The sequence below is a fragment of the Vibrio sp. ED002 genome, from assembly GCF_023277445.1.
Taxonomy (GTDB): Bacteria; Pseudomonadota; Gammaproteobacteria; order Enterobacterales; family Vibrionaceae; genus Vibrio; species Vibrio jasicida.
Window position 1 is genome coordinate 1,384,116 of the sequence record NZ_CP080238.1, and the last position, 115,343, is coordinate 1,499,458.

Here is a 115,343-nt window from a genome sequence, read left to right on the forward strand (position 1 = left end):
CGAATCACTTCCATACGGTCTAACAAAGGACCAGGAATATCCATCGAGTTCGACGTTGCAACGAACATCACGTCTGATAAGTCGTAATCGACTTCTAGGTAGTGATCGTTAAACGCGTTATTTTGCTCTGGGTCTAGTACTTCAAGCAGTGCTGAAGACGGATCGCCACGCATGTCTGAAGACATTTTGTCGATCTCATCCAGAAGGAATAGTGGGTTTTTCACCCCAACTTTCGACATTTTCTGAATGAGCTTACCCGGTAATGAACCAATGTACGTACGACGGTGACCGCGAATTTCCGCTTCATCACGTACACCACCTAGAGCCATACGCGTGTATTTACGGCCCGTTGCAGCAGCGATAGAGCGACCTAGGGATGTTTTACCAACACCAGGAGGACCAACAAGACAAAGGATAGGGCCTTTCAGTTTGTTGATACGGTTTTGTACCGCCAAGTATTCAAGAATACGCTCTTTAACACGCTCTAGACCGTAATGGTCTTCGTTTAGAATCTCCTCTGCTTTCGCAAGGTTCTTCTTAACTTTTGAACGCTTCGCCCATGGCACACTCACCATCCAATCGATGTAGCTACGCACCACTGTCGCTTCTGCTGACATTGGAGACATCATCTTAAGCTTTTGTAGCTCTTGTTCTGTCTTTTCACGCGCTTCCTGAGGCATTTTCGATTCATCGATCTTTTGCTTCAGGGTCTCGAACTCGTCAGGAGCATCTTCCATCTCGCCAAGTTCTTTCTGAATCGCTTTCATTTGCTCATTCAGGTAGTACTCACGCTGAGATTTTTCCATCTGCTTTTTAACGCGACCACGGATGCGTTTTTCGACTTGAAGAAGATCAATTTCTGATTCCATCTGACCCATAAGGAATTCAAGACGCTCAGTCACATCAACGATTTCAAGTACTTGCTGTTTGTCCACCAGCTTTAGAGGCATGTGCGCAGCAATGGTGTCTGCAAGACGAGCTGCTTCATCAATACCATTTAGTGAGGTAAGCACCTCTGGTGGGATCTTTTTGTTTAGCTTAATAAAGCCTTCGAATTGGTTGATCGCACTGCGAACAATCACTTCTTGCTCACGCTCTTCAAGCTCAGGCGTAACCACAAACTCTGCCTCTGCTAGGAAGAATTCGCTTTCTTTAAAGTGGTTGATTTTCGCGCGCTGTTGACCTTCAACCAACACTTTAACTGTGCCGTCAGGTAGCTTAAGAAGCTGGAGAATGGTTGCAACCGTACCTACTTCAAATAGGTCATCAACCGTCGGCTCGTCAGTATCAGCTTGCTTTTGTGCCACAAGCAGAACTTGTTTGTTTGTTTCCATTGCCGTTTCTAGACAACTAATCGATTTCTCACGACCAACAAACAATGGAATAACCATGTGTGGGTAGACCACTACGTCACGTAGAGGTAATACCGGGATCTCGATACGCTCGGAACGTTCCAAGTTCATATAATTCTCTCTTCCGCTTTCACGTTTAACGTATTACTTAACGAAGTATATGGGGTCTAATTATTTGGATTCAATAAGAGAAATAAAAAAAGGAGGTAATTACTTACCTCCTTTTTATTCATGGCTGAATTTATTCTGCTCCAGCTGCCTGGCTGTCGGCGTTGCTGTAAATAAGCAGTGGTTCTGATTCACCATTAATGACTGATTCATCAATCACGACTTTACTTACGTCCGTCGCTGATGGCAGTTCATACATGGTTTCCAGCAGAACGCTTTCTAGAATTGAACGTAGACCACGAGCACCTGTCTTACGCTCCATTGCTTTCTTAGCGATAGCACGTAGTGCGTCTTCACGGAACTCAAGCTCAGCGTCTTCTAGCTCGAACAATGCTGCGTATTGCTTGGTTAGTGCGTTCTTCGGCTCACATAGGATCTGAATTAACGCTTCTTCATCTAACTCAGTTAACGTTGTCGTTACTGGTAGACGACCAATAAACTCAGGAATCAAACCGTATTTCACTAGATCTTCAGGCTCTACCTGAGTAAATAGTTCACCGACGGTTTTAGTTTCGTTCTTAGAGCGCACTTCTGCGCCAAAGCCGATACCAGTACCTGTTGCTACACGTTGCTCAATCACTTTATCTAGGCCAGCAAATGCACCGCCACAGATGAACAGGATCTTAGACGTGTCCACTTGTAGGAATTCTTGCTGTGGATGCTTACGACCACCTTGTGGTGGAACCGATGCAACCGTACCTTCAATAAGTTTTAGTAGCGCCTGCTGAACACCTTCACCAGATACGTCACGCGTAATTGATGGGTTTTCAGCTTTACGAGAAATCTTGTCAATTTCGTCAATGTATACAATGCCGCGTTCAGCCTTAGCTACATCGTAATCACATTTTTGCAGAAGCTTCTGAATGATGTTTTCAACGTCTTCACCTACGTAACCAGCTTCGGTTAGTGTGGTAGCGTCAGCCATTGTAAATGGCACATCCAAGAATCGAGCCAGCGTCTCAGCAAGCAGTGTCTTACCACTACCCGTTGGACCAATTAGAAGGATGTTACTCTTACCAAGCTCCACACCTTCGCTCGTTGTATCACCATTGCGTAAACGCTTGTAGTGGTTATATACCGCAACTGCGAGCACTTTTTTCGCGTAATCTTGTCCGATCACATAGTCATCAAGGTGTTCACGGATCTGTTTTGGCGTTGGTAACGCCTCAGATTCTTTCTTAGGGAGAACATCCTTGATTTCTTCGCGAATGATATCGTTACATAAGTCGACACACTCGTCGCAAATGTAAACTGACGGACCTGCGATTAGCTTGCGAACTTCGTGCTGACTTTTGCCACAGAAAGAGCAGTACAGCAATTTGCCGCTGCCACTTTCTTTGCTTTTATCTGTCATTCGCTAACCTCTTAGCCTTTACTCTTTATGAATTGAGTGTATATCAAATTTAGCCAAAATGCGCTGGCTAAATTACTCGCCGCGATGGCTCAACACTGCATCCACAATACCGTATTCTACTGCCTGATCTGCCGACATGAAGTTATCACGATCAGTATCACGTTCAATCACTTCAAGAGGCTGACCAGTATGCTCTGCCAATAGGTTATTTAGCTTCTGCTTGATAGTCAGGATTTCCTGAGCATGGATTTGGATATCAGAAGCTTGACCTTGGAAACCACCAAGTGGTTGGTGGATCATCACACGTGAATTAGGCAGAACGTAACGCTTACCTGGCGCACCACCTGCAAGCAGGAACGCACCCATTGAGCAAGCTTGACCCATACATACTGTACTCACATTTGGCTTGATGAACTGCATAGTGTCGTAAATAGACATACCCGCAGTCACGCTGCCGCCTGGAGAGTTGATGTATAGGAAAATATCTTTATCTGGATTTTCAGATTCTAGGAAAAGTAGCTGAGCCACGACAAGGTTTGCCATGTGGTCTTCCACTTGACCGGTTAAAAAGATCACGCGCTCTTTAAGCAAACGTGAGTAAATGTCGTAAGAGCGTTCGCCGCGGGAAGTTTGTTCAACCACCATTGGCACTAGCGCGTCAATAATTGGCGACATTGCATTTTTTTCTTGGTAGCTCATATTCTTATGTCCCTAAAATAAATGGCCCGGATGATGACTATCATACGGACCATTGTTAGCAGAATAGTCGACGTTAAGTCAACCTTCTACGCAAGATATTGCTTATTAAGCAGCAGGTTGTTGTTGGTTAAGTAGCTCGTTGAAGCTTACTTCTTTCTCAGTAACCTGTGCTTTAGCGATGATCGCGTCGATTGCTTGCTCTTCTAGAGCAACGTTACGCATGTTGTTCATCATTTGCTCGTTTTGCTCGTAGTAAGCAATAACTTCTGTTGGATCTTCGTAAGCTGTTGCCATCTCTTCGATAAGAGACTTCACTTTCTCGTCGTCAGCTTTTAGCTCTTCAGACTTGATTACTTCACCTAGTAGAAGACCAACAACTACGCGACGCTTAGCTTGCTCTTCGAACAGTTCACGTGGAAGCTGTGCAGCTGCTTCTGGGTTACCACCGAAGCGTTGTGCAGCTTGTTGACGTAGAACTTGGATTTCTTGGTCGATAAGTGCAGCTGGTACGTCGATTTCGTTTTGCTCAACTAGGCCGTCGATAGCTTGCTCTTTGATGCGGTTCTTAATAGCTTGCTTAAGTTCGCGCTCCATGTTCTTACGAACTTCAGCTTTAAGTGCGTCAACGCCACCTTCAGCAACACCGAACTTAGAAACGAATTCGTCGTTTAGTTCTGGTAGTTCGCGAGCTTCAACTTTGTTCACTTTGATTGCGAACTTAGCAGCTTTACCTTTTAGGTTTTCAGCGTGGTAATCTTCTGGGAAGTTTACGTCGATCTCGAATTCCATACCTTTAGTTTTACCTTCGATACCGTCTTCGAAACCTGGGATCATGCGACCTGCGCCCATCTCTAGTGGGAAGTTCTCAGCTTTACCGCCTTCGAACTCTTCACCATCGATAGAACCAACGAAGTCGATGCTTACACGCTTACCAGCTTCAGCAGCTTCTTCTACTTCAGCCCAAGTAGCTTGTTGCTTACGTAGAGTTTCGATCATCTCTTCTACGTCTGCATCGTTAACTTCAGTTGTTGGTTTTTCAACTGTGATGCTGTCTAGGCCTTTTAGCTCAACTTCTGGGTAAACTTCGAAAGTTGCAGCGAAAACTAGGTCAGCGCCTTCGTTGTTTTCAACTGGTGCGAAAGTTGGAGCGCCTGCTGGGTTGATTTTCTCTTTTACGATCGCTTCGATGAAGTGGCGTTGCATAACTTCACCAAGAACGTCTTGACGTACTGCTTTGCCGTACATCTTAGCAACCATTTTTAGAGGCACTTTACCTTTACGGAAACCATCGAAACGACGGTTTTTAGCGATGTTGCGTAGTTCAGCTGTTACAGCGTCTTCGATGTTTGCAGCTGGAACAGTAATGTTTAGACGGCGCTCTAGGCCCTCTAGCGTTTCAACAGTAACTTGCATTATATATAAACCTCTAAAGTGGCTCGGTCTTCCCGAGCTTATGAGCGAGACTCTGTGAGTTCACGCTTCATCCTTGTGTAGTGTTCTGTCCGAACACCTAAGTTAAAACCGAGTATCGATGCTGGAAACCAACACCAGACTAATCAGTGATATCCTCCGCAAACGCAAAAGGTATCTCCTATTAGCCTCAGGACAGAATTTTTAGACGCGACATTCTAGCGATCTGTCGCAATCCTGTCGAGCCAATAGCCACTATGTGGACATTGTCTGCGCTAAATTCTCGAATACGGGCTCAATTTTTGCGAAAAATGCCCTTTTAGCATCGCTTCGCCTTAGCCAGCATATCTAGAATGGGGACAATAGCGACTTTTTCAAGAGAATCGACTGCTTTTTTTATTGAAAAGCCTAAAAAGAGATCTTGCTCTTGTTTTACTCCACAGAGTTGAAAACTAAATCCCTATTCATCACTACAAACTATTAACATTTTCTTACGTCACCAAAGGAAGGGGCAAGGAGCGTAATGATGTCGCAGAAAAACCGTATTCTACTGATTTTTTTTGCCTTCTATTTACTTTGCGCTTTCATCGGTGGGCATTGGGTTTGGAGTCACAGCTACCAATCTTTGCTCGAAAAACACCAGTCTCAGCTGGAACGTTTTTCCAGTCATATCCAAAACAAATTAGACAAATACGCGCACATTCCCCATTTACTATCCAAAGATGAACCTTTGGTACAAGCACTACTAACCCCGAATAACAGTGCGCAGCTCGAAATCACCAATCGCTATCTAGAATCGGTGAATCACGTGATTGAAGCGGCAGACACCTATTTGATCGACAAATGGGGGACGACGATCGCCGCCAGTAATTGGCGCAAAGAGCGTTCATTTGTGGGGCGCAACTTCGCTTTTCGCCCTTATTTCAAGCAAGCCATTGTCGGTGAGAAAAGTGAATATTACGCCCTCGGCTCCACTTCGGGTAAACGCGGCTATTACTATTCCTACCCTATCGTCTATGCCGGTGGCGTAATTGGTGTCGTGGTGGTCAAAATGGATTTGAACAAGATAGAAGACAATTGGCAGCAGCCTAAAAGTGTTTTCGTCGCCAGTGACCCAAATGGCATAGTGTTTATGAGCAGCCGTAACGACTGGTTGTTCAAAAGCCTACAATCACTTGATGAAATAAAAGAAGCCGAAGTTCGGGCAAGCCGACAGTATTTAGACACTCAAATTGAGTCACTTGGTTTTGTCGGTGACATGTTGCCGAAACATTCTGAGGTAAAGCAGGGCTACCCTTACAATAAAGGAACCTTGGTGATCTCTTCCCTCCCCCTTGACGAACTCAAACTGACGATCCGGGTACTCTCGCCTAAGCAAACGGTGGTTTGGTTCACCATGGGCTATTTGCTCGTTTTGACTCTAGCTTTTACCGTTTTATTCCTTCTAGGCCAACTGGTTTATCACCGCCAGCAGCGTCATCGTCAACTTGACCGAATTCAGCAAGAAGCCAATCAGAAACTTGAATATCAAGTCATGGCGCGTACCGCTGAGCTGCAAGCCGAAGTTGCCCAGCGTACCGAAACCGAGCAGACCTTACGCTTGACGCAAGATGAGTTGATACAAGCCGCAAAACTGGCGGTACTTGGGCAAATGTCAGCAAGCATCAGTCATGAGCTTAATAACCCGCTCGCCGCCATTCGCAGTTTTGCTGAGAACGGGAAGCTATTTCTTCAAAAAGAAAAATGGGAACGAGTTGAAGATAACCTCACCCGCATTTCCGCACTCACCGATCGAATGGCAAACATCAGCCAACAATTGCGTTCTTTTGCCAAGAAAACCAGTGGGAGTGAACTACTTCAAACCCGCCTATTACCCGTCGTTGCGTCGGCACAAGAGTTGATGAAGCCCGCGTTCAAATCGGCGCGAGTGACATTAGAAACGAATGTTCCAGAGCATGATATCGATGTGTACATCAATACTATCCAGCTTGAGCAAGTATTAGTAAATCTGCTAACCAACGCGATTGAAGCAATGAAAGTCCAAGAACAGAAACGAGTGGCGTTGTCTGTGGAACGTGATGAGACAACGAAAACTGTCTGGATTCATGTCGATGACAACGGCTCAGGTTTGGGTGCATTCACACTTTCAGAATTGTGCGAACCGTTTTTGACCACCAAACAAAACGGTTTGGGGTTAGGGCTTTCAATCTCCCAACAAATCTTAGCCGGGATGAACGGTAAATTGAGTGCTCAGAATAGAGAACAAGGTGGGGCTCGATTCTCACTCTGTTTACCTATTGTTTCACCACACGCCAAACCATAGAAGGATGAGACCATGTGTCAGGTATTTTTTATTGATGACGAAGCCGATCTCAGACTGGCGATAGAACAAACCTTCGAACTTGCCGATATTGACGCAAAGTTTTTCTCCGATGCAGAATCGGCTTTAATTGCGATGCAGCAAGGCGAAGAAGCTGACGTCGTTGTCACTGATATCTGTTTGCCGGGCATTTCCGGAATGGATTTGCTGACCACTCTCACTCAGCGCGATGCAAACCTCCCCGTCATCATGATCACCGGACATGGCGATATATCCATGGCAGTACAAGCTCTCCATCAGGGCGCTTACGATTTTATCGAGAAACCTTTTGCGCCAGAACATCTAGTAGAAACCGTTAAGCGGGCTATTGAGAAGCGAAAGCTCACCAACGAAAATGAAAAACTGCGACAGTCACTCAAAGCCAGCAAAACCCTTGGGCCAAGAATTATCGGCGAAACTCCTAGCATCCAGATGCTGCGCGAAACCATCAGTCACATCGCGGATACGAACGCCGATATTTTACTATTTGGCGAAACAGGAACAGGCAAAGAACTGATTGCTCGTTCGCTGCATGAGCAAAGTGCTCGCCGCAATCAAAACTTTGTCGCAGTAAATTGCGGCGCAGTACCGGAAAACCTAATTGAGAGCGAGTTGTACGGTCACGAAAAAGGCGCGTTTACCGGCGCAGAAACCCGTCGTATCGGCAAATTTGAATTCGCTCAGGGCGGCACTCTGTTTTTAGATGAAATCGAATCCATGCCAATTCAGGCTCAAATTCGATTACTACGTGTTCTTCAAGAAAGAGTGATTGAACGAGTAGGATCAAATGAATTACTGCCATTGGACATCAGAGTCATTGCCGCAACCAAAGTCGACTTAAAGCAAGCCGCTGAAGAAGGCTACTTTAGACAAGATCTGTATTATCGTCTCAATGTAGTCACGCTCGACTTACCACCCATGCGCGAACGAAAAGAGGACATTCCTGCGCTGTTCCACCACTTTCTGTTAGTCGCTGCATCACGTTATGGTAAAACCTCACCTAGCCTTTCGTCGCAAGATCTCGCTCAATTAATGGCCCATGATTGGCCCGGTAATGTTCGTGAACTGCGCAACGCAGCCGAACGCTTTGTCTTACTGGGTAAGCTGATACAACTCGGAGAGACACCCTCTCACCCAACAACGGCATCAAGCCTTGCAGAACAAGTGGCAGAATTTGAGAAAGCGGCAATAGAGAGTGTTTTACTAGAAAGCCGCGGCAGTATTAAGCAAACCATGGAACAATTGAATGTGCCTCGAAAAACCCTGTATGACAAAATGCAACGCTATCAGATAGATAAAGATCTATATAAATAAAACGCAGTTTGCGGTTTGTTGTTATATCCAACTTGAATCATACTTTTTATAACAACGAAAAGATGGCTCATACGGATATGACAGAAAAAATTAAAATACCGGTGATCACTGATACAGTAATGGTCGACGGGCATTATCAAGAAGAAAGGCGTTCTGGCGAAGATAGGCGCAAAAACAAAAAGAAGTGGCTTGGCTACGAGCGGAGGATCAAACCCGATCCGAGAAGGCCAACCTATAAATCCATAAACGAAGAGGTGTGAACAGTCACACCTCTTTTGCTTTTGTGGCTAAAAACCATTACTTAGTGATGATTTCTGGTCCCATCAGCGTGGTTGGTAGCCAAGTCGAAACCCAAGGTACATACGTTACGATAATGAGGAATAAGAACATCACCGCCACCCAAGGCAAAGCCGCTTTCACCACGTTCATCATCGACATTTTCGCCACCCCGGCGGTTACAAACAAATTAAGCCCCACAGGTGGCGTTATCATGCCTATCTCCATATTCACCACCATCATAATACCAAGGTGAATAGGGTCGATACCTAGTGCGATTGCAATTGGAAAAACCAAAGGTGCGACGATAATCAACAACCCTGAAGGCTCCATAAACTGACCGCCAATCAGCAGCAACACGTTGACCACAATTAAGAAGGTGATCGGGCCGAGCCCCGCAGACAGCATAGATTCAGTGATCATTTGCGGGATGCGTTCTTCTGTCAGTACATGTTTAAGAATCAAAGCATTGGCAATGATGAACAACAGCATGATGGTCAGTTTGCCGGCTTCATAGAGCGTGTGCTTGGTGTCTTTATGGACAAACGTTTGGAAGATCTTTACCAACGCTGGTTTGGTATTATGTTTATCCGCAAATGGTCCCATGTCTTTATAGATAAAGTTGGCAATCAAAAACGAATAAACTGCTGCCACCGCCGCAGCTTCTGTTGGTGTGAAGATACCACCGTAAATACCACCAAGAATGATCACCACCAACAACAATCCCCAACTGGCGTCTTTGGCGGCAGCGAAAGTTTCCTTCCAACCAACAAAAGGTTGTTTGGGTAAGTTCTTAATCCTCGCGGCGATGTAGATAGCAATCATCAACATCACACCCGCAAGCAAGCCCGGTATCACACCGCCAAGAAACATACGCCCCACCGATACATCCGTCGCAGCGGCATACACAACCATCACAATTGAAGGTGGAATCAAAATGCCCAATGTCCCCGCATTACAGATAACACCCGCCGCAAACTCCTTCGAGTAGCCGTTTTTGATCATACCGGCGATAACGATGCTACCAATCGCGACTACCGTTGCTGGAGATGACCCCGAAAGCGCGGCAAACATCATACACGCCACAACCGACGCCATCGCTAAGCCACCACGGAACCAGCCGACAATGGCGATCGCGAAGCGGATAATACGTTTGGCTACACCACCGGTAGACATAAAGCTTGAGGCTAAAATAAAGAAGGGAATCGCTAAAAGGGTGTAGTGACCAGCAAACGCATTAAACAGAGTTTGAGCAACAGAGGCCAAAGACGCATCCGAGTGCATCAATAAGAACAGAATACTAGAAAGGCCCAGCGAGACAGCAATTGGCACACCAATCAGCATGAAGCCAATCACCATCAAGAATAAAAACAGAATATCCATGGTTTATTGCTCCTTGCGATCTGATGAAGAAGAACTATTTGGAATGGCATCCGCCGCTTCACTCAGCTCTTCCTTTAACGCTTCTAACTCTTCTTCCGCTTCATGACCTGCAATTAGACGGTCGAGTTTACCTGTCGCAATTTGCCATGTAATTTGTACAAAACGGAACGTCAGCAGCGCCATACCAAGTGGCAGCGCAAAGTAAGGAATAAATCTTGGTAGCTTTTCGTAGCGTTCACCTTCATTAAGCCAATCGGCCAAGAATTGAAACATCTCTGGCATTGGAATGTCATCGGTCTCATACCATGCACGCTCCGTCGCAAATGGGTACCAGTAATTCCAAGAACCAATCAGTAGTAGAACCGAAAACGCTAGGCAGCAAACAGCGGCAAGCAACGCGAGTATTTTACGTTTAGGCTCAGAAACCATATTGATGATGACATCGACACCAATGTGAAAATGTTTCTTTACGCCATAAGACGCACCAACCAACACCATCCATGCGAACATGAATACGGTCAGCTCCAGCGCCCAAAGTATATTGTCGTTAAAGACATAGCGAAAAATCACATTGGCAAACGTCAGCAACGTCATTGCACCGAGAAAAAATGCAATCAGCGTTTCTTCTAAGGCGTCAGTGATTCGCCCTGCCTTGGCAAAAAAAGTCTGTTCCATAATTACATCACATCATTATTGGGAGAAAAGGGCCCTCTTCCTCAAAACGCTGAGTACATGAGGGCCAATCGTAGTGCTCGTGTAATATTTATTGTTGGTTAGACGCTATTGCGGCATCAATGAGATCGGTACCGATGTCTTTCTCAAACTTTTTCCACACAGGTTGAAGTGCAGTCACCCATTCTTGGCGTTGCTCAGGCGTTAGAGTTCGAACTACCCCACCCGCTTCAATAATGTTGTTCTTATTCGCAAGGTTAACTTGTGTCGATTCTGCATTGCGCTGAGTTGTTACCTCTTGAATGATGGTATTGAGCTGCTCGCGTTGATCATCTGGGAGTTTTTTCCAGAAGTCGTTTGACGTTACAACAAGGTAATCCAGAATGCCGTGGTTGGTTTCAGTGATGCCATCTTGTACTTCGAAGAACTTCTTACCGTAAATGTTCGACCACGTATTTTCTTGACCATCTATAACTTTGGTTTGAAGACCGCCGTACACTTCTTTAAATGACATTTTTTGCGGGTTCGCACCAAGTTGCTCGAACTGAGCGACCAAAACGTCTGATGCTTGCACGCGGAACTTCAGCCCCTCGGCATCACTTGGCAGCATTAATGGCTTGTTGGCAGACATCTGCTTCATACCGTTGTGCCAGAAAGCGAGACCTTGTAAGCCACGACGCTTCATTGCGTTCTTTAGCTTCTCGCCAGATTCTGAGTTTTGGAAACGGTCAACAGCCGCCACGTCTTCGAATAGAAAAGGAAGGTCAAAGATGCGGTACTTTTTGGTGAATTTCTCAAACTTTGAAAGAGAAGGGGCAGCGAGTTGAACATCACCATTAAGGAGCGCTTCAAGCACCTTGTTATCATCGTACAGTGTCGAGTTAGGGAAAACCTGCATACAGACTTTGCCGTTCATCTCTTCGTTCACGCGCTTTTCTAGCAGCGAAGCTGCAATGCCTTTCGGGTGTTTATCAGTGTTAGTTACGTGGCTGAACTTGATGACGGTTTCACCAGGGTCACAATTTGCGGCAGCGTTAAAACTAGTGACAGCAAGAGCAGAGACAGACAGAAGGGTTAGAGGTTTAAACATTATTATTCTCCTTGTTGAATCACATCCCATCCTTTCCATGAGTACCTAAATGGGTAGAGGGTGATGGGTACGGATGTTCAACAAGGGGCAAGTTGCAGGCCAAGTTAATTAATCCCTATTATTCAGTAATTTAAATAATAAAGAATAATCAATGGTGAAGATAAGGGGTTAAATCCACCCACGAGAACAGGCTCTATGGGTGGGAAATGACACATTTTAGGAAGAGCAGCTGATTTCCATCGTCTTACCCCATTCTGGAGGTAACTTGGCATAATCATCAAACTCTGGCTGTTCATCAAATGGGTGCTTTAGCAACTCAGCGAGACGATTTACTTCACTGAAATCTCCCTCCTCTGCCTTATCAATGGCAAGCTGCGCAAGATAGTTACGTAAGATGTATTTCGGATTCACTTGACGCATGCGTCCACATCGTGTGGCTGCGTTAACACACTCACCTCGTTCATCAACCTCTAATTCGCAGCGAGCAAGATACAAATCCACCCATGCATTAGCGTCTTCGCGATCAAGGAACAAATCGATCACAGCTTGAGGCGACTTAACATCGAGATTAGACAACTCACGGAAGAAGCGAGTGTAGTCAGCTTTGTTTTGGTTCAACAGCTCAAACATAGCTTCGAACAAACGTCCATCTTCGTCCACCTTAGTATGGAGACCGAGTTTGGCTCGCATCAGTGCACTGAATTTCTGGCTCAGGCGAACTTCAAATTTACCAAGCGCCGCTTCAAGATCTTCTCGCACCGCCAACGGCGATAATGCATGCGCTAAGGCAGATAAGTTCCACAGCGCGATGCGTGGCTGCTGCTCAAACGCATAACGACCTTGGTAATCTGAATGGTTACAAATGTAATTTGGATCATAATCGTCGAGGAAGCCAAACGGGCCATAGTCGAAAGTTTGTCCGAGTATCGACATGTTATCGGTGTTCATCACGCCATGCGCAAAACCGTAAGCTTGCCAGTAGGCAATCATCTCTGCGGTTTTCTCCACAATAGACTCGAACATAGCTGCGTATGGCTTCTCCGTTTGGGAGCACGCAGGGAAGTGCCATTCAATCACTTTGTCAGCGAGCAGCTTTTGCTCAGCAAGTTGATTGGTATAAAAGAAGTGCTCGAAGTGACCAAAACGGATGTGCGTTTCTGCTACGCGAATCAACAACGCACCATATTCCATCTTCTCGCGATAAACGGGGGTATCGCTGTCCATCATACCCAGTGCTCTGGTGGTCGGAATGCCTAACCCAGCCATCGCCTCACTGCACAGATATTCACGAATAGTAGAACGTAGTACCGCTCGGCCATCCCCCATTCGCGAGTACGGGGTAAGCCCTGCTCCTTTGAGGTGAATATCAAACCAAGTGCCATCATTGTGCTGCATTTCAGCGAACAACAAGCCGCGACCGTCCCCCAAGTCTGGGTTATAAACCCCAAACTGATGACCTGCGTACTTCATTGCTAAAGGCGCGAAAGGCACAAAATCCGTTTGCCCAGAAAATACCTTCAAAAGCTCGTCACTCTCTTTCACTGGTAAACCAAACTGTTGAGCAAACTCGCCATTCCACACTACCCAACGCGTATTGTCTAAGAGCTGCGGAGTAACATAGGTGAAAAACGCAGATGGTAGTTCACTAAATCGATGGGTGAAATTGACACCTTCTAAGATAGGCATGATGGTTCCTCAAATACGGCTTCCTGTTAGAAAGTATACGCCCTGTATGCCATAGCTTTCAGCCACGAATTATTCATGGGTATTTCAGAAAGAGCAGATCAAAGAAACCACTTTAGAGAAAGGAGTAAAAATAAGCGGCCCCGCTTTACAGCATCGTTAACGGGGCTGCCATGATGACTTACCCTCGAAACTCGTAAGCATCGCTCTGAGAGTCTGGAACACCCTTAAACTGAGCGCGTTCGATGTCCAGAATCGTTCGATAACTCAAAGATAGAAGTGCGATTTGGAAGGCTCCAAAAATACCGAAAATAACGCCAGATACGACCAATGCGAAAAGATGGGTGAACTCAGCGAACACAAATTGACTAACCGATCCCACAACCAAAGGAATTAGCCCCATCAAAATAAAAATCTGCTTGTTGAAAGGACGACTTTGTCTCCATGCATCACCAAGGCTTCTCGGTTCACGATCTAACGCCGTTGCAGGTAACACTAAGGACCAACGGGAAAGAACCCAGTATCCCGGAACACTCAGCAGCAAGGTAACAAGGTTCATTGTGAACTCACTGATCTCTCCGCCTTCAAAGACGATAAAAAACGTCACGAGAAATATTGGTAACGCGATGATCAAGCCCATTGATAAACCGAACAAAATCCACCAGCCAATAAACCGTAACTCTCGCATGGATAAGCGCATCACATCGAGAACAGAACGCATGTATTCATGAGCAAGATAAATACGGTGGATGCGAACCGCCGCCATTGCCGCAACCAGAGGGTACAAAAGGAAAGTCGTAATAAAGAAACCAGCACCAAAGTTAGAAAAGTCAGGCTCTTGCGACCCTTGAACTAGGGCTTCTTGGTATTGGGTAATAAAGATCGTGTGAACCACGATCAAAGGAATACAAGCGACAACTATCGCGAGCAGGTTTGCTCTGACCATTACTACTGCTTCTTGGCAAAGAGCCGCAACAGAAAACCGATTATCAGACATAAAAATATCCTTACTTTTATAAATATCTAGCCATAGATTACGCCTCAAGAATAGAAGGCGTACAAAAATAAAGGTGAAACTCATCTCATAGTAAAAAGATCGATGAGTACATTGTTGGAATAAGAATGAACAGAAAAAAGCCACTCAAAAGAGTGGCTTTGAAACATCAATTAAGTACGGCGACGCCAACCAAGTAGCGTCAGTAGCATTAATGCCCAATAAGAGACACTACCGCCACTGTCAGATTTTTTGAAATCGACACTCTTAACTGAAGCCACGACGGAAACATTGATGGATCCTTTGGTAGTACCACCCATGCCATCAGAAACAGTGTATTCCAACTGAACGTTAGCGACTTTATCATCTGGTGCTTGATATTCGACTTTACCGTTAAGGACACTCGCAGAGCCGTCTCCAGACAAGTTATTTACACTTTGCAATATGAGCGTGTCTCCATTGAAATCCGAATCATTACTCAACACATCAATCACAATACTCTTACCCGCTTCAACACTGGCAGAGTCTGGTTGCGTCACCGGCGCAGTATTCTCAACTTCAACATCGACTGTTGCACTTGAAGACAATCCGCTTGGATCGGTGACCGTCACTTGGAACGTTAGAACCTCACCGGCTTTCGTACCTTGAACGACACTAAAACTTGCGTCTGCGCTGCTTGTATTCGTCAATGTTGCTGCCGTACCGGAGGTTTGTACCCACGTATATTCAAGCGTATCGCCATCTGGGTCCGTACTCGATGCCGCTGATAAGCTTCCTTTGCCATCAACACTCATGCTGCTGGTATCAACGTCAATACTCGCGGTTGGCGCTTCATTTTGACCATTCACTGTCACTTGAACGGTGACTGATGCCGAGTTCAATGCACCATCAGAAGAAACAAGACGATATTGGAAACGATCAGTCCCTACAAAGCCCATTTGTGGTTGGTATTTATTCCCACTAATAGATCCATGTGTCGGTTGCTGCGTGTATTCAACATTAAATTGATAACCTGGAGCAACAAAGTCATTGTCCATTAAGTTCAGATCAACAGAAACATTCTTATCGGTTTCAATGATATCGGCTTTTGCTTCAACAAGGCTGTTTGTGTCGATATCAAATAAGGCGGCGAAAGGAATGAAAGAAAAGCTTTGTCTCGTTAAACCATTTGCGTAAATCGCGTTGCTGCGACCAGCCCACATCGTTGGTTGAGATTGCAATTCTGTCGCTAACGCACTTTCAAAATTGAAATTAGTTTCAAAACGCCCACCTTCAAGCTCAACGACTAGCAAGTGATGACCCGCACTTAGCTGACTAGGTTGATCAAAAAGAATACGTGAGGAACCTTGCAAAGAACCTTCTTGTAGCAACTGAGCTTCACCTTCCTCTAACCACAGGCTGTAAGTTTCTAAACCTGTTGATGGAAAACGCCACACCTTATAATTCATCGAATTCTCAAAGCTGTCTAACGTGGCGTAAACCTGAAGGCCATCAAGTTGCGATGCGGCTTTGAGGTCAATAGAAATGCCCAACGCGTTATCCGTTCCCGACATCACATAGCCTTGATAGAACGAATTTTTCCAAGCCGATTTATTTGGCTCATTTGGCATCGTTAATGAGAAGGTCGCGCTACTGGCGTTACTCGTAATATTCGAAATAGTGACGTCAGTGTTGTATCCCGTAATACTACTCAAGCTAGGAATAGAGAAATCAGAGATAGCCGTAGCACCATTTGGGTACAAATCGCCACTGTCACTTGGGAATCCCCACTCAAGCTCACGCTCACCATCGGCTTGCATGATTTGCACCTGCATATCGCCAGCACCATTGAAAGGATTCAAGATATTCACCGACGTAGCGAGAACACCTTCTCCTGTCAATGCACGGTCGTAATCAACATGGGTACGATTTTCAAGGTAAACGCGAGGGCCATGTTCTTTTAAGTAAGGATCAAGGTAAACCAGCTCTACCTCGCCATTCGATACCGAGGAAGATTCGTCCGTTTGGGCAATTTCTGGTACGACAAACCCAGCGGCATGCTTGCTCCACGCACTCATATTAACGGGGGTATCGCCAGCATAGCTGTCCCCTGGTTTCATCGCCCATGAACCAGCGCCCATCACTCCCCACTGACCAATAGAGGCCAAACCGTTGTAGGAGTATAGGTCCGGTAAACCAAGCATAAGATGACCAAGTTCGTGAACGATCACTCCCAATGTCGATTGATGCGTCACTTGGAAATCAGCAAACACGCAATACTCTGTGATCGTTTTACCGTCGATGGTTACATCATCATGAGAGAATTTGTGCGGCCAAATTGATGGACGATCAAGATAGTCTGTCGAACGGTCACCACCAGCAAAAATAAACATCACTGACAGTTCTGTCGGGTCAATACGCCCGTTGTCATTGACATCGTATTGAGCCAAGTTTAAGTACGGGTCCAATTTTTGATAGGCCTCCGCAAAAACGGCCTTGGTCTTTACATCACACGCATCACCACCAAAACTGCTGTTACAATCTGGGTGGTTTTGGTTAACGCTAACACCGATCACACCATCATTTTCCGTCCCGTATGTTTCAACGGCTGGAACAACACGATATTGCCCTTTCGAGTTCTTGTCGTAGTAATCCACCACACTTTGACGATTTTCACCAAACACCAAAGGTTGGAAATCATGCATCATCGCTTGATCATTAAAGGACACTTCGACAACCAATAGTGGTTGCTGCTTAACACTCGCCCCACTCATCGCTTGAATTCCCTGAGCTTGGCGCATCATATTGGCGCGCGCTCTTGGTTCTATGCCTTTCAATGAAGACATCGACTGCTTGAGCAAGACGCTTGGGCGATTTTTTGCAATGGCAGGTGCAGTGGCTGCTTGTGTCTTTTCAACACCCGTTGAAACCAAAATAGGGCGATCGGATTTACGTTCAATTTGGGCGTAAAACCAAGTCTCACCCTGTTTGATCAGCGCATTACCTTGTTTATCTTCGTGCCAGTGAAAACTTGCGCTACCACGCAGAATCACATCACTAGAAGTACCATCGCTTAGGGCGACTACCCGCCAATTGGGGGAAGGAGGGGTGGTTGCCATGCTTTGACCAGATACGAAAGCGGCCAGCATGGTGAGTGCTAGTGTCTTAAACTTCAAACTACGGCTCCATGAGTTCGATGCGCGAATTACGCATTCCATACGCAAATAAAACAACAAGTTGTATATGAAAGAACTATGGGATAGTACAGAAATCGTTAAGGATTGAAATACTACTAATGCAAATAAATCGAAATTATTCTCATTTCTGCAGCGTATTTATAAAAAACGCGAGCGCAGTTAAAACGCCATACTCGCGTAATCGTTTGCTGATAACAGATCTATTACTAACCAGTTAAGACATTGTCTTCTGGGTATTTGATTAGCGTTGGTTCTGGACGCGCTAGCATATAAGCCAGTGTCAGTGGACCAATACGACCAATGATCATCACTACTATCATGATGTACTTGCCTGGTTCAGAAAGATCAGCCGTCAAACCAGCAGTTAATCCAACAGTCGCAAAAGCAGAAATCGTCTCGAACATCACCTTATCAAAGTCGGCTTTCTCGGTGAGCATGAGCAAAAACATTGCCGTCGTGAGAATAGCCCCGCTCACAACAATAATCGCAAGCGACTTAGTAACGGTTTGCCAATTGACGGTACGTTTGAAAATGACGACATGCTTTTTCTGACGAAGGAACGCCCATGTCGCCATAAACGCGACAGCAAAGGTAGACACCTTAATACCACCGCCGGTTGAGGTAGAACCCGCACCGATAAGCATCAATACAATCATCACCAACAGAGCTGGTTGAGTAAATTGTGCTAGATCGACACTATTAAAACCCGCTGTACGTGCGCTGGCAGATTGGAAGAACGCCGCTAACCACTGCCCCGCTACAGGCAAAGATTCCATTGTGTTCGGGTTGTGTCTTTCCAATAACCAGAACATGATGGTCCCAACGGCAAGCAATACGGGGGTCGCAATCAACATGATCTTGGTATGCAAGTGCAAAAAGTGAAAACCTTTTCGCCAATGCAACCACAAGTCACCAATAACAGTGAAACCCAAACCACCGAATATGAACAATGCCGCCAACGTAAAGATCACCACTGGGTCATTCACAAAGCTCATCATGCTATCTGAGAACAATGCAAATCCGGCGTTGTTGAACGCAGAGATAGAATGGAACAGTGCGTAGAACATCCCCGTTTGCCAACCCATTTCAGGCACCCAACGGAAAGAAAGGAAAATAAAACCTATCGTTTCTGCGATCAGGGCAAACACCACGATTTTCTTAACCAGCTTACGCAAGTTAACCTGACGGTCTTGTCCTAAGGCATCTTTTGCCAAGGCTTGTTGGCGCAAGCTAAGGCGAACACCAAACATATAAAGCAATACCGCAGATAACGTCATTTGCCCTAGCCCACCGATTTGCATCAAGCACATCAGCAAAATCTTACCGGCCAAGGTGAAGTGTTGCCCCGTATCAACGACCCCAAGCCCCGTCACACTGATGGCAGAAGTCGCAGTAAATAGCGCATCTGTAATCGACAGACCGGTCACCGAAAACATAGGTAAGGTTAGCAAAACAGCAGAAGGCAATAACACACCGAGAAAGCTCAGCAATATAATGCGCGGCTCGCCACCTTTCGCTTTATCTCGTTTGCCGTCTGGGACGTAGAACACGCCTCTCTGGTGAAATTGGCTCATAATGATTTCAGCTTGCTTGCTAATTTATCTTGAGGGCCGACAACAATAATAAGGTCACCAATTTCTAATGTCGTGGTGAGCTCGGGCGCTTTGATGATTTCTGGACCACGCTTAAAGCCCAGCACTTGAACACCTTCCACTTTGCACAAAGCCAGTTCGCCCAAGGTTTTGCCCATCCAACGAGAGCCAATGACAAACTCAGTCATTGCCAAGCCACTGCCCAGAGGGTGGAACTCCAGCACACGCTTATCCAACATCTTACGTGCAACGCGGATACCCATGTCTCGCTCTGGCATGATCACGTGGTCTGCACCAATTTTTTGCAGTACGCGAGCTTGGAAGCGGTCGTTTGCCTTCACCCAAACGGATTTCACGCCGGCTTCCTTCGCGATCAAAGTGGCGAGGATGCTGGCATTAACATCAGCACCGATGGCGATCATGACCATGTCATAGTCATCAAGCTTAAGTTCGGTCACCGTCTCTTCATGAGTGCAGTTTGCAACAATGGCTTGGCTAACAAAACTCGCCGCTTCTTTTACACGATCTTCATTAACGTCTACCGCCAAAACTTGTGAGCCAGAATCTTGCAGTTCTTTACACACGGCTAAGCCGAAACGACCTAGACCAATTACAGCAAATTGCTTATCACCCGTTTTCATTTGTGCCTCATTTATGCGTTGAATAGCAAGCGCGAAAGTCTGCGCCTATTCCCTATCATCTGCAAACTAGACGACAGAAAATTGACAGAAGATTAACTGAAACATTCGCACAAAAACTTTTTAAAGCGTAGACGCAACTAGCGAGTTTTCCTACTTATTGTCAATTAAATCAGAACAATAGCTAACTGACTCACACTCATGCTATTCAAACAGTTATCAATATATATTTTTGACAGATGCTTTATTTGCAAAGACTATCAATCCCGAAAATTATTTCGTGTTCTTTGCTTTTTGCACGTATAAAAACCAACCAAGTTGATCTTTTCATCAACAAATTAGCCATTTACTCTGACGTTTGTTATAGTGCGCGCCGACAAATTAGTTTGTACTCTAAGTAGTTTTGAGAGGGATGATGTCTACAACTAAGGATAAGTACAGTATTGATAATACTGACTACACGGTCGGCCAAGACAACGTTCAAAAGTGGGGATTTGATGTTCATAACCCTGTTTTTGGCACCAGCGCTGGCTTGATCATTATTTTTTTAATCGCACTTCTGCTCGTCGACCCAGCCACTGCAAAAGCAAGCCTTGATGGTGTCAAATGGCAGATCATCGGAAGCTTTGATGATCTCTTCATGTGGGCTGGCAATATCTTTTTAATCTTCTGTATTGGTTTGATCTTTTCTCCTTTTGGCAAGATCCGCATTGGCGGTGAGAACGCAAAGCCGGAACATTCCAACATTTCTTGGATTGCGATGTTGTTTGCTGCTGGCATGGGCATCGGTCTCATGTTTTGGGGCGTTGCCGAACCTGTCGCATACTTTACAGGTTGGTACGAGACTCCACTTGGCGTAACGCCATTTACAGAAGAAGCCAAACAAGTCGCACTTGGGGCAACTATGTTCCACTGGGGTCTGCACCCTTGGGCAATCTACGCCGTTGTTGCACTGTCTATGGCTTTCTTTGCCTTTAATAAAGGCCTACCACTTTCAATCCGTTCCGTCTTTTACCCACTGCTTGGTGATCGCACGTGGGGTTGGTTTGGCCATGTGATTGATGTTCTGGCCGTGCTCGCAACACTCTTTGGTCTAGCGACCTCGTTAGGTCTAGGCGCGCAGCAAGCTGCAAGCGGTATCGCGCATGTGATGGGCATTGAAAGTGGCATTGGAATGCAACTTGGGGTGATCGCTTTCGTTACTACACTTGCGGTTGTGTCGGTCATTCGAGGAATCGATGGCGGCGTAAAAGTGCTGAGCAACATCAACCTTACTATGGCTTTTGCTCTATTGGTCTTTGTTATCCTAGCGGGTCTTGCCGTCGCGTTGAGTACTATCCCGACTACGCTAATGGGTTACGTTGAGAACATTATTCCTCTTAGCAACCCGTATGGCCGAGAAGATGAAGCGTGGATGCACGGTTGGACGGTGTTCTACTGGGCTTGGTGGATTTCATGGTCACCATGTGTGGGTATGTTCATTGCACGAGTATCAAAAGGACGTACGGTTCGCGAATTCCTTACTGCTGTGATTTTAATTCCGACGCTCATAACGCTAATTTGGATGTCCGCATTTGGTGGCATTGCGATAGACCAAGTAATGAACAAAGTGGGAGAGCTTGGTACGAATGGGCTTACCGACCTAACACTGTCACTATTCTATGCTTATGAAGCAATGCCAATGAGCTCGATTTTGTCTGTCATTTCGATTGTTCTGATCATGGTGTTCTTTATTACCTCGTCAGACTCTGCATCGTTGGTTGTCGATAGTATTACCGCTGGTGGTAAAGTGGATGCGCCAGTACCACAACGTATCTTCTGGGCAACCATAGAAGGTGCTATTGCGGCTGTTCTACTGTGGATTGGTGGTACAGAAGCAATTCAAGCCCTGCAAGCCGGTACGATTTCAACTGGTCTGCCATTCACCATCATTCTATTGGTTATGTGTGTCAGTCTGGTGATGGGTATGCGCACAGAACCTCAGTTCATTCAGCGACGTTTAGCGAAAGCGAACTAGACAGACAGAACCTGAACCCACCTAGCTTGAACAGGGTTGTAAAAAGCAAAGAAGCCGCATCGAAATGCGGCTTCTTTTTTTAGTTCTGCGTCTTTAACAAGGATTATTTTTAATCGCGCTTGTCAGCGTTGTCTCGACGAGGACGATCATTGTCTTGTGGTTTACGTTTGTTCTTTGGTACGTAGTTCAAGATAGAAATTGGCACAGGCTTTCTTGGTGTGAAACCTTCGATTTCCACACGTTCAAGCAAGTGACCCAGACGGCTTTCAATCATGCATAGGTTTTTGAAGTCATCTTTTGATACCAGTGAAATCGCTTCACCTTGTGCACCAGCACGGCCAGTACGACCAATACGGTGAACGTATTCATCCGCTGGGAATGGCAAGTCGTAGTTAATAACAACAGGTAGGTTGTCGATATCAATACCACGCGCCGCAACACCCGTTGCCACTAAGTACTGGATTTCACCCGCTTTAAACTGCTCAATCAATTCTTGGCGAACGCGTTGGTTACGACCACTGTGGAACGCCTCTGCCACGATACCACGCTTCTCTAGTTGAGAAACCAACTTCGCCGCGCCGTGTTTTGTCTCGATAAACACCAACACTTGCGACCAGTCGTTTTCCGTCAGCATATGGCTCAGTAGTGACGACTTCATGTCTTTATCGACGGTAGTGATCCACTGCTTGATGTTCGACTTAGATGCGCTGTGCTTCGCAATGGTGATCTCTTCAGGGTCAACGATAGCGTTTTTCGCCAAGTCACGAACTGGGTTTGATAGCGTCGCTGAGAACAACAAGCTTTGAATGTCTTCTGGCATGCAATCGACGATCTTATCAATCGAATCGATAAAGCCCATATCCAACATCTTATCGGCTTCATCCAGAACCAGCATTTCCACTTCATCAAAGTGAATGGCACGTTGGCCGTAAAGGTCAATCAAACGGCCTGGCGTGCTTACGACAATATCCACGCCTTCAATCAGCGCTTGTTTCTGTGGCGCATAATCCACACCACCAAACATCGCCATAGAACGAAGCGATAAGTTTTTGCCGTATGCCTCGATGCTCTGGTGTACTTGAAGTGCTAACTCACGTGTCGGGGTCAAAATGATCGCACGAGCGCGCTTCTTACGCTGAGTTTCCCCTTTGCTGAGTTTTTCTAAGATTGGTAGTACAAAGCCAGCAGTCTTACCGGTACCAGTTTGTGCTGCGGCAATCAAATTGCTGCCACGCAAAACAATCGGAATGGCTTTTTGTTGGATAGAAGTCGGTTTTTCATAACCCAGCGCCTTCACTGCATCAGTGATAGGTGCGCTTAAACCAAGCTTAGAAAATGGCATAGAAAAGTCTCAACAGAGGAAATGGGCGCGTAGTGTATCAGAATCCGAACTAAGTAACAGAATCATTCATACTTGAACAAGCCGGAGACGATAAGCAAATTCTATCCTTTTAATAAGGCATCTGATTGTTACAGCGTGATGATTTATTGACCACCTCACATTTCTTCCCCTTGAACCTCGTTATGCTGCAAGAGTGTGCATCACTGGAAAACTTCATGGATATTTTATTACTGGTTGGATTAATAGCGCTTAATGGTGTTTTTGCCATGTCTGAGATAGCGTTAGTCACAGCCAAAAGCGGCCGACTGAAAAAGTTTGCCCAACACAGCGCTTCTGCCCGCCTCGCTCTACAATTAAAAAACAACCCAACGCAATTCCTCTCCACAATCCAAATCGGCATCACCGTGATTGGTATCCTCAGCGGTATTTTTGGTGAAGCCACCCTTTCAGTTCCCTTTGAGCATTGGCTTGTCGCACAAGGCCTAGAACGAGAGGTCGCCACCATCCTTGCCACCGCCATTGTCGTCGTCGTGATCACCTACTTTGCAATCGTAGTGGGTGAGCTAGTTCCGAAACGCTTCGCTCAAAACAACCCAGAGCATATTGCTGTTCTTGTGGCCTACCCTATTCATTGGTTGGCCAAGTTAACGACTCCGTTTGTCATGTTACTGACGCTATCGACAGAATCTTTACTGAGATTGCTACGCCAAAACCACACCGGTGAAGTCGTAACAGAAGAAGATATATTTGCTGTGGTCAGTGAAGGTTCTGAATGTGGTGCAATCGAGCCTCAGGAACAGCTGATGATCCGTAACCTTCTGCACTTGAATGACCGCTTGGCGCTCTCTTTAATGACACCACGCTGTGACATTCACTATCTCGATCTGGATTTACCACTCGATGCAATACTGAAGAATTTACGTCAAACTCAGCATTCCGTTTGGCCGGTATGTAAAGGCGGCTTGGATAACATCATTGGGACCATTTCTTCTAAAGCGTTGCTCGATGAGTATGACGAGCTATCAATATCGCGGTTAGCAAAATTACTCAAACGTTCACGTTTTGTTCCTGAGTCCATGAAAGGGCTACCGTTGCTCAACTACATGCAGCAAACCAGCACCGAAATGGTCTTTATCGTTGACGAATATGGCGACGTGCAGGGCCTAGTGACACACTACGATTTGCTCAAATCTATCGCTGGTGAGTTAGGCATGGCACCACAGCAAATCTGGGCGAAAAAACAGAAAGACGGCAGTTGGATAATGGACGCCTTGATTCCGATGAATGAGCTGAAATACAAACTTGAGCTCAGCAGCATTGAGGGAGAAGAAAGCGAGGGCTTCCAAACCTTAAATGGTTTTCTGACTTGGTTAATTGGCCGCGTGCCTGCTCAAGGAGAAACCGTTGAATATCAACAGTGGCAATTTGACGTGTTGCAGGTCAAGAGCAATCGGATCACACAAGTTAAAGTAACGGAAATGGTGAGAGAATTCGAAGCTGAGCAATAAGACTAATTACGAATTTACGAGTGTTTAACTCAAACAAAAAAACAGCCTCTCGATAGAGGCTGTTTTGCTAAATGAGATTCACGATCTTCGTTTCGATTAGAACAAGTACGTTGCGCTTACATACGCACTACGGCCTTTTTCAGAGTAGCCGTAGTAATCGTCTTCATCGTCCAACTCGACATCAAAAATGTTGTTTAAACCCGCTTTAAGGTTCAACTGTTGGAAATCGTAACCCACACCAAGACCGACTAGCGTGTAACCATCCACCGTTTTGTTTTCACGGCTTAGGTTCGTGATCACTTGTTCACCGATGTAATTCACACGAGCAAACGTTGTGAATGAATCAAACACTTTCCAATTGACGTCCAGGTTCGCTAGATGCTCAGGTGTTTGCATGAGCGTATCACCTGTACTCTTGTCTTTAGCGTCCGTGTAAGTGTAGTTACCTTTCAGGTTGATGCTGTCTGTAATGTCATACCAACCTTCAACCTCAATACCTTTGATCTCCGCTTTACCGATGTTTTGGTAAGTGAAGATTGGCATAGGGCCATCCATACCAACAACCTTGGTTAGGTCACGTTCGATCTTGTTCTTCAAGTCCGTGTAGTAGTACATCAGACCTACGCCCATTGATGTTGATTCGTACGCAAGACCTGCTTCGTAGCTTTCTGATTCTTCCGGTTTAAGATCATCATTACCCGTTAACCAACAACGGTTACCACAACTGATTACGCGAACTTGGTCGCTGCTTTCCATCATGCCAGGAGCTCGGAAGCCACCACCAGCACCGCCTTTCAAGACAAACTCATCGGTGATGCTGTAAACGGCATAAGCACGCGGGCTAAAGTGACTGCCATAGACCTCATGAAAATCTTGACGGCCACCCAATGTCAGCGCCAGTTTGTCGAGATCAAATTCACCTTGAACAAATACCGCACCTTGGTAGTTATCGATATCACCAGATGGAACATCACGGCTGTTTTTCAGCTCAGAAGTACGGTATTCACCACCGAATACCCACTCATGCGAATCTCGCCACAAACCAGAAAGTTTGAAATCGAGAGTATTATTTTGTAAGTCGACATCCGCAGCGCCGTTAGTGTAAGCCGTACTTGCATCGTCAAGTTGCATGCTCTCACCGTAGAGACGTACTTGTGAATCTACCGTGTCCCAAGCGCCTTCATGCGTTAAACCGTAGTTCCAGCGCGTCGAGTCTTGTGTGTTCGTTTGAGGGCCTGAACGAGGGTGAACCCAATCTGCTTCACGCTCATCTTTGGTGTAGATAACATCCGCAATCAAACGCTGTTCTTCGGTTAATTGCCATGCGAGCTCACCAAACACATTGGTCGTGTCTTTCTGCTCTAGCGCATCAAAATTAGGATTTGTGTCTGTGCGCCAAGGGTCACGTGTAGAGCTTTCAACAATGATGCTGCCTTCTACATTTTGCGTCAGTTCGCCGCTCGCGTAAGCATGACCTTTCAGACCATCACCACCGTCACCTTCAAGAACGCTCTCGTATTCAAGACCAACCGAGCCGGATAACTCTTCCGTTGGTGATTTCAAGATCACGTTCACCACACCACCCATGGCCTCAGAACCATAAAGGGAAGAAACCGGGCCACGAACCACTTCAATACGCTGAATAGCCGTTAAAGGGATACTCGATAGGTCAAAGTCATTACCTCGAATAAGCGCATCTTGTGAGTTAATTCGACGACCATTGATCAAGATTAGCGTGTGCTTGGAATCCAAACCACGAATACGGATAGTATTACGACCATAAGCGGTGCTGCTCAAAACACTCACACCCGTCGCACTACGAATCGCTTCTGAGATATCTTTCACTGGCATCTTTGAGATGTCTTCTGCGGTAATAACCGAAACAGAAGCTGGTGCGGTCAATTCTGAGTGTTGGGTAAGGGTTGCAGTAACAACCATACGTTCCATTTCCAACACTTCATCTTGATCATCAGCAACAGCATAACCACTTAGCGCCGTCAAAAGTGCTCCTGCGAGCATAGAAGGCATAAATGTGGGCTTTTTAACTAAACTTTTCACTGCATATCCTTATATCTATTTTATAAATAAATTGAGCTCGCAAACTCTAATAAACGAATGTATAAATGACAATTATTATTACTCGTATTAGCATTTACATTTGAGCTGTATTGTATTTTTGAACTGCAACAGGTTGAAAAGTGACACTATTGAAAAACGACAAGCTAGTTAACATTCTTGCCCCTCTCTGTCTTCACTTAGAAAGTGCCAGTCCAACGGTTCACATCGTAAAAGCCACACCCGATATGTACGATAAAGTGGGCCTTCTCGAGGAAGAGCAACAAATTCATAAAGCCGTTAAAAAGCGTCAACGAGAATTCCGAGCCGGACGTCAATCCGCTCGAGAAGCCATAAAGCGATTGGTATCAAACGATTCTGAATTAGCTCAGGTACCCATTCTTTCAGGCAAAGCTAGAGAGCCCTTATTCCCGAGCCTCATCAGCGGCAGCATCAGTCACACCGACAGCCTATGCCTCGCAGCGTGTGCGTTAAAAAGTGAAGTACCGAGTTTGGGTATTGATGTGGAAAACAATACCCCTCTCGCCTCGCACCTTTTTTCTAGCATCTACACCCAGAGCGAAAAGACATTAATGGAAACGTCCAACACCCTCCCCGATGCACTGATATTCAGCATTAAAGAGAGCCTGTTTAAATGTCTCTACCCGTTTGTTCAGGTGTACTTCGACTTTCTAGATGCACAAATCACCCTGCAGCCGGACGCTGAAAACGCCGGTCAATTTCACTTCGAACTGATTGGAGAGAATCGAACTTTATTGCAGGCTAACTTGCCGAATCTCTCCTTTCATGGCCACTATTGCTTTACCGAGCAATATGTTTTCTCGTTGTGCTTTTTTTCCTCATGAATATGTCATTATTTTTGTTCAATAACCTTTTTGATCACCATTTGTTGTCGCGCATTAACCAGCGGCAACCGTTGTTCTAAAAGCGCTTTCCACATTGGCGGTACTGTGACGCCCTTGGCATCTAACTGACGCGTTTGTGGACCTAAATACCAATAGGCATCCACCAGCTGCTCAAGGGAAGTAAACGCGTAAGGGTTCACCAGTGGCTTTTTCGGAATAATGTCGAGAAACGATTTCTTTTTAAGATGAGGCTGCGTCGTTGTATAAATACCCCGCTCAGTGCTGCCCCATTCACTTGGTAAAATGTGTGGCCAAACTGATACATATTGTTCGCCAAACTTCTGTTTCGCTAGGTCACCAAAAGTTTTATGTTTGGACATGAACCCTAAGGTTGGAGAACGCTTAAGAATGTGCCTTGCTCCAACAAGCACCACCACACCCTGTGCCTGTTTCTGTTGCAGCTTTTCAACGCCGTCCACTAAGGTTTGGTCACGTTGAGCATTCAACTTACTCAGTTCAGAAGGATGTTGAATGGCTTGCCAATTGAACGACGGCTCCGTCAGCACGACTTTGATCGGCACGTTGCGCTCAGCATTCGCAGCTCGCAATCGATGAAAAAATTGGCCGTAACACGGATGCATCCATGCAGGAAAAGCGATTGAATCTAACCATACGGCAGCCAATTCAGTGTCGGTGACCGCCTCTCCCAATAAGTAGTTGTTAAGCAGCGCTTGATGCTTAGCGTTACCAAACTCGATGAACAAATGCGTGAATGCCCCATCCAATTGAGGAGCGAGCAACACATCGGTCATTTGCTCAAATAAATCGGCATACCAATGTGCCTCGCCAAGCGCCAAAATAGCGCCTGATTCCAACTTATTTTTGAAGAAAGTCAGAGGGGAAATCATCCCCTCCAACATCGCACTTGGCTTAGATTGAGCTGTCGAATCAAACATCGAAATTCTCTCTCAACTCTTTCACCATATGCGTACCGATTTCACGCAGCATATCTGGGCGCATCATGTCACGGTGAATACAGGCCACATCAATCACTTTCAAGTCGCCGTCCATGTATTTGAACCATCCATTGCGATCCAAAAAGGCCTCTTCTGGTGGCTTCTCAGCATTAAAGAACAGCACATCGCCTTGATATTGATAGTCAATGGCATCACGGACACGTTGGTTGTTGTTGATTACGACATCGATCATCGCCGTGATGGTTTCAGTACTTAAATGCGCCATAGACGAGCCCGCATCCTGTAAGATATCGATCACTTCTGGCTTCGTAATACTGGAATGCGCGGCTTCATCAAACTCAACGCCGGCCATACGAATCAGTGCGCCGAGCGCTTGCTCTTCTCCCGGTGGATGGATGGTTTGCCACTGCTCTGCAGGGTAAGAATCTAACAGCGTAACCAAACCAACTTCTTGGCCTTGTTCTTGTAAGATGCCCGCCATTAGGTGAACAATCATGCCACCAATTGACCAGCCCAGAAGATGGTAAGGACCAAAAGGTTGCTCTTCACGAATCGCGGCAACGTAGTCTTCTGCCATTTCTTTCATGCTCTTTGGCAATGGTGCAGAAGGGTCACCCAGATTACGAGCTTGCACGCCATAGAGAGGAACATTGGATGGAATGATCGGCGTTAAAGCCGCGTAGCACCAACTTAAGCCACCCGCAGGGTGTACACAGAAAATGGCCGCTTTCCCTTCACGTTTACGCAGTGGCAATAACATGTTCAGGGCATCATCACTTTCACTGCCATTCAACTTGGCGGCAATCCCAGAGACAGTCGGCGATTCAAATACGGCTGCCAATGACAGTTCAATTCCCATGATTTCTTTCACATGAGCAATCAACTGTGCGGCAAGCAAAGAGTGACCACCTAGTTCAAAGAAGTTGTCGTCAACGCCTACCGCAGGTAAATCAAGCAGTTGGCAGAACAGCTTACACAAACGTTCTTCAACAAGGTTGCTTGGCCCTTTTGTACCGACCTGACCAGACAAATCAGGCTTCGGCAACGCGTTGCGATCCAGCTTACCGTTTGGCGTTAACGGGAAAGTATCCAACGTCACAAAGTAACTTGGAACCATGTACTCTGGCAGCGGTTCGGCAAGGAATCGCTGCAGCAAGTTGCTATCAACACCCTGTTCTGGATCTTCTGCCGTAACATACGCTACGAGGCGTTTGTCACCATCGGCATATTCCTGCGCCAATACCGCAACTTGCGCGACACTTGGGTGATTTGCTAAGGCGTTTTCAATTTCTTCAAGCTCAATACGGAAACCTCGGATCTTGACCTGAAAATCACTACGCCCACAGTATTCAATCGCCCCGTCTTTTCGCCAACGAGCCAAATCACCAGATAAGTACATTCGGCTGCCTTTTGGTCCGAATGGGCTTTCAATGAAACGCTCTGCGGTCAGTTCTGGCTGGCCGTGATAACCCAACGCTAATTGTCGACCCGCAATATAAAGATGACCGACGACACCCGGCGGTACTGGATTTAATGCATCATCCAAAATGTAAATTTGGGTGTTCCACACAGGGCGGCCTATTGGTGTCGAATTACCTTGCGCATTCGCCTCACTTGGCCAATAAGTCACATCAACGGCCGCTTCTGTCGGACCGTACAAGTTGTGCAATGGCGCACTAAAGTCTTGGTAATAATGATTCACCAATTCCATCGGTAGCGCTTCACCACTACAAAAAACTTGGCGTAAACTCTGGCACAAATTGGCATCGGCTTGTTGGACGAAGATTTGCAGCATTGAAGGCACAAAGTGCAAGGTCGTGATTTTCTCTCGATGGATAAGATCTTGCAGATAAATAGGATCTTTATGCCCCTCCGGTTTTGCGACCACCAAGCATGAACCGACGATCATTGGCCAGAAAAATTCCCAAATAGAGACATCAAAACCTGCAGGCGTTTTTTGTAATACCCGGTCCTTGGCATCAATTGGGTATTGGTCGTGCATCCAAAGTAGTCGGTTGACGATAGCATCGTGAGTAACCACAACACCTTTTGGTTTGCCCGTAGAACCAGAGGTATAAATCATGTAAGCCGGAGAGTGAGGTTCCGGACGCACTTGTGGTGGTAATGCCTCAACCACCTTATAAATAGTTGGCAACGTCGCGTCATCAACCAACTTCACCTCCACACCTTGTGGCAATTTGCTTTGTAGCTCGGTCGTCGAGAATACAAACTTCGGTGCAGAAGATTCCAACATGTAGTGGATTCGGCCTTCTGGGTAATCTGGATCGATCGGTACGTAAACCGCACCAGCAGCAAGAATCGCCTGTTGTACGACAATCAGTTCTTCACTTCTTGGGATGCAAACCGCAATGCGATCTCCCAGCTCAACCCCTTGCGCGGTTAACCAGTTCGTCAAGGAGTACACTTTTTTCGCTAACTGCTCATAGCTGAGCTTTTGTCCTTCAAAAATGAGGGCGGGAGCATGAGGCGTCAGAATACGTTGCCTTGCCAACAAGGCAGCTAGGGTCGTTTCTGGCACCTCGTGGTCGGTATCATTCCAAGTTTCGATGACCTTTTCTTTCTCCCCAGAGAGAAGAATATTCACGTCACTGATTTGGCATAACGATGGGTCTTGAGCTTGCGCGCTTGCAAAAAAGTCGCTCATAAAGTGGAACAAGCGCTGCTGGTGCTCTTTAATGTCTTGGTCAGAATACAGCTCTGGATTGGCATCCATATCTATGTGAAGTTGACCGTCAAGCTCATAACAATAGAAGGAAATATCATCCACGGGCCCCGCTGACAGGTTATGCGCTTTCGAAGCCAACTCGCCAAATTTATGTTCATACTCAAACGGCATGATATTGACCAAAGGGCCAAATAGATTGCGGTTGTCTTTTACTAGATTCAATTCGCGGTGCAGTTCTTCATAGCGGTACCCTTGGTGACGACGAACAGATGAGAACTCTTGGTTTACCTGTTTAACTAGCGTTTTGATGTCCGTATCTTGAGTAAAACTCACTCGTACTGGCAAGATATTCACTCGCATCGCTGGCGTTTGAATTGCCACTGAACCTAAGCGCCCCATCAACGGCACACCAAGCACCACCTCGTTGGAACGCGTCATACGATGAACATACGCAGCAATGGAAGCGATCAGCACACTGTACCAGTGCGTTCGGCATTGCTTCGCCAACGATTCCATATGCTGGAAGTCTTCTACTGGCATCGCGCCTTTCAAGCGTAAGAAGTGATCAGATGTCACTGTCGGTTTACCCGCTAAGTTAACCGTATCAGAGTGGTCGGCATAACGTTGTAAGTAGAAGGTACGGTCTTTTTGGTATTTATCCGACGCTTTATAGTCGTTATCTTCTTTAAGCAAAGCGTGTTGATCCACCAATTGGATCTCGTCAAACTGCTCTCCCTTCGTAAGTTGGCCATAGATATGAGCAATACGCGAAGCGATCAACGACATGCTGTAGCCGTCAATAGCAATGTGGTGAAGTGACAGGAACCAAACAAACTTATCTTCTGCAAGCTTAAGCAGCGCCATAATAAACAATGGGCCTTGCTCCAAATCAACGGGCTGCTTCAACTCTTTCTTCATCCAATCCACTGCAGACTCGAGTGGCACATCATGTTGCGAGAAGTCGATTCGCTCTACCTGCCAGTTTTGTCTATCAATCACCATGCGAGGGCCTTCGGTGGTAGTGACAAACTTCGCGTGTAACGAGTCAACTTCATCAATGGCGGTTTTTACCGCTTCAACAAAACAAGGCTCATCCACCTTGCCATCAATCACTAAGTATTCGCCAGTCTTGTAAATTGGGTTATCCGGGTCGCGCAACTGAGCAAACCAAATCCCTGCTTGGGCATCCGTAAGCGGCAGCAATTGCTCCGCTGTATAAGGTAAATCGTACATGTCCATTCCTTTGTTACTCTTCCTCGTAGGCTGTTAAGTCAGCTTCTTCTCAATCAGTTGCCACCAATCTTGCACACTGGGCTTGGCAGCAAGTTCCATAAAACTCACGTCTAGACCAGCTTGCTGCCAGTTACCGACCAGTGACATCATACGAACCGAATCTAAACCGAAATCCAGCAGGCTATCTTCCGGCGTCATTTCATCGACTGGCACTTCTAGCAATGCCGCTAACTGCTGAGTTAAATGTTGCTGAGATTGAGGAATGGAAAAGTCATCACCGACAAATTCATCTGCACTGCTGATTTGAGATAGCAATTGCTGCTTATCCAACACATAGCCACAGCGACCTGCGACATAATTGAGAGCCATTTCATGATCGTTCGCTGAGAAGTCTGCGACAGCATCAGAAACCATAAAAGCTTTAATATCGGTCATGAACGCTTCGGCAGCGGTTTGCAAACAACCAATGTGGGCATAAATACCTACGATGATCAGCTGGTCACGACCCGTTTCATCCATCATGGATTTAAGCGGAGTACGCTGAAACGCACTGTAACGCCACTTGGTGTAAACAATGTCTTGTTCAGAAGGCGCAAGCGCAGGGAAAATACGCGTAATATCATCATCCGCTTTCAGACCTGGTCCCCAAAAGTCCGTTAGTAAGGCACGGTCTTCTTGGCGTTGGTCACCCGGTTGAGCGGTGTAAACCACAGGGATACCCGCATCGATACACGCTTGTTTAATTTGCTTAATATGATGAGTGAGCGTTTGGATCATCTCACTATCGACATCATAGAAATTGAGAAAATACTGCTGCATATCGTGAATCAATAATACAGCGCGCTTTGGCTCTACAGACCAATTTACGCGGTTTTCTGGCATCGGCTTAGATAGTGAATAACCAGAGATAGATGGAATGGCCATGGGGCTAATCTCCAAAATTTTATTTATACACACGACACCTTTGATATCGTGGTGTGGTGGTTCGATTAAATCAGTTCTAGAAGTTTGTTTTTATTGATCTTTCCTACTGGCGTTTTGGGTAGAACATCAACAAAGATCACGCGATCTGGAATTTTGAAATCCGCCAATCCTCTACCTCGCAAGAATCGCTTGATTTCAATAGGCTTGGGATTTTGCGCTCTACACACCAATGCCGCGCAACTGCGCTCACCAAGGTATTCATCCGGGATCGCAATCACCGCCGCATCGTGAACGGAGTCATGAGCAAGAAGGTGATTCTCCACCTCTTCGGCCGCAATTTTTTCACCACCGCGATTGATTTGGTCCTTATCCCGCCCCACAACTTGCAAATTGCCGGCTTCAGTCATGACGACGATATCCCCAGTACGGTAATAACCAAGATCGGTGAAAGAACGCTGATTGTGTTCCGGTGCATGGTAATAACCCTGAATGGTGTAAGGACCACGCACGAACAAAATCCCCGGAGTCCCTTTCGGAACCGGATTACCTGCTTCGTCTAGTACCAAAAGCTCATCTGCAGGAGACATAGGACGGCCTTGCGTAGTGACAATTTCTGACTCTGGATCATCCAAACGGGTGTAATTTACCAGCCCTTCAGCCATGCCAAACACTTGTTGCAAAGTACAACCAAGCTCTGGCTTCACTCGTTTTGCCGCCTCTTCACTAAAACGAGCGCCACCGACTTGCAGTAACTGAAGTGACGTAATGTTTTGCTGGGTTCTTGCTGCTTCATCTAGCCATAACAACGCCAATGGAGGAACCAAAGCCGCGACAGTGATTTGGTGTTTTTCAATCAAAGAAAAGGCCGTTTGAGGGCTGGCATCTGGCGCTAGTACGACCATGCCACCAGCCATAAAGCAACCCAACGCACCAGGCGAACTTAATGGGAAATTGTGCGCAGCAGGTAAAACGCATAAGTAACGAGTGCAAGCAGAGAACTGACAAACGTCATTGCTCGCACTAACGCTATAAAGGTAATCAATGTGGGTTCTTGGGATGAGCTTTGGCGTACCCGTTGTCCCACCAGAAAGTTGGAAAAAAGCAAAGTCTTCGGCGACATTAGATTGAGCATCAACCTCTTCCAAAAACAGTGTGTTTAGCGCTTGAGCACCGATAGGCATTAAGCTCTCTTCACCAGCCCACACTACCGTTTTTAAACTCGGTAAATCTGCGGCCACTTGTTGAGCTATCTCAGCGGTTTTGACGCCCAATTGAGGTGCGGTAATCAATACTTTCGCTTCTGTAAAATGACAAAAGTATCGAATCTCCGAATAGCGATGCGCAGGTAACGCTAAAACGGGTTGAACCCCAATTTTAAGCAAGGCAAAGAAACTCAAATAAAACTCACCAACGTTGGGCAAATGCAAAACCGCTTTATCACCGGATTTTAGATTGAGCTTGTGCTGGAACCCGGCAGCAAGTTTGTCAACTTGTTCAACTAACGCTTGGTAAGTCCATTGCTGATCGCCCGCAACCAAAGCTACGCATTCTGAATAACGCTGTGCGCTCGCCTCAAGCATCTCTGGGATGGTTTGCTGCGTCCAAAACCCTGCATCGCGATACTTTTGAGTCATCTCTTGCGGCCATGGGGTAAATCCTGATGCCTTCATGTACGGGCGGTTCATTGAACCACCTCCATGTTCTCACGGATTTCAATACCCAATGCGTTAAGCACGGTTCGCATCTTGTTGCCGGTTTCTTCAAGTTCACTTTGTGGCTCTGAGCCAGCAACAATGCCAGCACCCGCGTAAACGCGAAGACGTTTTTTCTCGACCTCAGCACAACGGATCACGACAACCCATTCTCCATTGCCGCGGGCATCCACCCAGCCAACCAGTCCGGTAAAGTAACCACGGTCAAAGGGCTCTACATTGCTGATAAAATCATAAGCCTGCGCTGTAGGGTAACCGCATACCGCAGGTGTCGGGTGCAATGCACTCGCGAGTTTTAATACGCTGGTATTGGCATCTGAAACCATGCCCTCGATACGAGTCGAAAGGTGTAACATCGCTTTGGTTTCAATCACCGATGGCACCATCGGCACATACAAATTGTGGCACCAAGGTTGGAGCGCTTTCTCGACGGCATCCACAACCACCGCATGCTCGTGAAGATCCTTGCTGCTTTCCATCATCAACTCACCTTGTTGTTGGTTCATTGATTCGTTGTCACTGCGACGACGGGAACCTGCTAGCGGGTTGGAGCAAACATGAGAGCCTTTGCGCGAAACAAGAAGCTCAGGGCTAGAGCCCATTAAATATGCATCGGAATGGCTTCCTCCAATGCGAGTCGAAAAGGTGTAGCCACCGGGGTTCTGTTTGAGTAACGTTTTTAGGAAACGAGCGCGATCAATATCCTCTTCCGTCTCGACTTGCATGGTGCGAGACAAAACGACTTTGTCGAGTTCCACATCCTCTCGACAGCAACTCCTTACGGCTTGTTCAACGCTACGCATGTAATCACTAGGATCGGGAATGGGTTGAATAGAAGATGGATGACAATCCGCTAACCCATCCACATCCGACACTTTATCCGGTCGGATTGGTGATGTCGTAATCAGACGTTCAGGGACAATAAAATGTACTGGGTTGTGTTCAGAAAATGGAATCACACCTACAGCGATAGGGTTTTCATTACCCTCTTCCTTCGCCGAATCCAATAATTGGCTGATGTGAGTATCTAATTCTGAGAACCTGACTTGTTGGGAAAATTCGGCAGCAATCCCTTGAGTCAATAACGTCACTGTCGGAGAGCTAAAGAAGAACGAAGCATCATCCGTATGGGCATTAAGAAACTCTGTGAGCATAGTGCTGCTTCCCGTTGAGTTACGAAGCATAATCATCTCTCAAACTGTATTAAACATGGCGTTCCAAATGAGATTCCTTCTCATTTAAGAGGTGAGACTACACACACAAAATCATTTATTCAAACACTTTTGATAATAATTATCATTCGTATTATTTACAATTTTATAAATTAATCCCATAGTATTAATATGGGGAAACGCAAATAATTCTTTAGTCTTATCAGTAAAATAGCCTCAAAATGACCCATAAAAAATGGCTGACACCTTATGCTGTCAGCCATTGATTGTTGTGATAGTTCTTACTTAGAAATGCTTATTAGCCATATTACCCGTTATCAGAAAAACCATACTTCTCATCACTCAGCGATCGTATCTCGTTGAAGCGATCTTGCATCTTGCCTCCGATCAAATCGACACGCCTTTGCATCTCATTCACCCATTCACGATCTGCCATCACTTCACGTGGAAATACGGTGGAGCGCGCATTCTCACCAAGGTACAGAAACGCATCAAATAGTTCCCCGACTGGGGCATCCATCTTATCCATTGCCGCCAGTTTATAGCGCGCTTTAGGTAATAAATCGATGAATCGAAGTGGCTCAATAGGACTATTCGTCACTTCGAGTAGCGCTGGCGATTTTACATTGTGGAAGGTTTGCACGACTTCGGGCTCTGTCATCGGCCAAATTAAATACGTACTATCAGGAAACGCTTGCTCTAATCGAGTCGCAAGCGGCCAAGCGCTGGCTTGCGTTTTCGCGACATAGTCCTTCGGTGCATTCACCAGATGGAAAGCCCCGAAAATCAACAGTGCTTTTTCATTGTGCTCAATTCGCTCTTGAGCAATTTGGTAAAAGTAATCCGTTTTACTCTGCGCCGCTTGTTTCCAAACTTTTGCATCCGCGACACCATCCCATTCAAAGGGCGCTTCCGCGAGATGCACCTGAATTTTTTTGCCTTCAGGTAACAACAAATTACGCGCTCTGATCGCCTTGAAGAAGTTGATATACGCATCTGGCATCCAAGCCATAAAGTAAATCGAACCACGTAGCACCTCATTCAGCTGTGATTCGCTGACCTCACCGCCTGCCAGATATTTATCCAATACAGGTTGATATTTCGCATTACCAAATTCGATCACAATATGGGTGACTTGGTCAGAGAAAGCATCGGTCGAAACCAGTTCCATTGCGTATCGTAAAAAAGCGTCATTCCAATGGTAATCGCCAATCCCAACAAAATGGTGTTGCTCGAATGCCTTCAGAATTGCAGCATCAGCGGGCTTAGCTTGCTCAACCACTTGTTCAATTTTTTGCTCCGGCAAATCGACCTTTGCAAAGTGCGGTAAATACTCACACCCTGAGATCCCAACCAACCCTAAAACCAGTACCAAGGGCTTGATTTTCCAGCCTAATATTTTCATTGAATTCTATACCTCCTTGTTAATATCATGACAACGATAACAAAAATCATTATCATCCATCCAACTTAGATTTCATATTTGTATCGCGAAAGGGAGAAGGTGATGCGTGAAAACCGCTCAGAATTCTACGGCAAACTGTGCTTGGTCACTGGTGCCGGACAAGGGATTGGCCTAGCATGTACTAAAAGCTTATTAGACCAAGGGGCGCATGTTATTGCTTGCGATGTGACTCAAGCAATATTGGATGAACTACAACAAAACTTGTCGACCAACCAGCAACAATGCACCACATTACTTCCGTTTGATCTATCCGATCCACATGCGATCCTCAATGCCTGCCAGAGCCTTCAGCAGGATAACCTCATCCCTGAGCTCATCATCACTTGTGCTGGTACATTACACCTCGCCTCTATTCTCGAACTGCCGTACGAAGCGCTCAATAAAACCCTAGATATCAACTTAAAAGGCACCATGCTACTCACCCAACAGCTTGCAAAAATGTTGGTCGAAAACGGCAGAAAAGGCGCGATTGTCGCAGTAGGATCAAATGCCGCAGACACACCCCGCGTGAAGATGTCCGCCTACTGCACATCTAAAGCTGGCCTGCACATGTGGATACAATGTTTGGGATTAGAACTGGCAGAGCATGGCATTCGCTGCAATATTGTTAGCCCCGGTTCAACCAGAACACCAATGCAAGAGCAAATGTGGAATGAATCTTATGGCGAGCGAGAAACGGTTCAAGGCAACTTAGCGTCGCATCGAATTGGCATTCCGTTAAACAAGATTGCCGAAACCAAAGACATCACCAATGCGATTGAATTTTTGCTCAGTGATAAATCTGGCCATATCACTATGCATGATTTGAGAGTGGATGGCGGAGCAACCTTCTGATCCCCCGCCAAAATATCGGAAAGTTTAACCGTAAAATTTGGGGTGCATGCCCTTCTCTAACTTGCGCCTCACTTTATAGGACACATCAGCTAATGTGATTTTGCCTGAGTTCTTGCGGTCAATCCCCGCGTTTTGGCGATAAGCGATCGAGCCTTTCTTGAAAAGCACATGTGTTGGCGGTTGGCCAATTGCAGCAGGATAAAGGATCGCCATATACACATCCTCAAGACACGCCATGTCATTTCGGTATGGCATAAAGTACGCTTTGACATAATCCAGCTGATCCAGAGCACTCATTTTGGCCAACTTCTTTGTGCTTGTTCCTAAAGCTTCTGCGGTTGAAGGCATAAATTGAATTAACCCTGTCGCACCGCTTCCCGATCCATTTTTAATACTTGGGCTAAATGTCTCAGCCGTTTCAAATGCCATGCAAGCCATCAAATGATTAGGATCGATATTGAGCTCTTTAGAAATGTCGTTAACCTTGATTTTGAACTCTACCGAGACGCGATTTCCCCAAGCAAGGGCATCGGTAGTTGGAACCGATAAAGACGCTGAAGAAACATCATTTTTTTTAAGGAATAAAGATGAAGGTGAAAAAATGTTCAGGTTTTTCGAATTATTATCTATCAACCTGTTTTGAAAGGAAAAAACCTTATCTTTTTTGTGCTTAAGCTTTTCAATTTTTAATAGCTGATACAATCGCTTAGAAACCGTTTTCACGATACAACCACATTTGGAAAACATGTCCCAAACTGTAATCCATTTCTCACTCTTTTAATATCTGTATCAGTTATGAGGCACAAAAATGTGAGGTAGATCAGCGAGCTTTATAAGAAATGGAAAGTTTATAAATAAGACTGTTTGAAAAGCACTCATTTATTCGACCAATAGCATGCTACTTCCCTGCCCTAACCCCTACAAAAATTCCGGCAATAATACTCAACACTGCGACAAATCCAGCGGGGGAAAGGGCAGGTAATGCAACCAACAGTTGTGAATCATTACCGCCACCAGCCATCACCGCACCGAATCCCATCAAGATCCCAGCAGCCAAATGACGCATGTAATGTTTAATTGCAGAAGGCCTAAATTCAAAAGATTTTTTCGCGATTGCTGCTATCACCATGCCCCCGATTAATGCCGCCATTAACGCAAAACGTTCAAACTGAGGCCACTTCATCTCATTTTGATGCCAAATAGAAAGACTCATGTCTTTAAGCAGCCCACTCGGTGTCCAGTGCGGCTCATAAACAAACACTAATCCTGCCATTACTCCAATTCCGAGCATCGATGCCCACAACACTTTATCTTCTCGTTCTAGCCTCCAAACGAACATAACCAACAAAATAGATAAGCCAATTAAAGCGGTATATCGATACAAATAAGGGAGAGAGATCTCTCGGCCAATCACATTGAATGGAAGCAGACTAGAAAAGAACACCCAAGCGATAAACCATCCAAGTATCGTTGAGACCATCACCAACTCGCCGCGAGCAAGGCGACTTACTGTTGAAACACCACATCCACTATTGAATGCCGCCCCAAGACCAAATAAGAAGCCGCCAAGAGCAGAGTAAAGCGTGGGTTGAAATGCCGTAAAGTGACGACCTTCATCGAAAAAATAAGCAAAGCCTACTGCCATCCAACATAAAGTACCGCTCAGTGTGATGGCCAATAGAAACATTGGCTTACCAGATGAAGCTTCTTTAACTCCTCTCACCATGCATAACCCAGTGGTTTGAGCTAAATAGCCTAAGATCGCAATACAAATTAAAGAGAGAAAAAACAATATAACGCCCTCCGTATTGAGTCATTTTTTCGAGGCGTATTGGAGAATAATTGATGATTACATTATAAAAACTATAGACACAGTTTTGACAATCAACGCATTTAGAGAGGGAAATTGGCGTCATAGCTCACGAATTGATGGCTTGAGCATTTGAACGCCAAGACAAGAGAATGATTTGAGGATACTGAACTGTTACTTCTTTTCAAAACACGATGTGGACTTCGGTGCGGGTTCTCCAGGCCAATACGACAGCCAATGCGTTAAGAATCCTTTTTGTTCCTTCTCCAACGAGAATAGTGTCTCCCTAACCCTGTAAACTTGAACACCAAACAGGTTACTTAGCTCCCCATTGGAATAGGATTTAAACCGCACATCTAAACGATGGCCTTGAGTTTTCGTCGAACACACAATCGACTCATCCAACTGGAAACCTTTTGCCTCAAGAGAACAAGAATCTTTCGAAATACTCAATTCGTATTCCGCCCATGTATTCTGACCTGCCGCATTCACCCCTAAGTTTAACTCACATCGGTAATTGCCATCCCAAGAAGGTGGTAACGAAGCCGATGCAGCAAAACTCAATAAAAGCGTGCTTAATAATCCGTTCATATCCTAGCCTATATACCCTGCTTTTAATCCCTTGTGGTACTTACTTGTCACTTTGCTCGAAATTTCACTTAATGTGATATTGCCATCTTTGTCTTTATCAAAGCCTGAGTTCTGCTTGTAAGCAATGGTGCCTCTTTTGAACAACGCATGAGAAGTCGATTTACCAATTGCTGCGGGGTAAAGAATGGCCATATACACATCTTCCAACTTATTAATACGCTTTCGATACGGCCAAAAGTACTTCTTAACATAATCAAGCTGTTTAACAGCAGTCATTTGGGCCAATTTTTCGGTCGTTGTCCCAAGCCCTTTGGCTGTTGCTGGCATAAACTGAATAAGACCCGTTGCTCCACTTCCTGCGGCGTTCTTTATTTTCGGGCTAAACGTCTCGCCAGTTTCAAACGCCATACAAGCCATTAAGAAGTCAGGATGAACATCCAACTCCTTACAAACCAACAAAACCTTATGCTTAAACTCTGGTGAGACCTTTGCGCCCCAAGCGATAGTTTGAATGGGCTGAATGCTTGGCTCCGCTTTCTCAACGACTTGGTTGTGTGAAGTAGAGAATAAAGAAGCAAAACTCTTCGCCTGCTCTTTTGGTTTAACAAGAAACAGCGACAACGCTTTCCATGTTTTACCTTTCACATCAATTAAAGAATCTGGCCTTCGAAACTTCAGCGCCTCTTTTTGAAACCAGTAAATACGTTGCCGTGTGTTTGCACCACATATCCCATCTACCGACAACAACCTCAATGGGCCTATCGTTGCTCGATTGAGCGCCTCTTGCACTAACTTAACATCAGCCTTTTTGTTGATGCCCTTTAAGCCAACAGAATGAGAAAGTTTCATCGTCACCCTCCACTAATGATTGATGACGTGAAACTACTAAAAATGCGCTAAACCTTTGGCGCAGAAAACGGAAAATAGAGTCGACTTCAACCTAATCTGCAACTATTTTGTCAGTCAGTAACCTTTCCTTACTGACCCTAAGATAAAAACTAAGATGCAAGACGCACTGATCAATTGGTATCGACAAAAACATCGCGCATTTGTTGGCGAGAATGCACCATCGAACGCCTCTCAAGAACAGCTGATGTTGCTGCAAGCTCACATATTAGAACCGCTTAGCCAACTTGGGGAGCTCACTATCACCTACGGCTTTACCAACCATAAACTTCTTCGCTTTTTGTTGAGAAACAGCCCAAGAGACATGGGCCCAGATATAGATCAGCATGCTGCCATGGAGCTAAACAGCAAAGGAAGTCGAATTTGCAAGCGAGATGGCGCTGCCTGTGACTTCTATGTACAAGGTTATGAGAAACGAATGGATGAAGTCGCAAAATACGTTTGCATGAACCTCGAATTCGATCGTCTCTACTTCTACGGAAAAGACCGACCTATTCACATCAGTGTTGGTCCTGAAAACACACGCTATGCACTGATTCGAGAAAAACGCAGTGATGGAGTTCGCGTAAACAAGAAAAGTGCAAAAGGCACCGCCACACGGACCTTATTCGATAACTTATAATCGAGGAAACATCATCGAGGACATGGAATGAATGAAGAACAGTTTGCTGAGCTTATTGCGCAGATCAAAGTAGGGAAACAGTTGCCGGATGCTATCTACCTTCATAAAGATGCCTTTAGCGCCCTGCCAACAGTCCTCACTCAATTCATACCTGCGGTAGCAAAAGCCGTTAGCCTAGATGACGAACACTGGAATCTAGTGAAACTGTTTAAAAAAGAATTCCGTCTATCTTTGCTTCACTACCCCGAATTCTACACCGACTCCTACCCTGCGCTAAGACAGAGCTTAAACGTCGACCTATCTAAGTTAAGCCATAAAATCACAAGCTACTCGGATTCTGACAACCCACCGATCCTTCATCGCAAAGAAACCATGGTTTTACCAGAGAGTGAGTACTTTGAGCATTTCACCTCACTCACTCAAGAGGGTGAAAATGCAGGGCTGTATGAGAATAGCCGACTGATTGGGTTTAAGCGCTCTTGGGAAAATCTCATTGCGCGTCATGGCTATGAACTTGTCGACGGGCGTTTGTTCCGCAGCTCTGCTGTCACTCAAGCCGAAGAATCCGAAATTGATAGACACAAAACGGCACTCGTTCGCCATGAACTGTCTGCACCTATGAAAACACTGGTAAAGCATGGCTACCTAGAGGGCTCTCATTCCATTTTTGATTATGGCTGCGGACGTGGCGATGACTTGCGAGAACTGGAGGCGCATGGGCTAGATGCGCTTGGCTGGGATCCTAACTTTCAGCCTGATAACGACAAAGTGAGTTCAGACATCGTCAACCTTGGCTTTGTTCTAAACGTAATTGAAGACCAAGATGAACGTCTAGATGCTTTGTTAGGCGCTTGGGAGCTGGCGGATAAGCTTCTCATTGTTTCTGTCATGCTTGCCAATGAAAGCTACATTGCCCAGTTCAAACCCTACAAAGATGGTGTGATTACTTCCCGTAATACCTTTCAAAAGTATTACGCTCAGTCAGAGATAAAGGCTTATATCGAACGCAGTTTGCAAGAGGATGCCATTACCGTTTCACCCGGCATTTTTTACATCTTCAAAGATAAACTCGAAGAACAGCACTACTTACAAAGCAAATACAAGCGCCACCATAAATGGCAGCAACTCACCTCTCCTGAGCCTGTCGAAGCAAAAGACAAAGCCAAGCTCCTCATCACCCAAAACCAAGAGCTGTTCGACACATTTTGGAACACATGTTTAACGCTTGGTCGTATACCTGCTAACGAAGAATTTGAGCAATCAGACAAAATTAGAGCGCTTATCGGCTCGCACAAAAAAGTGTTTGGTCTGTTGCAAGAAATGTTCGACACCAAAGAGTTCGAAAAAGCAGAAAAGCACCGCAAAGAAGATCTGTTGCTTTACTTTGCGATGGGACTGTTTGAGAAGAGAAAGCCTTACACACAGCAACCAGAATCTCTCAAGCGCGATATCAAAGCTCTGTTTAATGATTATAAAACCGCCCTTAACCTAGCAGCGGAGTTACTGTTTGCGATAGCCGATACAGACTTAATCAACACACAATGTGAAAAGGCCCACCAGCAACTACCTGCAAGTTTATTGAATGAGGGGCATTCTCTTATCCTACATTGTGACTACATCGATGATTTGCCACTCTTACTGCGCACATACGTAGGTGCGGGTTTACAAATGTATGGCGAACTGGATGAAGAAGTCGATTTAGTCAAAATCCATATCACGTCAGGCAAGCTAACCTTAACTGCTTATGACAACTTCGAGCACTCAGTGCCATTTCTGGTTGAGCGCATAAAAATCAAGATGGCAGAGCAAGATATAGACTTCTTCGACTACGTTAATGAAGAACGTAGGCCACCACTGCTCAATAAGCATCTTTACATACCACCCGAACACGAGAACTACAAAAAGCAGCTGAGCTTTGATAAGCGATTAGGAAAGTTAATGGAGTTTGAACCAACTGAAGAGACTCAGATGGTTCGAGCAGAATTTGAGGTACTTTTAAACAAACATAATAAGGAAATCAGAGGGTTTACAGTAAACACGACAGCATCCAACTAAACCTACAGAAAAAACCTGTCCTGCCATAGAAATCTAACCTGCATCCTTGTAAAATGTCACACTTATTTTGGCATACCTATGTAATAATTCGCATAGACAATACCAACACATAACAAACTCCAAGATTAGTTTGTCAAAAAATGACATACCATCTATATTTTATGTCATAGGCAAATAACATAACCTTAGAGCTAACTATGCAAAATCAAGATTCAGGCTATTGCTACTCCTTTCCTGCTGTTAGAGGTATTCAAGCAGGACGTCCGTTTTACATTGCGACGTGTCCTCTTAGGATCATTCCTAAAATTTTCAGTTACAACGAAGACGATGTTCCTCCTGAGCTAAGAGCTCAACGAACGTTGAATAAAACTCGTATTCCTGAAATGGTAAAGTACCTACTTGATAACCCAAAAGATTATGTTTTTTCTGCGCTAACTGTATCTGTAGGTGTCGATATATCATTTGAAGATCATGATGGTGCTCCTAATTTAGGAACTCTAAAAGTTCCTATGGATGCACAAATCTTGATCAATGACGGACAACATCGCCGTAAAGCAATCGAAGAAGCCTTAAGGGAAAACCCGGACTTAGGTCAAGACAATATCCCAGTGTTGTTCTTCATTGATGAAGGACTTACACGCAGCCAACAGATGTTTGCTGATCTAAACAAATACGCGGTAAAACCTAGCCCGTCTCTGGGTACGCTGTATGACCATAGAGATGAAAGCTCCGAGCTTGCTCGCGAATTGGCAACTAAGGTTAAGCCTTTCATCGGTTTAACTGAAATGGAGAAATCCAATATCAGCCCTAAGTCGAACAAGCTATTTACTTTGAGTAGCATCAAACAATCGACTCGCGCACTCTTGAGCAAAGGCCCTAAAGACGGCTTTAGCAAAGAAGAAAAGCAACTTGCTGCTGAATTTTGGGAAGAAGTGACTCGCCACATCAAAGATTGGCAACTAGTCATTGATAAAGAAGTATCCCCAGCACAACTTCGCCAAGAATATATACATGCGCATGGAGTTGGGTTGCATGCTATAGGCGTATTAGGGAAACACCTACTGTGTCAAGAACCAAAACAATGGAAAGAAAAGCTTCAGCAGTTGGACAAAGTTAACTGGTTAAAAACCAATCCGGACTGGATCAAACGAAGTATGAACCACGGCAAACTAAGTAAGTCGACACAGAACATTCAACTTACTGCCAACGCACTAAAAATTGAACTTGGGTTACCACTAACCCCAGAAGAGAAAGCTCTAGAGAAGCAGTTATCATGATACACGAGCTAAAACTGGCAGAAGACCTAGCCGAATACGAAGACTTTATCAACGCAGAAGACTTCGCAAATAACAAACTAAGCCACTACATTGCAGATGTGCAGCGTGTCTACTGTGCAGACAAACGCCCATGGGTAATTGGCTACAGCGGTGGTAAAGACTCATCAGCAGTAATGTCGTTAGTTTACTTGGCACTACTTGGCTTAGAGCCAAAAGACCGCCAGAAACCGGTTTTTGTTGTATCTTCAGACACACTTGTTGAAACACCTGTTGTTGTTAACCACATCAAAGACTCGTTAGCTGCTATTGAGAAAGGCGCGAAGCGCGATAACTTACCTATCACTTGCCATAAAGTCGTCCCTAAAGACAATCAAACGTTTTGGGCAAACTTGCTTGGTAAAGGCTATCCGGCACCAACACGCTCCTTCCGTTGGTGTACAGAACGAATGAAAATTGATCCTGTGAGCGACTTTATCAAGTCTAAAGTCTCACAATTTGACGAAGTGATTGTAGTACTTGGCTCTCGTAGCCAAGAAAGTGCATCGCGTGCGCAAGTCATTGCGAAACACAAAATTGACGGCTCACGATTAGCCCGCCACACAACACTTGCAAATGCGTTTATTTTTACCCCTATCGATACATGGGGTGTAGACGATGTTTGGAAGCTATTGCGCCTTTGCCACCTAGAAACTAAGCAAACCCCGTACGGGCCTAAGAACATTTGGATCGATGAGTATGATCTTGAATGGGAAAATCCGTGGGGCGGCAAAAACCTTGTGCTGTGGAATCTCTACAAAGACTCTTCTGGTCAAGGCGAATGCCCAATGGTCATCGATGAGACAACACCATCTTGTGGTAACTCTCGCTTTGGTTGCTGGACCTGTACTGTCGTAACGAAAGACCGTGCAATGGAAAGTCTTATCCAGAATGGTGAGCAGTGGATGGCTCCTCTTCTTGAGTTTCGTAATAAGCTGTCAATGACAACCGATCCTGCGAACAAAGAAGAGTACCGAAACCATAAACGTCGCACAGGTAAAGTTAGCTACCAATACGCAAAAGAAGGCGAAGACATCGCAACAGAGCGCAAGCACGTTCCAGGCCCGTACTGGCTGAAGTATCGCCGTCAGTGGTTGCGCGAGTTGCTTGAACTGGATAAGAAGTTTAAAGCTGAAGGAAGGGAGATCGAGCTGATCACAGTACCTGAACTTCATGCTATTCGCCAAGAGTGGATTCACGATCCAAATGAGCCAGACTGGGACGACTCTCTACCTACTATTTTCAAAGAAGTTTATGGTTACGACCTTGATTGGGTATATGACGATAACGCAAGTTTTGGTAAAGATGACGCACAACTCATCCATGAGCTTTGTGACAACTTTGATATTGAACCAGAGATGATCATGAAGCTTATCGAGCTAGAAGTCTCGATGGAAGGTTTAAGCCGTCGTAGCGGTATTTCAAATAAAATCGCATCGCTATTAAAAAGAGATTGGGGAAGCTTAGAAGAAATCAAACAGAAGCATGCTTCATTACAGAGTAAAGCCGAGTTTGATATCCACCAAAAAGAGATCGAGCGCTATAACGAACAACTTGCCGATCTAGATAAGCAGCTTCAAAAAGAGTTTTAAATACTGAAATGTTAATTACAAAACTAACTCTCAACAACTTTCGAGTGTTCCGTGGCGTACATGAAATTGACTTGCGCCCTGCTCCTGCTCGTCTGAGTAAAAATGGCCCTATTGAAGGAACCGAACGACCAATTATTTTGTTTGGTGGCCTTAACGGTGCTGGTAAAACATCGATTCTGACAGCTGTACGACTCGCTCTTTTTGGCCGTCAATCATTTAACCAAGTGTTGTCAAATGGTGAGTACGTTGATGCCCTTTCCGAACTTATCCATAAAGGCGTCGGCCATGGCGGAGTTCAAGATAACGCATCGATTGAGCTTGAGTTTAAATACAGCCAAAACGGCGAAGAAAACACTTATAAAGTGATTCGCGGCTGGAAACGCGGTAAGAAAGATAGCCTGTGTCTTGAGAAAGATGGCATCCAAATCCCAGAGCTCAACTACGAGCAGTGTCAGGGTTTCCTCAACGAATTGATCCCAACAGGTATCGCTGACCTTTTCTTCTTCGACGGCGAGAAAATCGCAGAGCTTGCGGAAGATGAGTCAGGCAGCGTACTCAAAACAGCAGTGCGTCGCCTACTCGGTTTAGATGTTATCGCAAAGCTCAAGAGTGACTTAAATATCTTCTTGAAGAAACAAGGTTCTAGTGCACTAAGCCAATCGCTAAAAGAGGAAATGGATTCTCTTGATGAGCAACGTATCAGCCACGAGCGCAATGCAGAGAAACTTCGTGGTGAAGCTGACATCGTTGATGCACAAATTGAGCTCGTATCACGTGATATCCTTAGCCTAGAGAATAAGCTATCTCAAAACGGCGGCGCTTGGGCTAAAACTCGAGAAGATGAACAACAAAAAGTAGATAGCTTGCTTAAAGAGAAAGTCGAGCTTGAAAAGCAAATCCGCATGGAGATGGAGACAAGTCTTCCATTCGCACTAGCACCTAATACAATGCAGCGCCTTCAAACTCAGATCAAGCAAGAACAACAGATTAAGAAGAAACAGAACTTTGGCAATGAGCTGGACTCATTCTTAGAAACACTGCGTTCAAAGTACCCAAGTTTTGATACCGAGATGGCTCAAAGTGCGATTGCTGATAGCTTTAAAGCACACGTGGGTGAGTTTGATTCTGCCGAGCTGCTTTTGGATATCTCCGATCGTCAAGCGAATACTATTGACTATCAACTCTCTAATCTGTCTCGAGAATCTTTTTCACGTTTCGATGAAGCACGAGTACGTCTTCAAAACGTAGAAGAAGAGATCGATAACGCCTCAAACAATATTGCACGAGCTCCTGAGCAAGAGCAGGTGCAAGAGCTTTTTGCAGACGTCCGCGCATTAGATAAGAAAAAAGAAAAGCTGATTATCGAATACCATGCTTTGCTTGAAGAAGCAAAACGCGAATTGCGCCAAGCACTAGAGACAGCTCGTCAAATTCAGAAGCTACACGATAAGAATAAAGATCAATCCAATAAAGATCAGAGTATTAGCAATGCCCAAAACTCAATCTTATTGCTTGAGAAATTTGGTGAACAGTTAACTAAAGCTCGCGTCAACCAGTTAGAGAATGAGTTCGTCCAGTCTTACAAGAAGCTGGCTCGTAAAGAAGATTTGCAGCTATCCGCTTCAATTAACCCATCATCGTTTGATGTTGAGTTAGTAGACGAACATGGTATTAAGATCAATCGCAAAGCAATGTCTGCTGGTGAAAAACAGATCTACGCGATCTCGATTCTGGAAGCACTAGGCCGTACATCGGGTCGAAAACTGCCAATTATTATTGATACGCCACTAGGTCGCTTAGACTCGCACCACCGTGACAAACTGGTCGAAAATTACTTCCCTACCGCCAGCCACCAAGTTGTGATTCTATCTACTGATACAGAAATCGATAGAAACTACACCAGCCTTATTCAAGACGATATTGCTCGTACTTACGAAATCTGTTTTGATGGTACAACTAAGTCTTCAACTTTGAAGGAAGGTTACTTCTGGAGAGAAACAATTAAGGAGGCTGTGTAATGCTACCTAATCGTATGAATCTGACTCGCACTACTGAAGAGCAGCTTAAAAAGTTGAAGGGCTATACTGGTATCACTCCAAACGTGTCGGCACGTATTGCTTTCTTCCGTTCAATAGAAAGTGATTTTCGATACCAAGGTCAAGAAGCCAAGCTAGACGGTTCACTTGTGTTAGACAAATATACTTGGCTTGGTGAGACTAGTGATGTAACAGAGCTAATGTTGAAGATGTACTACCCAAAGCTTGATAGTAAAGAATACCAGCAAGCTTGGGCAGCACATGTTGAGGATGGGATTGCATCAATCAGGAACCATAAGCATCTATCAAAAATCGCAAAGGCCATTCTCTAATGAAAGTTTGCAACGCTAAGCCTATTCTCAATAATGAAAATAAAATAGAGCACAGTAGTCAAGTAAAGCTAAACTATACAGAAATAGTTGTACCGCCTTGCGATAAGAAAACAAATGCCAATAGTTTATTTGGTTTGCCTATAGCCGAAATCACTGCAGTTACTTCTACATTTACTGTTGTTATATCATTATTTGTTGCTTTCTTTACGATTAGAAAATATTCAAAAGATCATAAACATCAATCTTTGCTTTTGGAGCGGGAAAAAAACAAAGAGGAAATATTAAAAGCAAAGGAAAAAATAGAAAAATTTTATGGTCCTATTAATTCTTTATTAGAAGAATCCAGAATTATTTACAAGTACTTTGCCGTCCAAGAAAAACTACAATATGAAAAAAATGGTGATTATTTTAGAGCACTTAACTTTTTCACTGAACCGGAACAAAAAAACGACAAATCAAGAATTTTAAATAAAATTAAGATTAGTCCCCCAAAATCAGGGGCAGATAAACTATCATTACACGATCGTGAGCTCTTTAGCCATATAATTGATATTTCAGATAAGATAACAGATCTCATAGAAAATCAAAGTGGCCACGTTGATAACCCTGCATTACATATTCTCCTAGGAAAGCTAACTGCTCATTATAGAATAGTAAAATCTGCATTTGAGGGTAAAATTTCCGAACAGAACACCCATTTAGACGACGTTGTTTTTCCACTAGAAATTAATGGAGCAATTAATAGTGAAATCAACAAACTTCTACTTATAATTAACAAAAAAAACACCCAAGAAAATATCAACGTAGCTAACAATAAAAATGTAAAGTATTATGATGATAATTGTATCTCATATAATAACATCACTAAAAAAGTTGATATGAGCGCCATCTATAAAAAAGTCAGAAAGCACGTTGCAAATGGCTCAAACATATTAGATGCAGGTTGTGGTGCTGGTAGAGACACCGAATATTTCATAAAGCATGGTTTCAAGGTTTCTTCTTTTGATGCATCCATTAATATGGTCAATATCTGTAATGAGTACCCATTTGCTTTTTGTGAACAAAAGGTATTTTCTTCAATTAATTATCCACAGCTTTTTGATCTCGTCTGGGCTAGTGCATCTCTGTTACATTTAGACAAAGAAGAGTTTAAACATGCAATACAAAAACTGTTCAAAGCGCTAAAACCAAGTGGTTATCTTTACTTTTCCTTAAAGCTAAAAAAAGACACAATCGGAAGTTCTAAAAATGGCTCTAGGACTTTTTACTATCATGAAACAGATGAAGTAATTAAACTACTAGAACAAGAATTCAAGATGGATAAGATAGAAATTTGGAATACAGAAAGTAGTTTGAAAAATGATGATACTTTCATAAATTTCTTATATAAAAAGTGAAAATCGAAAATAAATATAAGTAATCAGGTGTAACTTTAACACCTGATTACTAAAAAGAACTAGTCCACTATAATATCTGAAACATCAAGTTCTGTTTGAACTTCCAGATTTATGCCATCCTCGATTTGATATTCTATATCGCTACAATTTGGTAAGTACTTTTTATATTCGCCATCAAGATTAATAACTCCAGAGTCCTGAATACATGGTATTGACCAACGTTCGAGCGCAAAATTAATCATGTCTACTTCTCTAGAAAGAATTTCCGAATGTTGCCATTTAGAACCATCAGTAAAATTAGCAATGAGCTTCTCGCAATTGGTTGCTGAGTCATGTAAATAGTAATATTCTGCAGAATCATCTTTCAGTTTCTTTCGAATACTTTTCCTTGCTAGAATTGAGTTGCCCTTCGTCAATACCAGGTTTCCGATTCTATGAGACCACTTCTCTGCTTGTAATTGATTTGGCCAATGTTCAATCCACCACGTTTCACAAACTTGGGGCAAAATATGTTCAATAGAGTCTCGTTTCGCTTTATCATTAGTTTGCCAATCTAATGTAGGATATGCTGACTTTGATTTTTCATATTCAAACAGGAAGTAATACAGATAACTCCAGTTATTATAATTAATTTCGCCAGTGGATAGCTTAGAAACACAACTAATTAAGTTCGCATTTTCGACCAAAATGGTAGAAATATATTTAATGGCATCCTTGCAAGAGAAATTATCACATAGGATCTTGTGTGAAAGCTCCATGATATCTTTGCTACACTTATCGACTCTGTACCTCCATAAAGCATGCATTCTGAAGGTGTAAATTTCACATGCCCTTGCTATAGAAGCAAAATCTTCAAAATCATACGAATAGTGAGCCGTGGCCAATACTCTTTTTGTTATTCCCGAAAGGCCAAGACGATCGATTGAATTCATCCAGTTGAAGCCATCTTCATTACATAATTCACCTATATATAGTTGCTTTTTACTACTATTAACCAAACCAAATGATACAGAGTAAGATGACAATAAGTTAATAAACCCTGACAACTTCAAAATCTTCTTATTGTTTTCACCATCTAATAAAGACCTATACTCTTTAACAAATTTTTCATGTACGTCAGAATTAGAAGCGGATGTATTGTGATAAAGAGAAAAAGCCTCTGCGATGAACGAGTTTTCATGACCTCTAGATCCAACCCCATACTTCTCTAAGTTTGAGATTGATTTATACCACTCATCTTCAACTTTTATATTTAGTTCTCTTCTTTCGCAAACTAAAATACAAAAGTTCTTAATTTTATCAAATTCAGTCAGTGGTAATCCTCTGGAATTAATAGCATCAAATGTTAAATACCTATCTACCAAAGCATCAGATAAATCAACATCAATTATTAATACCTGATTACAAACCTTATTTTTAAACTTTAGTAACTCTTCTCTATTTTCATAAGAAGAAAGATATGCTCTAAGATGGGAAACTGCCTTCTCCAAATGCCTCATTGACGGAGTTTTATCTTGAGGGATAATAACTTCTCCCTCACCTATAATACTTTTAAAGAAACTATCTAAAATAGTATTCTCATTCTCTACCCTCAGCCTTTTTCCATCATTTTTAAATGAGATAAGTCTAGACAGTTCTTGTGACTCTAAGCTTTCAGCCCCATCTATATCTATAAATTTTTTCCTAATCTCATTAATAATAATCAAAAATGTTGTCAAACGTTGCTGCCCATCTTCTAAGATAAACTTGATATTCGCAGCGCCAGTTATTTCATCAAAGAAACTCTCTTGCTTTGAACAAATAATAGTCCCCATATAGTGGGATTTATTTCCCATCAAGCTAACATCACCTAATAAATCATCAATTTCTTTCGGAGTCCAGCTATAACCCCTTTGATTCTTTGGAATAAAATATGTTCTCGAACTTAATAGTGTGCTTAAACTTTTCATCATTATTATCTATTGCTCTTTGAGTTTAAATAGTTTGGTAGCTAAGAAGTAAGCCTTGCTTCTTAGCTAAACATGCTAATGCACATAATGGAGCCATCATATCTAAGTAACCTCGTTGATACGTAGCTTCGACCAAGGTCCCTATAGAATCGCCGTATCTCTCTGTAACACGTGTAGCATTACGAATGTGTAATTCCTTTCCCAAACGCCCCAATTGCTTGAACTCTTTCATATAAGCCAATATTTCAGGAGAATGCACTGGACTAGAGTCATACCATTCTCTTAAGGTAACTACTTCTGCATTTCGCTTTGATGCTTCAACTTCTGCTATTTTCGCCATCACCTCAGGTGATTTTTTAGAAACTCGCTTTAGATCACTCATTCTGCATATAGCTCCCAAAATGCTCTATCTCGCATCTTAACTATCTTCTTAGCACCATCGATGTATAAGCTATAGTGCTTCTCTAGCTTATTGATGGTTTCCATTAGCTTCTCTTGCTCAGCTTTTTCGTTTACACCAAACATCGCTTTAAGCTCTTGCGGACGAATCTTCGCAACGCGGTGAATTACCCACGTAAGCACATAACTTGAGTAGTCGTTCTCACCGGTTTGGAAGTGCGTAATGTCTTGAGTAGAGAGGATCACACCAACACCATACTCACGACCTTCTTTTAAGATCTTGCGCAAGCTTGGGAAGTTCTGAGACATAAAGTTGTCGGCTTCGTCCACCAAGATCATCTTAGTGATTTGTCGGAAATCGCCTTGAACTTCTGGCTTACCTTTCTTCTGCATTTGTGAATAGAACAAATCCAGTGTTAGTGCCACTACGAGGTTTTGGATCTCTGACGGATAACCTGCCAACTCAACAACTGTAATGCCATCAACAAGATCGTAAAGGCTCATACACTTGGTATTGTCGTCTTCGAAAATCTCTAGTTCGTATAAGCTTTCAAGTGCCGCGTATAACGAATCTTCATCTGGATCAGTTTCAATAAACAAGTCCCACACCTGTGAGATTGTCGGTGCTGATTTTGTCCAAGTGCTTGGATCCGCTTTGCGAATTCCAGCCAACTCATAAGCTTCACCCACCAACTTACGCAGACGTAGTTGCTGCTTTTGTCCTAAGCCAAAAGCTTTGCCCATGGTTTCAGAAAAACCACGCGCAGTGTGCACAGGCAGCATTGGCGTATCACCAAACAAGCTCAATGGGTTATATGGCAGTTTATGAAGGTTAAACTTCTTACCCGCTGTCGCTTGTTGGAACTTATCGTCTACATAATCAGATTTGTAGTCGAAAATAAGCATGCCAATTGGTGCACCGTTTACGTTGTCTGCCCGATTGCGATAAAGCTGTGTAATCACCGATTTGGTGAACTGAGTTTTACCCGTACCCATCGTGCCTATGATACCGGTGTTGGTATTCATAAACTTAGCCGTATTGGTTGGCTCCCAGTTCAGCGGTGCTTGCGTCAAAGCATTGTGACCAAAGAGCACATTTAAGTTAGTGCCCGATGGTTGTGACTTGAAGGTATCTACTGCTTCAGCACCTTGCACCGAAACGTCTTTCTCTGGAGCTGTTTGTCCTTCTTCTACCTCAGAGCAATGCTCTTCAGCTTCGGTGTTTCGCTCAACCTCAGAGTCACCTGTTTCTTGGTGTACGTTTTCACTCGTAACATCTGTTTGGCTGTCGGCTTCAAGCGCTTCTGCTTGAGTTTTTCCACCTAGAACATATTCGGTCGGTACGTGACATAACTTGACGATATCTAACTCGTTAAGCACTTCTTGCAGTGGCGTTTCAACCAAACAAGGAAGCAAGCCCATCGGAAGGTCAACTTTTAGTACGCCTTCCAACATTTGGTATTCTGGTTGCAAGCAACTTGCGCCCTCAAGATGGCTGACAACAAATCCATCTGGGTAATCAGCCACTTTTGCTAGCGAGTAATCGCCTTTCAGCCACTCTTCTTTGTTGTCTAGCAGTGCATCAAAGTAGTCTGGAGCGAACACGTTGTACAAGCGGTACTTGTCTACCTGCATGAGCACTTGACGCATAAACAGGCCGCGGTAAAGTTTGCTTGCAAGGTTGTTATTGCCAAGCAGATCTTCGCTCAGGTAACGCAACAACTCTTTTGATTGCTTAACTGCTTTTTTGTAGTCAGGAATTGACCCCGTTTTTACTTCCACGGGTAGCAAGTACATGTCTTGCCCTTTAAAGCCAACAAGCAACACATCATCCGAAATCTCACCTTTTTTGTAGCCGTGAACGTTACGCGAGAATTCACTGTCTGACATTTTCAGGCCGATATTACCTGAGACACGGATCATTTCTGCCACAGAAAGCGGAACCCAAGTAATGTCTGAGTTATGCACTAAGCTGGTAACAAACTTATACGCACCAATAACACCTTTGCGCTCTTTGTTGATGGTTGGCGCGCAGGTCATCATCTTCAACAACCAGTCACCATTAAAGGCATTGAACTCGTTGATTTGGCCACCATCCCCCTGCTTGATGACTTTTTCAAACAGACCACGCTGCGCCGTTACGGTAATCGCATCGTAGCTGGATGAACTGGTGTACTGATCGGAATAGTGAATCAGCACCACATCTTCATTGCTGTGGAAGAAATCTAATGTCACTTTTGGATCAATGATGGTGGTCCAAATGGAGCTGTCGTATGAGCGCTCTAGCAAACCTTTAAAATCTTCACTCACTGCAAGCGCAACTGCGTTTGCACCGTGATATTGCGTATTCGGCTTTAACGCCGGCTTGAGTAAAGCACCAACGTATTTGGCCATCATTAGTTGTGAATGGTCTTGATAATCCGTTCCCTTTAAACCGAAGCCAGTAAAGTAAGAGCCAGATTTACTCTCAGACGCGTCACCCGTTAATAGACCATCACATGCAATCCCCGAAGCCATGTCTTCGATTGCAATGTCTGAGCAATCCACTTTGTCGTTATTACGGAAGAACGAGAGGTGCGCGTATGACTGACCCTCTTTATTCGCCTGCTCATTGGTAAACTTACTGTAGGTTAGACGAGTACGAAGGATATCAATGATGGTATCCGCCACTTCACGTACTTTGCCTTTGTTCAGCTCTAACCACTCTTTCAGTTCGTCGTAATTGGCAGTTTCTGCAAAGCGGTCAAATGCATTGAACGTCAGTTTGTCATCATAAAGGTTGATGTGAATCGAAGCCGCTTGTTCTTGATTGCTACGGATGTAATCCACTAGCCCCATGAACAGTTCTTCAGCGCTGTCTTGATTCACTGCGTTAATGATGATGCTCTTTTCAGAACCTGTGAATAGTTGACTAAATGCGGTCTGGAACTCGTCGATTTTTTCTTTAACGAGTTTACGAACGAACGTCAGTGAGCTCTTCTCTTGAGGGACGCTCTTGATCCAAAATGCGTTTTCTTTCACCTGTTGGTTGTAAGCAAACTCGTGCTGAGGATGATAAACATATGGCAACAAGCCTTTTGGTGATAGGCGCTCAAACGTCACATCTGGCAAGCTAGCAAAGCTTTCATCTTCACGAATCACTTTGCGTAGGTTTAGATAGTAAGCCAGGATTAACGGGTGGAACGGAGAGTAATACTCTTCACCTTCAGATTTAACCAAACCAATTTGCAGCGCGGCTTTTTGCTCTTTGGTCAGCATACTGCCCGTTGGAATCGCTTCAAAATAAGCAAGACATGCATCGACTACATTTTGTACAAGCGTCGTGAAATCATCCCCCCAAGAGGCTAGAGATGGCGTACTACGGCGCTGCTCAAGGTAATCATACAATTCGACATAAGATGAATGCATTGCGTCATCAATGGCTTGCACATCATCCAACTTGATTGTGTCAGAGTCAGAAATAGAAACGACTTTGTCATTGATGAAGGCTTCTTCCCAGCGCAGCAGTTTTAAACGAACACCAGGTACAACAAATTCGCTGTTATCGATGCCAACTTTACCTTTTTGGGAGTAAAACTCGCCGTTGTATTCATCTTTGAATAACTTATGGTAACGGCCTCGGTTGAGTAGCAAAGGCAAGCTCAACGAGTCTGTTGCTACTGCACCTTCGACATTGAACTTAAGTTGGTTGTCACCTGATTTAACAGCGAAGTCAATCTCATCCGCTTCATTGGCAAGCGCCTCAAAGTCCACCAGCGAGTGTTCTGCTACGTCTACGACTTGTTTTGCATCCGTCAAAGAACAAGCTGTCCCCTCTTCAGCTCGAATCTGAAGCTTATTTTCTTCCATGTTCAAGGTTAAGCGCTGCTTCGCAGGCGCTGGCTCGATCAAGAAGATGTTTTTGAATGGCTCAATGTAAAACTCACCCTTGCGAACAACGAGACAGCGGAAGTTGTAGACCTCAGACTTGTTCTCGCGCTTGAGCGCTAGGTTGAAGAACAACGGTTCGTTATTGTATGTCCCTTTCAAACTTGCTCGGGTCGTCTTCAGGCCATTCAGCGTTGAAATCACTTCTTGATTACCAAGCGCTTTAGCTGGTTGAATTTTAAACTGGCTCTTTTCTAGATTGCTTGCACCTTGGAAAATCAACTTCAATTCAAAGTCATTGACGCCTTCATCTAGCTCAATGATAAGGTGACGATCACGCATACCGGCTTTAGTTTCTGCACGGTTGCGCGCAGTAATAGTCATGCCCTCGCTAGCTTGCTCTTCTTCAAGGACAAGTTGCTGCTGTGCATTGCGTTTTTTCTCTTGCAGAAACGCCTCAAACTCAACATCTTTCCACGCATCAGTTTCAGAGAAGTTTTCGTTAATGAATTTTTCACCAAACGACTTCAAACGATCCTGAAGCTGATCACCGAAGTGTTCCACTTCAAAAGAAAGTTCTTCATAGAGTGCACGGTTGTCTTCCAAACGTTTTTTGATTTGTTTCGGGTTACCACTCATCTCTGCAACGAGCGGATCTTCAAACATACCAAGTTCATTGAAACGCAGATCACCATCTTCCACAGCTTTGTATAGTGATTCAAAACCGAACATGGTCGCGCCATCTTCAAGGATCGCATCAAACTGGTCATCCAAAAGACAATTAGACACATCACGGCCTTTGTCTTGTTGATCAATCAACCCTTTCATCGCCGCTTTGATCTTGCTTGGGCTCCACACCTGACCAAGCTGAGCCAGATCTTCTGCTGAGTTAATCAAGGTATCCAACAAGCTATTGTGAATTACCACCAGCGCGCAGCCCTTCAAGTAGCCTGACTGGCTTGCAACTTCATCACGTAGATGAGAGATATAGTTTTCTGTAAAACCTTGGTACTCAGCAGGATCTTCACTATGAATAACAGGTACGATCTTACAGTTAGACAACTGAATAAATGGCAGCTCGATACCGTTACTCGCACAAATACTACTTTGTGAATGTGCGATCATCGCTTGGTACAAACGCACACTGTTTTCACTATCTGGTGACTTGAACTGATAACGGAAACCTGCCTTGATGTGAGCTTCTGCATCAGCCAGAAACTGCTCAACTAAAAAGGTCTCAAATTGTTTTACGGACATAAACTGCGTCTCCACTATCACTCATGCGCTCAACGTTACCAATGCGCTCATAGAATTTAATTAGTTCTTGTTCGGTTTGTTTATCAACGAAAATGCCACGTTGTTTAAATGCGGCAATCAGTTCGTGGAAACGGAGTTTGTCCTTTTCTCCAACAACAAGGTTGGTTAATAAAATGATGTAGTCTTGGTTAAGTACCAACACTCGGCCACTGCGACCTCGGCTTTGAATAAAGTGAGCAGCAAGATACTTTTCTACTTCAGAAACGTATTTTTTGTTGATGTTGAATCGCTCGCCGATACTAAACTGTGCCATGGCTAACTTCATGATGTTGCCAAGCCAGTCCAGCGCAGATTCCGATTCATCAAGCGATGTATCAAGTCCACGCTGAGCTTTAAATGCTCGCGCAAAGTTCTCTAAGTCACTCTTTAGGTGTTCATAGCGGGATTCTTGAATCCCCTTCGAAATCGCCCACAGTGGTACTTTGGCAGCACTCTTATCACCCATACCAGGCTGAAGAAGTTCTAGCATTGTCAACATTGGGAACAAACGAGTCGCCGATTCATTGAAAAGCTTGTAGCCGTGATTTTTGATGTGCGTACGTTCATTACTAGCACGCTCATGATCCATGATGAAGTACAACGGCTTCGCTGTTGGCTCCTCACCAGAGCGCCAATCTGTGAGCGATAGGCTTAACTGAGCGGTGTAAGCAAAACCGTAAAAAGACAAAAACGATTCGATTTCACTTAACAGGTACTTAGGTCGACTTGCTAAGAACTTCAAATCATCACGAAATGCTTTGGATAGGTATGGCAAGTATGGATGCTCACTTGCTTGCATTGATGAATCGCTCTTCATCTTGCCACGCAGAGTTGAAAGCATCTCTCGTTCGATGAAGTTGAGTTTTGCATCAAACTCTTCGACACGCATGTTCTGAAGTAAATTGGTAAACATGGAAGCAACACGAGAATCGCCTGCTAGAAACTCACCTTTTTGCGCACGAAATAGTAAAAGCTCAGGGCTCACAGAGAAGATATCTTTGTTATCAAAGTACATCTCTCGTAGTACTTCCCAAAACTCTTCTTCACCTAACTTCTCTTCAAACGCAGACTGACAATCAGAGACAAAATCCTCGTATTTGTAGCCTTCAATCTTCTTACGTAATAATCCACGCAATACAAGACCAATCACCGCATCGCTATCAAAGTCATTACCTTTGGTACGAATTGGCAAATAACTGTTCAAGCTGTTTTTATTGGGTACGTCTTCCGCCGTTTGTGGCAATTTCTGATTAAACGGTTTGATGTATTTATCCATTGTCATCTTAAATACCACTCACTTCGAAATACTCGTCATCTTCATTGACGATCTTGTAGCGCTTATCATTTTTCAGGATAAACAGGGTGTTCTTCTCGTTTGCAACAGTGATGAGCTGTTCAATCACCTCATCCAACAAAAGCACCGCGTTTTTATCGTGCTTGTTAGGTCGATACCCCTGATTAATCTTTTCTAGCAACTCAAGTAAGTTAATACTGATTGGCATTGGAAGCAGAGCGTTATCATCAGCACGGATGTGCGCATTGAAAGAACCAATTTTGCCAACACCTTGAGTTTTGATAGCGGTAAAATCAGGTTTCACCTCAAGCTCTGCTGCGGTTTTAAAACCGTTGTATTCTGAGATAAAAAATTGGTCTTTATCGAGCGTTGGAGAGTTACGATTACAGTAACGATGAATCGCAGAAATTAGGATGTCCTTATAGAACTTGTTTAGCTCTTTTTTCTGTTTACCAGAACCATCAAACTCACGGTGAAGCAGCCAAGTATTCGCGTACTGATTCACTAAAGAGTTATCGAAGTCGACTTTCAGCTCGTTGATGTATTTATTTGCAAACTGCTCTTCATCTTTGAGCAAGCAAACCATGCGAAGGTAAGAAGCAGCATTTGACACATCAAATACACCTAGTGGCTTCACTTGTTCTTTCAACTGAGTAAAGCCTTCTTCTTCAATGCCCAAACCAAATTGCAGAACAAACTCATCAATCTTACGAGTATGAATATTGCTTGGGTCAAAGCTCTGAATATGCTCTAGCAGCTCGTTATCCGCACCAGAGAACAAGTTGTCGAACAGGTAACCTTCTTCCATTGCTAAGATCTGGAATACAAAATCCAGTAGAGCACGTGCTGTTAAAAATTGGTCTTTGATCAAACGCGCTTTGAGTAACAGAGCGATAATGTTCTTTTGAACGGACTCCAACCCCAATAAAGCGTAGTTTGCAGTTAGTACGTTGTGACCAGACTTTTTCACTTCACTGTCGTAGAGCGCATAAAACGGGTTATCTAAAGTTGGCTCAGTTAAGCGATCTAGAAATTGAGCGGCAAAATCGGATGTGCTCACTTCGTGGCCAAGAGTAAATTTTGGATATTGTTCGAAATCTAGAAATGTATGGTTTGCTGGAATGTCGTCCGTTTGATTTTCCAGAAAAGCCTTTATCGACGCTTTCACATCGTTATGTTGGTCAGCACCTTCCTCAGCATAGTTACCCAACATACCAATATTAATGCCGACAACGAGTGGCTTGTCATTTCCTTTGAACTGAGTGAAACGCTCATCTAACGCATGAATAGCCGTTTGGCTCGGGTTGAAGCTGTGTGTCGCATCAAGATGAAAATCATGCGTTGCTTTATGCTTTTGGCTGTATTGAGTCAAAATCTCCGACTTACCATCACCACTACTGCCACACAAAAAGATGATTTCATCTTTTTTGGCAGACAGAAGCGCTTGCCTAAAATCAGCTTCAATGTCGGTTTTGATGTAGATATGACTTTTATATTCAGCCAGAAGGTCTTGATTTTGCTCTCTTTCGGTACTTACCGCATAGGGTGAGGACTTGGAGAGAATGCTGAGGGCTTGTGCTAAATTCAAGGTTCTTTCTCTTCAAAGGTTGATTAAACGGACTTTCTTTGTGGGATTGAATACTACCAAACGAAGAAAACACACGATACCGTATATGAAATACATCTTGTTTAAATGGGTAATTTATAACCACCATTTATGCAACCAGTTCATATTACTCTTCTCACACAAAAGTTGAATTCTGACATTAATAAAATTTGAGCCAACTGACATTGCTATGAGTCAGAGTTTTCAACTTTCGTATGACGTAAGCACTATACCCTCAAGAAAAATGTACGTATATTCTGTATACATCAACATGTATCATTTTCAGGCATTAAAACAGCACAATGGCTATCAAATGGGACCAACTTCTTCGCTTCAAACTAATTGAAGTAGTGGCGTTGTGGGAAGGTCGAGTTACCACTAATCATTTATGTAACTCATTCAATATAAAGCGACAACAAGCATCTCGAGACATCAAAGCATTTCAAGAGCAGTTTGAGTTCCCTCCTCTTATCCACGATCGAAGTATTAAAGGCTATCGCCCGTCAGAAGACTTCGTCCCTCGCTTTACAAAAGGCACACCAAACGAATACTTGTCACTGCTGCACAAATACAGCAATGAGTACGTCGATGGTTTCGACATACAAAACTTAGGTCATGCCGATTCTATCGTTCTCTCTGTTCCAGATAGGCACGTCGCTCCGATCATTGTTCGCGGCTTGCTGCAAGCTGCTAGAGAAAAGCGTCGTGTGGATATTGAGTACGTTTCAATGGATAGCCCAAAAGGCCGTGGCAGAAACATTGTTCCTCACACAATCGTATTCGATGGCTTTCGCTGGCATGTACGCGCTTACTGCGAAGATAGACAAATGTTCCTAGATTTTGTTTTAAGCCGCTTCCGAGGAGAGCCGGAGCTGCTCGACAAGTCGAACATAGGAATGGATGAGGATGAAGACTGGATGATTGAAGAAACCATCCAAATCATTCCAAATCCGCACTTAACACTGGAGCAACAAGCCATTGTTAAAGCAGATTACGGAATGGATGAGTCATCTTTTACTATCAGTTGCCGAAGAGCACTGATTAAGTACTTGGTTAAGCGATTAGATATATGCGTAGATCAGAGAAAACTAAAATCCTCTCCGAAAAAATACCAGCTAACAGTCGCTAACCCTCACGTGGTTAAACGTTGGCTTTTGTGACAAAAAGCCCTACTTTCACAAGCAGGGCTTTGATATTGGATGACTATCACTCAGTTTCGGCTCTGAGCCTTAACGCTTTTCGCTTCTTACCAGTTCCGCTAATGTAGATAAGCGTTGCTCGCTTTGTTTGACGTATGGGTTTGCTTCATCCCATGCGTAACCGGCGAGGATCGCGCTGATCATTTGTTTGATACGTGGATTCGGTTCTTGGTAGAAGATGACATCTTGTAGCTTACCGTTGTACCAACCTTCTACATAGGTGCGGAAGGTGTTCACTCCAACCATCAGGCGATCGGCGTAGTCTGCTTGCCAATCCACGGCTTCACCGTTGAGCTGACGCTCAATACAGTCTGCTGCAAATTGAGCCGACTTCATCGCGATGGTCACGCCAGATGAAAAGACAGGATCAAGGAACTCACCTGCATTGCCAAGCAAGGCATAGTGCGATGTTGCAAGGTGTTTTACATTGGCAGAGTATCCACCGAGCTCACCGGCTGGGTTCGGGTAGTTGGCTTGATTAAGCAACTCAGCCAAACCAGGCTCTTCACTTGCTAGCCGTTTAATCGCTGCAATTTTGTCTTCTGGGTAGTTTTCAAAAAACGCTGGCTCACCGACCACACCAAATGAACAGGTGCCGTTGGAGAATGGGATCAGCCAATACCAAACATCGTGGTTATCTGGATGCACAGAGATCAGGATCTTGTTGCGATCGTATTCGATGTTCTCGGCAGTGATGTTGTCTTCAATGTGGGTAAAGATCGCCTTTCTTGGTGGCAAGCAAGACGGCTCTTCCAGCTCTAACAATCTTGGAAGCACACGCCCAAAGCCGCTGGCGTCTAATACATAATCGGCTTCAATTTGATACGCTAATTCGTTTTCATCGATAACAGAAAGAACCGACTTCGCGCCTTCAAATTCGATGCTTTTCAGTTCGTGCTGGTAACGAATTTCAACCCCTTGCTGCGCGGCACTGTCTGCCAGTACTTTATCGAAGTGACCACGTTGAACTTGGTAAGTGGTACCCGGACCTGAGGAGAACTTATCGGTAAAATCAAATTGGGTGTAAACGCCGTTGCGACGAAATGCAGCCCCGTCTTTGTATTGGAAACCAGTTTGGTTGACTGCCTCTAACATGCCCGCTTGCTCTACAACTTCCATGCACGCTGGAAGCAGGCTTTCACCGATAGAGAAACGTGGAAAGGTGGCTTTTTCAATCACAACAACATCGATATCTCGTGCGTTGAGCAATGCTGATACGGTAGAACCTGACGGGCCCGCACCAATAACGACGACTTGCTTTTGCTCTGTTTTCATTCTGTTTTCTAGTTTGCTTGTAGTTTTAATAATGTGTGACCAAGGCCAATGTTGTCTGTTCTTTCTGCCACGGTTAAGCCTGCAGCTTCGACAATCTCAAGGAAGTCATCACTGCGATAGAAGCGGCTGTTACCATTTGCAAGGCAAGTAAAGTACAGTGACGTGGCATTCAAACTGTAAGAGGCACCGGCGTATTTTTGCGCGTCCCAAAACAATTCGAGAATGTATACGGTATCGCCTTGTCGTAGTTGCGCTTTGACTTTCTTTAAAATATTGAGAATTTCGATTGGAGAGAAACAATCGAGGAACTGGCTCATCCACCAAATGTCAGCATGCTCAGGCAAGGTTTGAGCTTTGTCCAGCATGTTAGCAGGGAATGGTTTGATGCGATCACTTAGCTGGTTATCCGCTGCGTTCGACATCGCCACTTCAAGCTGCTGTGGTAAATCGACAATCGTCACTTGAACGTCTTGATTGTGGTTACAACACTGCATCGCCCACTTACCTGTGTTACCACCGATATCGACAATGTGGCTTGGTTTGTTGGCAAACACTTCTTTTAGTAGCAATGGGAAGGAACGGTCTGAGTAGAAATGATCAAACTTGAACCAGCTCTGCTTCGCTTGCTCTGGTAAGGTCGATAGCCCTTGGTAAATGGTTTCCCAATCACCCAGTTCTTTTAAGCCTGACGGTTTGCCCTCTTTGATCGCATCGGTTAGGTGCATCATTGCGGCATAACAAACGTCTGCTGTGAAATCCATGTTGGCTTGCGTCATGCCATCATAAAGCAAATAGAAGCCAAGGTTTGCCAATGAGTAGTTAGGCTTTTCCCACAGCACGATGTGCGCGCTAATGGCCATGTCTAACAGCACTTTGACGCCATATTCAGATACGCCCGTTTTCTCTGCGATCTCTACGGCATTCATGCCTTTTGAGCCCGCACTATCCAACGCAGCTAAAATGCCAAGATCTCGAAGTGTTCTCGCGGTCTGGAAAACAATAGGGGCGAAAGATAATTTTTGAGCTTCTGTTTTTGCTTCAAAAGCGTTGAATGGATCAATATTTTGATTTAACACGAAAAAACCTAACTACTATTAATAAAATTATTGTTGAGACTCAGCACCTAAAAGTGCGATGGCTCTCTGAATATCAACATTCAGGTTGTTAACCCAACGATTGTAATTACGGTGAATTTTGCCATCACTCGCTTTTAGATTTACTGAGTTGAGATAAATAATTGAATAATATTTGTTGTTATATGGAATTTTTACTTCAGCAAAATGGCTACGAACGTGAATTTTGGCAATTAATACACCTGGGTTAACTTCTTCTATCGTCCAACCACGATTTGTTGCCGATTGCACAATCGCAGCTTTTACTTGTTTATTTTGAAGATCATAAGCAACTGGAGTATCCTCCACATTCATTACAGGTTGTACTCTTCCACAACCGACAAGAAGCACTGTTAATAACACAGAGATAAGCAGCTTTAAGCGAGACATGGTCGTTTCCTTTTATTGTGACTCTGGTGAAACCCAGATTCTATCGAGCTGTAAAATAAACAATTAAAACAAATATGCCAAACTCGAAGATCAAAATTTCGTTTAATATCGATGCATTATCCGCCAATTCATTGGGTTTAAATCAACCAGAAGAATGGGAGCAGTGGGCATCGGACTGTATATGGCCTGAAGAGGGCAAATTACACGTCGCAGATATCCCACCAATGATGCGCCGACGTATGAGCGCATTAAGCAAACTTGCGGTACAAACCGCGATTGGTCTACTCAAACAGTACGATGTGGATTACTTGGTGTTTGCGAGTCGCCATGGTGAGTTACATCGCAGCGCAGCGTTGATTGAAGACATTATCCAAGGCGAAGAAGCTTCCCCAATGGCGTTTTCTCAGTCGGTGCACAATACCGCAGCGGGCTTGGCAACCATTGCGACTAAGCAACCTATCCCATTGACGTCGATTGCGGCATCAGAGAACACTTTTCAAAGCGCATTGATTGAAGCGTGGTTGTTTCTCGCAGAGAACCCAGACAAAAAAGTACTGTTTATCGACTTTGATGAACCCTTGCCTGATGCTTACTCGGAGTTTGAGACCCAGCAGTATCAAGGTTATGCCGTCGGTATGGTGTTGTCTGCTGGTGACGATTTTAAGATAGAGCAAGTCGCAACAGAAAAAAACGGACACACGTCCCAACCTTGCCCGCTCCCACAAGGATTAGCTTTCTTAAAACACTATCTTTGTGAAGATCCAAGCTGGTTGATTCATTCGCCACAGCAAACATGGGAATGGCATCGTCGATGAGGGTTTTGAATCAATATTGGCGTGTCTTTGCTACTGGCTTTTGTTTTTCCGTATTTGGGCTTGGCGGTCTAGTACTCAGTTTTATCGTCATTCCACTCATTGGTTTAACCACCTCCGATCAAACCGCCAAGGAATATAAAGTCCAAGGTGCGATACAGTTTGCTTTTAATACCTTCTGTAAATTGATGAAATTTACTGGCGCAATCGATTATAAGATCATCGGCGCAGATATTATTCAACAAGATCAAAATTGCCTTATTGTTGCCAACCACCCAAGTTTAATTGATTACGTTCTTATCGCATCTCAATTAAAGCGTTGCGATTGTTTAGTAAAGTCAGCGATTTGGGCCAACCCATTTATGAAACACATTGTGAAAGCTGCGGGTTATATTCCTAATGAAGCTCCTGATGATTTATTAACAATGTGTGAAGAACGTTTTGATAATGGCAATGTATTGCTCATTTTTCCGGAAGGCACAAGAACCACTCCTGGGGTAAAATCAAAATTACAGCGTGGTGCTGCACAAATAGCAGTAAGAACGCAGCGAGATTTAAGAGTTGTACATATTACAGTGACGCCTAGCTTCTTAACAAAAGAGAAAAAGTGGTATCAAGTTCCGGCGACAAAACCCTTTTTCAAAGTGGAAGTGAAGGATAAAGTTGAGATTGAGCCTTTTATAAAGCAAACTACGTCCCCAACAATAGCGGCTCGTCGCTTACAGCAGCATTTAGCTGATACTATTTTTCCAGAATTATAAGCAGGTCCCAGTGGAACAATTACACAACAATATCAAGCAACTTATTATTGACGCATTGAACCTAGAAGATTTAACCGTCGACGATATTGAAACCGAAGCGCCGCTGTTTGGTGATGGTCTAGGCTTGGATTCTATTGATGCACTTGAGCTTGGCTTAGCGATTAAAAAGCAATACAACATTGTCATTGATGCTGACGATTCAAATACACGTGAGCACTTTGCTTCAGTAGCTAACCTTGCGAAGTACATTTCTTCTCAAACTTCTTCCCAAGATAATGAATAGTTTTTAGGTATATTCATGACAGATGTAAATAAAGATCAAGTATTTGAACAAGTTAAAGATGCACTGGTAGAACTGTTTGAAATCGACGCTGCGGATATCCAGCCAGAAGCACACCTTTACACCGATCTCGACCTAGACAGCATTGACGCGGTAGACCTTGTGGTTCACCTGCAAAATGTCACTGGTAAGAAAATCAAGCCAGCTGAATTCAGCACCGTTCGTACGGTGGATGACGTGGTAACGGCTGTCGCTGAACTTCTTAAGGAGAGTTAATGCGCCAATTGCTGACTGGTCTGTCTGCAATTGTCCTGTTTGCCTACCCTTTTGCTGTTTACTTCGGCATTGATCGATTTGGCTTAAACCTCGTTGGGGGCTTGTTAATTGCAGCGTTGCTCTTGCGATTGTTAGTTGCAAACAAGACCCCGCTGAAAGAATTTAAGTTTCTTGCTTTCACCACTGGCATTGTTGGTATCGTTCTGGTCACCCTTGGGGTTGTATTTAAGCAACACGGGTGGCTAAAGTTCTATCCTGTCGTGGTGAACCTTTGCATGCTTGGGGTGTTCGCCCTCAGCTTAAGACAGCCTCAAACCATCATTGAGCGATTGGCTCGGCTTCAAGAACCAGATTTGCCTGAAAGCGGCGTACTCTACACACGTAAAGTCACTCTGGTGTGGTGCGCATTTTTTATTATGAATGCGGCAACTGCACTGTATACCTGCTTTGAATCCATCGAGATTTGGACGTTATACAACGGCCTGATCAGCTACCTACTTGCAGGCAGTTTATTTGCCGGTGAATGGATAGTGCGCCAATTTGTACGAAAGGAACACTAGATCGTATGAACACCCGTTCTTCTGACTTCTCTTCTATTGCCATGTTAATGCGCGCTCAACGTCCTGAACCATCGGTCGTCGCCTTCGAGTCCGCTCAAGAAAAAACATGGGACGAATTTCAGCGCAGTGTTTCCGCTCTAAAAAGACAACTCGACGCCAATCCATCGCTGCGTATTGCTCTTTGCTTTGCCAATAGCTACCTGTTTGCCATCAGTTTTCTTGCTTGTTGCCATGCCAATAAAGCCATCGTTTTGCCAGGGAACTACCAACCAGAAGCATTAAAAGAACTTGATGAACATTACGACCTCGTCCTTCATGATGCTGACGTTTCGGTACCAGACAGCTTGGCCACACGTTGCGTGACGGAAGAAGCAGATGACCGCTCGATGGAGTGGCACTCGCTTAACGCCAGCGCTCTGAGCATCACTTTGTTTACGTCCGGTTCTAGCGGTAAACCTAAAGCCATTGCGAAAACACTTAAACAACTGGATGTCGAAATTGCGATTCTTCAATCCTTATGGGGAGAGAAAATCGCTGGCTGCCAGATTGAAAGTACGGTCTCTCATCAGCATATTTATGGCTTACTTTTCCGTGTGCTTTGGCCACTTTGTGCTGGTCGCGCTTTCGCTACCCACAATCTGGAGTTTCCAGAGCAAATTGTGAATCATGCCACCAGCAATACCGCTTTAATTAGCAGCCCTGCTCTGCTCAAGCGTCTCACCGAGGAGCATAAACCGACGGCATTGCGCTGCGTTTTCTCCTCTGGTGGCCCATTACCGAATGACGCCGCACAACACAGTGCTGAGATTTTTGGTGACTATCCAGTCGAAGTATTTGGTAGTACAGAAACTGGCGGTATTGCTTATCGTCAACAGCTTACTGCGACACAACCTTGGACGCTGTTCCCTGGAGTTGAAGCGGCATTAAACCATGAAAATTGTTTAAAGCTTCGCTCACCGCACATCGATGAAAACGCTTGGTATCAAACCGCAGATGAATGCTATTTCCATGATAGTATTTCTTTCGAATTACGCGGCCGCACAGACCGAATCGTTAAGGTCGAAGAAAAACGTGTGTCTTTGGTTGAAGTAGAAAAACGTTTAGAACAGCTGCCTTGGATTAAGGAAAGTGCTGTTATTCCTATGGAGCAAGCAGGACGATTGTCGCTTTTTGCTGTCATAGTATTGAACGAGCAAGGCCAGCAGACATTAAGTGAACTGGGCAAAGGCAAGTTTTGGCTTGCACTGAGAAAAGCGCTACGTAACTGGTTAGAGCCGATTGCGATACCACGAAAATTCCGAGTGCTGGATGAAGTACCACTTAACAGCCAAGGTAAGCGACAAGTCGCTGAAATAGAAAAACTATTCCAAGAATAATTAAGCATCGAACATGGACAAAAGAAAACCAACGCTCAAGAACATAGACGTGTTAGATAAGACAGCGACCATTGAGATGCTTGTCGACGCTGACATCATGGATTTCCAAGGGCACTTTACGCATTTCCCCCTACTGCCGGGCGTAACTCAAATCGATTGGGCGCTGTTTTATGCCGTCGAATACCTCAATACGCCTGCAGTATTTAAAGGGATGGAAGTGATCAAATTCCAAGAACCTATCCTGCCAGATATGCAGGTTAGCTTATCGCTGTCTTGGGATTCTGAACGTGAAAAGCTGGCGTTCAAATATACTTCTCAATCCGCTGAACAGACGATTGTTCACTCATCTGGCAAAATGAAATTGGGTAGCTAGTGTGAGCGGCGCAAACTCCTATCAACCGTGCTTTCTGATCCCTTGCTATAACCATGGTAGCACCATCGCAGCCGTTGTAGATTCTCTCGCGTCATTTTCCGTGCCCATTTTGGTCGTGGATGACGGCAGTGAAGAGGCGACAAAACAAACACTGGATGCGTTAGCAAACGAAGAGAAAATCACCTTAATTCGTCTGACCGAAAACCAAGGGAAAGGCGGAGCGGTAATGGCTGGTATTCAACAAGCCTACACGGATGGCTTTAGTCACGCGATTCAAATCGACGCCGACGGTCAACATGATCTTGATGCTCTACCTAATCTGCTTCAAGCTTCACAAGATAAGCCAGATAACTTGATTTCAGGTCAACCGATTTACGACGACAGCGTACCAAAATCGCGTCTGTATGGCCGATACGCAACCCATATCTGGGTATGGATTGAAACCTTGTCTCTGTCGATTAAAGACAGCATGTGCGGCTTTCGTGCTTATCCTCTCGAAGCTACGGCCAACGTCCTCAATAAGAATGAGATTGGTAAACGCATGGACTTCGATATCGAGATCCTTGTTCGCATGTATTGGGATGGCACTGATATCGACTTTGTTCCGACTCGGGTGATTTACCCTGAAGGCGGTATTTCCCACTTTGACGCGTTGTGGGACAACGTCAAAATCAGTTGGATGCATACTCGCTTGTTCTTTGGCATGTTGCCACGCATTCCATCTTTGTTAGCTCGAAAACGTCAATCTAAAGACATCGAACAAAAGCACAATCAAAGCGATGCGCATTGGTCGAAACGCAAAGAGCAAGGCACCGTTTTAGGCATCAAGACGCTTCTGGCGATCTACCGTCTGTTTGGCCGCAAAGCGTTCGACTTCATCCTGAAGTTAGTGATGCGCTATTACCACCTTACTGGTAAGTATTCACGTCAAGCATCTGAGCTTTATCTCAACCAATTACAGACTTACGCGAAACAGCAAAGTTTAGTGTTACCACAGCCACTCGATAGCTATCATCATCTTTTGTCATTTGGCCGCACCATGCTGGATAAGCTGGCCGCGTGGCAAGGTGACTTTGACGTGAGTAATCTCACCATTCATGGTCAGCACCACTTCGAAGCAATGGCAGAGAAACAACAAGGTGTGGTCATTCTGGGCTCACATCTAGGCAACATAGAACTGTGCCGCGCACTTGGTCGTCGCCATTCTCATGTCAAAATTAATGCTTTGGTGTTCACCGAACACGCTGAGCAGTTCAATGCGGTCATGAAAGCCGTAAACCCGAGCTCAGAACTCAACGTGATTCAAGTTAGCTCAATGGGGCCAGACACCGCCATTTTGCTACAACAAAAAATTGAGCAAGGTGAATGGGTTGTGATTGTAGGAGATCGCACTTCAACCAGCGTTGAAAGCCGCGTGGTTTGGGCAGACTTTTTAGGTAAATCCGCCCCCTTCCCTCAAGGTCCATTTATGTTGGCCTCGGTACTGAAGGCGCCGGTTTATTTGCTGTTTGGCCTACGAGACGACAATGCCATCACCCCGCACTTCAATGTGTACTTCGAACATTTTAGCGACCAAATCGTCCTACCACGCAAAACGCGCCAAGCAGCGTTAGATACTGTGGTACAGCAATACGCGCAACGATTGGAGCACCATACTCTGCAAGCACCGTTGCAGTGGTATAACTTTTTCAACTTCTGGACTTTAAGTAATCAGCAACATGACAACGAACACTAATCAAAACATTACCTTCGGCGCACAAGCTCTTTCTATCGAAGATGTGGTTGCGATTGCACAAGGCGCAAACGCAAGCATGAATGCGTCACCAGAATTTACGTCCAAGATCGATCGTGGCGTCGCTTTTCTAGAGAAATTGCTGAAAGAAGAAGGCGTCATTTACGGCGTGACCACAGGTTACGGTGACTCGTGTACCGTCGCGATTCCACCAGCATTGGTTGATGAGTTACCGCTGCACTTAACTCGCTTTCATGGTTGTGGCTTAGGTGAAATCCTTTCCCACGAACAAGCAAGAGCCGTTCTTGCGACACGTCTGTGTTCATTATCGCAAGGTGTATCGGGTGTTTCTCACGATCTACTTAACCAGATCGTAAACTTAATCAACCATGATGTTGCTCCACGTATTCCGCAAGAAGGCTCCGTAGGCGCAAGTGGTGACCTAACGCCGCTTTCTTACCTTGCTGCAGCATTGATTGGTGAACGCGATGTGCTTTACAAAGGTGAAGTACGTCCAACCCAAGAAGTGTTTGCCGAATTAGGTATTAACCCAATTACGCTTAAGCCAAAAGAAGGGTTGGCGCTGATGAATGGCACATCGGTCATGACTGCGCTGGCTTGTATCGCTTATAAACGCGCAGAATATCTTGCGCAGTTGTGTACCAAGATAACGGCAATGGTATCGGTGGGCATGCAAGGGAATGATTTCCACTTTGATGAAGCCTTGTTCGCCGTGAAGCCGCACCCAGGCCAACAACAAGTTGCCGCTTGGCTGCGTAACGACCTTAAAGCCGAGCGCCCACCACGCAATAGCGACCGTCTTCAAGACCGTTACTCTCTGCGTTGTGCTCCGCATGTGATTGGTATGGTGCAAGATTCTCTGCCTTGGTTACGTCAGTTGATCGAAAACGAACTCAACAGTGCTAACGACAACCCAATCATTGATGGTGACAACGAACGTGTGCTGCATGGCGGTCACTTCTATGGCGGCCACATCGCAATGGCCATGGATACCTTAAAAGCGAACATTGCTAACCTTGCTGATTTGTTGGATCGTCAAATGGCACAGCTGATGGATTACAAGTTCAACAACGGCCTTCCGTTTAACCTGACCGGTGCAGAGGGCGAACGTAAACCAATCAATCACGGTTTCAAAGCAGTACAAATCGGCATCTCCGCATGGACAGCAGAGGCGCTGAAACACACCATGCCTGCGAGCGTGTTCTCTCGTTCGACAGAGTGCCACAACCAAGACAAAGTCAGCATGGGCACCATTGCTGCACGCGATTGTATGCGTGTACTGGAACTAACCGAACAAGTTGCAGCCGCGTCATTGCTGGCAAGTGTGCAAGCGGTAGAAATTCGTCGTCGCCATAATGAGCTTGATGAGCACCACATGAGCAGTAACTTGAAGATGATTCGCGATGCGGTACTGGAAGAGTTTGAGTTTGTTGTCGAAGATCGTCCTTTAGAGCATGATCTGCGTAACTTCATTGCTAAAATTCAGCAACGTCAATGGTCGTTGTACGCGGAGGCGTAATGCAAGAACAAGTCCTTTACCCTTTGGAAGCTGAGGTGACGATGATCACCTCATTTCAAGATGCAGATCCAATGGGTGTGATTTATCACGGAAACTTCTTTCGCTATTTTGAAGAAGCACGCCGTGTCCTAATGGAAAAGATTGAATACAGCTACCGCGATATGAATGAGTCTGGCTACATGTGGCCAATCATTGATACGCGCGTGAAGTACGTAAAAGCGATTCCGTTCAATCATGAAATTCGTATTACCGCAAAGCTGACAGAGTGGGAGAACCGCTTGCGCGTCGACTATGTGATCTACGATGCCAACACTGACCAACGTATGTGTAAAGCGCACACGACCCAAGTCGCGGTATCGATTGAGAAACAAGAGATGTGCTTTGCTTCACCTGCCGTATTCATGGACAAAATCGAACAATGGCACAAGCATGGGAGCCTTGCTTAATGCGCAAATGGTTATGCTCTTTATTGATGCTGTTCTCTGTTTCTGCTTGGGCTCAAGTGACTGATTTAGAATCCCTTCAACAGCAGTTATCTCAGAACGAGATAGTACGTGGTGACTTTAAACAAAGCCGCCACCTTGAAATGTTCAATCAACCGCTAACATCAACCGGTAAATTTACGCTCAGTAAATCGCATGGCTTATTCTGGCAACAACAAGTGCCATTTGCTGTGAACTTAGTGCTTACTCAAAACAAGTTGCGTCAAACGTTTGGGGATCAAGTTTCAAAGATCATTACGGCCCAAGAAAACCCAATGGCGTTTTACTTCAGCCATGTGTTTCTTTCGGTATTCCATGGCGATACAGCAGCGCTAAAAGCGCAATTTACGCTTAATTTCTCTGCTCAAGAAAACGGTAAATGGCAACTGGCTCTAACGCCTAAACAAGCGCCCCTCAATGCGGTATTTAAAGTGATTACCCTTTCTGGTGAACAACATATCGACCAATTAATGCTAGAAGAACTGCGTGGTGACAAAACAGAAATCGAGTTCACTCAACAGACTTCACTACCACTGGAAATGACGGATGCTGAAAAGGCTCAATTTGACTTCTAAATTCCGGTTAGGTTCGCACTCACTGGCTTTGGTTTGGTTGGGGATTGTAGTGCTTGCAAGTTCGCTGTTGCTGACGCAATGGCTTGATAGCGAGCACTCACCAATTGAAACTAACATTCTGAAGCTATTGCCAGAAAATCAGCAAAACCCAATTGCTGAGCAAGCCTTCGACGCGGTTTCTAGCAGCATGAGTGATAAGGTTATTTTTGTTTTGTCGGCGCCAGATAAAGCCAAACTTTTTCAGGCTGCGGCAGCATTTGAGCAAGGCTTACAACAAACTCAGCACTTTACTGAAGTTGTCGGCAAAATCTCACCAGACAAGCAAAAAGCATGGGCAAGTTACTATTTCAACCATCGCTTTCAGCAACTCACTCCTGAACAACGCGTACGATTAACAACAAATCCTCAAGCGCAAGTTCAGCATGTGATTCAATCTCTCTACAATCCTTTTTCTGGTGTGACAGGACAAGAGTTACAAACCGACCCGTTCTTACTCTTCCGTGATTATTTAGGTCAGGTAACTCAACAAACCTCAGCGTTTCATTTAGAAAATGGGTATTTGTTTACCGAGAAGAACGGCCAACCTTATTTATTGATCACGGCGACATTAGGTGGCTCACCTTACGCATTATCAACCCAATTGGCGGTGCCTGAAATTGACCAATTGGAACACGCCATTGCTAACAAATATGGCGTACAAACGGCACATACTGGTGTGCTGTTTTATGCCGATTTTGGAACTCAAAGCGCGAAGTCAGAAATCAGTACCATCGGCGTATTCTCTCTGCTAGGAATTGTGGTGCTGTTTCTTGTCGTCTTCCGTAGTGTAACGCCATTGGCTTTAGCACTATTGTCTATCTCGGTTGGACTTGCCGTCGCACTAGGTATCACGACATGGATTTTTGGCAGAGTTCACCTGTTTAGCTTGGTTTTTGGCGCGAGTCTGATTGGCGTTTCCATTGACTACGCTTTCCATTATCTAACAGAACGATTAGCCGCTGGTAATCAATGGGACAGCCGCTTGGGGCTGAAACACATCTTTGCTGCAATCACACTTGGGCTTGTCACCAGTTTGATTGGCTATTTAGGTATGCTGGTCGCGCCTTTTCCTGGGCTGCAGCAGTTGGCTCTGTTCTCATCGATTGGTTTGATTACCGCCTATGCGACCGTCGTGGCTTGGTATCCGATATTGGCGACAAAGCCCTCTCAATCGGCCGCAATTTTACCGGGTAAGCGCTTGCTCTCAGTTTGGTTAAACTTATGGCAGCGCCCTGCTTTCAAATTCGGTTTGCCTGTGTTGTGTTTAGCCATCAGCGGATACTATCTTGCTCAACTCAAATACGATGATGATATTCGCCAACTGCAAGCCATGCCAGCGACGTTAAAGCAACAAGAAGCCTTGATAACACAAGTGAGTGGCATGCAGGCATCACAACAAATGTTGGTCGTTAGTGCTGACTCAGATGAAGCCTTAATGCAGCGCTTGGAAAGCCTTGAGCTGATTTTAGCTAACTGGCAAAAAGAGCGCCTTATCAAAGGCCATCAGAGTTTGGCTCAATACTTAGGTTCGAATCAGCGCCAACAACAAGATTTCAACTTAATCAGCCACTTGTACCAAACTCAGGGGCCAGCATTAGCCGCAGGATTGCAACTGACTAAAGTGCCAGAGTTACAAGCTGAATTTGCACCGATCACCCTAGCACAGTACCTCAGTAACCCGGTATCAGAACCGATTCGCTTTCTACATTTAGGTGAGATTGAAGGTAAATCAGCCGCCGTGATTACACTGAATGAAGTTAAGAATCTCGGTCTGGTGCAAGCGTTCGCTCAATCACAAGCTGACGTGGCTTACCTAAACAAAGCAGAAGAAATTTCTACCCTGTTTGGCGAATACCGAATCAAAATCATGGAGCTATTACTGGCAGCGACAGCCTTAATTTTTGCAGTATTAGTCAAACGCTACGGCTTTAAACACGCTTGGCGAATCTTGTTACCGTCTGCCATTGCTTGTGCCGGGGGCCTGGCGGCAGCCGTGGCCGCGGGTTCAACGCTCAATCTGTTTAACTTACTTGGCCTGATTTTGATTCTTGGTATTGGTATCGACTACACCTTGTTCTTTGCCGAGAAAGCTCGCAGTCTCAGCACCTTGCTTGCAATTACGTTGTCAGCCATTACCACGGTCTTATCTTTTGGTCTGCTCTCGTTGAGCCAAACGCATGCCATCCATAGCTTTGGTATCACGGTATTAAGCGGTATTTTTATCGCGTGGCTGCTCTCTCCTATCGCCATCATGACGGAAGATAAATCACAATGAAGTTCAGAACGATGAAGCCCATAACGATGAAGATAACCACGATGCTCCGAGTTACTGTTGGCCTCACGCTAAGCATTCTGCTCAGTGCGTGTAGCTTAGTTCCTCAGCAGTCAACGCCAACGGTGGAAATAGCCAAAGGCACCCAAGTCTCTCTTCCAGCCCCGAGCGCACTAGGCTACCAGCTCACAGCAAGCCAATTGATCACCGCGACTTGGTCGATTGATGGCAAAGACAAGCAAGAACAATTACCCGTACAACTGCAAGTCAGCGACGCTGATGTGGTCTTGGCTGGTTTTTCCTCATGGGGAACTCGCGTCTTGTCACTGCAATACGATGGCACGCAAATCAATACTGAAATTTTAAACGGGCTACAGGGCACCTTACCGGAACCAGAGCAGGTACTATTCAATCTAATGATCACGCTGTGGCCGAGTTCCGCTTGGGAAGCGCCGCTAAATAAGGTAAGGTGGCGAATGATTGATGATGGATATTCCCGAACCGTATTTGATAGCGACGGTGAAAAGGTCATAGAGATACGCTATGCAAACGCTGACAAGTTAAAAGGTCAGATTGATTTTCACCACCTCAAACATGGGTTTTCAATCTCCATTCAAACACTGCAATATCAATTAAACTAGAACGACCTTAGTAAATCTATATGCCAACTCGCTCTCCTCAACCTTTGTATATTCAGGCCTGTGGTTTTCATTCCGCATTGGGCAAAGATGAAAACGTTATTCATCGGTGCCTAGCTGGAATTCAACCATCTAACATGGTCATTGATGCGGATATTCTGAACTCTGGCCGCCAAACAGTGATTGGCCGAGTGGCAGAGTCGTTACCAGAGATGCCGCCTGAGTTAGTCCCATTTGATACTCGCAACAATCGTCTGGCACTATCTGCTCTTCGTCAGATTGAAGGGCCTGTGCGCGACGCCATAGAACAGTATGGCGCAGAACGTGTTGCCGTTGTTATCGGTAGCAGCACGTCAGGCATCACCGATGGCGAGGTGGCATTTGCAGAAAAACTCTCCGAAGGAGACTTCCCTGCAAGCTACCACTATCGCAAGCAAGAACTTGGCAATTGCAGTGACTTTGTCGCCGCTTACTTTGGTTTAGCCGGACCGTGTTATTCAGTTTCCACAGCTTGCTCTTCGAGTGGCCGCGTATTTATTACTGCTCAACGCCTGATTCGAGCCGGGCTTGTAAATGCGGTGATTGTCGGTGGTGTCGATACGATTTGTCGCCTAACACTTAACGGCTTCAACGGATTAGAAGCTCTTTCAGAACAGCACTGCGCACCTTTCAGTGCTGACCGTAATGGCATCAACATTGGCGAATCGGCTTCTGTTATGTTGCTAAGTACATCTCCAACCAAAGTGGCCTTACTTGGCACAGGTGACAGCTCTGACGCGCATCATATCTCCGCCCCTCATCCTGAAGGTGTTGGCGCAGAACAAGCGATGATGAAGGCACTCGAAAACGCGGGTTTATCACCAAGTGACATTGGTTACATCAACGCCCATGGCACAGCAACACCACTGAATGATTCGATGGAAAGCAAAGCCATCCATCGTTGCTTTGGCGATGCAGTCCCTGTCAGCTCAACCAAACCGTTAACAGGTCACACGTTGGGTGCAGCCAGCGCCACAGAAGCGGCCATTGCGTGGCATATTTTAAATTACGACCTCGACCTTCCGATTCAGTCTTGTGAAAATAAAGCCGAAGACATCGAGATTTCGTTGGTAGAAACAGCAACGAAACTGAATGGTAAGGCCATTTTAAGCAACTCTTTTGCTTTTGGTGGTAATAACGTTAGTCTCATTTTTGGTTACGCTCATGACTAAACTTCCCCCTATTGAACAACTGCTTCCGCACGATAAACCGATGATTCTGGTTGATCGTGCTTTAGACGTTCAACAAGACACCATTCATTGCCAAGTTGATATCGGTGACCACAATCCATTCTTCAACCAAGAAAGCCTCTCGGTGCCTGCTTATGTCGGTATCGAGTTCATGGCTCAATCTGTCGCCGCTTGGTCCGGCTATCACGCGCTTACTCAAGGTAAAGAACCGCCCATCGGTTTTTTGCTTGGCAGCCGACGCTACGTGGCAGATTGCGATGCGTTTATGCAGGGGCAAATACTCGACGTATACGCAGAAAAAATGATGGAAGACAATGGTATGGCAGTATTTTCGGCTCGAATTGAGTGGCAAGAAAAGACCATTGCGACCTGCCAACTGAACGTTTACGTCCCATCAGAAGAAAAATTAAAAGAAATGAAAATCAGGAGTCAACAATGACCCGACAAGTCCTCGTAACAGGTGCTAGTAAAGGCATCGGTAAAGCCATCGCCGTTCAACTTGCGAAAGACGGTTTTGACATCGTCGTGCATTACATGGGCGATCAACAAGGCGCACAAGATACTTTAGGTACTATCCAACAAAATGGTGGCAACGGCCGCCTAATTCAGTTTGATATCAGTAACCGTGAAGAATGCCGCAACAAGCTAGAAGCGGACATTGCCGAGCATGCCGCATACTACGGCGTAGTTAACAATGCTGGGATTACTCGCGACACCGCCTTCCCTGCAATGACAGAAGAAGAGTGGGACGGTGTGATTCATACTAACTTAGATAGCTTCTACAATGTGCTGCATCCTTGTGTGATGCCAATGGTACAAAAACGCAAAGGCGGCCGCATTGTAACGCTAGCTTCGGTATCTGGCTTGATGGGCAACCGCGGCCAAACCAACTACAGCGCAGCAAAAGCAGGCGTGATTGGTGCAACTAAGTCATTGGCTCTTGAGCTAGCAAAACGCAAGATCACCGTAAACTGCGTGGCGCCCGGTCTTATCGATACTGGCATGGTAGACGAGCACGTAAAAGAGCACGCGATGCCACAAATCCCTCTGCGCCGCATGGGTGAACCAGAGGAGGTCGCTGGCCTTGTGAGTTACTTAATGTCAGACATCGCGGGCTACGTGACTCGCCAAGTCATTTCAGTAAACGGAGGCTTAGTATGAGTCGTCGAGTCGTTGTAACAGGTATGTCCGGCGTTACTGCTTTTGGTAACGATTGGTCTGCAGTAGAACCTAAACTACGCGATTGTCAAAACGCCACTCAATACATGCCCTCTTACGAGCAATATGATGGTTTGAATACCAAACTGGCAGCTCCAGTCATGGATTTTGAACTGCCTAAGCACTACAAGCGCAAACAAGTTCGCGGCATGGGTCGTGTTTCTAAACTGGCTACCGTAGCCACCGAAAACGCATTAAACCAAGCTGGCTTAATTGGCAACGAAGTGCTGACAAACGGTCAAACTGGCATTGCTTACGGCTCTTCAACAGGCAGTACCGATGCGATTGGTGCCTTTGGTGTCATGCTTAACGAAAAAACCACCAAAGCCATCACTGCAACCACCTACGTACAAATGATGCCGCACACGACTGCAGTTAACGTTGGGCTGTTCTTCGGCTTACGTGGTCGAGTGATTCCGACCAGCAGCGCCTGTACTTCTGGCAGTCAAGCGATTGGTTACGCCTACGAAGCTATCAAACACGGCTACCAAACCGTTATGGTTGCAGGTGGCGCTGAAGAGCTTTGTCCGACAGAATCGGCTGTCTTCGATACCCTTTTTGCGACCAGTCTAAAAAATGAAGAGCCGAAAAGCACACCGAGGCCTTATGACACTGACCGCGACGGCCTAGTGATCGGTGAAGGTGCGGGTACGTTGGTTTTAGAAGAATACGAACACGCCGTTGCACGTGGTGCGACAATCTATGCAGAGATTATCGGCTTTGCAAGTAACTGCGATGCGGCACACGTGACGCAACCTCAAATGGAAACCATGCAGATCTGTATGGAAATGGCGTTACAGAATGCAGGTATTCCTGCGGATAAAATCGATTATGTTTCGGCTCACGGAACGGCAACCGACCGAGGAGATATCGCAGAAAGTAACGCGACTGCCAATGCACTCGGTAAGGTGCCAATCAGTTCTTTAAAGAGCTACTTTGGCCATACTCTGGGCGCTTGCGGCGCTATCGAAGCCTGGTTAAGTCTTGAGATGATGCATACAGGTTGGTTTAGCCCGACCCTCAACTTAGATAATCTCGATCCACAATGTGGTGATCTCGATTACTTATCCGGTCAAGGCCGTGAACTGGAAGTGGAATACTTAATGAGTAACAACTTCGCGTTCGGTGGCATCAACACTTCGATCATTTTTAAGAAAATTTAACCCGTTAAAAAAGCGCTAGTAGATACTAGCGCTTTTTTATTAAATTGGCTAAAACGACAAAGCCCCGATAACTCGAGGAGTTATCGGGGCTTTTGAATAAATGGCACGCCCTATAGGATTCGAACCTATGACCACATCCTTAGAAGGGACGTGCTCTATCCAGCTGAGCTAAGGGCGCGCTACAGGGACAGGATTATACGAGTTCAAGCGCTTAAATCAACGTGTTTTCATAACATTCTGATCTGAATGCCTAAAAAAAGGGCATTGAAACGAGAAATGTTCAAAAACACTACAAAGCAAACGTTTGCGTATGGATGTTAAATAGATTTTCTGCGACAATGCGCCGCAAATAATTTCCCTTCTCAATTTAAAAGGAAAGTCATGACTGCTCAAAATATAGATGGAACTCTCATTTCCCAAACTGTTCGATCCGAAGTTGCAGCACGAGTGAAAGCTCGCGTTGGAGCGGGCCTACGTGCACCAGGTCTTGCAGTTGTTCTAGTTGGTGAAGATCCAGCTTCTCAAGTTTACGTTGGCAGCAAACGCCGTGCGTGCGAAGAAGTTGGCTTTGTCTCTAAGTCTTTTGACCTTCCTGCGACTACGTCGGAAGAAGAGTTGCTATCTCTCATTGACGAGTTGAACAATGATGCAGAAATCGACGGTATTCTTGTTCAGTTGCCACTTCCTGCTGGCATCGATGCAACGCATGTTCTTGAACGTATTCACCCAGAGAAAGACGTGGATGGCTTCCACCCTTATAACGTGGGCCGTCTAGCGCAGCGTATTCCTAAGCTTCGCTCTTGCACGCCAAAAGGCATCATTACTCTTCTTGATCGTTACAACATCGAACTACGTGGCAAGCACGCGGTTGTGGTTGGCGCATCAAACATCGTTGGTCGTCCTATGACACTTGAGCTGCTACTTGCAGGCTGTACAACGACAACTTGTCACCGCTTTACGAAAGATCTAGAAGGTCACGTTCGCCAAGCTGATCTTGTTGTGGTTGCGGTTGGTAAGCCAAACTTCATTCCTGGCGAGTGGGTTAAGAAAGGGGCTGTTGTGGTCGATGTAGGCATCAACCGTCTTGAATCTGGCAAGCTAGTCGGCGACGTGGAATACGATAAAGCACGTGAGAACGCGAGCTTTATTACTCCTGTACCGGGCGGCGTAGGTCCTATGACGGTAGCAAGCCTAATTGAGAACACGATGCTCGCTTGCGAGCAGTTTCATACGAAGAAATAAAGAATTACGATACTGAAAGGGCTCCGCAAGGAGCCCTTTCAGTTTGGAGCAGCAACCCCCTCTAACTCCCCCTTGAAAATGGGGAGGACCTGACTGAGATCGCTACTCGTTTGTTAACTTATTCAAATGCAGCAACCGGATTTAGTTTGGAGTAACAACCCCCTCTAACTCCCCCTTGAAAATGGGGAGGACCTGACTGAGCTCGCTATTCGTTCGCTAACTTATTCAAATGCAGCGACCGGATTTAGTTCGGAGTAATAATCCCCTCTAACTCCCCCTTGAAAATGGGGAGGACCTGACTGAGATCGCTATTCGTTCGCTAACTTATTCAAATGCAGCTACCAGATTTAGTTCGGAGTAATAATCCCCTCTAGCTCCCCCTGAAAATTGGGAGGACCTGACTGAGATCGCTATTCGTTCGCTAACTTATTCAAATGCAGCGACCGGATTTAGTTCGGAGTAATAACCTCCTCTAGCTCCCCCCTGAAAATGGGGAGGACTGGATCGCTCTAACAGATGCAATCAAAGCAAACATTATATGAATTCTCGATTATCGCTTCACACTAAGCGCACTCCGCTCTAGTCCCCTCCCCTTTTTAAGGGGAGGGTTAGGGAGGGGTTGAGAACGCAAAGGAAGCACAAGTGCAACAACGAACGTTTAACTTGAAGTATCAAAAGAAAATCAGAAGCAAGCTACGCTCGAATATGCCAAAACCTGAAGAAGTACTTTGGCAAAAAATTAGACGAAAACAACTCGGTGTAAAGTTTCGTAGGCAACACGGTATTGGTCGCTACATCGTTGACTTCTATTGTGCTGAATTGAGTCTCGTAATAGAAATTGATGGCGATAGCCATTTCTCTACCGAGGGAAAAGAGAAAGATACAAAGAGGGATGCATTCATAGAAGCGTTGGGGATTAAGGTTCTGCGATTTACCAACGAAGAAGTGATGAAGCAAACCGAGTCTGTTTTGGAAAGGATTATTCAATTTAGTTCGGAGTAATAACCCCCTCTAGCTCCCCCTTAAAAATGGGGAGGACTGGACTGAGCTCGCTACTCGTTTGTTAACTTATTCAAATGCAGCAACCGGATTTAGTTTGGAGTAACAACCTCCTCTAACTCCCCCTTGAAAATGGGGAGGACCTGACTGAGATCGCTATTCGTTCACTAACTTATTCAAATGCAGCGACCGGATTTAGTTCGGATTAATAACCCCTTCTAACTCCCCCTTAAAAATGGGGAGGACTGGACTGAGCTCGCTACTCGTTTGTTAACTTATTCAAATGCAGCGACCGGATTTAGTTCGGAGTAATAACCTCCTCTAACTCCCCCTTGAAAATGGGGAGGACCGGAAAGAGATCGATTCAACTAATGCAATCGCTACAGACATTATATTAACTGTCGATTGGCGCTCCATACTCAGCGCACTCAGGTCTAGTCCCCTCCCCTTTTTAAGGGGAGGGTTAGGGAGGGGTTCTGTTACAAACTCAAAATCACGCCAGCGATTGATGCACTCATCAAGTTCGCCATTACACCTGCTGCAATTGCGCGGAAGCCGTATTTCGAGATGAATGAACGCTTCTCTGGTACGAGTGAGCCTAGACCACCAATCAGCATCGCCATGGTTGAGATGTTTGCGAAACCACACAGTGCGAAGGTTACGATAGCTTGTGAGTGTGCGCTTAGCTGAGACTTCACTTCCATCAGTTGGATGAAGGCTACGAACTCGTTTACCACGATCTTATTACCGATCAGAGAACCGGCCACGATAGCTTCGTTCCAAGGAATACCTAGCAACCATGCGATTGGTGCGAATAGGTAGCCAAGCACTAGCTCGAAGCTCAATTCCATACCGAATAGACCGCCGAACCAGCCCAGAATGCCATTTAGCATCGCGATAACACTCACAAACGCCAATAGCGTTGCACCTACCGCCACTGCGATACGTAAACCAGACATTGCGCCGTCTGCCATTGCTTCAACCACGTTGGTTGCTCGTGGAATTTCTACTTGGTCTAGGTCCATATCCTGAGTTGTGGTGTCTGTCTCTGGCATCATAATTTTTGCCATTAGAAGACCCGCTGGCGCAGACATAAATGCAGCTGCGATTAGGAAGTTCAGATCCACACCCAGTGATGCGTAACCTACTAGCGTGCCACCAGCAACCGATGCCAAACCACCAGTCATTACTGCGAAGAACTGAGAGTCTGTCATGTGCTTAAGATATGGCTTAACGACTAATGGTGCTTCAATCATGCCCACAAAGATGTTCGCTGTCGCAGACAGTGATTCTGCTCGGCCAGTACCTAACAAGCGCTGTAGACCACCACCGATTAGGTTGATCACTTTTGGCATTAGGCCGATGTGGTACAAACCAGAAATCAGTGCCGAGAAGAAGATGATGATACCAAGTACGTTAATCGCGAAGGTAAAGCCACCTGTTGCTAGGTTGCCAAATAGGAACGCGATGCCCTCTTGACCGTAGTTGATCAGATTAGAAACCGCGCCAGTTACTGCGTTAAGCGCTTCTTTACCCGCTGGTACATACAATACCAAAAGCGCGAAGATAACTTGCAGAGCAAAAGCCAAAGACACCGTTCGTAGACGAATGTTCTTGCGGTTAGTCGAAAGCAGCCATGCTACGAATAGGATGGCTACGATACCAAGAATTGAGTTCATAAAATGAATCCGACAAAGGGGGAACAGGAAAGGCGTCGGATTGTATAGAGCATAATAAATGCTGCAAGTTGGAGATGTTAACAGGCTGAATAAGTCGGCTGGTTGCAATTTAACCAGCCAAATAACTCATTGAATTAAATGAAGATAAACGTTTGCCTAAAATCATTATTTCCAAATAGAAAATATGTTTCTGAATTTGGAAAAATTTTGTGATTCAAATCACCTTATGTACTCGCTACTTAGGAATCGAAATATAAGGTGCTAATCGCTGATCCCAATGGCAAGGCGATCCGATCTTCTGTTTAATGAAATCGATCACCGCGGAGATCTTTTTTGGCATATGCTGACGACTTGGGTACACCGCATAAAACGGCATAGATTGGCTGGCTCTCCAATCTGGTAGAAGCTGAATCAGTTTACCTGAGCGGAATTCATCCCCTAGCAAGTAAGTGGCTAAGTAAGCAATCCCCCACCCTGCGATCGCAGCATCACGTACCGCTTCTGCCAAATCGACTGAGTAGTTGCCAGAGACTTTCACGTTGAGTTCTTGCTCGCGATTGGTGAACGCCCAACTGGTGTAGTCACGCTCCCAACTGCGGTAGATAAGACAGTTGTGTTGCGACAAGTCATTCGGTTCGGTTGGTGTATCGTACTTGAGTAAGTAATCCGGCGAGGCCGCAACCACGAATTGGCAATCTGCTAAGCGCTGAGCAATGTAGCCTTCTGGCAAATGTTCATTATTGGTGATCCACAGATCCAAGCCTTCTTCGAGCATATCGACTTTGTAATCGAACAAATGCACTTCAACTTGCAGTTGTGGGTACTGCTCGCGAAGTTCTTGGATAGCAGGAATGATGTGGAGTGTGCCAAAAGATTGCGACAACCCAAGACGAACCAAGCCGGCGACTTCATCGCGTTGGCTTTCCATCTCTAACGTGGCACTGCTAACGGCTTGTACCACTTGCTCACAGTGGTGGTAGAAGGTTTGCCCCGCTTCGGTTGGCGTGAAGCTGCGCGTGGTACGTTGCACAAGCTTGATGCCTAATGAAGCTTCTAATTGGCTAAGCTGTTTACTGACGTGAGAAACAGACACACCAAGGCTCTTTGCCGCAGCGGTAAAATTCTTATGTTTGATCAACGCCGAGAAGATCACCATTTGTGCAGCACGTTCAGATAACACGCAAACCTCGTTTAAAATAGAGAAAACAAAGGGCCCCGAAGAGCCCTTTTTATTCGTTTATACATTCAACCTAGAATGTGATGCGGTCAGCTAAATGACTTACCGCCAGTGCGAAGTAGTAAGAGCGGTTCCACTTCATCAACACATTGTAGTTGTTGTACACCAAGTAAGTACGGCCGTTCTCATCGTCTGGCATGATCAGCCAAGCTTTAATGTCTTCGTCCAGCTTAGGAAGTGGGCTGCCATCGTATTTGGTGATACCGAGCTTGCTCCATTCTTGAAGGTACTTACCTTTTTCTGCTTCGCGACCTTGCAGGTTGTGGTCAATGCCGTGTGGCACTTTAACCTGACGCCCCCAAGTGAACTTATCATCCCAGCCAGATTTGCTTAGGTAGTTCGCAGTAGAAGCAAACACGTCTGCTTCTGATTGCCAGATGTCCTTCTTACCGTCACCGTTACCATCCGCGGCAAAGCGCAGGAATGAGCTTGGCATAAACTGACATTGACCCATCGCGCCAGCCCAAGAACCTTTGAAGTTCTCTAGCTCGATATGACCTTCATCTAGGATTTGTAGCGCCGCCATGGTTTCTTTACGGAAGAACTCTTCACGACGACCTTCAAATGCCATGGTCGACAACGCGTCGATCACGCGGAAGTTACCGGTGAACTTACCGAAGTTACTTTCCACGCCCCAAAGTGCAACGATAAAGCGCGGCTGTACACCAAACTCATCGCCAATGCGTTTTAGTTCAGCGTAGTGTTCTTTATACAGTTGCTTCGCTTGCTTGACCTTCCACTCAGGAACCGCACGCGGAATGTATTCGTCTAACGTCAGTTTCTTCTCTGGCTGGTTACGGTCTGCTTTTACTGCTCGTGGTTTGTATTCCACATCAGAAAAAGCAGCACTGATCACCTGCTCAGAAATACCTTTATCACGCGCTTCTGCACGCAATTTATTTAGGTATTCATCAAAGCCGTCGCTGCTTGCAACGGCTGAAGTACACATACCAACGCTGAGCATGGCTGCCAGTAATTTTTTCATATCGCCCTCCTTTATGAGCGAGGCAGAATTCCCAGATGAAAAGTTGCGAGTTTATTCGCCTTTCTGCTGGGCTTTTTGTTCTTTGTATTTATCGAGTAGGTTTTCCGGCGGAGGCGGAACCTGTAGGAAGAAACCGTCATTAATTAATGAAGCTTTCACTTTCTCGACATCAACTTGTGCCAAAGTACGGCCATCAAGTTTGATTGTCATCACCGGCATAGGCTTACCGAACATTTGCATAAGCATGTCAGGAACCTGTGAGAAATCATCCTTTTTCGGAATATAGAGATAAGTGCCTTCTTTTTTAGAACTTTTATAAATAGAACAAAGCATGACGAGCCTTTTGTGCTGATTTACCCGCTTTGAGTGCGGATTTTGTTGAAAACGTAAAATTCTCGCAAACTTGATTGCAAATTTGAGATTAATTCACTTATTTGCTCGCTTGAGAACTTGCTGCGCTAAAGGATGAAATATAACATGACAGACCTAGTTTAAGGCAACGCTCTTTCAATAAAGGCAAGAAGTCCACGATGACCCATTCACCTGACCTTAAAGGTAGCAGTTTTACATTGTCAGTTTTACACCTTTCTGACAATGAGATCGCTACGACTGTCGAATTTTTGCAAGAAAAGGTTTCTCAAGCGCCTTCTTTCTTCGCATCCGCACCTCTGGTTATCAATATAGCAAAAGTAGAAGGTGATATTGATTTCCTCGCACTTAAACAAGGCATCGCTGACGCAGGGTTTATTCCGGTTGGTGTGACTGGCTGTAAAGATAAACGCGTTCAAAACCTTGCTTCAGAAGCGGGCTTCGCCATCATGTCTGCGAGCAAATCTCCAACTCAAGCACCAGCCAAAATGGCTCCAACGAAGATCGTGCGCACGCCAGTTCGTTCTGGCCAGCAGATTTACGCCAAAGATGGTGACTTGGTTGTACTGGCACACGTAAGCGCTGGTGCAGAAGTGATTGCTGATGGCTCTATTCACATTCATGGCACCCTACGCGGACGTGCTATTGCCGGGGCGAGTGGCCAACAAGAAGCACGAATTATTTGTCACGATTTACAAGCTGAACTGGTTTCCATTGCAGGAGATTACTGGTTGAGCGATCAAATTGAGAGTGAGTATTGGCAAAAGAAAGTAATGATCAGTAAAGCCGAAGAATCATTACATCTAGAAACACTCACGATTTAGTCTAAAAAGGAAATAAAATGGCACGCATTATTGTAGTAACGTCTGGCAAAGGTGGCGTTGGTAAAACCACTTCAAGCGCAGCCATCGCCTCGGGTCTGGCTCTAAAGGGTAAAAAGACTGCGGTGATCGATTTTGATATCGGCTTGCGTAACCTCGATCTTATCATGGGCTGTGAACGCCGCGTGGTGTATGACTTTGTTAACGTCATCAACGGCGAAGCAACGCTTAACCAAGCTATGATCAAAGACAAGCGCACAGATAACCTATTCATTCTTCCAGCTTCTCAAACACGTGATAAAGACGCGCTAACGAAAGATGGCGTACAACGTGTGTTCACTGAGTTGGATGAGATGGGCTTCGACTTCATCATCTGTGACTCGCCAGCAGGTATCGAGCAAGGTGCTCTGATGGCGCTGTACTACGCAGATGAAGCGATCGTAACGACGAACCCGGAAGTATCTTCGGTACGTGACTCCGACCGTATCCTAGGTATTTTGGACTCGAAGTCGTTACGCGCAGAGCAAGGTCTGGAGCCAGTTAAGCAGCACCTACTGTTGACACGTTACAACCCTTCTCGCGTAACACAGGGTGAGATGCTAAGCGTTGAAGACGTGGAAGAGATCCTACACATTTCTCTATTGGGTGTGATTCCAGAGAGCCAAGCGGTACTGAATGCATCAAACAAAGGTGTACCTGTGATCTTTGACGAGAACACCGACGCAGGTATGGCTTACTCTGATACGGTAGACCGCCTACTGGGCAATCAGGTTGAATTTCGTTTCCTTACTGAGGAGAAGAAAGGACTCTTTAAACGACTATTCGGAGGCTAGACATGTCACTACTAGAATTTTTCCGCCCACAAAAGAAAACTTCTGCGAATCTAGCCAAAGAGCGTTTGCAGATCATCGTTGCTGAGCGTCGTAGCCAGAACGATCCTGCACCTTCTTACCTACCTCAATTGAAAGAGGACATCTTGAAGGTAATTAGCAAGTACGTTGCGATTGATCCAAACATGGTGGATTTGACGTTTGAACACAAGGACGATGATATTTCAGTTCTTGAGCTAAACGTGAAGTTGCCAGAAGACGAGAAGTAATTACTTTTCGACTTTGCTTGAGCGCTCTAAACACTTGAGTACTCAAAACAAAAACAAATGCGTGTTACAAAAAAGGTTGGCGATAATGCCAACCTTTTTTATTTGCTCCTATTTCAGAAGCTTATCCATGTTCTTTCCGAGAAGCTCAAGGCGCCAGCCTTGCATGACATCTGGTAGGCGTGCTGGGTCGCGATCTTTCTTCCATACCCAACTAATGATTTGATTGATCTGCTTTTTAGAAGCCAAAAACTCGGTCGCCAAACCTGACTTCTGCGATGCTACCTTCACTACATCTTTCATGTTCTTGAAGATTTGCTTGTAGCCTGGGTAATCCATCAAACGTTCAATTTTCGCTGGGTAATCATCGGCAGGTATTTGCTTTGCACTTTTCACGATACCCGCAATCCTCGCACCGTGGCGGTTAATCGCGCGGATGTCGATGCCTTCCGCTTCCATCTTCTTAAAGCCAGTCAAACCAAGACGAGCAACCGTCAGTAAGTCACCTTCTTTGAAGATGAAATTTAATGCGAGGTCGCGCTTAATTGCTTCTTTATAACGCCAAGTTGCTAACGGCTTAAGGATCGCAAGTTCAGCCGGTCTTAACTGCCATGCGCCTTTAATGTCTAGGTACGCGTTTTCTTCGTTCACGTTGCGAATACGCTTTGATACAAGCAGATCACTCTCTTGCTGAACCGCTTCCCACCAGCCAGCTTCATTGACTTTATCGAGTAGCTTCTCGTAAAGAGGCATTAGGTAATGAACGTCAGCTGCGGCGTAATCAAGCTGCTTTTGAGTCAATGGACGTGCCATCCAGTCAGTGCGAGACTCGCTCTTGTCGAGCTCAACGCCTAGGTATTCTTCCACCAGCGTAGCAAAGCCCGTCGATAAGCCGTGACCTAGGAATGCCGCCATAAGTTGAGTATCAACCATTGGGAATGGTGTGCAGCCAAAGGCATTTTGGAAGACTTCTAAATCTTCACCACACGCGTGCAGTACTTTGAGTACTGAGGTGTCTTTTAGCAACTCGACGAACGACGTCATGTCCGTCAGTTCAGTCGGGTCGATAAGGGAAAGTTGTTTGCCATCGAAAAGCTGAATCAAACCTAGTTGCGGATAGTAAGTTCTGATTCGGACGAATTCGGTATCCAGCATAACTACGTCGGCTTCTCTTGCTAGAGCGCAGACTTCTTCTAGGTCTTTGTTTTTCGTAATGATCTGATAGTTCACATGCTTCTCGCTATAAAAAAATGCCAGCAAAACGCTGGCATTCTAACACTATTTGGCAATAAATGATTGTTGCACAAAGAAATCCGCTTATGCGCTCTTCTTCGCGAGATCCGCGTCGTTCTCTTCGCGCAGTACGCGACGAAGGATCTTACCTACGTTGGTCTTAGGTAGATCTTCACGGAACTCAACCAACTTCGGTACTTTGTAGCCCGTTAGGTGTTGGCGACAGTGTGCAATCACTTCGTCTTTGGTCAGGCTTGGATCGCGTTTTACAACGTAGATCTTCACCAACTCGCCAGACACTTCGTGAGGCTGACCGATAGCCGCGACTTCCAGTACTTTGCCGTGCAGTGCAACTACGTCTTCAATTTCATTCGGATAAACGTTGAAGCCTGATACAAGAATCATGTCTTTCTTACGGTCAACAATGTGCAAGAAGCCTTCATCATCAAACTTAACGATGTCACCCGTCGATAACCAACCGTCTTCGTTGATCACTTCTTTGGTCGCTTCTGGGCGCTGCCAGTAACCTTGCATCACTTGAGGACCGCGAACTTGAAGCTCACCTGTCTCTGTGTTTGCAAGTGCATTACCTTCTTCATCAACAATACGTACTTCAGTTGATGGTACAGGCAGACCGATAGAGCCGTTATATTCCACTAGGTCGTGCGGGTAAGCCGCCACCAACGGAGAACATTCTGTTAGACCGTAACCTTCTAGTAGGTAACAGCCGGTGGTCTTTTGCCATTTTTCAGCCACGGCACGTTGTACTGCCATACCACCACCTACAGCTAGGCGAAGGTTGCTGAAATCTAGCTCATGGAAATCTTCGTTGTTCACTAGCGCGTTAAACAGGGTGTTAACACCAGTAATTGCAGTGAACTGGTATTTTTGCAGCTCTTTCACAAAGCCCGGAATATCACGCGGGTTAGTGATAAGCAAGTTGTTGCCACCCATTTCAACGAACAGTAGACAGTTCACTGTCAGCGCGAATACGTGGTAAAGCGGCAGTGCCGTAACAACAAGCTCGCGACCTGGAGACAGTACTGGACCGTATGCACCTTTCGCCTGCATAACGTTAGCAATCATGTTGCGGTGCGTCAGGATTGCGCCTTTCGCTACGCCCGTTGTACCACCGGTATACTGCAGGAATGCGATATCATCACCAGACATGAATGGCTTCACGTACTGAAGGCGACGACCTCTGTGCAGTGCTTTACGCATTGAGATTGCGCCAGGTAAGTCGTATTTAGGCACCATGCCCTTCACGTATTTAACGACGAAGTCGACAAGCGTACCTTTCGCGCGTGGTAGCATTTGACCAAGACTGGTCAAGACGACGTGTTTCACTGGTGTATTTTCTACAACCTGCTCAAGTGTGTTCGCGAAGTTAGAAACGATAACGATCGCCGTTGCACCAGCATCGTTTAGCTGATGCTCAAGCTCACGTGGAGTATAAAGTGGGTTCACGTTCACAGCGATACAGCCAGCACGCAAAACACCAAATAGCGCGACAGGGTATTGCAGCAGGTTTGGCATCATAAGCGCGACACGGTCGCCCTTCTTCAGCTTAAGTTCGTTTTGTAGGTATGCGGCGAATGCGCGGCTACGCTCTTCCAATTTGCGGAAGGTCATGACCGAGCCCATGTTCATGAATGCCGGTTGGTCTGCGTACTTTTGAACAGACTGTTCGAACATTTCTACCAAAGACTCATATTGCTCTGGATTAATGGTTTCAGGTACGTCACTTGGATAACGTGAAAGCCATGGTTTATCCACGATGTTACTCCTCGTTTATAACTGGCTAAAAAATAGCGTCCTTTTTATTTTGAACACTATTACAGCACAGCAAACGTGCTTGAGCACGTAACTCTCAAACACTTGTTTAAATTTTGTTAACTACACCAAGAATTCGCTTTGCGACCTCGAGTGTTTGCTCTAAATGGCAATGGTGCCCACCCGCGACAGAAACCACATTTGGTGGATTTTCGCCCCAATCGACTTGGTTAGACTGTAAATGCTGAAATCCTTTGTCACCCAATATGATCAGGTGCGGACAGCGTATTTGGCTGGTGATCGAGTTCGCGTGGTCCTGTGCCATACGATAAAGAGAATCGCACTTTAATTTGGCATCGTGTCGCCAAAACCACTGGTTCTCACGACATTCAGTTCCGCGCTTTACGATTGGCATCAACTGCTCGGCGGTCAGGTGATTCGCTTGTATGCGTAGCTTTAACGCCAGATCGAAAGAAGCGATAGCTCGCTCCGGTTTATTGCGTTGACGTTGTCGGCCAAGGACACCATCTCGCAGTCGTTTCACACTATTGGAAGGTTGTTCAGCGAGTGGACCCGCTCCTTCAATTTGCACTAACGCTTCGACCTGTTCAGGAAAGGCAGCACTATAGCAACTTGCGATTAAGGCGCCTAGTGAATGCCCTACTAACATCAGTCTGTTTGGCGATAATTCATCCAATAGTTGGTGTAAATCAGCAATGTAGTCGTGGAAGGGGTAGTAATTGTCCGAGGATTTATGACTGGATAAGCCATGACCAAATAGGTCAATCGCCAATAAATGAAGGTCAGGATTTCGCTGATGGATGGCATTCATCAAACTTTTGAAGCTGCCCGCGTTATCCATCCACCCATGAAGAAAAACGACTGAACAAGCAGTCGTTTTTTCGTTTCCGATCTCTAAGGCAGCCATGCTCCCATTTGGGAGTTCGAAACGGCGCTCATTCATCACAGATTATTTAACCTTCTTGATCACCTTGCCATCTTGCGGGAAGTCATTTCGCCACATGCGGCAGTTAATAGAGTAACAAGGGTAGTAATAGGTTGGTGTGTCGTACATACGTACGCGCTCTTCAATCTTCCATAAGCGGTAGCCATCGCCTTTGATGACTGGGAAGATGTATTGGTGCTCACCAATTTTGCCTTCTTCTTCGCCCGAACCTTTACCAACAACGGTAATGATTCGACCTTTACTAAAAGAAACTGGCTCTAAGTAACCATCAAAATACACCGCAAAGCGACCCGTTGGTTCTTGGTCGATATCTGGCTTGCCAGATTTGCTGATTGGAAGGTTTACGATCTCAAGACGCGTTTGGTCTTTCAAGTTATCCACTTTCGCGATAACACCACCAAGGCGAACATCGTTAGCAGCCTGTCCTTGGTCTTCGGCAAAGGTTTTGTAATCCGTCAGAACCTGCTCGGTGCTTGCATTCAACTCTTCAGGAAGAGAGCTACAGGCAGAAAGCCCGAATGCTGCGATAATAACCAGAAAAATACGTCTAGAAAGTTTCATAAACCCCTACTATCATTTCGTTGTTTTACACATAGATATCGACACCAAGTAACTGAGCAAGTTCCTCTTTTTTCGCTCGATTCATGACATCCATATACTGTTCCATTGCTTTGCGAGCATGACCCTCAGGCAAATCATATTGCACTTGAGCGCGATGAATCTGAGACTCATCCACTTGCTTAATGGAATGCGCGACGGCGTTCGCCACCTTAGAAGGTTGACCAACGGGCTGCTTATCTTGAGCTTTCTTTACCTGCCCTTTTTTACCGACTTTATTGGTGCGATTTGCACCCGGTATTAACGCAGGAGGTAAACCATTGATAGACGCCATAACGTTCCATAAAAATACAGGGCAAACGCCCCGTATATTCTAGTAGTGATGAATTATTCGCGACCCGGAAGTTTCTTCCACGTCACATTATCACGCAGATAAACCGGGCTCGATTCTTCTACTGGGACTGTGTTGCCTTTCTTAAGCTCCTGCTCAGCAAGAATCACGATGTCTTGCGAATCAGGGTAAAGCACATCACCGCTCGTTAAGTTGAATGGCAGTTTGCCAAGATCGTCTTGGTAAGCATCCCAACCAGTACCCGCTTTAGTCCACGTTTTGTTGTCTGCTTGCGCTTCTTCCGCTAGACGCGCTGGTGGAATAACGCATTCTGCATCCACACCGGCCCATTCACCGTTTTCTTGGCGAGTGTAACGTGCCCAGTAAACTTCACTCATGCGTGCATCAATCGCAACAGCTACATCCGTTGCGCCGTGTAGACGGTAGCTTGCTTGCGCCATCGCAGCCAGCGTTGAAACGCCGATCATTGGCAGATCAGCACCAAACGCTAAACCTTGTGCAATACCAATCCCGATACGAACGCCAGTAAAACTGCCCGGACCACGACCAAACGCCAATGCGTCTAAATCTTGTAGAGTCAGGCCCGCTTCTTTCAGTACTTCATCTACCATAGGCAGCACTTTCTTAGTGTGGTCACGAGGAGCCACTTCACTGCGTGAAATCACTTGGTCATTAACCAGTAGCGCAACTGAACAGTTTTCAGTTGCCGTATCGATAGCAAGAATTTTTGCGCTCATGTAACTCTCTACAATTCTTCTTTAATTTATTGATGCCACAGCGTATTAATCTGCGGCAGGTTGTTCTGTTTTTAGGAATGTTTTGATTCGTTCCAAATCCCGTGTTCTTGGGATTGGCGGTAAACTGCCGAGGAAGGTGCCACCGTAATCACGCGTTACCAAACGGTTGTCGCAAATGATCAAGGCACCATGGTCTTTTTGGTCTCGAATCAAACGTCCTACACCCTGCTTTAACGTGATAACCGCATCTGGGATTTGCACTTCTGCAAACGGCTCACCGCCACGTAATCGACAATCTTCGATTCGGGCTTTGAGCAGCGGGTCATCAGGGGCAGTAAACGGTAATTTGTCGATGATAACACAGCTCAGCGCATCACCTCTAACATCGATCCCCTCCCAGAATGCCCCCGTCGCCACCAGCAATGCATTACCTAGCTCCATAAACTCGGCAAGGGTCTTTTGTTTGCTCATTTCGCCTTGCATTAGCACTGGCAAATCCAGCACTTCACGAAAGCGTTCACCAAGCTCACGCATCATGCTGTGCGAAGTACACAGAAAGAAACAACGCCCATCGTTTTCTTCAATCACAGGCGCAAGCATTCGCACCAGTTTGTCGGCTAAGCCAGGGCTGTTTGGCTCTGGTAGATAACGAGGCACACATAAGCGTGCTTGCTTCTCGTAATCAAACGGAGATGGCAACGAAAACTGTTGCTTCGGCTTTAATCCAAGACGGTCGGTAAAGTGTTTAAAGTCACCCGAAACCGCTAGGGTTGCTGAGGTAAAAATCCACGCGCCTTGTTTGATTTCGATTTGCTCATGGAATTTATCCGCCACCGAAAGCGGCGTAATGTGCAGAGCAAAATGACGTGGCGATGTATCAAACCAATAGGAATAACCTGTGATGTCGACATCGCAAACACGGTCAATTCGACCTTTTATTAGATTGGCACGTTCAAACGCAGTATCCAGCAACTGGCTTCGACCCAATGCCAGTTTCAACACATCAATCGCCAGATCTAAGCTATCAGTTAAACGCACCAATTCACGTTTAATGGACTCAGATTGCATCGCTTCACGCCAGTTACCACGAAAGCCCGGCTCACCCAGCACGATGCGCATGTCCATCGCACTTTGCATCAGCTTATCGCCCACTTTTTGCAGCTGGCGCATGTCTTTTGCTTCTGTACGGTAGGCAATCTCAATGTCTTTGGCGAGCTCTTGGATCTGACGGCTAGAGATTGATTGACCGAAGTATTCGCTGGCAATATCTGGAAGCTGGTGAGCTTCGTCGAAGATAAACACGTCAGCTTCTGGGATCAATTCACCAAAGCCAGTTTCTTTGATCGCAAGGTCCGCAAGGAATAAGTGGTGGTTGACTACAACAATGTCTGAATCCATCGCACGTTTACGTGCTTTCAAGACGAAACAATCGGTGTAGCTCGGACAGTCTTTACCCAGACAGTTATCATTCGTTGACGTAATCGTCGGAATAATCATGCTGTCTTCTGGCAGATCATCGCAATCACCCAAGTCACCCGTTTTAGTTTCAGACGACCAACTACGAACCTTAACCAATTGGGTAAGCAGTGTTGGGTCAGCTTGATTCGTATGGCTTTCGACCATTTGACGACTTAAACGATCCAAACAAAGGTAGTTAGAACGACCTTTTAAAAGTGCCACTTGACCATAAAAGCCCAGCGAATTCACCATCAAAGGCAAATCACGGTGATACAGCTGTTCTTGTAGGTTCTTCGACCCGGTACTGATGATGACTTTCTTGCCACTCAATAACGCAGGCACAAGGTAAGCGAAGGTTTTGCCGGTCCCCGTTCCCGCTTCAACCACCAACTGAGTTTGGTCTTTGATCGCATTGCTGACAGCTTCTGCCATATCAATTTGTGGCTGGCGAGCTTGGAAGCCCGGAATGGCTTTACCTAACGCGCCCTCAGAGGAGAATGTTTTTGCGATCATGCCTGACATCTGGTTGGAAAAATTGTCGAGAGTATATCAGGAGTTGAGCGTAAACATCAGCCAACAAAAGCACTAGGTTTTAGCATCATGCGGATAATTTGTTGAAACCACGCCAAGAATAGATTATTTATGAAGTCAGATTGCCGTACGATTCACGCTTCTAAAGTGAGTACTTTATTCGTACGCTAGAAAAATAATGCATGGAAGTATCTGATTTATGGAAAAGAAAACACTGTTGACTCATTGCAGCGACGCACCGGGTCTAATCTCAAAAATCACCAATATCTGTTATAAGCATCAGCTGAATATCGTTCATAATAACGAGTTTGTTGATAACACCAGTGGGCACTTTTTCATGAGAACTGAGTTGGAGGGATACTTCAACGATCAAACGCTTCTCGCTGATTTAGATCAAGCACTGCCGCAAGGAGCAAAGCGCACGTTGTTCAGCTCTCGCCGCAAACGCATCGTTATCCTAGTGACGAAAGAAGCGCACTGTTTGGGTGATATTCTGATGAAGACTTATGACGGCAGCTTAGATGTTGAAATTGCTGCGGTTGTTGGTAACTACGACAAACTGCAAACGCTGACCGAACGTTTTGATATCCCTTATCACCACGTGACACACGAAGATCTTAGCCGTGAAGAGCACGAGCAGAAGATGCTTGAAGTGATTGATCAATACGATGCCGATTATCTTGTGCTAGCGAAATACATGCGTGTTCTCACTCCAACTTTCGTAGAGAAATACCGTCACAAGATCATCAATATCCACCACAGCTTCTTACCCGCGTTTATCGGCGCAAAACCGTACCAACAAGCTTACGACCGCGGTGTGAAGATCATCGGTGCAACAGCGCACTTCGTGACGAATGACTTGGATGAAGGCCCAATCATCAAGCAGGACGTTATTCCAGTGGATCACACGTTCAGCGCACAAGATATGGCGCAAGCGGGTCGCGATGTCGAGAAGAACGTATTGAGCAAGGCTTTGAATAAAGTGATCAATGATCACGTTTTTGTTTACGGCAATAAGACGGTTATTCTTTAAGTTTATCGAATTTCAATAAAAGAAAGGGTTGCTCATTGGGCAACCCTTTCTTCTTTCTAATCGTTAAAAGCTAACTTATTCAGCCTGCTCTGACTCCACAATACGCTTGAGTGAATGTGGGTGCAGCTTGATACAAATACCTTGATACTTAAACGCCACGGTTGGGTTGTTCAAGCGTTCGCCTTCCCCTTTTGGGCTCGACAGTTTGATCTTCACACCCAGCTCTTCTAGCTCGTCAAAACGCGCACCAAACGCAGGATAAGTGTGTTTCAAATCCGCTAAAAACTCATCGGCGGTTTCAGCATGAGACGGAATCACAAACTCCACATGTTCCCAGCTTTCAGTTGGGTAGATTTTGCCTTCCGCTGGGTATGGCAGTTCCAAACACTCTATCTTCCAGCCACGGCTTTCCAACTCTTTGTCGAATTCGATAACAATAATTGGGCGACCGTTGATTTTCGCTTGTGAAATCACCTTACCGTATTGATTCCATGCTTCATGCGCGGCTTTCGCTGTTTCAGTATCATTAATACGCAGCGCAATATGGTCAGCTTGAGCAAAGCTCAGATCCAGTTTTAACAGGGATGCAAGCTCTTCAATCTTCGCCATAAACGCATCCAGATCTTGGATCATCAATTCAGGCGCTAGGCGTTTTTCAACTAGTTGAGTCGTCATTGTGGCTCTCTTATAGGGCGATTTATCTCATTACTCCGAGCGCAATAGTAAACGCAAACTAAGCCACATTTCCATTCAATCGAAAAAGTATAAATTTCCCCAATTCCTCTCTGTATGAAAAGCAATAAAGTTGTTATCATTAGCCCCATTTTTGTGAACTCCAACAGAACTCGGCACTTACTTCGCCGAGTTCTTCGTCCTTGAATTGAAGGAAACGCGTGTGAATATCCAAGCACTTATTAATGACAAAGTATCTCAGGCTCTAGAAGCCGCTGGCGCACCTGCAGGCAGCTCTGCGGCAGTGCGCCAATCAGCAAAGCCACAATTTGGTGACTACCAAGCAAACGGCGTAATGGGCGTTGCTAAAAAACTGGGTACTAACCCACGAGAATTTGCACAGAAAGTACTGGATGTTCTAGACCTAGATGGTATTGCGAGCAAGACAGAAATCGCTGGTCCTGGTTTCATCAACATTTTCCTAAGCGAAGAGTTCCTAGCAAAACAAGCGGAAGCAGCACTGGCTGACTCACGTCTTGGCGTTGCAGCAGACGAAGCTCAAACGATCGTTGCTGACTACTCTGCACCAAACGTTGCTAAAGAAATGCACGTTGGTCACCTACGTTCAACCATCATCGGTGATGCAGTCGTACGTACTCTTGAGTTCCTAGGTCACAAAGTGATCCGTGCGAACCACATCGGTGACTGGGGTACTCAGTTCGGTATGCTTATCGCAAACCTTGAGCGTGTACAACAAGAGTCTGGCGAAGTTTCTATGGAACTGGCGGATCTTGAAGGTTTCTACCGTGAATCGAAAAAGCTGTACGATGAAGACGAAGAGTTTGCAGTAAAAGCTCGTGGCTACGTTGTAAAACTGCAAAGCGGTGACGAGTTCTGCGCAGAAATGTGGAAGAAGCTAGTTGACGTTACCATGATCCAAAACCAACGCAACTACGATCGTCTAAACGTATCTCTATCTCGTGATGACGTAATGGGCGAGAGCATGTACAACGACATGCTACCTAAGATCGTAGCAGACCTTAAAGCACAAGGTCTTGCGGTTGAAGATGACGGCGCGCAAGTTGTGTTCCTTGAAGAATTCAAGAACAAAGACGGCGAAGCGATGGGCGTTATCGTTCAGAAACGCGACGGCGGCTTCCTATACACAACAACGGACATCGCATGTGCGAAATACCGTTACGAAGAACTAGGCGCGGATCGCGTACTTTACTTCATCGACTCTCGTCAGCACCAACACCTAATGCAAGCTTGGACTATCGTTCGTAAAGCGGGCTACGTACCAGAGTCAGTATCTCTTGAGCACCACGCGTTTGGTATGATGCTAGGTAAAGATGGGAAACCATTCAAGACTCGTGCAGGCGGTACGGTTCGCCTTGCTGATCTTCTAGATGAAGCAGAAGTTCGTGCAGCACAGCTGATCGAATCTAAGAACCCAGAACTAGCTGAAGACGAGAAGAAAGCGATCGCAAATACTGTTGCAATGGCAGCGGTTAAATACGCAGACCTTTCTAAGCACCGTACAACGGACTACGTGTTCGATTGGGACAACATGCTAGCGTTCGAAGGTAACACTGCACCGTACATGCAATACGCTTACACTCGTGTAGCATCTGTATTCGCTAAAGCTGGCGTTTCTATGGATGATCTACAAGGTGAAATCAAAATCACTGACGAGAAAGAAAAAGCGCTTATTGCAAAACTCATGCAGTTCGAAGAAGCGGTTCAATCTGTTGCTCGCGAAGGTCAACCACACATCATGTGTAGCTACCTATTCGAATTAGCAGGTCAGTTCTCTAGCTTCTACGAAGCGTGCCCTATCCTAGTTGCAGAAGACGAAGCAGTGAAACAAAGTCGTCTGAAACTAGCAGCGCTAACAGCGAAGACCATCAAGCAAGGTCTGTCTCTACTAGGTATTGATACTCTAGAACGCATGTAAGCGAATCGAGAATCGAGAATCGAGAATCGAGAATCGAGAATCGAGAATCGAGAATCGAGATGATTTAGAAAGGTTGGCGTGAAAGCGTCAACCTTTTGTTTTATCTGGCGTATACTGATGTCATTCAATTCAAATCGGATAATATAATGAGTTTTGAACTGCACCCTCAACTGGCAAAAGACACTACCGTTATCGGTCATTTCCCACTGTGTGTGGCGCTTCTGCATAAAGACAATGCCGTGCCATGGGTTATCTTGGTACCAAAACGTGCAAACCTAAAAGAGCTTCACCACTTGCCAATGAAAGAACAGCAACAGTTTTTGCTAGAGTCTCAGGCAGTAAGCCAAGCACTGGAAGCAACCTTCCGTCCAGACAAGTTAAACCTTGGTGCGCTAGGTAATATGGTACCACAGCTGCACATTCACCATATCGCTCGCTTCAAAGATGACGTCGCATGGCCTGGACCGGTTTGGGGTAACACCAAAGGTAAATTCCGTACAGAAGAAGAGCAAAACGAGCTACTTGGGCGCATTAAGAACGTGCTGTCACTGAGCTCTATTTTCCAAAAGGCATAAGCACCGCGAGTAAAAATCATCCGCCTTTGAATACACACGAGATAAGTAGAGGAAGATTAATGCATATTTGTAACAATCTTTCTCATTTTTCTGGGATTATCACTTAAATCAAACTTGTTTAGACTGCCAGCTCAATTAGAGAGGGTCATCATGAAACAAGTCTTCAACACATTCCGATACGTCAGCTGGATCGCCATCATCTGTTCTATGGCTGCTTCGTTCTTGCTTTTTGTTATGGGCGCAGCGAAAACCTATTCGGCGTTTGCAGTCTTCATTCTTAATCAAACACCTCCGGAAGCACTCGCACATTTAGATAAAGCAGATATCGCGATCGCTTATTTGATCAAGTCACTGGATACATTTCTTGTTGCGCTAGTTTTGTTCATCTTTGCTCACGGCATCTACACACTATTTATTTCCAACAAAGCTAAAGCGAAAACACAAGAACAGTCGGTTTTACATTGGATCAGAACCCCAAACATCGGCCACCTGAAAAATATCTTGGCTGAAGTCATCATTGTGATTTTGTTTGTGAAGTTCTTGGAACTCGTACTGATTAACTTCGACAGCTTAAATTGGACGATCTTGACCTTACCTATTTCGATTTTAGTTTTAAGTCTAGGGTTGAAGTTCCTAGGGTTAGGTGCGACTAAACACTCTGAAGAGCATTGATTCCGCTGTATTAACAATACAATAACTAGCAAAAGAAAAGCCGCATCGTTACTGATGCGGCTTTGTCGTCTTTACATGATAAGTTTGATTGCTACATGGTCACTGTCAGTGATAAACCATCTTGCTTAGTTACTGAGTAACGTACTCGAGTCACATCATGAGCTTTATTAGTGTCGACTAGACGGTTAATTTTTCCCTTCTTGATCCACACGCTTAACATCGCGTCGGCGCCATCTTCACTCATCCCAAACTGCTTAGCCAGATCTGATTGAGAGACGATTCCTTTGTCTGCAATGTATTGATAAAGCTCTTTTAAAATCATGCTACTTGCGCCTCTAATGCACCGTTTTGCTTCTTACCAACTCGTTTGAACACACGGTATGTACCAAAGAAGATTGCTACAATTACCGCAATCCAAATACCACTGGTCACTGGGCTATCTGCGAAATGTGTCAGTTGGTTGTAAAACGTCGCACATAGGTAAGCCAGTCCCATTGTCCATACTGCTATAAATCGAGCGAACTTATGGCCAAACTCACGTACGTAAGCACCCATTGCTGCAACACATGGTGTGTACAGTAAGATAAAGATTAGGTAAGCAAACGCTGCATTGCCAGAAGCAAACTGCGATTTGATGTTACCGAAGATAGAAGCATCGACTTCTTGTTCTTCTGCAACCGCATTTGAGTCAGTTAAGTCACCCACTTCAATACCTAGTGGATCTGAGTAGCTCAAACCGGCTAGGTTTTCTGGGATACTCATTACTGCCTCTTCTAGGCTGCCCATTAGATCAAATTCTGCGTCTTCACCGTCGCTTGGCGTAGTGTATAGACTGTTCAGCGTACCAACTACCGCCTCTTTTGCGAAGATACCGGTAATGATACCTACCGTCGCCGGCCAGTTGTCTTCTTGAACACCGATTGGCGCGAATACTGGAGTCACAACTTGCGCTGCTTTAGAAAGCACAGAGTTTTCGCTGTCTTCGTTACCAAAGCTGCCATCAGTACCCAATGAGTTGAAGAAACTCAGAATAGCAACAACGATAACGATGGTTTTACCTGCACCAAGTACAAAGCGCTTTAGCTTTTGCCAAGTTTTGATCACCACGTTTTGTAGCGTCGGAAGCTCGTAATCAGGCATTTCCATTACTAGGCTGTCACTGCTACCTGGGTAAAGCGTGTGCTTAAGGAAAAGACCCGTGAAGATCGCTGCCACAATACCAAGTAGGTAAAGTGCGAATACAATGTTCTGACCAGAACCTGGGAAGAATGCCGCAGCGAATAACGCGTATACAGGCAGACGAGCACCACATGACATAAATGGCGCCATAGATGCAGCCAGTTTACGCTCACGTTCTTGGTCTAGAGTACGAGTTGCCATGATTGACGGAACGTTACAGCCAAAACCAAGAACCAACGGTACAAATGCTTTGCCCGGTAGACCGATCTTCTGCATCACTTTGTCTAATACGAATGCTGCACGAGCCATGTAACCTGAGCTCTCAAGTACCGCTAGGAACAGGTACAAACAAGCGATAACCGGAATGAAGGTTGCAACCGTCTGGATACCACCACCGATACCATCAGCAAGAACCGTCACTAACCACACAGGCAAATGACCGTCTAACAAGTGGTGACCACCATCAACCAACAGAGCACCAACACCGATATCGAAGAAGTCGATGAACGCACTACCAATGTTGATAGAGAACATGAACATTAGGTACATCACAACGAAGAAGAATGGGATGCCCACCCACTTGTTCAAAATGAATTGGTCTAGCTTTTCAGTCACGCTGCGGCTTAGCTTACCTTCGCTACGGCGTACTTTCTTACACTCTTCGTGAAGATGTGTGTATTTGGTGTCAGCCACATGCAGGTCAACATCAAGATCTAGCTCGGCAATCGTATTTTCAACACTATTGCGGTCTGCATCCGACATGCTATTAAGAACCAGTGCATCTTTTTCTAGTGCGCGAATCGCCAATGCTCGGTGAGAAACGGTTTGATCATTGAAAAGAGCCGAAACTTTGCCGATCGCCGCTTCCATTTGTTCGCCGTAGTTCAAAGCGACTTCTTTTAACGCGACACCTTGAACCACAGACTTGTGCAGCTTCTCTTTAAATTCTGCTACTTGTGCTTTGTTTGTCGCTGACAGGCTAACTACCGGGCAACCCAACGTTTTTTCGAGTTCTGCAACGTTGATGATTTGGCGTTCACGCTTAAGTGCGTCCATTTTATTTAATACAACAATCATAGGACGACCAAGCTCGCGCAGCTGCAGTGTCATATATAAGCTACGTTCAAGACTTGTTGCATCGACTACGTTGATGATCAGATCAGCAGGGTGCGTCAGAACCGCACGAGACGCGATAGACTCATCAATACTATTACTGTCATTACCACTATCTAGAGAGTAAATACCCGGAAGGTCTGTCAGCAAAAATTCATCGCCAGCGTGTTTAAACTGACCAGTTTTCTTTTCAACCGTTACACCAGCCCAGTTGCCGACTTGTTGTTTTGCACCAGTAAGGCCATTAAAAAGTGTCGTTTTACCGCTGTTTGGGTTACCGACCGTAAGAATTTGGTATTGCATTATGCTCGCTCCACTTCAATGTTCTGCGCAATGGCCTCTCTCAATGCAACAGAAACACCACGAACTTCAACTTGCAGTGGGTCACCCATTGGAGCACGTCGAATAACTTTAACCTCAGTATTTGGAAGTAGTCCCATTACCATTAGCTTTTTTCTGACGTCCGACGTAAGTCCTTCTAACAACCGAATTGTCACTGTTTCGCCAGGTTTAATTTCTGATAGCTTCATAGTGGCCCTTAAGAGTAGTGCAAATGATAAATATTATTATTAATAGTATAGGGCGCTAATGTTACTCTTCTATACCCTCTCATTCATTGTGTGAAATCAAAGATTTCATTAATGCTTTTGGCGAAATAAAACGTCAACTCCGTTAATTAATCTCACGTCATTTTCGTCAAAATTGAATATTTTCAGCAATCTAGCAATTAACACAATCGCAACAAATAAATCACCCAAAAACAAAAACTCAATAAAAACAATTACTTGCATTTAGAATTGCATTTTGTCGCTTTTCTCACATCAACCTGTCGTTATTTTTATAAGAAAAATAAGTAAGGTCTCGTATAGTTAACCCATCGAGAGGCAACAGCCACTCAAAAGAATTCCAGAGGTGACATGGCAACATGTCACTCCGGCAGCAAGCGAAGGTGTCATTGACACCCGTGGTATAGTCCCCCCGGCTATACCACGATATTTTTTTTCTTCTCTTTCTTTATCCACTTAACGCTTTACTCCCCTTAATACTCAATACATCAACACTCCATTGTTCACTGTTAGTTTCCCTAACTTAATTGCACTACCTCGAGCACACTCAACCACACACAACCACACACAACCAGAAGATCATGTGATAAATAGTCATAGCTCGCATCTCAAAGCATGCCTCTAACAGGCCGCATCAAACCAAGTCGATTCGATGCTTGGCGTAATAAAAAGCCCAGCATCAAAACGAGCTGGGCTTAACAATTTAATAGCAGAGCATCAAAAGCGAATGAATCTAGCTAACTTGATTCTCTTGCGTCATAGCAAACTTAGACGGAGGTAGACCGAAGTGGTGCTTAAACTTTTGACTGAAGTAGGAAGGGTCATTAAAGCCGCAATTAAATGCAACCTCACTGATTTTTTCACCCGCTAATAGCTGCTCACATGCTGTTTCTAAGCGCACCTCTGTAAGATAATCTTTGAAAGTTCTCGATGATGCGGATTTGAAACGACGCTGTAAGCTACGTTCAGACATAAACAGCAACTTCGCCGCAGAGGCGGTACCGAATTCCGCATCATGATAATTTTCTGCAACTAATTGATAAACTTTCATCAGCCACTCTTGCTCCGGTGACACTTTCTCCGATATTGGTTCTGATTGGGTAAATTCCGGTAATGATTCCTCAACATGACTCAGCTCTTGCGCACATGGCCAAGTGATTTCGATTTTATTCTGAGCATCAGAGGCGAACATTGATAAATGTCCTCCACTCACCGATACCAGTTGAGGCAGGTTGTCCATACTTAAGTCTACATTTGTAGTATTAGAAGGACGCATCGTCGACACTTTACTAGGCAGTTGAGTTCCGTAATCGATAAAGCTGAGCGAAACAATGTCATTTCCCTCCTCTAAGACCAGCTTAACTGACTGACCTCGAAATGAACGCTTTATCGCATTAGCAAAGATGCTATTGAAGATAACATCGAGATTAAAACTCTCAAGTGCGATTCGACTGGATTTATTAGCATCTTCCAACTCGACAACAATGCCAGCTTTCGAGAAATCCTCTCGCCATACGTCAACGACAGACTGCGTTATTTGGCTTAGGTTGTAATTTTGGCTTCCACCGCTGCTATCTTCTGGCGAACTCTTTAATTCGTTAAGTTGCCAGTAGGTTTTCGAAAGATGGTCTTGGGTTGCTGAGTCCAGATCTATAGGCAACCTATTGGCAATGGAATCGACGCTTGTCTTAATCGATTGGGCAACATGGTCGACTAATAAGTTTCTTACCTGTATTTGCTTTCTCAACTGCTGATTACTGGTGAGTAATACACGACTTTGATGGCGTAATTGGTTTGTTTTCAATGTAACTTGAGCAGCGAGGTCACGGTTGGCCTGTAGTACATAGCGAGAACGCCAGTAAATAATCAAAGCAAGAATGACAATAACCACCATGGTAAAACCCGTGATCGCGAGTTTAGATAAATACCACGGTTCCAAGACAGTAAATTTCGAATCAAGCCCTATCATTCCAGAGGCTAATTGTGAGTCATTACTCACTTGTAAGTGATACTCTCCTGAATTCAGGTGCTCTAGAGTCAGTTGCCCACCTTCTAAAGTTTGCCACTTCTCATTTTCGTGCAAGCGATAATACAAATTCTGATTGTCAGGTTTAGGCATGACACCAAAAAGGAAACTTAAAGAAGACCCATACGGTAGCTTCATCTCCAAAAGATCGGCGCTTCCGACTTGAACCACATCATTTTCTAACATGACTTGGCTAACAATAAGCTTGGATTCTGGCGTATTAGACACCAGAAGCTTAGAAGCATCAGCCTTGACCAACCCATATTGCGAACCAAAGATAAGTTGGCGGTCACTATCCTCAGCACGCCTGATCGTATTACATACACCAGGCAAGAACTCATTATTTATCAAGCCGGATGAAGAGGAATAATGTTTCATTAACTGACCAGATAAATGGTAATAACTCAGGCCAACAGACGATGCGAGCCAGACGCCTTCAGAGTCACTGATCATGCATGCTGGTCGAGAGTTGGAAACACTCATTTCCATGACTTGCTTTGAATCACTACCTGGCATCGTTTTAAACACGCCGTATGCAGAGGCAAACCACTGAGAACCGTCGATTGCTGTAATCATGTCTAAGGATTCACCGTATTTTTCTGAGAAACGGTTGAATCGGATTCGTTCTCCATCGTACTCGTACACACCGTGGTCAGTACCAATCAATAACAGTTCTTCTTTGTCGTAGAGACGGGTGATCTTAGCAGGTAGGTATTGGCTGACTAACCAATCACTACCAAAGTTCCTAACTTCTTGGCTAGAAACATCAATATTAAATAATTGATATCCACTTGAAGCCCACAGTCTTGTTGAACCATCAGCAACGATATGATCGATAGGTCGACCAGCCATAACCCTTAAATAGGGATAACTAACACGTTCTAAATCATTTAAATTGTAGATCTCTAATCCTGAAGACGTCGCCAGCCATAATCTGTCGCCTTGGAAAGCAAACTCATTGATTTGTGATGCTGAATTCATCACTTTCATGACACCTTTAGAGCCAGAACGATATAAGTTGTGGTCATCGACAAACCATAACGCGCCATCTGGGCCAGTTAATGTCTGTCGAATACGGCCAGAAAGTGTTTGTGAGTCATAACTGCTGAAAGTAATACGTTCAAACTTTTTGCTGAATAGTGAGTAATAGCGAATCCCTTGATTCGTCGCGATCCACATTCCACCCATATTATCGTTCAACAAAGAGTAAATTTTGGTACTCGCTAATTCGATCTCCAAGAAACTTGCAGGCGTCACCTGAGTCACAGCACCAGTCAAAAAAGAGTACAGATATAACCCTTGTTCCGTACCAACCCAATACTCTTGGTTCGTCTCTGCAAACGTCAAAACATGGGAGGCTCCGATTCTGATCACGGGTTTGTTAGGCTCGTAAATATTGAAAATCAGCGCACCTTTCAACGTTCCGATGAGTATTTCCCTTCGAGTATGCGAATAATAGACTTTTTCTATGTAGTGCTTACCTGAGGAAACGACGTGGTTAAACGAATTGCCTTCAGAGAGGTAGACACCTGATGTCGTCGCCAAGGCCCATTTTGTTTCAACAAATATGGCATCGTTGATGTATACATAACTGTTGTTGCTGTGCTGATAAAGCTGGAGCAATGAGAAGGAATTCAGCTCGCTGGTGTCGATGTTATACGTATAGAAATGCGCACCATCACTGACCCAAATATATTGACCCGAAGAACCAATTTTACGTATTTGGGAGCCGGGATTGAGGCTAAAGACTAGCCGACGATCTCGATTTGGGTAGGTTTGATAAACTTCATTTTCAACAAAGGTCCAAAATGACCCTTTGTGATAGGCTAATTGTTCTTCTCTCGCTGGCAGGAAACTGCCTGATTTGGGAAGCGTCGTTTGACCGTCATAGAACAATACTCTGCCGTGAACATCATGGATCCATAGCCCGCCCTGTTCACCAGGAAACAATTTTTTCGCCGCAATAAAAGTGCCCTTAACCTGATTTGGCAAAGGGTAGAAGATCGCATTCGCTTCACTTGAAGCAAACGCTTGAAATGAGAGGATAAAAAACCCAAAAAATAGGGCTAATGGGCGCAGCAAGTTGAAATCCTTACATGTATCAATACGTGCGTGCTCTTGTACACTCATGCCTTCCATAGCTAAGTGTCAATATGGTTATTTCGAGCCGCTAATTATTGATAATGATACTTCAAATCCTTTAATAGGAAAGACTCACTGCGCCAAAGGTTGCAATTCTTACTGTTGGATCACGTTAAAAACGAATTCAGTGTAAGGAGTAACAACACATTTGTTACTTTTCGCTCAAACATTGACTAAAGCTATTCGACATTTGTTTCAGAAATGCAAAGTAACTGCCTGACTGTACATCAATTTCACTGCCTAGCGGATCAAGTACGCCAGTGTTCACATCATTACCACGCATAACACTTTCGATCACTGCAGGAGTAAACTGTGGCTCAGAAAAGACACATGCTACATCGCCCGTCCCTAGTGTTTTACGGATATGAATCAATGTTTTTGCGCCAGGCTTGCGATCAGGAGAGACAGTAAAGTGGCCCATTTGGTTTAGCCCATAACGCTCTTCAAAGTAACCATAGGCATCATGGAAAACGAAGTACCCCTTGTCTTTAACTGGCGTAAGCTCTTGCTTAATTTCTGCGTCTGTCGTTTTCAGATGTTCATCAAATTTTTTCAGGTTTGCTGCATAAGTGCTGGCATTAGCAGGATCGATTTCAGCGAGTTTATGGGCGATCGCGTTAGCGACTTGTTGAACGGTTTCAATACCAAGCCAAAAATGAGGATCATGGGTACCGTGATCGTGCCCATCATGGTCGTGAGCATGCTCGCTACCAAATTCACGCAATTTAAGGTCTGGAATTTTACTTACGGTAAGCGTGTTGTCTTTGTCTGCTACCACTTTTTCAAGGAAGGGTTCTAAATCATGCCCATACCAAATAACAAGATCAGCCGCAGCCGCTTTTTTGACATCCGAAGGACGCAAAGCATAATCATGAGGAGAGGCATTATTCTGAAGTAACACATCCGGTGTTGTTACACCTTCCGTTAGCTCAGTTGTGATCATTTGAATAGGTTTGATGCTGGTTAACACGGTCACTGCGTGTGCAGGTAAAGTTAGTATTGCTGAAGCAGCAAGAATTAGTGCTCTTTTCATAGTTTTACTTGGGATATGGCGTTGAAAGTGAGATAATGTTACATTATAACATTATCAGTTTGCAAATGAGTTTCATTCATGTCTTCATTAGTCCGTCTTGAACAGCTGTGCGTCGAATTCGATGGTCGTAGGGTTCTTGATAACATCAGCATGGAATTAGAAAAGGGTAAAATCACTACTCTTATCGGTCCCAACGGAGCGGGAAAATCCACTTTAGTTCGAGTCATTTTAGGGTTACAAAAACCGACAAGTGGCAAACTTACGAACAAACGAAAGCTGAAGATTGGATATGTTCCTCAGAAACTGAAACTCAACGACTCTCTGCCTCTCAATGTCGTTCGATTCCTTAATCTTGCTGGGAAATACAGCAAACAAGAATGCCTAGATGCTTTGAGATTAGTTGGAGCGGAACACTTACTAAATAGCAATATGCATCGCTTGTCTGGTGGTGAGAACCAGCGGGTATTGCTCGCTCGTGCTCTACTCCAGCGACCAGAACTCTTAGTACTTGATGAACCAGCTCAAGGCGTTGATATTCAAGGTCAGATTGACTTATACGATTTAATCGAAAGCATTCGTCATCGCTTCGATTGTGGCGTATTTATGGTATCGCACGACCTGCATCTGGTAATGGCGAAAACGGATGATGTCATATGTTTGCACCATCATGTTTGTTGCTCTGGCTCACCAGCGACGATTACTCAGCATCCGTCGTACATCGCTCTATTTGGTAACGCGACTCGTGAATCGCTTGCTTTTTATCATCATGATCATGAACACCATCATCACGATCTTGCTGGCTCTCCTGTAACAGGCGATGCGACATCTTGCTCACAACATAACCACGGACATCACCACCATGATTGAGTTTTTACTGCCTTCTATTCTTGCTGGCATTGGTATTGCCATTATTGCAGGACCATTAGGCTCTTTCGTCGTGTGGCGAAAAATGGCTTACTTTGGTGATACGTTAGCGCATGCTTCCCTAATGGGACTCGCCCTTGGCTTTCTGCTTAATGTAAATTTGTATCTGGCTCTTTTAGTGTGCTGTTTAGCCCTTGCGGTGTTGCTCGTAACGCTACAAAAACAGCAACTCGTTGCCACCGATACCCTACTTGGTATTTTAGCTCATAGCGCCCTTTCCATCGGCTTAGTTTCTGTGAGCTTCTTGGATAATGTTCGCATTGACTTGATGAGCTACCTATTTGGTGACTTACTCGCCGTTTCTCCACAAGACTTAATGTTCATTTACGCTGGTGTTGTGGCTGTAAGTGCATGTTTGTACTTTTTCTGGCGTCCATTGTTATCGAGCACCGTAAGTGAAGAGTTAGCTGCTGTCGAAGGCGTAAATACAGATTTAGTGCGCTTAGTATTAATGCTGATGGTCGGTATTGTTATCGCAGTAGGTATGAAGTTTGTTGGTGCACTGATTATGACTTCCCTATTGATCATCCCTGCAGCAACCGCACGTAAAGTCTCTTCATCGCCGGAACAAATGGCCTTTTTCGCCTCAATCATTGGCTCTGTTGCTGTATTAATGGGACTCAGTCTGTCTTGGCATTTCGATACACCCGCAGGTCCTTCTGTTGTGATTAGCGCGACATCCCTATTTATGCTTAGCCAACTGATTAGGCGCAAAGCGTAAGACAAAAAGAAAAGCCTGCGAAATTGAAGTGACCCCGTAAAGTTGGACATTTCTGTTAAGCGGCTTTCAAGGCCTGAGTTCGATACTCTATCGGAGTCAGGCCTTTTAGCTTCACCTTTATACGTTTGGTATTGTAGTACTCGATGTATTCTTTAATTTGCTCTATCAGAGTATCTGCATCTTCAAAGCTCTGGTTGTGATACATCTCTGTTTTAAGTAAAGCAAAAAGTTTTCTGCAACAGCATTATCCAAGCAGTTACCTCTTCTCGACATACTTTGTATTAACCCACTCTCTTCGATTTTTTGCTGATATTGTCGATGCCGATATTGCCAACCTTGATCGCTATGTATAATTGGCTTTGAGTTCGGTCTAAGCTTTGATATCGCTTCCGTCAACATATCAATGACAAGCGGCAAACAGGCATTTTTAGCTACTCTATAAGCAACCACCTCTTGAGTAAACAAGTCGACAACCGGAGACAAGTACACTTTCTGCTCTTTGACTTTGAACTCCGTAACGTCAGTTACCCACTTTTCATCTGGCTGGGACGCACTAAAATCTCTTTCAAGTATGTTGGGAGCCGTTCTTCCAAACTCACCTCGATATGAACGGTACTTTTTAATCCTGACCGTTGATTTAAGGTTTAGCTGAGCCATAAGCCTTTGAACCGTCTTGTGATTCAACATGAAGCCTCGCTTTTTTAGTTCCAAGTGAATACGGCGGTAGCCGTATCGCCCCTTATGCTCATGATAAATTGACTTTATCAACCGCAGTTCACTTTCGTAACTATCAGTACGCTTGCTCGCTTGAGCCTGATAATAAAAGACACTTTTCGCCAGTTGCAGAGTTTGCAGCAGGTGCTTCAGTGGGTACTTACCTTTAAGAGTTAGAGCTATGACCGCTTTTTCTTTGTTCGACGGTTCTTTTCTTGCTCCAACTCTTCCAACTTTTTTAGAACAGCATTCTCAGTTCGTAAGTAGATCAACTCCTCTCTTAGCTCCTCAAGTGTCATTTCATTATCTGGTTTAGTGGTACGTTGAGGCTGCTGTTTCATTGAAGGTCTTCCTTTCTGGCGAATTTTGAGCCCTTTGATACCGAGCTCGTTAAATCTTTTGAGCCAGACAGAAAGTATCCCAGGGGACGAGAGGTTAAATACTGCGCTAGTGTGCGAGAGAGACCAGTCATTCGTCCACATTAAATTTAATGCTTTTAGCTTTGTTTGAGCAGAAACAGCATGTTTAGTTGGTAAAAATGAAGCTGCACCATGGATAGCAAAAACTTGGGCCCAATACCGAATCTGTCTCGAAGAAACTGAATATTGCTTTTCTAAATAACTAGATGACGTACCATTTAAGCATTGTTTAGCAATGACACATTTTAGCTCGCGGCTATATTTGGACATAAAAAGACCCCCAATAATTAGTGTCCAACTATTGGGGGTCAGTTCACACCGCAGGCTTTTTAATGCTTTTGTATTGGTTTGGCTTCTTACCAACCAGTCACTTCACGTAGACCTTTGCCAATCTCTGCTAGAGATTTAACAGTCTTTACGCCTGCCGCTTCTAGAGCTGCGAATTTGTCTTCGGCAGTACCTTTACCACCAGAGATGATCGCACCTGCGTGCCCCATACGTTTACCAGGAGGAGCAGTAACACCTGCAATATAAGAAACCACTGGCTTAGTTACGTTCTCTTTGATGAACGCCGCAGCTTCTTCTTCCGCAGTACCACCGATTTCACCAATCATTACGATTGCTTCAGTTTCCGGGTCTTCTTGGAACAGTTTTAGGATATCAATAAAGTTTGAACCTGGGATTGGGTCACCACCGATACCAACACATGTAGACTGACCGAAGCCTTCATCTGTTGTTTGTTTAACTGCTTCGTAAGTAAGAGTACCGCTGCGAGATACGATACCTACTTTACCTTTCTTGTGGATATGACCAGGCATGATACCAATCTTACACTCGTCTGGAGTGATAAGACCTGGACAGTTAGGACCGATCATGCGAACGCCAGTTTCTTCTAGCTTCACTTTAACGTCGATCATATCTGTTGTTGGGATACCTTCAGTGATCGTTACGATCAGCTCGATACCTGCGTCAATCGCTTCTAGGATTGCATCTTTACAGAAAGGCGCTGGCACGTAGATAACGGTTGCTGTCGCACCAGTTACTTCTACAGCTTCACGTACTGTGTTGAATACTGGAAGACCAAGGTGAGTTTGACCACCTTTACCAGGAGATACACCACCAACCATTTGCGTACCGTATGCGATAGCTTGCTCTGAGTGGAATGTACCTTGACCGCCAGTGAAACCCTGACAGATTACTTTAGTGTCTTTGTTAATTAATACAGACATTATTTAGCCTCCGCAGCAGCAACAACTTTCTGAGCAGCATCTGTTAGAGATTCAGCTGCAATGATATCAACGTCAGAATTCGCAAGTACTTCGCGACCTAGGTCTGCGTTTGTACCTTCTAGACGAACAACTACAGGAACTGTTACGCCTACTTCTTTAACCGCACCGATAATACCTTCAGCGATCATGTCACAACGAACGATACCACCGAAGATGTTTACTAGTACTGCACTAACATTGTCATCAGAAAGGATGATCTTGAATGCTTCAGCTACACGCTCTTTTGTCGCGCCGCCACCTACATCAAGGAAGTTTGCTGGCTTGCCGCCATGTAGGTTTACGATATCCATCGTACCCATTGCAAGGCCTGCACCGTTAACCATACAGCCAACGTTGCCATCAAGAGCTACGTAGTTCAGTTCCCACTGAGCTGCGTGTGCTTCACGCTCGTCTTCTTGTGAAGGATCGTGCATTTCACGAAGCTTTGGCTGACGGTACATTGCGTTTGAGTCAATGTTAATTTTGCCGTCAAGGCAAAGAAGGTTACCTTCACCTGTAATGACAAGCGGGTTGATTTCTAGTAGCGCTAGGTCGTACTGAGAGAACATCGCGCCAAGACCCATAAAGATCTTAACGAATTGTTTGATTTGATCGCCTTCAAGGCCAAGTTTGAACGCTAGCTCGCGACCTTGGTAAGCTTGAGGGCCTACAAGTGGATCGATTGCCGCTTTATGGATTAGCTCCGGCGTTTCTTCCGCAACTTTTTCGATTTCTACACCACCTTCAGTCGAAGCCATGAAAACGATCTTACGAGTTGCGCGATCTACAACCGCACCAAGGTAAAGTTCGTTCGCAATGTTAGATGCTTCTTCTACAAGGATTTTAGTAACAGGCTGACCATTTGCGTCTGTTTGGTAAGTAACCAAGTTCTTACCTAGCCATTTTTGTGCGAATTCTTTTACGCCGTCTTTTGTATCGTGTAGTTCTACGCCGCCCGCTTTACCGCGACCACC

Annotated in this window: 96 protein-coding genes and 1 tRNA gene (2 of these 97 cut by a window edge); 43 read left to right on the forward strand and 54 right to left on the reverse strand. The window is 45.0% G+C overall.

What is annotated here, in order from left to right; genetic code table 11:
* The 4 genes from lon to tig all read right to left on the reverse strand — a co-directional run.
* Positions 1-1,463, reverse strand: partial view of an endopeptidase La gene (gene lon, locus ITG12_RS06410; protein ID WP_038879414.1) — the 5' portion only. 889 nt of this gene lie to the left of the window's left edge; 1,463 of the gene's 2,352 nt are visible here — the first part of the coding sequence; the start codon lies at positions 1,461-1,463; its stop codon lies off the left edge, out of view.
* 130 nt (positions 1,464-1,593) lie between these two features.
* Positions 1,594-2,874: an ATP-dependent protease ATP-binding subunit ClpX gene (gene clpX / locus ITG12_RS06415; protein ID WP_038865557.1), complete on the reverse strand. Its 1,281-nt coding sequence runs from the start codon at positions 2,872-2,874 to the stop codon at positions 1,594-1,596.
* A 72-nt stretch (positions 2,875-2,946) separates the two neighbouring features.
* Positions 2,947-3,573, reverse strand: coding sequence for an ATP-dependent Clp endopeptidase proteolytic subunit ClpP (gene clpP, locus ITG12_RS06420; protein WP_005430931.1), 627 nt, complete (start codon positions 3,571-3,573; stop codon positions 2,947-2,949).
* Between the two features lie 105 nt (positions 3,574-3,678).
* Positions 3,679-4,986: a trigger factor gene (gene tig / locus ITG12_RS06425; protein WP_038865559.1), complete on the reverse strand. Its 1,308-nt coding sequence runs from the start codon at positions 4,984-4,986 to the stop codon at positions 3,679-3,681.
* A gap of 523 nt (positions 4,987-5,509) precedes the next feature.
* On the opposite strand from tig, the gene ITG12_RS06430 reads away from it, so the two are divergent.
* The 3 genes from ITG12_RS06430 (at position 5,510) to ITG12_RS06440 (ending at position 8,916) form a co-directional block, all read left to right on the forward strand.
* Entirely contained in the window at positions 5,510-7,306 is a 1,797-nt protein-coding gene (locus ITG12_RS06430; RefSeq protein WP_248873951.1) for an ATP-binding protein, read from the forward strand.
* Between the two features lie 12 nt (positions 7,307-7,318).
* Positions 7,319-8,656: a sigma-54 dependent transcriptional regulator gene (locus ITG12_RS06435; protein ID WP_248873855.1), complete on the forward strand. Its 1,338-nt coding sequence runs from the start codon at positions 7,319-7,321 to the stop codon at positions 8,654-8,656.
* Positions 8,657-8,733: 77 nt separating this feature from the next.
* Positions 8,734-8,916 carry a hypothetical protein gene (locus ITG12_RS06440; RefSeq protein ID WP_038879460.1) on the forward strand — a complete coding sequence of 61 codons (183 nt, stop codon included), beginning with the start codon at positions 8,734-8,736 and terminating at the stop codon, positions 8,914-8,916.
* A gap of 37 nt (positions 8,917-8,953) precedes the next feature.
* Here ITG12_RS06440 and ITG12_RS06445 read toward each other — a convergent pair whose 3' ends face one another.
* From ITG12_RS06445 to ITG12_RS06480, 8 genes are all read right to left on the reverse strand, one after another.
* Complete coding sequence (locus ITG12_RS06445; protein WP_038865565.1) at positions 8,954-10,315, reverse strand: TRAP transporter large permease; 1,362 nt, start codon at positions 10,313-10,315, stop codon at positions 8,954-8,956.
* Between the two features lie 3 nt (positions 10,316-10,318).
* The gene (locus ITG12_RS06450; protein ID WP_038865567.1) at positions 10,319-10,990 is read right to left on the reverse strand and encodes a TRAP transporter small permease; all 672 of its coding nucleotides are present in this window, start codon (positions 10,988-10,990) and stop codon (positions 10,319-10,321) included.
* 88 nt (positions 10,991-11,078) lie between these two features.
* Positions 11,079-12,077 carry a TRAP transporter substrate-binding protein gene (locus ITG12_RS06455; RefSeq protein WP_038865570.1) on the reverse strand — a complete coding sequence of 333 codons (999 nt, stop codon included), beginning with the start codon at positions 12,075-12,077 and terminating at the stop codon, positions 11,079-11,081.
* A gap of 216 nt (positions 12,078-12,293) precedes the next feature.
* Entirely contained in the window at positions 12,294-13,763 is a 1,470-nt protein-coding gene (locus ITG12_RS06460) for a protein adenylyltransferase SelO (protein WP_248873856.1), read from the reverse strand.
* Positions 13,764-13,941: 178 nt separating this feature from the next.
* Complete coding sequence (locus ITG12_RS06465; RefSeq protein ID WP_045408745.1) at positions 13,942-14,757, reverse strand: hypothetical protein; 816 nt, start codon at positions 14,755-14,757, stop codon at positions 13,942-13,944.
* 170 nt (positions 14,758-14,927) lie between these two features.
* Positions 14,928-17,909 carry a M6 family metalloprotease domain-containing protein gene (locus ITG12_RS06470; RefSeq protein ID WP_248873857.1) on the reverse strand — a complete coding sequence of 994 codons (2,982 nt, stop codon included), beginning with the start codon at positions 17,907-17,909 and terminating at the stop codon, positions 14,928-14,930.
* A 227-nt stretch (positions 17,910-18,136) separates the two neighbouring features.
* Complete coding sequence (locus tag ITG12_RS06475; RefSeq protein WP_042602174.1) at positions 18,137-19,504, reverse strand: TrkH family potassium uptake protein; 1,368 nt, start codon at positions 19,502-19,504, stop codon at positions 18,137-18,139.
* A complete protein-coding gene (locus ITG12_RS06480; protein ID WP_038865576.1) occupies positions 19,501-20,163 on the reverse strand; it encodes a TrkA family potassium uptake protein in 663 nt (220 codons plus the stop codon). The genes ITG12_RS06475 and ITG12_RS06480 overlap by 4 nt, the downstream gene beginning before the upstream one ends.
* 412 nt (positions 20,164-20,575) lie before the next feature.
* Here ITG12_RS06480 and ITG12_RS06485 point away from each other — a divergent pair, with 412 nt between their 5' ends.
* Positions 20,576-22,177, forward strand: coding sequence for a BCCT family transporter (locus tag ITG12_RS06485; protein WP_038865577.1), 1,602 nt, complete (start codon positions 20,576-20,578; stop codon positions 22,175-22,177).
* 109 nt (positions 22,178-22,286) lie between these two features.
* On the opposite strand, the gene ITG12_RS06490 is transcribed toward ITG12_RS06485, so the two are convergent.
* Entirely contained in the window at positions 22,287-23,519 is a 1,233-nt protein-coding gene (locus tag ITG12_RS06490; protein WP_045408738.1) for a DEAD/DEAH box helicase, read from the reverse strand.
* 182 nt (positions 23,520-23,701) lie between these two features.
* Here ITG12_RS06490 and ITG12_RS06495 point away from each other — a divergent pair, with 182 nt between their 5' ends.
* Positions 23,702-25,027, forward strand: a complete 1,326-nt coding sequence (locus ITG12_RS06495) for a hemolysin family protein (RefSeq protein ID WP_248873952.1) — start codon at positions 23,702-23,704, stop codon at positions 25,025-25,027.
* Positions 25,028-25,123: 96 nt separating this feature from the next.
* Here the strand turns inward: ITG12_RS06495 and ITG12_RS06500 are convergent, their stop codons facing one another.
* Entirely contained in the window at positions 25,124-27,085 is a 1,962-nt protein-coding gene (locus ITG12_RS06500) for a TonB-dependent receptor (RefSeq protein WP_248873858.1), read from the reverse strand.
* A gap of 140 nt (positions 27,086-27,225) precedes the next feature.
* Here ITG12_RS06500 and ITG12_RS06505 point away from each other — a divergent pair, with 140 nt between their 5' ends.
* Positions 27,226-27,948, forward strand: a complete 723-nt coding sequence (locus ITG12_RS06505) for a 4'-phosphopantetheinyl transferase superfamily protein (RefSeq protein WP_038865582.1) — start codon at positions 27,226-27,228, stop codon at positions 27,946-27,948.
* Positions 27,949-27,956: 8 nt separating this feature from the next.
* On the opposite strand, the gene ITG12_RS06510 is transcribed toward ITG12_RS06505, so the two are convergent.
* The 6 genes from ITG12_RS06510 to ITG12_RS06535 all read right to left on the reverse strand — a co-directional run bounded on the left by ITG12_RS06510 (position 27,957) and on the right by ITG12_RS06535 (position 38,057).
* Positions 27,957-28,904: a hypothetical protein gene (locus ITG12_RS06510; protein WP_248873859.1), complete on the reverse strand. Its 948-nt coding sequence runs from the start codon at positions 28,902-28,904 to the stop codon at positions 27,957-27,959.
* Entirely contained in the window at positions 28,897-32,844 is a 3,948-nt protein-coding gene (locus tag ITG12_RS06515) for an enterobactin synthase subunit F (RefSeq protein WP_104047118.1), read from the reverse strand. The genes ITG12_RS06510 and ITG12_RS06515 overlap by 8 nt, the downstream gene beginning before the upstream one ends.
* Before the next feature lie 33 nt (positions 32,845-32,877).
* Positions 32,878-33,768 (reverse strand): isochorismatase family protein, encoded by an 891-nt coding sequence (locus ITG12_RS06520; RefSeq protein ID WP_248873860.1) that lies wholly within the window; start codon positions 33,766-33,768, stop codon positions 32,878-32,880.
* A gap of 65 nt (positions 33,769-33,833) precedes the next feature.
* A complete protein-coding gene (locus ITG12_RS06525; RefSeq protein WP_248873861.1) occupies positions 33,834-35,453 on the reverse strand; it encodes a (2,3-dihydroxybenzoyl)adenylate synthase in 1,620 nt (539 codons plus the stop codon).
* The gene (locus ITG12_RS06530; protein ID WP_248873862.1) at positions 35,450-36,670 is read right to left on the reverse strand and encodes an isochorismate synthase; all 1,221 of its coding nucleotides are present in this window, start codon (positions 36,668-36,670) and stop codon (positions 35,450-35,452) included. Before ITG12_RS06530 ends, ITG12_RS06525 begins: the two co-directional genes overlap by 4 nt.
* A gap of 289 nt (positions 36,671-36,959) precedes the next feature.
* Positions 36,960-38,057 carry a hypothetical protein gene (locus ITG12_RS06535; protein ID WP_248873863.1) on the reverse strand — a complete coding sequence of 366 codons (1,098 nt, stop codon included), beginning with the start codon at positions 38,055-38,057 and terminating at the stop codon, positions 36,960-36,962.
* A gap of 102 nt (positions 38,058-38,159) precedes the next feature.
* Here ITG12_RS06535 and ITG12_RS06540 point away from each other — a divergent pair, with 102 nt between their 5' ends.
* Positions 38,160-38,951, forward strand: a complete 792-nt coding sequence (locus ITG12_RS06540; RefSeq protein ID WP_248873864.1) for a 2,3-dihydro-2,3-dihydroxybenzoate dehydrogenase — start codon at positions 38,160-38,162, stop codon at positions 38,949-38,951.
* A 24-nt stretch (positions 38,952-38,975) separates the two neighbouring features.
* Here the strand turns inward: ITG12_RS06540 and ITG12_RS06545 are convergent, their stop codons facing one another.
* The 4 genes from ITG12_RS06545 to ITG12_RS06560 form a co-directional block, all read right to left on the reverse strand.
* Complete coding sequence (locus tag ITG12_RS06545; RefSeq protein WP_063344621.1) at positions 38,976-39,698, reverse strand: transglycosylase SLT domain-containing protein; 723 nt, start codon at positions 39,696-39,698, stop codon at positions 38,976-38,978.
* Positions 39,699-39,849: 151 nt separating this feature from the next.
* Positions 39,850-40,677: a YeeE/YedE thiosulfate transporter family protein gene (locus tag ITG12_RS06550; RefSeq protein WP_248873865.1), complete on the reverse strand. Its 828-nt coding sequence runs from the start codon at positions 40,675-40,677 to the stop codon at positions 39,850-39,852.
* A 258-nt stretch (positions 40,678-40,935) separates the two neighbouring features.
* Positions 40,936-41,352: a DUF5991 domain-containing protein gene (locus ITG12_RS06555; protein ID WP_248873866.1), complete on the reverse strand. Its 417-nt coding sequence runs from the start codon at positions 41,350-41,352 to the stop codon at positions 40,936-40,938.
* Positions 41,353-41,355: 3 nt separating this feature from the next.
* Entirely contained in the window at positions 41,356-42,201 is an 846-nt protein-coding gene (locus ITG12_RS06560; protein ID WP_248873867.1) for a lytic transglycosylase domain-containing protein, read from the reverse strand.
* A gap of 154 nt (positions 42,202-42,355) precedes the next feature.
* Between ITG12_RS06560 and ITG12_RS06565 the strand changes: the two genes are divergently transcribed.
* From ITG12_RS06565 to ITG12_RS06595, 7 genes are all read left to right on the forward strand, one after another.
* Positions 42,356-42,880, forward strand: coding sequence for a hypothetical protein (locus tag ITG12_RS06565; RefSeq protein ID WP_248873868.1), 525 nt, complete (start codon positions 42,356-42,358; stop codon positions 42,878-42,880).
* 27 nt (positions 42,881-42,907) lie between these two features.
* The gene (locus ITG12_RS06570; protein ID WP_248873869.1) at positions 42,908-44,935 is read left to right on the forward strand and encodes a DNA phosphorothioation-associated putative methyltransferase; all 2,028 of its coding nucleotides are present in this window, start codon (positions 42,908-42,910) and stop codon (positions 44,933-44,935) included.
* A gap of 197 nt (positions 44,936-45,132) precedes the next feature.
* Positions 45,133-46,212, forward strand: coding sequence for a DNA sulfur modification protein DndB (gene dndB / locus ITG12_RS06575; RefSeq protein WP_104046517.1), 1,080 nt, complete (start codon positions 45,133-45,135; stop codon positions 46,210-46,212).
* Entirely contained in the window at positions 46,209-47,840 is a 1,632-nt protein-coding gene (locus tag ITG12_RS06580; RefSeq protein WP_005446512.1) for a DNA phosphorothioation system sulfurtransferase DndC, read from the forward strand. The genes dndB and ITG12_RS06580 overlap by 4 nt, the downstream gene beginning before the upstream one ends.
* Before the next feature lie 8 nt (positions 47,841-47,848).
* On the forward strand, positions 47,849-49,858 hold the full coding sequence (dndD, locus tag ITG12_RS06585) for a DNA sulfur modification protein DndD (protein ID WP_248873870.1): 2,010 nt from the start codon (positions 47,849-47,851) through the stop codon (positions 49,856-49,858).
* A complete protein-coding gene (gene dndE / locus ITG12_RS06590) occupies positions 49,858-50,208 on the forward strand; it encodes a DNA sulfur modification protein DndE (protein ID WP_248873871.1) in 351 nt (116 codons plus the stop codon). Before dndD ends, dndE begins: the two co-directional genes overlap by 1 nt.
* Positions 50,208-51,605: a class I SAM-dependent methyltransferase gene (locus ITG12_RS06595; RefSeq protein ID WP_248873872.1), complete on the forward strand. Its 1,398-nt coding sequence runs from the start codon at positions 50,208-50,210 to the stop codon at positions 51,603-51,605. Before dndE ends, ITG12_RS06595 begins: the two co-directional genes overlap by 1 nt.
* A 59-nt stretch (positions 51,606-51,664) precedes the next feature.
* Here ITG12_RS06595 and ITG12_RS06600 read toward each other — a convergent pair whose 3' ends face one another.
* From ITG12_RS06600 to dptF, 5 genes are read right to left on the reverse strand one after another with little or no spacing between them, the layout of a single operon-like run.
* A complete protein-coding gene (locus tag ITG12_RS06600) occupies positions 51,665-53,557 on the reverse strand; it encodes a DUF262 domain-containing protein (protein ID WP_248873873.1) in 1,893 nt (630 codons plus the stop codon).
* A 22-nt stretch (positions 53,558-53,579) separates the two neighbouring features.
* Positions 53,580-53,936, reverse strand: coding sequence for a hypothetical protein (locus ITG12_RS06605; RefSeq protein WP_248873874.1), 357 nt, complete (start codon positions 53,934-53,936; stop codon positions 53,580-53,582).
* Positions 53,933-59,077 carry a DNA phosphorothioation-dependent restriction protein DptH gene (gene dptH / locus ITG12_RS06610; RefSeq protein ID WP_248873875.1) on the reverse strand — a complete coding sequence of 1,715 codons (5,145 nt, stop codon included), beginning with the start codon at positions 59,075-59,077 and terminating at the stop codon, positions 53,933-53,935. The genes ITG12_RS06605 and dptH overlap by 4 nt, the downstream gene beginning before the upstream one ends.
* Positions 59,058-60,398, reverse strand: a complete 1,341-nt coding sequence (gene dptG, locus ITG12_RS06615; protein ID WP_248873876.1) for a DNA phosphorothioation-dependent restriction protein DptG — start codon at positions 60,396-60,398, stop codon at positions 59,058-59,060. The genes dptH and dptG overlap by 20 nt, the downstream gene beginning before the upstream one ends.
* A gap of 1 nt (position 60,399) precedes the next feature.
* Positions 60,400-61,998: a DNA phosphorothioation-dependent restriction protein DptF gene (gene dptF / locus ITG12_RS06620; protein ID WP_248873877.1), complete on the reverse strand. Its 1,599-nt coding sequence runs from the start codon at positions 61,996-61,998 to the stop codon at positions 60,400-60,402.
* A 320-nt stretch (positions 61,999-62,318) separates the two neighbouring features.
* On the opposite strand from dptF, the gene ITG12_RS06625 reads away from it, so the two are divergent.
* Positions 62,319-63,176, forward strand: a complete 858-nt coding sequence (locus ITG12_RS06625; RefSeq protein WP_248873878.1) for a WYL domain-containing protein — start codon at positions 62,319-62,321, stop codon at positions 63,174-63,176.
* Between the two features lie 69 nt (positions 63,177-63,245).
* Here ITG12_RS06625 and ITG12_RS06630 read toward each other — a convergent pair whose 3' ends face one another.
* The 3 genes from ITG12_RS06630 to ITG12_RS06640 are packed head-to-tail and all read right to left on the reverse strand — an operon-like array spanning position 63,246 to position 65,992.
* A complete protein-coding gene (locus ITG12_RS06630) occupies positions 63,246-64,490 on the reverse strand; it encodes an NAD(P)/FAD-dependent oxidoreductase (RefSeq protein WP_248873879.1) in 1,245 nt (414 codons plus the stop codon).
* Between the two features lie 8 nt (positions 64,491-64,498).
* Complete coding sequence (locus ITG12_RS06635) at positions 64,499-65,566, reverse strand: class I SAM-dependent methyltransferase (RefSeq protein WP_038879344.1); 1,068 nt, start codon at positions 65,564-65,566, stop codon at positions 64,499-64,501.
* A 27-nt stretch (positions 65,567-65,593) separates the two neighbouring features.
* Positions 65,594-65,992, reverse strand: coding sequence for a hypothetical protein (locus ITG12_RS06640; protein WP_104027384.1), 399 nt, complete (start codon positions 65,990-65,992; stop codon positions 65,594-65,596).
* A 74-nt stretch (positions 65,993-66,066) separates the two neighbouring features.
* Here ITG12_RS06640 and ITG12_RS06645 point away from each other — a divergent pair, with 74 nt between their 5' ends.
* The 17 genes from ITG12_RS06645 to ITG12_RS06725 are packed head-to-tail and all read left to right on the forward strand — an operon-like array spanning position 66,067 to position 81,318.
* Positions 66,067-66,807, forward strand: coding sequence for a beta-ketoacyl synthase chain length factor (locus ITG12_RS06645; protein WP_248873880.1), 741 nt, complete (start codon positions 66,067-66,069; stop codon positions 66,805-66,807).
* Positions 66,804-67,565 carry a lysophospholipid acyltransferase family protein gene (locus ITG12_RS06650; RefSeq protein ID WP_039975620.1) on the forward strand — a complete coding sequence of 254 codons (762 nt, stop codon included), beginning with the start codon at positions 66,804-66,806 and terminating at the stop codon, positions 67,563-67,565. The genes ITG12_RS06645 and ITG12_RS06650 overlap by 4 nt, the downstream gene beginning before the upstream one ends.
* A 10-nt stretch (positions 67,566-67,575) precedes the next feature.
* Entirely contained in the window at positions 67,576-67,848 is a 273-nt protein-coding gene (locus tag ITG12_RS06655) for a phosphopantetheine-binding protein (RefSeq protein WP_038865613.1), read from the forward strand.
* Positions 67,849-67,863: 15 nt separating this feature from the next.
* Positions 67,864-68,121: an acyl carrier protein gene (locus ITG12_RS06660; protein ID WP_038865615.1), complete on the forward strand. Its 258-nt coding sequence runs from the start codon at positions 67,864-67,866 to the stop codon at positions 68,119-68,121.
* Entirely contained in the window at positions 68,121-68,681 is a 561-nt protein-coding gene (locus ITG12_RS06665) for a septation protein IspZ (RefSeq protein ID WP_038865617.1), read from the forward strand. The genes ITG12_RS06660 and ITG12_RS06665 overlap by 1 nt, the downstream gene beginning before the upstream one ends.
* Positions 68,682-68,686: 5 nt before the next feature.
* Entirely contained in the window at positions 68,687-70,057 is a 1,371-nt protein-coding gene (locus ITG12_RS06670) for an AMP-binding protein (protein ID WP_248873881.1), read from the forward strand.
* Between the two features lie 13 nt (positions 70,058-70,070).
* Complete coding sequence (locus ITG12_RS06675) at positions 70,071-70,430, forward strand: 3-hydroxyacyl-ACP dehydratase (protein WP_045463721.1); 360 nt, start codon at positions 70,071-70,073, stop codon at positions 70,428-70,430.
* A 1-nt stretch (position 70,431) separates the two neighbouring features.
* A complete protein-coding gene (locus ITG12_RS06680; protein WP_248873882.1) occupies positions 70,432-72,165 on the forward strand; it encodes a glycosyltransferase family 2 protein in 1,734 nt (577 codons plus the stop codon).
* Positions 72,149-73,702, forward strand: coding sequence for an aromatic amino acid ammonia-lyase (locus ITG12_RS06685; RefSeq protein ID WP_039975609.1), 1,554 nt, complete (start codon positions 72,149-72,151; stop codon positions 73,700-73,702). Before ITG12_RS06680 ends, ITG12_RS06685 begins: the two co-directional genes overlap by 17 nt.
* Positions 73,702-74,148: an acyl-CoA thioesterase gene (locus ITG12_RS06690; RefSeq protein WP_038879318.1), complete on the forward strand. Its 447-nt coding sequence runs from the start codon at positions 73,702-73,704 to the stop codon at positions 74,146-74,148. The genes ITG12_RS06685 and ITG12_RS06690 overlap by 1 nt, the downstream gene beginning before the upstream one ends.
* The gene (locus ITG12_RS06695; protein ID WP_248873883.1) at positions 74,148-74,759 is read left to right on the forward strand and encodes an outer membrane lipoprotein carrier protein LolA; all 612 of its coding nucleotides are present in this window, start codon (positions 74,148-74,150) and stop codon (positions 74,757-74,759) included. The genes ITG12_RS06690 and ITG12_RS06695 overlap by 1 nt, the downstream gene beginning before the upstream one ends.
* Positions 74,731-77,073, forward strand: a complete 2,343-nt coding sequence (locus tag ITG12_RS06700; RefSeq protein ID WP_248873884.1) for an MMPL family transporter — start codon at positions 74,731-74,733, stop codon at positions 77,071-77,073. Before ITG12_RS06695 ends, ITG12_RS06700 begins: the two co-directional genes overlap by 29 nt.
* 26 nt (positions 77,074-77,099) lie before the next feature.
* Entirely contained in the window at positions 77,100-77,711 is a 612-nt protein-coding gene (locus ITG12_RS06705) for a DUF3261 domain-containing protein (protein ID WP_042602236.1), read from the forward strand.
* A 20-nt stretch (positions 77,712-77,731) separates the two neighbouring features.
* Complete coding sequence (locus ITG12_RS06710; RefSeq protein ID WP_248873885.1) at positions 77,732-78,919, forward strand: beta-ketoacyl-[acyl-carrier-protein] synthase family protein; 1,188 nt, start codon at positions 77,732-77,734, stop codon at positions 78,917-78,919.
* Positions 78,912-79,376 (forward strand): hotdog family protein, encoded by a 465-nt coding sequence (locus tag ITG12_RS06715; RefSeq protein ID WP_248873886.1) that lies wholly within the window; start codon positions 78,912-78,914, stop codon positions 79,374-79,376. The genes ITG12_RS06710 and ITG12_RS06715 overlap by 8 nt, the downstream gene beginning before the upstream one ends.
* Positions 79,373-80,098: a 3-ketoacyl-ACP reductase FabG2 gene (locus ITG12_RS06720; protein WP_248873887.1), complete on the forward strand. Its 726-nt coding sequence runs from the start codon at positions 79,373-79,375 to the stop codon at positions 80,096-80,098. The genes ITG12_RS06715 and ITG12_RS06720 overlap by 4 nt, the downstream gene beginning before the upstream one ends.
* The gene (locus tag ITG12_RS06725) at positions 80,095-81,318 is read left to right on the forward strand and encodes a beta-ketoacyl-ACP synthase (RefSeq protein WP_042602203.1); all 1,224 of its coding nucleotides are present in this window, start codon (positions 80,095-80,097) and stop codon (positions 81,316-81,318) included. The genes ITG12_RS06720 and ITG12_RS06725 overlap by 4 nt, the downstream gene beginning before the upstream one ends.
* A gap of 101 nt (positions 81,319-81,419) precedes the next feature.
* Here ITG12_RS06725 and ITG12_RS06730 read toward each other — a convergent pair.
* A tRNA-Arg gene (locus tag ITG12_RS06730) sits at positions 81,420-81,496 on the reverse strand.
* A gap of 203 nt (positions 81,497-81,699) precedes the next feature.
* On the opposite strand from ITG12_RS06730, the gene folD reads away from it, so the two are divergent.
* Both folD and ITG12_RS06740 read left to right on the forward strand, forming a co-directional pair.
* Positions 81,700-82,560, forward strand: coding sequence for a bifunctional methylenetetrahydrofolate dehydrogenase/methenyltetrahydrofolate cyclohydrolase FolD (folD, locus tag ITG12_RS06735; protein ID WP_042602204.1), 861 nt, complete (start codon positions 81,700-81,702; stop codon positions 82,558-82,560).
* A 705-nt stretch (positions 82,561-83,265) separates the two neighbouring features.
* Positions 83,266-83,562, forward strand: coding sequence for an endonuclease domain-containing protein (locus ITG12_RS06740; RefSeq protein WP_042606119.1), 297 nt, complete (start codon positions 83,266-83,268; stop codon positions 83,560-83,562).
* A gap of 476 nt (positions 83,563-84,038) precedes the next feature.
* On the opposite strand, the gene ITG12_RS06745 is transcribed toward ITG12_RS06740, so the two are convergent.
* From ITG12_RS06745 to ITG12_RS06760, 4 genes are all read right to left on the reverse strand, one after another.
* Positions 84,039-85,238 (reverse strand): NupC/NupG family nucleoside CNT transporter, encoded by a 1,200-nt coding sequence (locus tag ITG12_RS06745; RefSeq protein WP_038865646.1) that lies wholly within the window; start codon positions 85,236-85,238, stop codon positions 84,039-84,041.
* Positions 85,239-85,473: 235 nt separating this feature from the next.
* A complete protein-coding gene (locus ITG12_RS06750) occupies positions 85,474-86,418 on the reverse strand; it encodes a LysR family transcriptional regulator (RefSeq protein WP_038879297.1) in 945 nt (314 codons plus the stop codon).
* A gap of 70 nt (positions 86,419-86,488) precedes the next feature.
* Positions 86,489-87,460, reverse strand: a complete 972-nt coding sequence (locus ITG12_RS06755) for a lytic murein transglycosylase (RefSeq protein WP_248873888.1) — start codon at positions 87,458-87,460, stop codon at positions 86,489-86,491.
* A gap of 51 nt (positions 87,461-87,511) precedes the next feature.
* Entirely contained in the window at positions 87,512-87,793 is a 282-nt protein-coding gene (locus ITG12_RS06760) for a YcgL domain-containing protein (protein WP_038865650.1), read from the reverse strand.
* 197 nt (positions 87,794-87,990) lie between these two features.
* Between ITG12_RS06760 and minC the strand changes: the two genes are divergently transcribed.
* The 3 genes from minC to minE are packed head-to-tail and all read left to right on the forward strand — an operon-like array spanning position 87,991 to position 89,749.
* Complete coding sequence (gene minC / locus ITG12_RS06765) at positions 87,991-88,653, forward strand: septum site-determining protein MinC (RefSeq protein WP_038865652.1); 663 nt, start codon at positions 87,991-87,993, stop codon at positions 88,651-88,653.
* 17 nt (positions 88,654-88,670) lie between these two features.
* A complete protein-coding gene (minD, locus tag ITG12_RS06770; RefSeq protein WP_005437688.1) occupies positions 88,671-89,483 on the forward strand; it encodes a septum site-determining protein MinD in 813 nt (270 codons plus the stop codon).
* Positions 89,484-89,485: 2 nt separating this feature from the next.
* Positions 89,486-89,749 (forward strand): cell division topological specificity factor MinE, encoded by a 264-nt coding sequence (gene minE / locus ITG12_RS06775; RefSeq protein WP_005437690.1) that lies wholly within the window; start codon positions 89,486-89,488, stop codon positions 89,747-89,749.
* A gap of 108 nt (positions 89,750-89,857) precedes the next feature.
* Here minE and rnd read toward each other — a convergent pair whose 3' ends face one another.
* The 7 genes from rnd to ITG12_RS06810 form a co-directional block, all read right to left on the reverse strand.
* Positions 89,858-90,976, reverse strand: a complete 1,119-nt coding sequence (rnd, locus tag ITG12_RS06780) for a ribonuclease D (protein ID WP_038879291.1) — start codon at positions 90,974-90,976, stop codon at positions 89,858-89,860.
* A gap of 87 nt (positions 90,977-91,063) precedes the next feature.
* Positions 91,064-92,755 carry a long-chain-fatty-acid--CoA ligase FadD gene (gene fadD / locus ITG12_RS06785; protein WP_248873889.1) on the reverse strand — a complete coding sequence of 564 codons (1,692 nt, stop codon included), beginning with the start codon at positions 92,753-92,755 and terminating at the stop codon, positions 91,064-91,066.
* Positions 92,756-92,861: 106 nt separating this feature from the next.
* Entirely contained in the window at positions 92,862-93,716 is an 855-nt protein-coding gene (locus ITG12_RS06790) for an alpha/beta hydrolase (protein WP_045409026.1), read from the reverse strand.
* A 6-nt stretch (positions 93,717-93,722) separates the two neighbouring features.
* A complete protein-coding gene (locus tag ITG12_RS06795) occupies positions 93,723-94,280 on the reverse strand; it encodes a Slp family lipoprotein (protein WP_248873890.1) in 558 nt (185 codons plus the stop codon).
* A 25-nt stretch (positions 94,281-94,305) separates the two neighbouring features.
* Positions 94,306-94,611 carry a hypothetical protein gene (locus ITG12_RS06800; protein WP_005437006.1) on the reverse strand — a complete coding sequence of 102 codons (306 nt, stop codon included), beginning with the start codon at positions 94,609-94,611 and terminating at the stop codon, positions 94,306-94,308.
* 53 nt (positions 94,612-94,664) lie between these two features.
* Positions 94,665-95,366 carry a tRNA (adenosine(37)-N6)-threonylcarbamoyltransferase complex dimerization subunit type 1 TsaB gene (gene tsaB / locus ITG12_RS06805; RefSeq protein WP_063345752.1) on the reverse strand — a complete coding sequence of 234 codons (702 nt, stop codon included), beginning with the start codon at positions 95,364-95,366 and terminating at the stop codon, positions 94,665-94,667.
* Positions 95,367-95,411: 45 nt separating this feature from the next.
* Positions 95,412-97,337, reverse strand: coding sequence for an ATP-dependent DNA helicase (locus ITG12_RS06810; RefSeq protein WP_248873891.1), 1,926 nt, complete (start codon positions 97,335-97,337; stop codon positions 95,412-95,414).
* Between the two features lie 217 nt (positions 97,338-97,554).
* Here ITG12_RS06810 and purU point away from each other — a divergent pair, with 217 nt between their 5' ends.
* On the forward strand, positions 97,555-98,388 hold the full coding sequence (gene purU / locus ITG12_RS06815; protein ID WP_248873892.1) for a formyltetrahydrofolate deformylase: 834 nt from the start codon (positions 97,555-97,557) through the stop codon (positions 98,386-98,388).
* 75 nt (positions 98,389-98,463) lie between these two features.
* On the opposite strand, the gene ITG12_RS06820 is transcribed toward purU, so the two are convergent.
* Complete coding sequence (locus tag ITG12_RS06820; protein WP_248873893.1) at positions 98,464-99,063, reverse strand: VOC family protein; 600 nt, start codon at positions 99,061-99,063, stop codon at positions 98,464-98,466.
* 220 nt (positions 99,064-99,283) lie between these two features.
* Between ITG12_RS06820 and argS the strand changes: the two genes are divergently transcribed.
* The 3 genes from argS to ITG12_RS06835 all read left to right on the forward strand — a co-directional run bounded on the left by argS (position 99,284) and on the right by ITG12_RS06835 (position 102,264).
* A complete protein-coding gene (gene argS / locus ITG12_RS06825) occupies positions 99,284-101,017 on the forward strand; it encodes an arginine--tRNA ligase (protein WP_248873894.1) in 1,734 nt (577 codons plus the stop codon).
* A gap of 146 nt (positions 101,018-101,163) precedes the next feature.
* Positions 101,164-101,592 carry an HIT domain-containing protein gene (locus ITG12_RS06830; RefSeq protein ID WP_054756977.1) on the forward strand — a complete coding sequence of 143 codons (429 nt, stop codon included), beginning with the start codon at positions 101,164-101,166 and terminating at the stop codon, positions 101,590-101,592.
* Between the two features lie 150 nt (positions 101,593-101,742).
* On the forward strand, positions 101,743-102,264 hold the full coding sequence (locus ITG12_RS06835) for a YqhA family protein (RefSeq protein ID WP_038865664.1): 522 nt from the start codon (positions 101,743-101,745) through the stop codon (positions 102,262-102,264).
* A gap of 91 nt (positions 102,265-102,355) precedes the next feature.
* Here ITG12_RS06835 and ITG12_RS06840 read toward each other — a convergent pair whose 3' ends face one another.
* From ITG12_RS06840 to znuA, 5 genes are all read right to left on the reverse strand, one after another.
* Positions 102,356-102,586, reverse strand: a complete 231-nt coding sequence (locus ITG12_RS06840) for a FeoC-like transcriptional regulator (RefSeq protein WP_038865666.1) — start codon at positions 102,584-102,586, stop codon at positions 102,356-102,358.
* Positions 102,583-104,859, reverse strand: a complete 2,277-nt coding sequence (gene feoB, locus ITG12_RS06845) for a Fe(2+) transporter permease subunit FeoB (RefSeq protein WP_248873895.1) — start codon at positions 104,857-104,859, stop codon at positions 102,583-102,585. The genes ITG12_RS06840 and feoB overlap by 4 nt, the downstream gene beginning before the upstream one ends.
* A complete protein-coding gene (locus ITG12_RS06850) occupies positions 104,859-105,086 on the reverse strand; it encodes a FeoA family protein (protein ID WP_033005426.1) in 228 nt (75 codons plus the stop codon). The genes feoB and ITG12_RS06850 overlap by 1 nt, the downstream gene beginning before the upstream one ends.
* Positions 105,087-105,855: 769 nt before the next feature.
* Positions 105,856-109,230 (reverse strand): AraC family transcriptional regulator, encoded by a 3,375-nt coding sequence (locus ITG12_RS06855; protein ID WP_248873896.1) that lies wholly within the window; start codon positions 109,228-109,230, stop codon positions 105,856-105,858.
* 211 nt (positions 109,231-109,441) lie between these two features.
* Positions 109,442-110,323 (reverse strand): zinc ABC transporter substrate-binding protein ZnuA, encoded by an 882-nt coding sequence (znuA, locus tag ITG12_RS06860; protein WP_039975575.1) that lies wholly within the window; start codon positions 110,321-110,323, stop codon positions 109,442-109,444.
* Between the two features lie 78 nt (positions 110,324-110,401).
* On the opposite strand from znuA, the gene znuC reads away from it, so the two are divergent.
* Together znuC and znuB are read left to right on the forward strand one after the other, a co-directional pair.
* Entirely contained in the window at positions 110,402-111,190 is a 789-nt protein-coding gene (gene znuC / locus ITG12_RS06865) for a zinc ABC transporter ATP-binding protein ZnuC (protein WP_038865671.1), read from the forward strand.
* Entirely contained in the window at positions 111,183-111,968 is a 786-nt protein-coding gene (gene znuB, locus ITG12_RS06870; protein WP_038879265.1) for a zinc ABC transporter permease subunit ZnuB, read from the forward strand. The genes znuC and znuB overlap by 8 nt, the downstream gene beginning before the upstream one ends.
* A 165-nt stretch (positions 111,969-112,133) precedes the next feature.
* On the opposite strand, the gene ITG12_RS06875 is transcribed toward znuB, so the two are convergent.
* From ITG12_RS06875 to sucC, 4 genes are all read right to left on the reverse strand, one after another.
* On the reverse strand, positions 112,134-112,865 hold the full coding sequence (locus tag ITG12_RS06875) for an IS3 family transposase (protein ID WP_248873953.1): 732 nt from the start codon (positions 112,863-112,865) through the stop codon (positions 112,134-112,136).
* Complete coding sequence (locus ITG12_RS06880; RefSeq protein WP_038873058.1) at positions 112,862-113,371, reverse strand: helix-turn-helix domain-containing protein; 510 nt, start codon at positions 113,369-113,371, stop codon at positions 112,862-112,864. Before ITG12_RS06880 ends, ITG12_RS06875 begins: the two co-directional genes overlap by 4 nt.
* A gap of 86 nt (positions 113,372-113,457) precedes the next feature.
* Positions 113,458-114,330 (reverse strand): succinate--CoA ligase subunit alpha, encoded by an 873-nt coding sequence (gene sucD, locus ITG12_RS06885; protein WP_038877586.1) that lies wholly within the window; start codon positions 114,328-114,330, stop codon positions 113,458-113,460.
* A protein-coding gene (sucC, locus tag ITG12_RS06890) for an ADP-forming succinate--CoA ligase subunit beta (RefSeq protein ID WP_038877583.1) crosses the window boundary here: on the reverse strand, positions 114,330-115,343 show its 3' portion. 153 nt of this gene lie beyond the right edge of the window; only the last 1,014 of its 1,167 coding nucleotides appear in the window; its start codon lies beyond the right edge, outside the window; the stop codon is at positions 114,330-114,332. The genes sucD and sucC overlap by 1 nt, the downstream gene beginning before the upstream one ends.

Coding starts and splice junctions, on each gene's coding strand:
- ITG12_RS06450 (WP_038865567.1), bottom strand. CDS start 10,990: ATGGAACAGACTTTTTTTGCCAAGGCAGGGCGAATCACTGACGCCTTA.
- ITG12_RS06840 (WP_038865666.1), bottom strand. CDS start 102,586: ATGATTTTAAAAGAGCTTTATCAATACATTGCAGACAAAGGAATCGTC.
- ITG12_RS06560 (WP_248873867.1), bottom strand. CDS start 42,201: ATGAAACTTTCTCATTCTGTTGGCTTAAAGGGCATCAACAAAAAGGCT.
- ITG12_RS06850 (WP_033005426.1), bottom strand. CDS start 105,086: ATGAAGCTATCAGAAATTAAACCTGGCGAAACAGTGACAATTCGGTTG.
- ITG12_RS06455 (WP_038865570.1), bottom strand. CDS start 12,077: ATGTTTAAACCTCTAACCCTTCTGTCTGTCTCTGCTCTTGCTGTCACT.
- tig (WP_038865559.1), bottom strand. CDS start 4,986: ATGCAAGTTACTGTTGAAACGCTAGAGGGCCTAGAGCGCCGTCTAAAC.
- ITG12_RS06650 (WP_039975620.1), top strand. CDS start 66,804: ATGAGGGTTTTGAATCAATATTGGCGTGTCTTTGCTACTGGCTTTTGT.
- znuA (WP_039975575.1), bottom strand. CDS start 110,323: ATGAAAAGAGCACTAATTCTTGCTGCTTCAGCAATACTAACTTTACCT.
- ITG12_RS06485 (WP_038865577.1), top strand. CDS start 20,576: ATGTCTACAACTAAGGATAAGTACAGTATTGATAATACTGACTACACG.
- ITG12_RS06675 (WP_045463721.1), top strand. CDS start 70,071: ATGGACAAAAGAAAACCAACGCTCAAGAACATAGACGTGTTAGATAAG.
- ITG12_RS06820 (WP_248873893.1), bottom strand. CDS start 99,063: ATGACGACTCAACTAGTTGAAAAACGCCTAGCGCCTGAATTGATGATC.
- ITG12_RS06445 (WP_038865565.1), bottom strand. CDS start 10,315: ATGGATATTCTGTTTTTATTCTTGATGGTGATTGGCTTCATGCTGATT.
- dptG (WP_248873876.1), bottom strand. CDS start 60,398: ATGACAATGGATAAATACATCAAACCGTTTAATCAGAAATTGCCACAA.
- ITG12_RS06795 (WP_248873890.1), bottom strand. CDS start 94,280: ATGAAACTTTCTAGACGTATTTTTCTGGTTATTATCGCAGCATTCGGG.
- dptH (WP_248873875.1), bottom strand. CDS start 59,077: ATGTCCGTAAAACAATTTGAGACCTTTTTAGTTGAGCAGTTTCTGGCT.
- clpP (WP_005430931.1), bottom strand. CDS start 3,573: ATGAGCTACCAAGAAAAAAATGCAATGTCGCCAATTATTGACGCGCTA.
- ITG12_RS06440 (WP_038879460.1), top strand. CDS start 8,734: ATGACAGAAAAAATTAAAATACCGGTGATCACTGATACAGTAATGGTC.
- ITG12_RS06880 (WP_038873058.1), bottom strand. CDS start 113,371: ATGTCCAAATATAGCCGCGAGCTAAAATGTGTCATTGCTAAACAATGC.
- ITG12_RS06660 (WP_038865615.1), top strand. CDS start 67,864: ATGACAGATGTAAATAAAGATCAAGTATTTGAACAAGTTAAAGATGCA.
- sucD (WP_038877586.1), bottom strand. CDS start 114,330: ATGTCTGTATTAATTAACAAAGACACTAAAGTAATCTGTCAGGGTTTC.
- ITG12_RS06755 (WP_248873888.1), bottom strand. CDS start 87,460: ATGAAAAAATTACTGGCAGCCATGCTCAGCGTTGGTATGTGTACTTCA.
- ITG12_RS06690 (WP_038879318.1), top strand. CDS start 73,702: ATGCAAGAACAAGTCCTTTACCCTTTGGAAGCTGAGGTGACGATGATC.
- ITG12_RS06810 (WP_248873891.1), bottom strand. CDS start 97,337: ATGATCGCAAAAACATTCTCCTCTGAGGGCGCGTTAGGTAAAGCCATT.
- ITG12_RS06540 (WP_248873864.1), top strand. CDS start 38,160: ATGCGTGAAAACCGCTCAGAATTCTACGGCAAACTGTGCTTGGTCACT.
- ITG12_RS06530 (WP_248873862.1), bottom strand. CDS start 36,670: ATGATTATGCTTCGTAACTCAACGGGAAGCAGCACTATGCTCACAGAG.
- ITG12_RS06460 (WP_248873856.1), bottom strand. CDS start 13,763: ATGCCTATCTTAGAAGGTGTCAATTTCACCCATCGATTTAGTGAACTA.
- ITG12_RS06550 (WP_248873865.1), bottom strand. CDS start 40,677: ATGGTGAGAGGAGTTAAAGAAGCTTCATCTGGTAAGCCAATGTTTCTA.
- ITG12_RS06685 (WP_039975609.1), top strand. CDS start 72,149: ATGACAACGAACACTAATCAAAACATTACCTTCGGCGCACAAGCTCTT.
- ITG12_RS06580 (WP_005446512.1), top strand. CDS start 46,209: ATGATACACGAGCTAAAACTGGCAGAAGACCTAGCCGAATACGAAGAC.
- ITG12_RS06710 (WP_248873885.1), top strand. CDS start 77,732: ATGCCAACTCGCTCTCCTCAACCTTTGTATATTCAGGCCTGTGGTTTT.
- ITG12_RS06745 (WP_038865646.1), bottom strand. CDS start 85,238: ATGAACTCAATTCTTGGTATCGTAGCCATCCTATTCGTAGCATGGCTG.
- ITG12_RS06515 (WP_104047118.1), bottom strand. CDS start 32,844: ATGTACGATTTACCTTATACAGCGGAGCAATTGCTGCCGCTTACGGAT.
- ITG12_RS06665 (WP_038865617.1), top strand. CDS start 68,121: ATGCGCCAATTGCTGACTGGTCTGTCTGCAATTGTCCTGTTTGCCTAC.
- ITG12_RS06835 (WP_038865664.1), top strand. CDS start 101,743: ATGAAACAAGTCTTCAACACATTCCGATACGTCAGCTGGATCGCCATC.
- ITG12_RS06700 (WP_248873884.1), top strand. CDS start 74,731: ATGCTGAAAAGGCTCAATTTGACTTCTAAATTCCGGTTAGGTTCGCAC.
- ITG12_RS06520 (WP_248873860.1), bottom strand. CDS start 33,768: ATGGCCATTCCATCTATCTCTGGTTATTCACTATCTAAGCCGATGCCA.
- ITG12_RS06465 (WP_045408745.1), bottom strand. CDS start 14,757: ATGTCTGATAATCGGTTTTCTGTTGCGGCTCTTTGCCAAGAAGCAGTA.
- ITG12_RS06760 (WP_038865650.1), bottom strand. CDS start 87,793: ATGCTTTGTTCTATTTATAAAAGTTCTAAAAAAGAAGGCACTTATCTC.
- purU (WP_248873892.1), top strand. CDS start 97,555: ATGGAAAAGAAAACACTGTTGACTCATTGCAGCGACGCACCGGGTCTA.
- ITG12_RS06830 (WP_054756977.1), top strand. CDS start 101,164: ATGAGTTTTGAACTGCACCCTCAACTGGCAAAAGACACTACCGTTATC.
- dndD (WP_248873870.1), top strand. CDS start 47,849: ATGTTAATTACAAAACTAACTCTCAACAACTTTCGAGTGTTCCGTGGC.
- ITG12_RS06705 (WP_042602236.1), top strand. CDS start 77,100: ATGAAGATAACCACGATGCTCCGAGTTACTGTTGGCCTCACGCTAAGC.
- feoB (WP_248873895.1), bottom strand. CDS start 104,859: ATGCAATACCAAATTCTTACGGTCGGTAACCCAAACAGCGGTAAAACG.
- ITG12_RS06800 (WP_005437006.1), bottom strand. CDS start 94,611: ATGGCGTCTATCAATGGTTTACCTCCTGCGTTAATACCGGGTGCAAAT.
- minE (WP_005437690.1), top strand. CDS start 89,486: ATGTCACTACTAGAATTTTTCCGCCCACAAAAGAAAACTTCTGCGAAT.
- ITG12_RS06725 (WP_042602203.1), top strand. CDS start 80,095: ATGAGTCGTCGAGTCGTTGTAACAGGTATGTCCGGCGTTACTGCTTTT.
- minD (WP_005437688.1), top strand. CDS start 88,671: ATGGCACGCATTATTGTAGTAACGTCTGGCAAAGGTGGCGTTGGTAAA.
- ITG12_RS06625 (WP_248873878.1), top strand. CDS start 62,319: ATGGCTATCAAATGGGACCAACTTCTTCGCTTCAAACTAATTGAAGTA.
- ITG12_RS06640 (WP_104027384.1), bottom strand. CDS start 65,992: ATGTCTCGCTTAAAGCTGCTTATCTCTGTGTTATTAACAGTGCTTCTT.
- ITG12_RS06510 (WP_248873859.1), bottom strand. CDS start 28,904: ATGTTTGATTCGACAGCTCAATCTAAGCCAAGTGCGATGTTGGAGGGG.
- ITG12_RS06720 (WP_248873887.1), top strand. CDS start 79,373: ATGACCCGACAAGTCCTCGTAACAGGTGCTAGTAAAGGCATCGGTAAA.
- ITG12_RS06495 (WP_248873952.1), top strand. CDS start 23,702: ATGCTGCAAGAGTGTGCATCACTGGAAAACTTCATGGATATTTTATTA.
- ITG12_RS06715 (WP_248873886.1), top strand. CDS start 78,912: ATGACTAAACTTCCCCCTATTGAACAACTGCTTCCGCACGATAAACCG.
- ITG12_RS06475 (WP_042602174.1), bottom strand. CDS start 19,504: ATGAGCCAATTTCACCAGAGAGGCGTGTTCTACGTCCCAGACGGCAAA.
- ITG12_RS06535 (WP_248873863.1), bottom strand. CDS start 38,057: ATGAAAATATTAGGCTGGAAAATCAAGCCCTTGGTACTGGTTTTAGGG.
- ITG12_RS06790 (WP_045409026.1), bottom strand. CDS start 93,716: ATGAATGAGCGCCGTTTCGAACTCCCAAATGGGAGCATGGCTGCCTTA.
- znuC (WP_038865671.1), top strand. CDS start 110,402: ATGTCTTCATTAGTCCGTCTTGAACAGCTGTGCGTCGAATTCGATGGT.
- ITG12_RS06565 (WP_248873868.1), top strand. CDS start 42,356: ATGCAAGACGCACTGATCAATTGGTATCGACAAAAACATCGCGCATTT.
- znuB (WP_038879265.1), top strand. CDS start 111,183: ATGATTGAGTTTTTACTGCCTTCTATTCTTGCTGGCATTGGTATTGCC.
- ITG12_RS06630 (WP_248873879.1), bottom strand. CDS start 64,490: ATGAAAACAGAGCAAAAGCAAGTCGTCGTTATTGGTGCGGGCCCGTCA.
- ITG12_RS06645 (WP_248873880.1), top strand. CDS start 66,067: ATGCCAAACTCGAAGATCAAAATTTCGTTTAATATCGATGCATTATCC.
- ITG12_RS06545 (WP_063344621.1), bottom strand. CDS start 39,698: ATGTTTTCCAAATGTGGTTGTATCGTGAAAACGGTTTCTAAGCGATTG.
- ITG12_RS06605 (WP_248873874.1), bottom strand. CDS start 53,936: ATGAGTGATCTAAAGCGAGTTTCTAAAAAATCACCTGAGGTGATGGCG.
- ITG12_RS06695 (WP_248873883.1), top strand. CDS start 74,148: ATGCGCAAATGGTTATGCTCTTTATTGATGCTGTTCTCTGTTTCTGCT.
- ITG12_RS06595 (WP_248873872.1), top strand. CDS start 50,208: ATGAAAGTTTGCAACGCTAAGCCTATTCTCAATAATGAAAATAAAATA.
- ITG12_RS06435 (WP_248873855.1), top strand. CDS start 7,319: ATGTGTCAGGTATTTTTTATTGATGACGAAGCCGATCTCAGACTGGCG.
- dndE (WP_248873871.1), top strand. CDS start 49,858: ATGCTACCTAATCGTATGAATCTGACTCGCACTACTGAAGAGCAGCTT.
- ITG12_RS06570 (WP_248873869.1), top strand. CDS start 42,908: ATGAATGAAGAACAGTTTGCTGAGCTTATTGCGCAGATCAAAGTAGGG.
- ITG12_RS06600 (WP_248873873.1), bottom strand. CDS start 53,557: ATGATGAAAAGTTTAAGCACACTATTAAGTTCGAGAACATATTTTATT.
- ITG12_RS06490 (WP_045408738.1), bottom strand. CDS start 23,519: ATGCCATTTTCTAAGCTTGGTTTAAGCGCACCTATCACTGATGCAGTG.
- ITG12_RS06555 (WP_248873866.1), bottom strand. CDS start 41,352: ATGAACGGATTATTAAGCACGCTTTTATTGAGTTTTGCTGCATCGGCT.
- minC (WP_038865652.1), top strand. CDS start 87,991: ATGACCCATTCACCTGACCTTAAAGGTAGCAGTTTTACATTGTCAGTT.
- ITG12_RS06430 (WP_248873951.1), top strand. CDS start 5,510: ATGTCGCAGAAAAACCGTATTCTACTGATTTTTTTTGCCTTCTATTTA.
- folD (WP_042602204.1), top strand. CDS start 81,700: ATGACTGCTCAAAATATAGATGGAACTCTCATTTCCCAAACTGTTCGA.
- clpX (WP_038865557.1), bottom strand. CDS start 2,874: ATGACAGATAAAAGCAAAGAAAGTGGCAGCGGCAAATTGCTGTACTGC.
- ITG12_RS06525 (WP_248873861.1), bottom strand. CDS start 35,453: ATGAACCGCCCGTACATGAAGGCATCAGGATTTACCCCATGGCCGCAA.
- tsaB (WP_063345752.1), bottom strand. CDS start 95,366: ATGAGCGCAAAAATTCTTGCTATCGATACGGCAACTGAAAACTGTTCA.
- dndB (WP_104046517.1), top strand. CDS start 45,133: ATGCAAAATCAAGATTCAGGCTATTGCTACTCCTTTCCTGCTGTTAGA.
- ITG12_RS06740 (WP_042606119.1), top strand. CDS start 83,266: ATGCCAAAACCTGAAGAAGTACTTTGGCAAAAAATTAGACGAAAACAA.
- ITG12_RS06480 (WP_038865576.1), bottom strand. CDS start 20,163: ATGAAAACGGGTGATAAGCAATTTGCTGTAATTGGTCTAGGTCGTTTC.
- ITG12_RS06670 (WP_248873881.1), top strand. CDS start 68,687: ATGAACACCCGTTCTTCTGACTTCTCTTCTATTGCCATGTTAATGCGC.